This is a genomic window from Corynebacterium glutamicum ATCC 13032, from assembly GCF_000011325.1.
Lineage (GTDB): Bacteria > Actinomycetota > Actinomycetes > Mycobacteriales > Mycobacteriaceae > Corynebacterium > Corynebacterium glutamicum.
The window spans coordinates 2,650,562-2,765,904 of the sequence record NC_003450.3; the positions used below are offsets into that span (position 1 = coordinate 2,650,562).

General features: G+C 54.1%; 90 protein-coding genes, 6 tRNA genes, 6 rRNA genes and 5 pseudogenes (2 of these 107 running past the window's edge). 32 read left to right on the forward strand and 75 right to left on the reverse strand.

All coding sequences use genetic code 11. From position 1 onward, the window contains the following. Together CGL_RS12415 and CGL_RS12420 are read left to right on the forward strand one after the other, a co-directional pair. Nucleotides 1–345, forward strand: partial view of a hypothetical protein gene (locus CGL_RS12415; RefSeq protein WP_003857998.1) — the 3' portion only. 120 nt of this gene lie to the left of the window's left edge; the window shows 345 of its 465 coding nt (coding positions 121–465); its start codon lies beyond the left edge, outside the window; its stop codon occupies nt 343–345. 80 nt (nt 346–425) lie between these two features. After that, entirely contained in the window at nt 426–782 is a 357-nt protein-coding gene (locus tag CGL_RS12420; RefSeq protein WP_003857996.1) for a DUF3817 domain-containing protein, read from the forward strand. A 74-nt stretch (nt 783–856) separates the two neighbouring features. Here CGL_RS12420 and rdgB read toward each other — a convergent pair whose 3' ends face one another. The 6 genes and pseudogenes from rdgB to CGL_RS12455 all read right to left on the reverse strand — a co-directional run bounded on the left by rdgB (nt 857) and on the right by CGL_RS12455 (nt 5,637). Next, the gene (gene rdgB / locus CGL_RS12425) at nt 857–1,477 is read right to left on the reverse strand and encodes an RdgB/HAM1 family non-canonical purine NTP pyrophosphatase (RefSeq protein ID WP_011015172.1); all 621 of its coding nucleotides are present in this window, start codon (nt 1,475–1,477) and stop codon (nt 857–859) included. Between the two features lie 26 nt (nt 1,478–1,503). Continuing rightward, nucleotides 1,504–2,241: a ribonuclease PH gene (rph, locus tag CGL_RS12430; protein ID WP_003857993.1), complete on the reverse strand. Its 738-nt coding sequence runs from the start codon at nt 2,239–2,241 to the stop codon at nt 1,504–1,506. A gap of 204 nt (nt 2,242–2,445) precedes the next feature. After that, complete coding sequence (locus CGL_RS12435) at nt 2,446–2,658, reverse strand: hypothetical protein (RefSeq protein WP_011015173.1); 213 nt, start codon at nt 2,656–2,658, stop codon at nt 2,446–2,448. Between the two features lie 104 nt (nt 2,659–2,762). Further along, nucleotides 2,763–3,452 (reverse strand): hypothetical protein, encoded by a 690-nt coding sequence (locus CGL_RS12440; protein ID WP_011015174.1) that lies wholly within the window; start codon nt 3,450–3,452, stop codon nt 2,763–2,765. 34 nt (nt 3,453–3,486) lie between these two features. After that, nucleotides 3,487–4,202: pseudogene (locus CGL_RS12450) on the reverse strand (IS6 family transposase). Nucleotides 4,203–4,311: 109 nt separating this feature from the next. Further along, nucleotides 4,312–5,637: a DUF2254 domain-containing protein gene (locus tag CGL_RS12455; protein ID WP_020948629.1), complete on the reverse strand. Its 1,326-nt coding sequence runs from the start codon at nt 5,635–5,637 to the stop codon at nt 4,312–4,314. 132 nt (nt 5,638–5,769) lie between these two features. Here CGL_RS12455 and CGL_RS12460 point away from each other — a divergent pair. Then, a pseudogene (locus CGL_RS12460) lies at nt 5,770–6,488 on the forward strand (IS6 family transposase). A gap of 684 nt (nt 6,489–7,172) precedes the next feature. On the opposite strand, the gene cdpA reads toward CGL_RS12460, so the two are convergent. After that, nucleotides 7,173–7,940 (reverse strand): 3',5'-cyclic adenosine monophosphate phosphodiesterase CpdA, encoded by a 768-nt coding sequence (gene cdpA, locus CGL_RS12470; RefSeq protein ID WP_003857989.1) that lies wholly within the window; start codon nt 7,938–7,940, stop codon nt 7,173–7,175. 102 nt (nt 7,941–8,042) lie between these two features. Beyond that, complete coding sequence (gene murI / locus CGL_RS12475; protein WP_011015179.1) at nt 8,043–8,897, reverse strand: glutamate racemase; 855 nt, start codon at nt 8,895–8,897, stop codon at nt 8,043–8,045. Between the two features lie 56 nt (nt 8,898–8,953). On the opposite strand from murI, the gene CGL_RS12480 reads away from it, so the two are divergent. Then, nucleotides 8,954–9,574 (forward strand): putative secreted protein, encoded by a 621-nt coding sequence (locus CGL_RS12480; RefSeq protein ID WP_020948631.1) that lies wholly within the window; start codon nt 8,954–8,956, stop codon nt 9,572–9,574. A 9-nt stretch (nt 9,575–9,583) separates the two neighbouring features. Here CGL_RS12480 and CGL_RS12485 read toward each other — a convergent pair whose 3' ends face one another. The 5 genes from CGL_RS12485 to clpS are packed head-to-tail and all read right to left on the reverse strand — an operon-like array spanning nt 9,584 to nt 12,622. After that, nucleotides 9,584–10,078: a MarR family winged helix-turn-helix transcriptional regulator gene (locus tag CGL_RS12485; protein ID WP_011015181.1), complete on the reverse strand. Its 495-nt coding sequence runs from the start codon at nt 10,076–10,078 to the stop codon at nt 9,584–9,586. A gap of 29 nt (nt 10,079–10,107) precedes the next feature. Then, nucleotides 10,108–10,857, reverse strand: coding sequence for a rhomboid family intramembrane serine protease (locus CGL_RS12490; protein ID WP_003860306.1), 750 nt, complete (start codon nt 10,855–10,857; stop codon nt 10,108–10,110). Next, nucleotides 10,854–11,768 carry a P1 family peptidase gene (locus CGL_RS12495; RefSeq protein WP_011015182.1) on the reverse strand — a complete coding sequence of 305 codons (915 nt, stop codon included), beginning with the start codon at nt 11,766–11,768 and terminating at the stop codon, nt 10,854–10,856. The genes CGL_RS12490 and CGL_RS12495 overlap by 4 nt, the downstream gene beginning before the upstream one ends. After that, on the reverse strand, nt 11,768–12,307 hold the full coding sequence (locus CGL_RS12500; RefSeq protein WP_003857980.1) for a DUF2017 domain-containing protein: 540 nt from the start codon (nt 12,305–12,307) through the stop codon (nt 11,768–11,770). The genes CGL_RS12495 and CGL_RS12500 overlap by 1 nt, the downstream gene beginning before the upstream one ends. A gap of 12 nt (nt 12,308–12,319) precedes the next feature. Continuing rightward, a complete protein-coding gene (gene clpS / locus CGL_RS12505; RefSeq protein WP_011897801.1) occupies nt 12,320–12,622 on the reverse strand; it encodes an ATP-dependent Clp protease adapter ClpS in 303 nt (100 codons plus the stop codon). Between the two features lie 329 nt (nt 12,623–12,951). Here clpS and CGL_RS12510 point away from each other — a divergent pair, with 329 nt between their 5' ends. The 3 genes from CGL_RS12510 to CGL_RS12520 all read left to right on the forward strand — a co-directional run bounded on the left by CGL_RS12510 (nt 12,952) and on the right by CGL_RS12520 (nt 17,297). Further along, a complete protein-coding gene (locus CGL_RS12510) occupies nt 12,952–13,503 on the forward strand; it encodes a CAP domain-containing protein (RefSeq protein WP_011015183.1) in 552 nt (183 codons plus the stop codon). Next, nucleotides 13,500–14,840, forward strand: coding sequence for a nicotinate phosphoribosyltransferase (locus CGL_RS12515; RefSeq protein ID WP_011015184.1), 1,341 nt, complete (start codon nt 13,500–13,502; stop codon nt 14,838–14,840). The genes CGL_RS12510 and CGL_RS12515 overlap by 4 nt, the downstream gene beginning before the upstream one ends. Nucleotides 14,841–15,299: 459 nt before the next feature. After that, nucleotides 15,300–17,297, forward strand: coding sequence for an ATP-dependent DNA helicase (locus CGL_RS12520; protein ID WP_011015186.1), 1,998 nt, complete (start codon nt 15,300–15,302; stop codon nt 17,295–17,297). A 9-nt stretch (nt 17,298–17,306) separates the two neighbouring features. On the opposite strand, the gene CGL_RS12525 is transcribed toward CGL_RS12520, so the two are convergent. The 5 genes from CGL_RS12525 to nrdF all read right to left on the reverse strand — a co-directional run bounded on the left by CGL_RS12525 (nt 17,307) and on the right by nrdF (nt 23,779). Continuing rightward, entirely contained in the window at nt 17,307–18,200 is an 894-nt protein-coding gene (locus CGL_RS12525; protein ID WP_011015187.1) for a hypothetical protein, read from the reverse strand. A 75-nt stretch (nt 18,201–18,275) separates the two neighbouring features. Next, entirely contained in the window at nt 18,276–19,001 is a 726-nt protein-coding gene (locus CGL_RS12530; protein ID WP_227747768.1) for an aminoacyl-tRNA hydrolase, read from the reverse strand. Beyond that, nucleotides 18,994–20,295 carry a phosphoserine phosphatase SerB gene (gene serB / locus CGL_RS12535; RefSeq protein ID WP_003860289.1) on the reverse strand — a complete coding sequence of 434 codons (1,302 nt, stop codon included), beginning with the start codon at nt 20,293–20,295 and terminating at the stop codon, nt 18,994–18,996. The genes CGL_RS12530 and serB overlap by 8 nt, the downstream gene beginning before the upstream one ends. A 204-nt stretch (nt 20,296–20,499) precedes the next feature. Continuing rightward, nucleotides 20,500–22,254, reverse strand: coding sequence for an aa3-type cytochrome oxidase subunit I (gene ctaD, locus CGL_RS12540; RefSeq protein ID WP_011015188.1), 1,755 nt, complete (start codon nt 22,252–22,254; stop codon nt 20,500–20,502). A 520-nt stretch (nt 22,255–22,774) separates the two neighbouring features. Then, complete coding sequence (gene nrdF, locus CGL_RS12545; protein ID WP_011015189.1) at nt 22,775–23,779, reverse strand: class 1b ribonucleoside-diphosphate reductase subunit beta; 1,005 nt, start codon at nt 23,777–23,779, stop codon at nt 22,775–22,777. A gap of 464 nt (nt 23,780–24,243) precedes the next feature. On the opposite strand from nrdF, the gene CGL_RS12550 reads away from it, so the two are divergent. Both CGL_RS12550 and CGL_RS12555 read left to right on the forward strand, forming a co-directional pair. Continuing rightward, nucleotides 24,244–24,732 carry a ferritin gene (locus tag CGL_RS12550; RefSeq protein ID WP_003860285.1) on the forward strand — a complete coding sequence of 163 codons (489 nt, stop codon included), beginning with the start codon at nt 24,244–24,246 and terminating at the stop codon, nt 24,730–24,732. Nucleotides 24,733–24,954: 222 nt separating this feature from the next. Beyond that, entirely contained in the window at nt 24,955–25,683 is a 729-nt protein-coding gene (locus CGL_RS12555; RefSeq protein WP_227747767.1) for a FadR/GntR family transcriptional regulator, read from the forward strand. Here CGL_RS12555 and CGL_RS12560 read toward each other — a convergent pair. The 6 genes and pseudogenes from CGL_RS12560 to ykgO all read right to left on the reverse strand — a co-directional run bounded on the left by CGL_RS12560 (nt 25,680) and on the right by ykgO (nt 30,782). Next, complete coding sequence (locus CGL_RS12560) at nt 25,680–26,342, reverse strand: metal-dependent transcriptional regulator (RefSeq protein ID WP_011265961.1); 663 nt, start codon at nt 26,340–26,342, stop codon at nt 25,680–25,682. The two genes, CGL_RS12555 and CGL_RS12560, sit on opposite strands and share 4 nt — an antisense overlap. A 60-nt stretch (nt 26,343–26,402) precedes the next feature. After that, nucleotides 26,403–26,633, reverse strand: a pseudogene (locus CGL_RS12565) (hypothetical protein); the annotation flags it as partial. Nucleotides 26,634–26,914: 281 nt separating this feature from the next. Further along, entirely contained in the window at nt 26,915–29,020 is a 2,106-nt protein-coding gene (gene nrdE / locus CGL_RS12570; protein ID WP_042383447.1) for a class 1b ribonucleoside-diphosphate reductase subunit alpha, read from the reverse strand. A gap of 100 nt (nt 29,021–29,120) precedes the next feature. Further along, entirely contained in the window at nt 29,121–29,567 is a 447-nt protein-coding gene (gene nrdI, locus CGL_RS12575; RefSeq protein ID WP_003857951.1) for a class Ib ribonucleoside-diphosphate reductase assembly flavoprotein NrdI, read from the reverse strand. A gap of 288 nt (nt 29,568–29,855) precedes the next feature. Then, nucleotides 29,856–30,089: a glutaredoxin-like protein NrdH gene (gene nrdH, locus CGL_RS12580; RefSeq protein ID WP_003857948.1), complete on the reverse strand. Its 234-nt coding sequence runs from the start codon at nt 30,087–30,089 to the stop codon at nt 29,856–29,858. A 570-nt stretch (nt 30,090–30,659) separates the two neighbouring features. Further along, entirely contained in the window at nt 30,660–30,782 is a 123-nt protein-coding gene (gene ykgO / locus CGL_RS12585; RefSeq protein ID WP_003857945.1) for a type B 50S ribosomal protein L36, read from the reverse strand. Nucleotides 30,783–30,985: 203 nt separating this feature from the next. On the opposite strand from ykgO, the gene nadE reads away from it, so the two are divergent. Then, the gene (gene nadE, locus CGL_RS12590; RefSeq protein ID WP_011015194.1) at nt 30,986–31,819 is read left to right on the forward strand and encodes an ammonia-dependent NAD(+) synthetase; all 834 of its coding nucleotides are present in this window, start codon (nt 30,986–30,988) and stop codon (nt 31,817–31,819) included. Here nadE and CGL_RS12595 read toward each other — a convergent pair. From CGL_RS12595 to CGL_RS12605, 3 genes are all read right to left on the reverse strand, one after another. Then, a complete protein-coding gene (locus CGL_RS12595) occupies nt 31,816–32,565 on the reverse strand; it encodes a fructosamine kinase family protein (RefSeq protein WP_011015195.1) in 750 nt (249 codons plus the stop codon). The two genes, nadE and CGL_RS12595, sit on opposite strands and share 4 nt — an antisense overlap. A gap of 2 nt (nt 32,566–32,567) precedes the next feature. Continuing rightward, nucleotides 32,568–32,981 carry a pyridoxamine 5'-phosphate oxidase family protein gene (locus tag CGL_RS12600; protein WP_011015196.1) on the reverse strand — a complete coding sequence of 138 codons (414 nt, stop codon included), beginning with the start codon at nt 32,979–32,981 and terminating at the stop codon, nt 32,568–32,570. A gap of 82 nt (nt 32,982–33,063) precedes the next feature. Further along, nucleotides 33,064–34,086, reverse strand: coding sequence for an MDR family oxidoreductase (locus tag CGL_RS12605; RefSeq protein ID WP_011015197.1), 1,023 nt, complete (start codon nt 34,084–34,086; stop codon nt 33,064–33,066). Between the two features lie 272 nt (nt 34,087–34,358). On the opposite strand from CGL_RS12605, the gene CGL_RS12610 reads away from it, so the two are divergent. Both CGL_RS12610 and CGL_RS12615 read left to right on the forward strand, forming a co-directional pair. After that, nucleotides 34,359–35,732, forward strand: coding sequence for an MmgE/PrpD family protein (locus tag CGL_RS12610; RefSeq protein ID WP_003860267.1), 1,374 nt, complete (start codon nt 34,359–34,361; stop codon nt 35,730–35,732). 22 nt (nt 35,733–35,754) lie between these two features. Continuing rightward, the gene (locus CGL_RS12615) at nt 35,755–36,591 is read left to right on the forward strand and encodes a phosphosulfolactate synthase (protein WP_003860265.1); all 837 of its coding nucleotides are present in this window, start codon (nt 35,755–35,757) and stop codon (nt 36,589–36,591) included. Nucleotides 36,592–36,667: 76 nt separating this feature from the next. Here CGL_RS12615 and CGL_RS12620 read toward each other — a convergent pair. From CGL_RS12620 to pgm, 3 genes are all read right to left on the reverse strand, one after another. Next, nucleotides 36,668–36,740 (reverse strand) — tRNA-Ala (locus CGL_RS12620). A gap of 145 nt (nt 36,741–36,885) precedes the next feature. Continuing rightward, complete coding sequence (locus CGL_RS12625) at nt 36,886–37,611, reverse strand: DsbA family protein (protein WP_011265962.1); 726 nt, start codon at nt 37,609–37,611, stop codon at nt 36,886–36,888. 214 nt (nt 37,612–37,825) lie between these two features. Then, nucleotides 37,826–39,490, reverse strand: coding sequence for a phosphoglucomutase (alpha-D-glucose-1,6-bisphosphate-dependent) (gene pgm, locus CGL_RS12630; RefSeq protein ID WP_011015199.1), 1,665 nt, complete (start codon nt 39,488–39,490; stop codon nt 37,826–37,828). A gap of 99 nt (nt 39,491–39,589) precedes the next feature. Here pgm and CGL_RS12635 point away from each other — a divergent pair, with 99 nt between their 5' ends. From CGL_RS12635 to CGL_RS12660, 5 genes are all read left to right on the forward strand, one after another. Beyond that, nucleotides 39,590–39,880: a fluoride efflux transporter family protein gene (locus CGL_RS12635; RefSeq protein WP_011015200.1), complete on the forward strand. Its 291-nt coding sequence runs from the start codon at nt 39,590–39,592 to the stop codon at nt 39,878–39,880. After that, nucleotides 39,877–40,203, forward strand: coding sequence for a fluoride efflux transporter FluC (locus CGL_RS12640; protein ID WP_003860253.1), 327 nt, complete (start codon nt 39,877–39,879; stop codon nt 40,201–40,203). Before CGL_RS12635 ends, CGL_RS12640 begins: the two co-directional genes overlap by 4 nt. A gap of 9 nt (nt 40,204–40,212) precedes the next feature. Beyond that, nucleotides 40,213–41,007, forward strand: a complete 795-nt coding sequence (locus tag CGL_RS12645; RefSeq protein ID WP_011015201.1) for a putative hydro-lyase — start codon at nt 40,213–40,215, stop codon at nt 41,005–41,007. A 121-nt stretch (nt 41,008–41,128) separates the two neighbouring features. Next, complete coding sequence (locus tag CGL_RS12655) at nt 41,129–42,496, forward strand: IS1380-like element ISCgl4 family transposase (protein ID WP_011015202.1); 1,368 nt, start codon at nt 41,129–41,131, stop codon at nt 42,494–42,496. 242 nt (nt 42,497–42,738) lie between these two features. Next, nucleotides 42,739–44,361, forward strand: a complete 1,623-nt coding sequence (locus tag CGL_RS12660; protein ID WP_011015203.1) for an LGFP repeat-containing protein — start codon at nt 42,739–42,741, stop codon at nt 44,359–44,361. A 395-nt stretch (nt 44,362–44,756) separates the two neighbouring features. Here CGL_RS12660 and CGL_RS12670 read toward each other — a convergent pair. Then, a pseudogene (locus CGL_RS12670) lies at nt 44,757–45,131 on the reverse strand (IS630 family transposase); the annotation flags it as partial. A 120-nt stretch (nt 45,132–45,251) separates the two neighbouring features. Between CGL_RS12670 and CGL_RS12675 the strand changes: the two are divergent. Further along, nucleotides 45,252–46,655 (forward strand): IS1380-like element IS1677 family transposase, encoded by a 1,404-nt coding sequence (locus CGL_RS12675; RefSeq protein ID WP_010991835.1) that lies wholly within the window; start codon nt 45,252–45,254, stop codon nt 46,653–46,655. Nucleotides 46,656–46,819: 164 nt separating this feature from the next. Here CGL_RS12675 and CGL_RS12680 read toward each other — a convergent pair whose 3' ends face one another. The 7 genes from CGL_RS12680 to CGL_RS12710 all read right to left on the reverse strand — a co-directional run bounded on the left by CGL_RS12680 (nt 46,820) and on the right by CGL_RS12710 (nt 58,389). Continuing rightward, a complete protein-coding gene (locus tag CGL_RS12680; RefSeq protein ID WP_011265963.1) occupies nt 46,820–47,536 on the reverse strand; it encodes a DUF1648 domain-containing protein in 717 nt (238 codons plus the stop codon). Nucleotides 47,537–47,630: 94 nt separating this feature from the next. Further along, nucleotides 47,631–49,019, reverse strand: a complete 1,389-nt coding sequence (locus CGL_RS12685) for a dicarboxylate/amino acid:cation symporter (RefSeq protein ID WP_011015206.1) — start codon at nt 49,017–49,019, stop codon at nt 47,631–47,633. Nucleotides 49,020–49,362: 343 nt separating this feature from the next. Next, the gene (locus tag CGL_RS12690) at nt 49,363–51,924 is read right to left on the reverse strand and encodes an ABC transporter permease (RefSeq protein WP_011265965.1); all 2,562 of its coding nucleotides are present in this window, start codon (nt 51,922–51,924) and stop codon (nt 49,363–49,365) included. Then, nucleotides 51,924–52,778: an ABC transporter ATP-binding protein gene (locus CGL_RS12695; RefSeq protein ID WP_003860245.1), complete on the reverse strand. Its 855-nt coding sequence runs from the start codon at nt 52,776–52,778 to the stop codon at nt 51,924–51,926. Before CGL_RS12695 ends, CGL_RS12690 begins: the two co-directional genes overlap by 1 nt. 372 nt (nt 52,779–53,150) lie before the next feature. Next, a 5S ribosomal RNA gene (rrf, locus tag CGL_RS12700) occupies nt 53,151–53,267 on the reverse strand. Nucleotides 53,268–53,386: 119 nt separating this feature from the next. Beyond that, a 23S ribosomal RNA gene (locus tag CGL_RS12705) occupies nt 53,387–56,474 on the reverse strand. A 391-nt stretch (nt 56,475–56,865) separates the two neighbouring features. Continuing rightward, a 16S ribosomal RNA gene (locus tag CGL_RS12710) occupies nt 56,866–58,389 on the reverse strand. Together the 16S, 23S and 5S rRNA genes form the textbook arrangement of a ribosomal RNA operon. A 928-nt stretch (nt 58,390–59,317) precedes the next feature. Between CGL_RS12710 and CGL_RS12715 the strand changes: the two genes are divergently transcribed. From CGL_RS12715 to CGL_RS12725, 3 genes and pseudogenes are all read left to right on the forward strand, one after another. Further along, the gene (locus CGL_RS12715) at nt 59,318–59,998 is read left to right on the forward strand and encodes a sugar phosphate isomerase/epimerase family protein (protein ID WP_011015208.1); all 681 of its coding nucleotides are present in this window, start codon (nt 59,318–59,320) and stop codon (nt 59,996–59,998) included. A 69-nt stretch (nt 59,999–60,067) separates the two neighbouring features. After that, a pseudogene (locus CGL_RS12720) lies at nt 60,068–60,739 on the forward strand (Gfo/Idh/MocA family protein); the annotation flags it as partial. A gap of 550 nt (nt 60,740–61,289) precedes the next feature. Further along, nucleotides 61,290–61,817 (forward strand): class I SAM-dependent methyltransferase, encoded by a 528-nt coding sequence (locus CGL_RS12725; RefSeq protein ID WP_011015210.1) that lies wholly within the window; start codon nt 61,290–61,292, stop codon nt 61,815–61,817. Between the two features lie 200 nt (nt 61,818–62,017). On the opposite strand, the gene rrf (CGL_RS12730) is transcribed toward CGL_RS12725, so the two are convergent. The 4 genes from rrf (CGL_RS12730) to murA form a co-directional block, all read right to left on the reverse strand. Then, nucleotides 62,018–62,134: ribosomal RNA gene (gene rrf, locus CGL_RS12730) — 5S ribosomal RNA — on the reverse strand. A gap of 119 nt (nt 62,135–62,253) precedes the next feature. Continuing rightward, nucleotides 62,254–65,341 (reverse strand): 23S ribosomal RNA (locus CGL_RS12735). Nucleotides 65,342–65,732: 391 nt separating this feature from the next. Then, nucleotides 65,733–67,256: ribosomal RNA gene (locus CGL_RS12740) — 16S ribosomal RNA — on the reverse strand. Nucleotides 67,257–67,872: 616 nt separating this feature from the next. Further along, entirely contained in the window at nt 67,873–69,129 is a 1,257-nt protein-coding gene (gene murA, locus CGL_RS12745; RefSeq protein ID WP_011015212.1) for a UDP-N-acetylglucosamine 1-carboxyvinyltransferase, read from the reverse strand. A gap of 60 nt (nt 69,130–69,189) precedes the next feature. Between murA and CGL_RS12750 the strand changes: the two genes are divergently transcribed. After that, complete coding sequence (locus CGL_RS12750) at nt 69,190–69,762, forward strand: cob(I)yrinic acid a,c-diamide adenosyltransferase (RefSeq protein WP_011015213.1); 573 nt, start codon at nt 69,190–69,192, stop codon at nt 69,760–69,762. Nucleotides 69,763–69,821: 59 nt separating this feature from the next. On the opposite strand, the gene ramA is transcribed toward CGL_RS12750, so the two are convergent. Then, nucleotides 69,822–70,667 carry an acetate metabolism transcriptional regulator RamA gene (ramA, locus tag CGL_RS12755; RefSeq protein ID WP_003857068.1) on the reverse strand — a complete coding sequence of 282 codons (846 nt, stop codon included), beginning with the start codon at nt 70,665–70,667 and terminating at the stop codon, nt 69,822–69,824. Between the two features lie 697 nt (nt 70,668–71,364). On the opposite strand from ramA, the gene cysK reads away from it, so the two are divergent. Both cysK and epsC read left to right on the forward strand, forming a co-directional pair. Beyond that, nucleotides 71,365–72,300, forward strand: coding sequence for a cysteine synthase A (cysK, locus tag CGL_RS12765; protein ID WP_011265967.1), 936 nt, complete (start codon nt 71,365–71,367; stop codon nt 72,298–72,300). Between the two features lie 185 nt (nt 72,301–72,485). After that, the gene (gene epsC / locus CGL_RS12770; protein ID WP_006286028.1) at nt 72,486–73,052 is read left to right on the forward strand and encodes a serine O-acetyltransferase EpsC; all 567 of its coding nucleotides are present in this window, start codon (nt 72,486–72,488) and stop codon (nt 73,050–73,052) included. A gap of 154 nt (nt 73,053–73,206) precedes the next feature. Here the strand turns inward: epsC and CGL_RS12775 are convergent, their stop codons facing one another. The 11 genes from CGL_RS12775 to CGL_RS12825 form a co-directional block, all read right to left on the reverse strand. Continuing rightward, entirely contained in the window at nt 73,207–73,497 is a 291-nt protein-coding gene (locus CGL_RS12775; protein WP_011015215.1) for a GNAT family N-acetyltransferase, read from the reverse strand. Between the two features lie 116 nt (nt 73,498–73,613). Further along, nucleotides 73,614–73,689, reverse strand: a tRNA-Phe gene (locus CGL_RS12780). 32 nt (nt 73,690–73,721) lie between these two features. After that, nucleotides 73,722–73,795: transfer RNA gene (locus tag CGL_RS12785), tRNA-Asp, on the reverse strand. Between the two features lie 119 nt (nt 73,796–73,914). Further along, entirely contained in the window at nt 73,915–74,799 is an 885-nt protein-coding gene (gene sucD / locus CGL_RS12790) for a succinate--CoA ligase subunit alpha (protein WP_003863158.1), read from the reverse strand. A gap of 21 nt (nt 74,800–74,820) precedes the next feature. Then, nucleotides 74,821–76,017 carry an ADP-forming succinate--CoA ligase subunit beta gene (gene sucC / locus CGL_RS12795; protein WP_011015216.1) on the reverse strand — a complete coding sequence of 399 codons (1,197 nt, stop codon included), beginning with the start codon at nt 76,015–76,017 and terminating at the stop codon, nt 74,821–74,823. A gap of 500 nt (nt 76,018–76,517) precedes the next feature. Beyond that, nucleotides 76,518–76,591: transfer RNA gene (locus CGL_RS12800), tRNA-Asp, on the reverse strand. Between the two features lie 41 nt (nt 76,592–76,632). Next, nucleotides 76,633–76,705: transfer RNA gene (locus CGL_RS12805), tRNA-Glu, on the reverse strand. A 130-nt stretch (nt 76,706–76,835) separates the two neighbouring features. Then, on the reverse strand, nt 76,836–77,573 hold the full coding sequence (locus CGL_RS12810; protein ID WP_011015217.1) for a DsbA family oxidoreductase: 738 nt from the start codon (nt 77,571–77,573) through the stop codon (nt 76,836–76,838). A 70-nt stretch (nt 77,574–77,643) separates the two neighbouring features. Beyond that, nucleotides 77,644–78,465: an alpha/beta hydrolase gene (locus CGL_RS12815; RefSeq protein ID WP_011265970.1), complete on the reverse strand. Its 822-nt coding sequence runs from the start codon at nt 78,463–78,465 to the stop codon at nt 77,644–77,646. Between the two features lie 109 nt (nt 78,466–78,574). After that, nucleotides 78,575–78,647 (reverse strand) — tRNA-Lys (locus CGL_RS12820). A gap of 167 nt (nt 78,648–78,814) precedes the next feature. Beyond that, a complete protein-coding gene (locus CGL_RS12825) occupies nt 78,815–80,323 on the reverse strand; it encodes an acetyl-CoA hydrolase/transferase family protein (protein ID WP_011015219.1) in 1,509 nt (502 codons plus the stop codon). A 492-nt stretch (nt 80,324–80,815) separates the two neighbouring features. Here CGL_RS12825 and dusB point away from each other — a divergent pair, with 492 nt between their 5' ends. Together dusB and phoU are read left to right on the forward strand one after the other, a co-directional pair. Next, the gene (gene dusB / locus CGL_RS12830) at nt 80,816–81,961 is read left to right on the forward strand and encodes a tRNA dihydrouridine synthase DusB (protein ID WP_003858945.1); all 1,146 of its coding nucleotides are present in this window, start codon (nt 80,816–80,818) and stop codon (nt 81,959–81,961) included. A 114-nt stretch (nt 81,962–82,075) separates the two neighbouring features. Next, nucleotides 82,076–82,810, forward strand: a complete 735-nt coding sequence (phoU, locus tag CGL_RS12835; RefSeq protein ID WP_011015220.1) for a phosphate signaling complex protein PhoU — start codon at nt 82,076–82,078, stop codon at nt 82,808–82,810. 81 nt (nt 82,811–82,891) lie between these two features. Here the strand turns inward: phoU and pstB are convergent, their stop codons facing one another. The 5 genes from pstB to mshD all read right to left on the reverse strand — a co-directional run bounded on the left by pstB (nt 82,892) and on the right by mshD (nt 88,151). Further along, nucleotides 82,892–83,665 (reverse strand): phosphate ABC transporter ATP-binding protein PstB, encoded by a 774-nt coding sequence (gene pstB / locus CGL_RS12840; RefSeq protein WP_011015221.1) that lies wholly within the window; start codon nt 83,663–83,665, stop codon nt 82,892–82,894. Nucleotides 83,666–83,700: 35 nt separating this feature from the next. After that, nucleotides 83,701–84,624, reverse strand: a complete 924-nt coding sequence (pstA, locus tag CGL_RS12845) for a phosphate ABC transporter permease PstA (protein WP_011015222.1) — start codon at nt 84,622–84,624, stop codon at nt 83,701–83,703. A 14-nt stretch (nt 84,625–84,638) separates the two neighbouring features. Continuing rightward, nucleotides 84,639–85,706: a phosphate ABC transporter permease subunit PstC gene (gene pstC / locus CGL_RS12850; protein WP_011265971.1), complete on the reverse strand. Its 1,068-nt coding sequence runs from the start codon at nt 85,704–85,706 to the stop codon at nt 84,639–84,641. Nucleotides 85,707–85,850: 144 nt separating this feature from the next. Further along, nucleotides 85,851–86,978, reverse strand: a complete 1,128-nt coding sequence (gene pstS / locus CGL_RS12855; protein WP_011015224.1) for a phosphate ABC transporter substrate-binding protein PstS — start codon at nt 86,976–86,978, stop codon at nt 85,851–85,853. A gap of 294 nt (nt 86,979–87,272) precedes the next feature. Continuing rightward, nucleotides 87,273–88,151, reverse strand: a complete 879-nt coding sequence (gene mshD, locus CGL_RS12860) for a mycothiol synthase (RefSeq protein WP_011015225.1) — start codon at nt 88,149–88,151, stop codon at nt 87,273–87,275. Between the two features lie 59 nt (nt 88,152–88,210). Between mshD and CGL_RS12865 the strand changes: the two genes are divergently transcribed. After that, nucleotides 88,211–88,996, forward strand: coding sequence for an LmeA family phospholipid-binding protein (locus CGL_RS12865; RefSeq protein WP_011265972.1), 786 nt, complete (start codon nt 88,211–88,213; stop codon nt 88,994–88,996). Here CGL_RS12865 and CGL_RS12870 read toward each other — a convergent pair. Next, complete coding sequence (locus CGL_RS12870) at nt 88,993–90,111, reverse strand: diacylglycerol/lipid kinase family protein (RefSeq protein ID WP_011015227.1); 1,119 nt, start codon at nt 90,109–90,111, stop codon at nt 88,993–88,995. The two genes, CGL_RS12865 and CGL_RS12870, sit on opposite strands and share 4 nt — an antisense overlap. On the opposite strand from CGL_RS12870, the gene CGL_RS12875 reads away from it, so the two are divergent. Then, complete coding sequence (locus CGL_RS12875) at nt 90,110–90,799, forward strand: FABP family protein (protein WP_003863137.1); 690 nt, start codon at nt 90,110–90,112, stop codon at nt 90,797–90,799. The genes CGL_RS12870 and CGL_RS12875 overlap by 2 nt on opposite strands. Nucleotides 90,800–91,072: 273 nt before the next feature. On the opposite strand, the gene CGL_RS12880 is transcribed toward CGL_RS12875, so the two are convergent. Next, nucleotides 91,073–92,017, reverse strand: a complete 945-nt coding sequence (locus CGL_RS12880; protein WP_011015228.1) for an aminodeoxychorismate lyase — start codon at nt 92,015–92,017, stop codon at nt 91,073–91,075. An 89-nt stretch (nt 92,018–92,106) separates the two neighbouring features. Here CGL_RS12880 and CGL_RS12885 point away from each other — a divergent pair, with 89 nt between their 5' ends. Beyond that, nucleotides 92,107–93,228 carry a YgfZ/GcvT domain-containing protein gene (locus CGL_RS12885; protein WP_011015229.1) on the forward strand — a complete coding sequence of 374 codons (1,122 nt, stop codon included), beginning with the start codon at nt 92,107–92,109 and terminating at the stop codon, nt 93,226–93,228. 221 nt (nt 93,229–93,449) lie between these two features. Beyond that, nucleotides 93,450–93,665 (forward strand): DUF3073 domain-containing protein, encoded by a 216-nt coding sequence (locus tag CGL_RS12890; protein WP_003863131.1) that lies wholly within the window; start codon nt 93,450–93,452, stop codon nt 93,663–93,665. Nucleotides 93,666–94,317: 652 nt separating this feature from the next. Here CGL_RS12890 and purM read toward each other — a convergent pair. The 3 genes from purM to CGL_RS12905 form a co-directional block, all read right to left on the reverse strand. Further along, nucleotides 94,318–95,394 carry a phosphoribosylformylglycinamidine cyclo-ligase gene (gene purM, locus CGL_RS12895; protein WP_003863129.1) on the reverse strand — a complete coding sequence of 359 codons (1,077 nt, stop codon included), beginning with the start codon at nt 95,392–95,394 and terminating at the stop codon, nt 94,318–94,320. Nucleotides 95,395–95,519: 125 nt separating this feature from the next. Next, nucleotides 95,520–97,004 (reverse strand): amidophosphoribosyltransferase, encoded by a 1,485-nt coding sequence (gene purF / locus CGL_RS12900; RefSeq protein WP_011265975.1) that lies wholly within the window; start codon nt 97,002–97,004, stop codon nt 95,520–95,522. A gap of 115 nt (nt 97,005–97,119) precedes the next feature. Next, entirely contained in the window at nt 97,120–97,497 is a 378-nt protein-coding gene (locus CGL_RS12905; protein ID WP_003863125.1) for a sterol carrier family protein, read from the reverse strand. Between the two features lie 37 nt (nt 97,498–97,534). On the opposite strand from CGL_RS12905, the gene CGL_RS12910 reads away from it, so the two are divergent. After that, nucleotides 97,535–98,554 (forward strand): acyl-CoA thioesterase, encoded by a 1,020-nt coding sequence (locus tag CGL_RS12910; RefSeq protein ID WP_011015231.1) that lies wholly within the window; start codon nt 97,535–97,537, stop codon nt 98,552–98,554. Between the two features lie 44 nt (nt 98,555–98,598). Here CGL_RS12910 and CGL_RS12915 read toward each other — a convergent pair whose 3' ends face one another. From CGL_RS12915 to CGL_RS12935, 5 genes are all read right to left on the reverse strand, one after another. After that, complete coding sequence (locus CGL_RS12915) at nt 98,599–99,363, reverse strand: PAQR family membrane homeostasis protein TrhA (protein WP_011015232.1); 765 nt, start codon at nt 99,361–99,363, stop codon at nt 98,599–98,601. Nucleotides 99,364–99,463: 100 nt separating this feature from the next. Then, nucleotides 99,464–101,752, reverse strand: a complete 2,289-nt coding sequence (gene purL, locus CGL_RS12920) for a phosphoribosylformylglycinamidine synthase subunit PurL (RefSeq protein ID WP_011015233.1) — start codon at nt 101,750–101,752, stop codon at nt 99,464–99,466. Nucleotides 101,753–101,763: 11 nt separating this feature from the next. Then, nucleotides 101,764–102,435 carry a phosphoribosylformylglycinamidine synthase subunit PurQ gene (gene purQ, locus CGL_RS12925; RefSeq protein ID WP_003863118.1) on the reverse strand — a complete coding sequence of 224 codons (672 nt, stop codon included), beginning with the start codon at nt 102,433–102,435 and terminating at the stop codon, nt 101,764–101,766. Beyond that, the gene (gene purS / locus CGL_RS12930; RefSeq protein WP_003854010.1) at nt 102,432–102,677 is read right to left on the reverse strand and encodes a phosphoribosylformylglycinamidine synthase subunit PurS; all 246 of its coding nucleotides are present in this window, start codon (nt 102,675–102,677) and stop codon (nt 102,432–102,434) included. The genes purQ and purS overlap by 4 nt, the downstream gene beginning before the upstream one ends. An 87-nt stretch (nt 102,678–102,764) precedes the next feature. Further along, nucleotides 102,765–103,244 (reverse strand): glutathione peroxidase, encoded by a 480-nt coding sequence (locus CGL_RS12935; protein WP_011015234.1) that lies wholly within the window; start codon nt 103,242–103,244, stop codon nt 102,765–102,767. Between the two features lie 187 nt (nt 103,245–103,431). Between CGL_RS12935 and CGL_RS12940 the strand changes: the two genes are divergently transcribed. Beyond that, a complete protein-coding gene (locus CGL_RS12940; RefSeq protein ID WP_011015235.1) occupies nt 103,432–106,182 on the forward strand; it encodes an endonuclease/exonuclease/phosphatase family protein in 2,751 nt (916 codons plus the stop codon). A 383-nt stretch (nt 106,183–106,565) separates the two neighbouring features. On the opposite strand, the gene CGL_RS12945 is transcribed toward CGL_RS12940, so the two are convergent. From CGL_RS12945 to CGL_RS12970, 6 genes are all read right to left on the reverse strand, one after another. Then, nucleotides 106,566–107,255: a DUF2334 domain-containing protein gene (locus tag CGL_RS12945; RefSeq protein WP_003854006.1), complete on the reverse strand. Its 690-nt coding sequence runs from the start codon at nt 107,253–107,255 to the stop codon at nt 106,566–106,568. Nucleotides 107,256–107,299: 44 nt separating this feature from the next. Then, nucleotides 107,300–108,640: a C4-dicarboxylate transporter DctA gene (locus tag CGL_RS12950; RefSeq protein ID WP_003863112.1), complete on the reverse strand. Its 1,341-nt coding sequence runs from the start codon at nt 108,638–108,640 to the stop codon at nt 107,300–107,302. 328 nt (nt 108,641–108,968) lie between these two features. Beyond that, a complete protein-coding gene (locus CGL_RS12955) occupies nt 108,969–111,089 on the reverse strand; it encodes a S9 family peptidase (RefSeq protein ID WP_011015237.1) in 2,121 nt (706 codons plus the stop codon). Between the two features lie 132 nt (nt 111,090–111,221). Next, nucleotides 111,222–112,115: a phosphoribosylaminoimidazolesuccinocarboxamide synthase gene (locus CGL_RS12960; protein WP_003863110.1), complete on the reverse strand. Its 894-nt coding sequence runs from the start codon at nt 112,113–112,115 to the stop codon at nt 111,222–111,224. A gap of 825 nt (nt 112,116–112,940) precedes the next feature. Continuing rightward, entirely contained in the window at nt 112,941–114,380 is a 1,440-nt protein-coding gene (purB, locus tag CGL_RS12965) for an adenylosuccinate lyase (protein ID WP_172820771.1), read from the reverse strand. A gap of 34 nt (nt 114,381–114,414) precedes the next feature. Further along, on the reverse strand, nt 114,415–115,343 hold the 3' portion of the coding sequence (locus CGL_RS12970) for a pyridoxal phosphate-dependent aminotransferase (RefSeq protein ID WP_006285864.1). Its footprint extends 181 nt past the window's final position; 929 of the gene's 1,110 nt are visible here — the last part of the coding sequence; the start codon falls outside the window, past its right edge; it ends in the stop codon at nt 114,415–114,417.

A 115,343-nucleotide genomic window follows, 5' to 3' on the forward strand; every position in this document is an offset into this window, starting at 1 on the left:
TTCCAGTCCGGGTCTGGAACTTTCCAAAACCTTGGCTATGCCTTCCAGTGGCCTCTTATCGGAGCATTCTTTGTTTATGCCTACCGCAAGTATTTGCAGTATGAGAATGAGTCCATTGAGTTAGAAAACATGGAAGCCAAAATGATGGCGGAGCAAGGCAAAACACCAGTTGCGCAATCAGAGCAGGAAGATAGCTTCGTTCAGCTCTCTCACCGTCCGAGCCTGGTGGAAGATGACAGCGTCAAGGAAATCGACGAATCCTTCCTGCCGTCTCGCCCGACGATGGATGTGGAAGAGTTCAACAGGTTGAATGATCCGCATGCACGGAGACGTCGAAAAGCATAAACCTGGAACTTTTCCGGGCCCGCGCCCGACTGCTTTGCTGAAGCCCTATCCCGCTATTTTATTTTTGAAGGAAGAGTTGCGTGTCTACCACCACCCCAATCCACCCTGAGCGCAAGAAACGCGTTCGTCAGGCCCTCACCATGTTCTCCATCGCTGCGTGGGTGACTGGTGTGTTTTTGCTGGCGCTGGTGGCGGAGATGATCATGAAGTACATAATTGGCATGGATCTTCCTGAGTGGGCACGATTCGTTCCGATTGCACATGGATGGGTTTACATTGTTTTCTTGATGACCACCCTGAACCTGGGTCTGAAGGCGCGTTGGAATCCGACTCGTTGGGTGACCACCGCTATCGCAGGTGTGGTTCCGCTGCTGTCGTTTTTTGTTGAGCACAACCGCCGCAAGGAAGTTACTCAGACATTCCAGCTGAACTCATAGTTAAATACACAAAAACCTCCCCGTCCGATCACTGCGTGTGATCTGGCGGGGAGGTTTTAGTTTTCCTTAAGGCCTTAGCTAGCCGCAGCTACCTGTGCGATCTTCTCAACCAATCCGCGCAGCGCTTGACCTCGGTGGGACAAAGCGTCCTTTTCCTCTGCGGAAAGTTCAGCGGAGCTGCGTCCTTGTCCATCGATTTCCTCTGCTGGAATGAACAGTGGATCGTATCCGAAACCGTTTTCGCCCTTAGGTCCGCGTAGGAGTTGGCCTTCCCAACGGCCTTCCTGAACAAATTCTTGGCCGTCCGGAAGTGCAAGCACGCATACGGACACGAAGGCTGCGTTGCGGCGCTCGTCGGGAACATGTTCCATTTGGGCAAGAAGCAGCTCGTTGTTGGCGGTGTCGTTGCCGTGTGCGCCGGACCAGCGTGCGGACAAAACGCCGGGCATTCCGTTGAGTTCTTCGACAGCGATGCCGGAATCATCGGCGATCGTGGCGATGCCTGTGTGGGTTACCCCGGCGCGCGCTTTGATCTGTGCGTTGTCGGCAAAAGTGCGGCCGTCTTCGATCGGCTCGTCGTATGCCTCGACATCACGCAGCGCAAGCAATTCAACGGAATCCAGGCCTGCTTGATCCAAAATCCGCTGGAGTTCTTTGAGTTTCTTTGCGTTGTTGGATGCAAGAAGAAGTTTCATCCGGTGTCCTTAACTCTGTTGTGGTTTTAGATTCCCAGTGCAGCTTTTTGGGCAGCAACCAATTCGCGGCAGCCCTTTTCAGCGTGGTCAAGCATGTCGTTGAGCTGCGCGCGGGTGAAGGTAGTTTCTTCGCCGGTGCCCTGAATTTCCACGAATTCACCGTGTTCGGTCATAACAACGTTGAGGTCAACATCGGCGCGGGAATCTTCTTCATATGGCAAGTCAAGGCATACATTACCGTCGACCAGACCAACGGAAACAGCAGCAACTGGTGCAAGAAGTGGGCTGCCTGGAACAACCCCGCGCTCCTGCAGAACCTTGATGGCATCAGCCAGCGCCACATACGCACCGGTGATCGATGCAGTACGAGTACCGCCGTCAGCTTGCAGAACATCGCAGTCAATCGCAATGGTGTTCTCACCCAGCTGGGAAAGATCCACAGCTGCACGCAAAGAACGACCAATCAGACGAGAAATTTCATGAGTGCGTCCCTTGACCTTGCCGGCCATGGATTCACGACGGTTACGCTCCGCAGTCGCAGCAGGAAGCATCGCGTACTCTGCGGTCAACCAGCCTTCACCTGAATCACGCTTGAAACGAGGCACACCCAATTCCACAGAAGCGGTGCACATGACACGAGTATTGCCGAATTCTACAAGCACGCTGCCTGCAGGGTTGGAAGTAAATCCACGGGTGATTTTGACGGCACGCATCTGATCCTGTGCGCGGCCATCAAAACGAGAAAAGCTGGAAGAAGAAGTCATGAAATACAGGGTACCTTCCAGCCCAACACCCCCGCGCACCAAGATGCTTTTCGACGCCCACCTCCACCAGTTCAGCCCAAAGCCCACGCGCTAGGGGCCGAAACTAACAATGCATTGGAGGAGCTAGCTGCTCAACAAACCTCCAAACCACTGGGCAAACAGTGCGGAAAGCCCACCAAAAATGCGGCTGAACACCTTGAAGAATTAATCCAGAACTGAACCAAGAGTCGATCCAGTAGCTACCGGAGTCTCAGGGTCTTCTGGGACAACAGGAATCTCCCCAGCAATTGTCAGAGTGGACCAGCCCAGAACATTCGCTGAACCTGTCTTGCCAGCCTCATACACTGCCAACTGATTCTCGCCACCATAACCAGAACGAACAGTGATAGTTACCGTGTCATCAGCCCCCACAGTCATTCGATCAAAGCTGAATGTCGTTGGGAACAACACCACATCTACATCTTCGCCGGCTGGTAGACCACCGATGGTGATTTCCTGACCAGCTTCTGCCTCCGATGGAACTACGAGACTGCCTTGGTTTCCGGCATTGAGATCACTTGCCTGTGGAGCAATTGGCTGTTCACCAGACCTGGACCATTAGTGAAATCAACATTAAAGCTCATAGGCGCCTTCTTAGGATCACCTGCGCCATCTGAGGAATACCAGTAGGAAGGCAAGTTGGTATCAAAGTGGAAATCAAGGAAGCCCTGCGGCCACGCTCCCCAACCTGCACCGGAAGTAACCTGAGAGGTGGCATCCAGTGGGACATCAACAATCACTCCGTCATAATCAGGATTGCTTGTCACAACACCTTCAGGATCAAGGTTCACTCCCCCAAACGTTGTGATCGTGACATCCTCATACAAGTCAGTCAACGGGGTTTTCTCATTCGGGTTCGACATCTCCACTGCATAGCTAGTGAGGTCACCAGTCAAAACACCAGTACCAGCTACAGAAACCTCGAGGTGCGGATTCGTGATGGTAAACGGCACCAAACCATCGTAGAAGTTGATGCTGAAAGAACCCTCCCAATCAACGGTCGCTGATCCATCAGGGTTAATGTTTGCTTGTCCACCGCCGAACTCAACGAACTGATCCACAGTTGCATCACTAATGTGCGCCGCCTTAGATGCGTAGTCAGGCTCAGTATTGGTAGTGCCATCACTGTGGATGGTGCTGTTGCAAAGTTGGGCCAGGGTCGAAAAGCCCAACCTCAAGACATTAGTTGTCCTTGCTCCGGGGTGCTTAAGCTGTCTCGAATATCCGGCTGACGATCACCGCGTCTGGGTTCGGGTGCCCGTGAGGTCAAACATCGTGCCCTGGCCTTTCCGTAATGAATGCATCGCTTCCATCCCTTTCAACGTCCGGTAGGCGGAAATTCGGTTTTTGAACGCTCCCTTCGGCCCCAGGATTCTTTTAAGTCGGCCATGATCTCCCTCGATAACGTTGTTGAGGTATTTCACCTGCCGGTGCTCCACCGTCTGAGGGCAGATTCCCTCCGCCTTCAGCTCGGATATTGCCTTGGCCAGAGCTGGTGCCTTGTCGGTGTTGATGACCCGCGGGGACCCGGCTGTCGTATTCGATCGCAGCGTCTTGGCCAGGAAACGCTTGGCCGCAGCCACATTCCGTTTTGGTGAGAGATAAAACTCCAGGGTCTGCCCACCCGCGGTAATAGCCCGGTAGAGATAGCACCACGTGCCGCCGACCCGGATATAGGTCTCATCCACCCGCCAGGAACTGGCCTGCCAGTCAGGAACCTGCCGGTACCAGCGAGTCTGCTTATCCAGCTCAGGGGCGTATTTCTGGACCCAGCGGTAGATGGTGGTGTGATCGACTGGCACACCACGTTCAGTCATCATCTCTTCGAGATCTTAGGTCAGCTCACCCCGTAGCGGCAGTACCACCGCACCGCCCACAGGATGGATCTCGCGAGGGAAATGCCGACCGGAGAAGATGCCCATGGCTCTGATTATTTCACGCCGGTCTTTCTACTGCCCCAACTTTGCAACAACACCCTGCTGGGTGCCCGTGCTTTCCGGCACTGGAACCTCACCGCCACCTGATCCCGGATCAGACGTTCGCGGTGTCACTGTCGCGGTCCTCGTCCGTCTCATCGTCCAGGATGCCGCGGGCACGCTCGACGGCAGGCAGGGAATGATCGGCAGCGGCCGTCACCAGGTCCTCGACCATGGTGCGCAGCAGCCTCGGAATCATCGCAGAATCCGCCCCGTAGAGATGGATCTCACGGATCACCTCATAGAGCATGTCCGCGATACGTTGCGGCTGGTGCACCACACGGACCCGACCGTCGTCATCGGCGATGTAGGGGCTGGGCTCGATGACGGTGACCAAATAGCGGAAGATCCGGTGGATCTCCTGGACACACTGGGCCGCCGTGGCCGGATCATTGATGCCCGGGGACAACGCACGATCGGCAATGTCGACCAGTTGACGCAGTCCGAACGCCACATCCTGGTGAAGTTCCCGCTCGGTCCGCACCTCGATGGCCGAGTGCAGAACGCGTCGGTCCCGGTCGCTGAGTTCCCCGTCCCACCAGACCCGCAGCAGCGGCTGGCCCTCGACGAGGAAGTCCCCCACCGGCCGGTCGACCGTGATCACCGCCTGGTGTTCCGTCGACCAGGACACCAGCTTCCGGTAGTCGATCCACACCAGCGAACCATGGCTGCCCACCCGGATTTCTTCCCGGGGGTCACCGGGCCGCGGTGACCAGCCCGGCCCCTGGACTGGGCCTGCGTCGTCGCTCTGCACGGGATAGATACGTGCGGCCAGAGCCATCGTCTCCTCCCCGATCTCGGAGATGGCGTTGGCCACCCGCATCGAGAAGGTGATGAGCCGGATGAACGCCAGGAACAGTCCCAGACACCCGAGCACCAGCAGGAAGGCAACCGACACTGAAGCACGGGGGACGAATCCGGTGATGTCCTCGTCCTCGCTCCACACGTACCGGATGACCGTCAGGGAGAACACGAACGTCCCCAGGAACATCGCCAGGGTGGCCTGCACGATGCGGTTGCGCAGAAAGCCGTTGAGCATTCGCGGGCTGAACTGGCTGCTCACCAGCTGCAGAACAACGAGAGTGATGGAGAAGATGAGACCGGTCACTGAGATCGTGGAGGCGGCGATGGTGCCCAGCACCTCGCGGGCGGCATCAGGCCCACCCTCAAAAACGAATTTGAGCGCGGCGTCGGACAACCCACGTTCCCACGTGGGAAGCAGGAAACCGAAAACCAGGGCCGCGACCACGCTGGCAGCCGGTATCGCCCAGAAGGGCCGCCACAGCCGGTCCCACCGCGTCTCCCGGGGAACGTCCGGGATCGAACCGCGGATGCGGAAACTCTCGGAGGTACCAGTAGTACCGTGGTCGTTTTTCTTCACCACACCATTATGGCATTGACGACGGTTCTCAGTGCGCACTCAGCCGACTTGTTCCACCCGCCTTCACAACAGAAAACGGCTGTTGTGGCGACGTCGGGGCAGTAGGATCCTCGGCGTGAAATAATTAAGGCCATGAGTCTCTTCTCGGGTCGTCATTTCCCTCGCGAGATCCATCCTGTGGGCGGTGCACAGGTCACTGCCGCTACGGGCTCAGCTGACCTAAGATCTCGAGGAAATGATGACTTCAGCGCGGAGTGCCGGTCGATCACACCACCATCTACCGCTGGGTCCAGAAATACGCCCCTGAGCTGGATAAGCAGACTCGCTGGTACCGGCAGGTTCCTGACTGGCAGGCCAGTTCCTGGCGGGTGGATGAGACCTATATCCGGGTCGGCGGCACGTGGTGCTATCTCTACCGGGCTATTACCGCGGGTGGGCAGACCCTGGAGTTTTATCTCTCACCAAAACGGAATGTGGCTGCGGCCAAGCGTTTCCTGGCCAAGACGCTGCGATCGAATACGACAGCCGGGTCCCCGCGGGTCATCAACACCGACAAGGCACCAGCTCTGGCCAAGGCAATATCCGAGCTGAAGGCGGAGGGAATCTGCCCTCAGACGGTGGAGCACCGGCAGGTGAAATACCTCAACAACGTTATCGAGGGAGATCATGGCCGACTCAAAAGAATCCTGGGGCCGAAGGGAGCGTTCAAAAACCGAATTTCCGCCTACCGGACGTTGAAAGGGATGGAGGCGATGCATTCATTGCGGAAAGGGTCAGGGAACGATGTTTGACCTCACGGGCACCCGAACCCAGACGCGGTGATCGTCAGCCGGATATTCGAGACAGCTTAAGCACCCCGGAGCAAGGACAACTAATGTCTTGAGGTTGGGCTTTTCGACCCTGGCCCAACTTTGCAACAGCACCCTGTGGATGATGCGTACATCCCTATCAGTTGACTCGTAGGTCAATGCAGATCCATCAGACACACCAGCGGATAGGTAGTTGGAGTCACCAAATAGTGGTCGTGATTGTACTTCCTCACTAATACCCCAACGCAGTACAACATCATCAATGCTCAGACCATCATCAGGGATCTCGGTTGCAGAACGCACCGTGAGAACAGCTTCCCTCGACATCGTGGGGCCAGAAGCATTAGTAGCAACGGCACATAACCTTGCTCCAGACTGATCAACTGCCGTATCAGTCACGGTTAAGGAGGTGAGTCCATCTGCCGTAGTGACCTGGAAGTTGTTGTCGGTGTTAATCCTGATCCAGACTCCATTGTTGCGGTATTCCCAGTAGACATTTTCAGCTTCGAGCGGGTCCCGACACCTGGCAAAACCTTTGTTTAACCTGTCAGTAGTACTTAACGCTCCTCCCAAATTACCCTCGGGTTTAGACACAAAAATAGCCCCTTCCGGGGCTAAATAATCCATCTACCAGGTATTTAGAAGTGCTCGTAATTTCAACAGCTCCAACTAAGCGAATTACCGCAATTACAGAATCACCAAAGCTACCTTATTAGTACAAACGGACTAAAACTCGATAACCATTCCTGATCGTGCCAATTCGATAGGACCATCAAAGTGTTCCGCAGCTGCTGCCACTGTGGCCTCTGCATCAATCCATGGTGGAACATGAGTGATAATCAGTTTCTTTACGCCAGCTGCTGCCGCAATTCTTCCGGCGTCTTGGCCACACATATGCATTCCTGGTGCTTTGTCATCGCAAGAGGTGCCCCAAGTTGCCTCGCACAAGAAAATGTCAACGTTGCGGGCGGCGTCGATAAGCGCTTCGGTGTACGCGCTGTCACCGGAATACGTAATTGAGGCGCCGGTGCGGTGCTCCTCTACGCGAAGCGCGTAGGTCTCAATGGGGTGCACAACGCGGAACGGCGTGACCGTGAAATTATCAATGAGCTCTGGCTTGCGCTCTTCCCAGGCGTCGAAAGCAAAAGTATCTGACATATCGTCAACGCCATCAGGCTCATCGGAGCTCAAACGACCAAGCCTGTTGGGGGTATCTTCAGGTCCAAACAAAAGATTGCGGCTCTTGGCGGCCAGCGTTGGGTGGAACCTGCGCCACACCATCAAGGACGCAAAATCAGCGCAGTGATCGGTGTGCAAATGGGAGAAAATAACATGCGCATCAGCAGGATCTTGAATTTCTTGAACTGCTGCAAGGACACCTGGGCCCATGTCCATAATCACGGCAGGGGCGTCCGGAGAAGTTAACAGATATCCGGATGCGGGGTTACCTGGAGCGGGCACGCTACCAGAGCTTCCAAGGATGGTCAGTCTCATAAGGATACTGTGCCATGCAATTGAAGTTCGCGTGAACTTTTAGGCCAAAATGTGAATTTCTAACTACCCCTTCCCTTTCAGAGGTAGAACACACACCTGGGGTTATCCCTCGTTTTGTCTCACTTGGGAAACAATTGGTCCAAGGAATCGGCGGCTTAATTGCGCAAAGATTTCCGGATCGCCTGTTGATTCAAAGCTATAACTTGGCTCAGGATGCATGTCCGGATCGGCTAAAAGATCTTGCTGGCTCAAAATTCTCAGCACGTCTTTCGCAGTTTCTTCCGCGCTAGAGACCAAACTTACGTGGTCCCCCATTGCCAACTGAATGACACCGGAAAGCAGTGGATAGTGGGTGCATCCAAGCACGAGGGTGTCCACCCCTTCTGCTTGCAAAGGCTCTAAATAATCCTGCGCAATGTTGAGGATCTGCCTGCCGCTGGTAATTCCGCGTTCCACGAAATCCACAAACCGTGGGCATGCCACTGCGTTGACCACAATGGAGGGGCTTGCAGAGAAAAGATCCTGGTACGCACCGGAGTTAATGGTTCCCACTGTGCCGATCACGCCCACTTTGCCATTGCGGGTGGATGCCACCGCACGCCTTACTGCGGGAAGAATAACTTCCACGACTGGCACACTGTATCGTTCACGGGCATCTCGGAGAAACGCAGCGGACGCAGTGTTGCAGGCAATGACAATCATCTTGCATCCGCGTTCCACCAACTCATCGGCAATGCGGATGGCGTGCTCACGGACCTTAGCGATAGGCAACGGACCATAAGGGCCATTGGCAGTATCACCGATATAAATAACTGATTCATGTGGCAATTGATCGATGATTGTGCGAGCTACGGTTAATCCGCCAACTCCAGAATCAAAAATTCCAATCGGCGCATCAGCACCTGGCACGGGGCGTTCAATCATAGATCCACTGAAATCAGTCACGGTTGCCATCATAAGCCACCTCGCGTTGCTTCCCTTTTTATCCGTCCAAGATGTGTCACAATATGGCAATGGCTGATTCACCCGATCAAGAAACCAGACGATTCGCTGCGGTGCGAGCAACCTCGGAGACCATTGGCTCTCCTACAGCTGTGGCATCCGCGAAACGTTCACCCAAAGGCAGTCTCATTGGGTTGATCTTGATCTTGGTGGCCATCATCGTGATTGCGTTTGTCTTGTTGTTCAACAGCCTCGTTGCACCAAATAATTCCTCGAGCCCTGTGGCAAGTCCAAGCACCTCTGAATCTGTGGAGCAAACTATTTCGGAATCCCCTGAGTCACCGAGCGCGACAGAGGATCAGCCCCCAAGCAGTGCAACGGAAACTCCCCGAAACCGCCCTGCGCAACCATCACTTCCTGCGGGAGCATCACCAGCCAATGATGCTGCTGCCACCCAGACCGATGCCGGCAATTTAAACAATGTGTACACCGGGTCAGCGTCCACCTCAGCAGGTTTTGCTCAAGCCGTCCGAGATGCTTTTGTAAACCACTATTTAGACACCAATGAACTATCCGGCAGGGTGACAGCCACCAGCCCTGTCACTGGCGGAAACTACACCATGAACTGCGAAGACAACGGCGAGTACGTCACCTGCACAGGTGGCAACAACGCCGTTGTCTACATTTCTTAAAACTTCTAACTACACCCGGGGCAGCCTGTTGGACATATCGAGTCGGTTCACAATCTTCTTCATTGCGGTGCCCATTACCTTGAGTTCTTCTGGAGTGAGATCGTCAAACACCAAACGACGCACTTCCTTCACATGACCAGGGGCTGTTGCTTTAACTTTCTCCCACCCAGAGTCCGTGAGCACAGCAACGGTGGCGCGACCATCATCAGGATCGGGAACACGCTTCACCCAGCCAGCCTTTTCTAGGCGAGTAACCACTCTAGATAGATGCGATAGCGTCATATCGGACAGCTCAGCAAGCTCACTCATGCGCACCCGATGTTCCGGGGCCATAGAAATCTGCGCCATGGTGAAGTACTCAAAGTGGCTGACACCCGCAGCTTCTTTCAGTTGAGCATCCAAGCGAGCAGGCAGGCCGATTCGCATTGTCCACACATCGAGCCACACATCTTGTTGCTCATCGGTTAGCCAAATGTCCTGGGATTCGGAATTCTCACTTGTCATGTCAATTAAGTGTAGTCGCTAGGTGAAAACTATAAGCCTCTTTGGCGTTGTTGCTTTTCTAATTTCTTCTGTTGCTTCTTCGCTTTCAACGCTGCCGGGTCATCCGAGGCGATAAAAGCACCCGCACCGATTCCACCAAGTGCACCGAAAAGGTGGCCCTGCCAGGACACACCGATTTGAGTAGGTAGCAGACCCCAGAACAAACCGGAGTAAATGAACGCCAAAACTATGCCAAGCAGGAACTGTTTAATATCCTTGTTGAAAATTCCACGCACGATCAGGTAGCCAAGCCAGCCATAAATCAGGCCGGACGCACCGATGTGGTTGGTGCCGATTCCACCGAAAATCCATGTACCAAGACCGCCGATGAGACCTGCGATAATCGTGACTTCCCAGAACACGCGCTTGCCACTCATACCGATGAGGAAACTGAATATAAAGCCTGGAACGGTATTTCCAATGAGGTGGCTGAAGCTTCCATGCAACAGCGGTGAGGTGAAAATACCCCACAGTGCACTGGTATCCAGCGGATGAATACCAAAGTTGGTCAGGTTGAAGCCAGTGAGCAGCGCAATGACGATGGATGCCAAATGCACCGCCCAAATCACCACTACATAACCGATGGCGATGGTAAGACCTGTGCGCACACGGGATTTGTTTTTCAGCTGCTGATTCAGGCTGGCATCGGGCTTATTCCACGGCTTCACCGGCCCACCAGCAGGTTGGAACGCGCCAGTGGTGCTGAAATTCGTGTTGTTATACGGGCTGTTGTAACTCATGGTAAAAGTTCCCTGAAGCTTTTGAGCCCGAGTCCCGGACTCGCGGTAAGTATGGCGTCGATGATAGCGTCCTGTACGCAATCTGCAGCATGAGCCGACAATTCCGCCAGCTCAACCGGGGTAACGCCACTACCATCACCCGATGACATGGCGAAAAATGTGTCACCGTCCATCGGTGAATGCGACGGCCGCACTGCCCTCGCCAAACCATCATGGGCCACCAGCGCCAAGCGCTTCGCTTGGGCTTTTGTCACCGGCGCGTCAGTTGCCACGACGCCGATGGTCGTGTTCAGCGTCTCTGCCGCGCTTTTTAGCTTATCGACGCCCACCCCCATCACTTCGGGCCTACCAAACAAAGCTCCAGTTGTTAGGTCCACGACTTCCCCAACAGGATTCGCCACGACCCCTGCCGCGATGGTGTACTTTCCGACCCGGCGCGAGCTTTGGCCAAAACCGCCACGCAGCCGACCTGCTGTAGCACCCGTTCCTGCACCGACGCTGCCCGAACCGTTGTGTGTACCAGCGAAAGCGTTTTCAACTGCTTGTTCCCCATCAGCTGCCGTGGGCCTGTTTTTGGGATCGCCCACCAACAAATCAAAAATCACAGCGCCTGGAACGATTGGCACGATAGGCCCTTCGGGACGGACAGGGAAACCAATACCGCGGTTTTCTAGGGCTGTCATCACTCCATCGGCAGCAGCCAACCCGAACGCCGAACCGCCACACAACACCACGGCATGTGCTTGCTGCACAGAATTGTGTGGTTCTAGAAGGTCGGTTTCCCTGGTGCCTGGGCCTCCCCCACGGACATCGACGCCCGCAAATGCACCGTTAGGTGCAATGACCACTGAGCAACCCGTATCCCCCTTCGTGACGTGGCCTAAAAGGAAGCCCGCGACGTCGATAAGCATTAATTCATCATCGCTTCCAGCAAGGACTCTTGATTGTAGGCAAGCCACTGCACGAGGTTTTCGCGGTCTTCCTCGGCGGCTTCCCCGCCGCGTACATCACCGGAGGCAACGTACAGGCGGATGTCATTGAGCGCAGCCAACCAAGCGTGCGCTTCCTCCTCAGAGGCGGTGACCGCAACATTTCCGTCGGGTCCCAGCGCATCGTTAATCACGCGCAGATTTTCCAGTTTTGCTCGGGTGATGTCGCCTTCATGGAGTGAACGGAGGAAAGAATTATCGCCGTCGTATTCCTCATCGCCCTCGTGCTGAAAATCAGGGAGCAAACGCGCAAGCGCCGGATCGGTTGGTGCTTCTTTGTGTCCACTTGTCATGCCGGTCATCTCTGCCAGAGGATCCTTCGGCACAGACTGTGCACGCTGAATCAACGCCTCACTGACCGCAGCTGACAAATCACCCAACACTTCCCGCTCCATCGGCTCAAAAACCACCGCGTAACGAGCCTGGCGCATCAGCCCTTTTTTCTTCTTCCACTGCTGCATGAAAATTCTCCCCTACCCTGCCTGCTGCATTGTCGCCCACAGCCCTGCGGTGTGGAGTTTCTTCACATCACCCTCCACTTTGTCCTTCTCGCCAGAACTCACCACGGCTTTACCTTCGGTGTGCACCTGCATCATCAGCTCAGTGGCCCTCTTCTTACTGAAGCCCAACACAGTCTGAAAAACGTAGGTGACATAGCTCATCAAATTGACCGGATCATCCCACACGATGCACAACCAAGGCAGGTTTTCGCTCGACAACGTGTGCACATCAAGCTCAACATCTGGCGTGGCAAGCGGTGCAGAAGGTGACGACATGTTCAAGCTTGATTCCACACTTTCCACTGCCTTCACTTCCTGCGGGTAGTGAAGTTGGTTTTGCCTATTCATGACAAATAGCCTAGTCAACAACTATGCGTTGGTGCAGAGTAGTCGCGCTATTCCAGTAGAAATTGCAAGCTTAGGTGATATGTCATCCAAATTTTTATCCCTTCACCTGCAAGAATGCTGAATCTTTAAGCACCTAACAGACATGCTTTTCACTGATCACTCTGATAGCCTTTTCTCTGAAATTGTACCGAGCATTTGATTTTGTTCCCCTATCAATGCTGGTTTTGGTGACAAAAACTCGGCGGAAGGACCACCGAATGGAAACCCTTGCAGCACAAGCGCGCACCCTGCTAGAAAAATGGGGCGTCGCGCCGACGCACGCATCTTTCGTCGAATCCATTGCAAAGGCCATCCCGATTCTGTCGATCCTGCTGACGCTGATTGTCACCGTGAATGGAATTTCAAGCGGAAATCCGGTCCAGCCACCAGCACTGGAACAGGTACGGACCGATGTAGTGAACAAGATCAACTACGAACGCAACCTAAAGGGCCTCGTCTCGATCAGCCCGGAGCTTGAATTACACACGGCAGCCCAAACAATTGCGCAGCGAAATGCAGACTCAGATTCCGAAGAAAAAGTACCGGATCCAGAGGGCAACCTGGTGGTTCTGCAACAGAATCTGCCCTATGCAAATGCCAACGCCGATACCATCGTTGATCGGTTCTTAAACTCTCCTGATCATGTCAAACTACTGCTTGCAAACGATTATGAAGCCATCGGAGTTGGTGTGGCCTACAAGGGTGATCATGCGTGGATAGTGGTGGAGTTCACTGTAGCTCCCGCTGATTCCGTAGAATCAACAGAGTGAATACCAATCCGTCTGAATTCTCCTCAAACCGTTCAACAGCTCTCCTTACTGATAAATATGAGCTGACCATGCTTCAAGCAGCGCTCGCTGATGGTTCTGCAGAACGCCCCTCAACGTTTGAGGTCTTTAGCCGCCGCCTCCCCAACGAGCGCCGATACGGTGTCGTCGCAGGAACAGCACGAGTGCTGAAGGCGATTCGTGACTTTGTATTCACAGAGGAACAACTCGCCGATCTTGACTTTTTAGACGACCGTACCCTGGAATACCTCCGCAACTACCGATTCACCGGCCAAGTTGATGGCTACCGCGAAGGCGAAATCTACTTCCCGCAGTCCCCTCTTCTGACTGTGCGTGGCACGTTTGCAGAATGCGTCATCCTAGAAACTGTCATTTTGTCCATCATGAATGCAGATTCTGCCGTCGCTTCCGCCGCTGCGCGCATGGTCACCGCAGCTGATGGTCGCCCCATCATCGAAATGGGATCCAGGCGCACCCACGAATACTCGGCAGTCACCGCATCCCGCGCAGCATACCTCGCTGGATTCTCCACCACCTCCAACCTCGAGGCGGCCTACCGCTACGGAATTCCAGCATCCGGAACCTCCGCCCACGCATGGACTTTGCTGCACATCAACGATGACGGCACCCCCAACGAAGCAGCAGCTTTCAAAGCACAGGTTGAATCCCTCGGCGTGGACACCACCTTGCTGGTAGATACTTATGACATCACCCAAGGTGTGGCCACCGCCATTGAAGTTGCAGGTCCAGACCTTGGTGGCGTACGTATCGACTCCGGCGACCTAGGTGTGCTTGCCCGAAAGGTCCGCAAGCAGCTCGACGATCTCAACGCCCACAACACCAAGATTGTGGTCTCCTCCGACCTGGATGAATTCGCCATCGCGGGTCTTCGCGGCGAACCAGTTGACGTCTTTGGCGTTGGCACCTCCGTTGTCACAGGTTCTGGCGCACCAACCGCTGGCCTCGTGTACAAGATCGTGGAAGTTGCCGGTCACCCTGTGGCCAAGCGTTCCCGAAACAAGGAAAGCTACGGTGGTGGCAAGAAGGCTGTGCGCACCCACCGCAAGTCCGGTACCGCAATCGAAGAAATCGTCTACCCATTCAATGCCGAAGCACCAGATACTGGAAAGCTCGACACTTTGAGCCTGACCATCCCATTGATGCGCGACGGTGAAATCGTTCCAGGTTTGCCTACTTTGGAAGATTCCCGAGCGTATTTGGCCAAGCAATTGGTCTCTTTACCATGGGAAGGCCTTGCACTGTCTCGCGATGAGCCTGTTTTGCACACTCGTTTCGTGGGTTTCCCGCCGGCCGCTTAGACAATTCGGTCTCACCAAACCACAGTGCCCACGGATCGGGTTTTCCGAGTTCATGGGCATTCTGGTTTGGTTTGTCGCCCTCGAAACCGGACACAGCTGCCCATGGATCGTGTTTTCGACCTTCCTGGGCATTCTGGTTTGGCCAAGCTGAAAAACTGGCCGTGGACCCGAAAAGCTCGACTCTCTGTATCGCCGTTAGACGTGCTGTCTTAACCCACTTCAGGGGAACGTTCCTTCGAGAAACTCAATCCCTTAAATGGGCTTCTAGAGCGTTGGGGCTATTCCAGTGGGGCTTCGTATCAACTTGTTCGGGAGGCCACCGCAAAAAACTCAGATCACCTGGAAGTTGCCCGCCCAGAATCGTCCCCAAGCGCCTTTATCAAAGCAATCGAACCAGACCGTAAATCGGTGTTTCGCCTGGCTTAGTCTTTCGACTCCGATCTGGTTAGACTTGGCACAATGTCTGCGCCTGAATCACCCACAAATACCACCCCAGATCCGCTCAATGCTTCCACGGAAGAGTTGCTTACTGCTGCCGTTGAAGCGTTGGGCGGTGCCCGTCGTGCTGGACAGGAAGCAATGGCTAAGGCTGTGACCAAGGCTTTTGATACAGAGCGTCACTTGGCGGTGCAGGCGGGTACGGGTACGGGTAAGTCTTTGGCTTATCTTGTTCCGTCGATTCGTCATGCGCAGAAGTCTGATTCCACGGTCATTGTGTCTACTGCGACGATCGCGTTGCAGCGCCAGTTGGTCAATAGGGATCTCCCCCGCTTGGTGGATGCGTTGGAACCCTTGATGGAACGTCGCCCGACTTTTGCGATTATGAAGGGCCGTTCCAATTATTTGTGCATGAATAAGGTTGCCCGCCAGGAAGAGCTGAATCAGGAAGATGCCCTGATTGAGCAGGAGGATATCTCGTGGTTAGGTAAGCACATTGTGCGCCTTAATGAGTGGGCCAATGAGACTGAGACTGGCGATCGTGATGATTTGGATCCGGGTGTTCCTGATCTTGCGTGGAAGCAGGTAAGTGTTACTGCCCGTGAGTGCATTGGCGCGTCAAGGTGCCCGCATGGCGAGGATTGTTTCGCTGAGATTGCCCGCGGGAAGGCAAAGGAGGCTGATGTGGTGGTCACCAACCATGCGTTACTTGCTATTGATGCGTTGTCGGATGTTTCTGTGCTTCCTGAACATGATGTGGTGGTCATCGATGAGGCCCATGAGCTAGATGGTCGCATCACTGCTGTGGCGTCGGCTGAGATCACGGTGAATTCGCTCAATTTAGCTGCTCGCCGTGCGTCCAAGTTGGATTCCGATAAGCGGGAAGAACGCGTCCAGGAAATCGCTGGCGATTTGGAAACCTTGTTGCAAACCATGCAGCCGGGCCGGTGGAATGACATGGATGAGGGTTCCAAAGGCACACTGGTGGCATTGAAGGACGCGTTGTGGGCATTGCGTGCTCAGATCGCGGGAGCACCTGAGGGTGAGGCTGCGAATGATCCGGAGCGTTTCGCCGAGCGACAGAATTTAAGCAATCACTTGATGGAAATCCATGATGCCAACGTGCGCATTTTGGAGGTCTTCGCGGAGGAGGATCCCTCCAAGCAGTACGACGTGGTGTGGCATAACCACGATGATCGTCGCGGGGATTCCCTCAATGTGGCGCCGCTGTCGGTTGCAGGGCTGTTGCATGAGAAACTGTTCGCGGAAAACACCGTGGTTTTGGCCAGTGCGACGCTGACCATTGGTGGCAATTTCAACGCAATGGCTGCCAGCTGGGGTTTGCCGAAAGGGTCGTGGGATTCCATGGATGCCGGCACGCCGTTTGATCCAGCGAAGTCGGGTATTTTGTACACCGCTCGACACCTTCCGGACCCTGGCCGCGATGGGTTGCCGGAGGAAACGCTTGATGAAATCTACGAGTTGATCACTGCGGCGGGTGGCCGAACTTTGGGGCTCTTTTCGTCGAAACGCGCTGCGGAACAAGCCACCAAGGCGATGCGTCTGCGCCTGCCTTTTGATGTGCTCTGCCAGGGAGATGACAATACTGCCGCGCTGGTGAAGAAGTTTTCCGACAGCGAAAACACGTGCCTTTTTGGCACTCTCACGCTGTGGCAGGGCGTCGACGTCCCCGGCCGTTCGCTGTCGTTGGTGTTGATTGACCGCATCCCGTTCCCCCGCCCCGACGACCCGCTGCTGCAGGCCCGCAAGGAGGCCGCCGATGCCGAAGGCCGCAACGGTTTCATGGAGGTCGCAGCCACCCACGCGGCGTTGTTGATGGCGCAGGGCGCGGGCCGGTTGTTGCGGCACGTCGGCGACCGCGGCGTGGTAGCAGTGCTAGACCACCGCTTATCGACGAAACGTTACGGCGGTTTCCTGCGCTTCTCCATGCCCAGATTTTGGGAAACCACCAACCCAGAGACCGTACGCGCGGCACTCAAACGATTGGTGACTAAGTAAAACTAACTGCTACTGACGCTGCATGATGGGACCACCGCTGGCGGTCTGGAATGCGTAGGCATACAGCAGGAATGTAAGCGGAGTGGTCACCAACATACCGATGATCACTGCGCTGCCCAAGAAGCTCAACGCGAAGATAGCCAGTTCTAAGAGAATGACCTGACCAACGTTTTTGGACACTGCCTTCCAGCTTGCGGAAAACGCATCACCGATCGAGGCGTCGCGCAGCTGGAATGCCACAGGAACAGCAAAGATCAGCACCACGGCAGCGATAATTCCAGGAATGAGCAGCAAGATCATTCCGATGAAGATGACGATATTGATCAAGATGTAAATACCGAGCGCCTTACCAAGACCCTTCATCTTGAAGAAACTCTGAATGGTGATCTGCTCACCGCGCACAACTCGAGCCGCGTTGCGGTAGCAGTTAAGGGAGTACACAAAACTGATGAATGCCAGGACGATCATCAGCATGAACCCGAAGAAGCTGGTGCCACCCGTCGCTGCAATAGCTGCGGAATCAGAACCAGATGAGGTCGCTGCGAGCACACTAACCATCGGGAGGATCCACGCAAACATCAGCACAAGCAACACCGCGAAGTAGATCAGTGCAGACAGCACCCATGCCTGCCACGTTGCGGTAAAGCCCTTCCATGCCTGACCAAAAACAGTTCCAAGGTCAAAGGAGCGCCACTGAGCCTCCTGCATGGAAGGCTGTGGGACCTCAGGTGGGATGGGAGAACTGTAGGCGTTGAATCCTTGATCAAATGGCTGCCCGTAAGGCTGTCCATATGGCGCACCGTAGGGCTGACCGTAGTTCTGCTCGCCGGAAGGGTTGCCGAACTGGGAGTTCCAATTATTGTTGTCGTCGCCTGGGTATTGGGATCCATAAGGGCTTGTCATAACAATGTCCTTTTTCAATTGTGTGCAATAAGCGATTTACACAATACAAGGACTTGTTAATCAAAGCTCGTTTAGTTATGGAATTGCAACAACCGTCACGGTGTTGGGGGCAACCTCAGTAAAGCCGCCATCGCGAACTGGAACAGCACCAGGAGACTCGATAAGGCGCAGGAACTCCTCCGAGGGAATCTCCCTGACGTGCAGCGCAAAATCCGCTGCTTCCCACTGCTCCACCCACTCAAACGGTTGGTGCGCGGCAAGCAACATGGATGCGTGTCCTACCTGCGCAGCGGCCTTTCCCAGCGTCATCTTCAACGATTCATCAATGTAGATAACGGGGTATTCATCGTTGATCGGATTCGGCTCATCGAGAGGCAATTCCGTACCGGAAATCTGCAGCTTTTTGATATCTGCAGGCACATCCACCACTGCGCTGGGCAAAAATGCCCGAACCTTTGCAGCATCATCTTCCACAGTCACGCCGGGTAAATCTTGCACCCGATCCCACGCCGCATTACGAGCGCGACGTGACACCTTCCGAATCAAGTGTCCGTACCAACGTTCCAAGGCCGCCCGAAAATCAGGATCGGTGGATACTCGTTCGTCGAGGCAAAGCTTGACCACACTCCTCGCCGCCGCTTCCAACACATCTGTCCGCCGGGGCGGATTCTGTTTCGGAATGTGCAACGCGATCTGCATTGCCTGAACGGTCGAAGGATCCGAAGGATCCTCGCTATGTGGCCCGTCGCTAGCCCGGGCCTTGAGGAGGAGGTGGGCGTCGAGAAGCGAATCTTTAGGCATTGGTCAATGGAACGCGGTGGAAAGTGCCGTCTTCCTGATCCGCCAGATCGATCTCGTCGCGGGAAATGCCCATGATGTGCAAAACCTCGTCGAGGAATGGGTGGTTCACGGAAGTATCCGCAATCTCCTTCAGCGCAGGCTTCGCGTTGAAAGCAACACCCAGACCCGCAGCGGAGAGCATATCGATGTCATTAGCGCCATCACCGACAGCGACAGTCTGGTACATCTTCAGGCCAGAATCCGCAGCGAACTCACGGAGGAACTCAGCCTTCGCAGCGCGGTCAACGATCTTTCCGGTGACGTTGCCGGTCAGCTTGCCATCAACGATTTCCAAAGTGTTGGCGCGGACATAATCCAACTCCAACTCCTCAGCCAAACCTTCCAACACCTGGATGAAACCACCGGAAACAACAGCGGTCTGGTAACCCATGCGGTTCAGCGTACGGATCGTGGTGCGCGCACCAGGGGTCAGCTCAATAGCGGCAGCGACCTCATCGATCACCGACGCATCCAAACCAGCCAACGCCTTCACACGCTCACGCAGAGACTCCTCGAAATCGAGCTCACCGCGCATCGCACGCTCAGTAACTGCCGCAACTTCAGCTTCCTTGCCCGCGTGAGCCGCCAGCATCTCAATGACCTCACCAGTGATCAACGTGGAATCACAATCGAAGCACACCAGACGCTTAGAACGACGCAGCAAACCAGAACGCTCAATCGCAATATCCACATTCAGCTCAGAGGTAAGAGCAGCAAGCGCCTTACGCATCGCTTCACCACCACCAGGGCTGACATCCGGCACAGTCACCTTCAGCTCCAGGCCGGTCACAGGGTAATCCGAAATACCACGAATGGTGTCAATGTTGGCATCGTAATCCGCCAGGGTCTGACCAATGCGGGAAATATCCAACGCATCAACCGGATCACCCAACACCACAACAACATGGGAAGAACGAGGACGGGACGACTGCACAGTTTCCTGCAGCTCCACCACCACGGACTGTCCATGCACCTTGAGGGTGTCAGTCAGGCCTGTGGTGACGGTCTCGACACGCTCAGGTGCGATACCCACAAACGCCGCCAAGTTCAAAAAGCCACGGAACATTGACTGCTCAACGTCCAAGACCTGAACCTGATTAGCGGACAAGACCCTAAAGAACGCGGCAGTCACACCTGGGCGGTCTTTACCGCTCACTGTGATCACCGCAGGAAGATAACCTTCACGCAATGCAACCTGCTGGCCGGCTTCCAGCTCAGCGATTTCTTGGGATTCATTCTGGATGAGTTCAGTCACGGCAACAATTGTCTCATGTCTGAGCGCGGAACACGACATTGGAGACTTATCAGTCGTTGCTGGGCAATTGTCTAGTTATGGGGAATTGGGTGAGATGTATTCAGGGGTGCCCCAAGTCGGAATATGAAAAGCACCAGCCCCGGCAGATTATCTCTGCTGGGGCTGGTGCTTATTTAGTCAGGTACCGACTTAAATCAGACGCTTTTAGCGGCTGGAGTCAGATGCAAGGGCTGGGGCGGTACCCAATTCTGGAGCATTAATATCATCGTGATGTCCAGTGTGTGCCTCTGCGCGCATGCGTTCAATCATGTGCGGGTAGTGCAGCTCGAACGCAGGGCGCTCGGAGCGGATACGAGGCAAGGATGCGAAGTTGTGGCGAGGAGGAGGGCAGGAGGTTGCCCACTCCAGGGAGTTGCCGTAACCCCAAGGATCATCAACGGTAACGAGCTCACCGTAGCGCCAGGACTTGAAGACGTTCCAGATGAATGGAATGACAGACAGGCCAAGCAGGAAGGAGAACACGGTGGAGATCTGGTTGTAGATGGTGAAACCATCAGAATCCAGGTAGTCAGCGTAACGACGTGGCATACCCATGTTGCCCACCCAGTGCTGGATGAGGAAGGTTCCGTGGAAACCGACGAAGGTCAACCAGAAGTGGATCTTGCCAAGACGCTCGTCCATCATGCGGCCAGTCATCTTCGGGAACCAGAAGTAAACGCCTGCACACGATGCGAACACCACGGTACCGAAGAGGGTGTAGTGGAAGTGCGCGATCAGGAAGTAGGAGTCAGCCAAGTGGAAGTCCAGTGGTGGGGACGCCAGCATAATGCCGGTCAGACCACCGAAGAGGAAGGTAGCCATGAAGCCAACAGACCAGATCATTGGGGTTTCCCAAGTGATGTGACCCTTCCACATGGTTCCAACCCAGTTGAAGAACTTAACGCCGGTAGGAACCGAAATCAGGAACGTCATGAAGGAGAAGAACGGAAGCAAAACTGCGCCAGTAACGAACATGTGGTGAGCCCACACAGCCATGGACAGTGCACCAATGGACAAGGTTGCGAAGATCAGGCCGACGTAACCGAACATTGGCTTACGGGAGAACACAGGAATGATCTCAGAAACAATGCCGAAGAACGGCAGCGCCAGAACGTAAACCTCAGGGTGTCCGAAGAACCAGAACAGGTGCTGCCACAGGAGGGAGCCGCCGTTAGCTGGATCGTACAGGTGTCCACCAAGCTTGCGGTCATACAGAACACCCAGTGCAGCAGCGAGCAGCAGTGGGAAGATCAGCAGAGCAAGAACGGAAACAACGAAGATATTCCAGGTGAAAATAGGCATACGGAACATGGTCATACCAGGTGCGCGGAGGCAGAGGATGGTGGTGAGCATGTTAATTGCGGAAGCAACGGAGCCAATACCAGTTGCACCGACACCGACAATCCACATGTCAGAGCCAAGGCCTGGGGAGTGAATTGCGTCAGACAGTGGGGAGTACATGGTCCAACCGAAGTCGGCAGCACCACCCGGGGTCAGGAAGCCGGTCAGCATCGCGACACCACCGACGGTGGTGATCCAGAAGCCGAAAGCATTCAAACGTGGGAAAGCTACGTCAGGCGCACCGATCTGAAGTGGCAGGACGTAGTTAGCAAAACCCCAAACAATTGGAGTTCCGTACAGCAGCAGCATGACAGTTCCGTGCATGGTGAACAGCTGGTTGAACTGCTCATTAGACAGGAACTGCAGACCAGGGGTGAAAAGCTCCGCTCGGATAAGCAGGGCCATCAAGCCACCGAGGAAGAAGAAGCTGAAGGACATAATGATGTACATAATGCCCAGCTGCTTGTGGTCGGTGGTGGTCATCATTAACCATGCTTTGCTGCCCTTGCGTGCATGGCCTGTCGGCTCGGGCCTCTGAGGGGCGACGTGCCCGTCGACCCTAGGCGCCACAGCGGTCATAGGTTCCTCCTGACTACGGGACGATCCATTCGGATTACCGATCGTCCTTTAACAACACTGCCTGATCTTAGGCCACAGGCAGGATCCGATGCCAACCCAAAAAGGCCGGTATGCAGCTAACTGTATCCCCTTTTCATGCCCAAAAAAAATGTTTTTCAAACAATTCATGAGGTCGCTGCCAGGTTCAGTCACTTGTGGGCAGTGACTTTTAACCAAAGGTGTGAAGGGGTTCACAATTTGACGGACATTTCGCCAGGAAGCCCTACCCCCACGGTTAACCCCTGCCACAGATTTCACAATTCCCCCCGCCGGGGTTCAATCGAATGGTTGAGACGCCCATTCCAGGGGCGTTTTCTTCTAAAGCGTGATGTGCCGCCGAGGGGTCCACGGGGCGCCTGGCGCTCCCCTACCCCGATATGCGCTTCGGAAAAACCCGCACCTTAAGCCCCCACCAGAAAGCGAAAAACGCTCTAACGGTTGCAGTTAACTACAGCCGTAGAGCGCTTCAGCTTTTTAAAAGTTAGAAGTCCCAGTCATCATCCTCGGTGTTTTCTGCCTTACCAATAACGTAAGAGGAACCGGAGCCGGAGAAGAAGTCGTGGTTCTCATCAGCGTTTGGTGACAGCGCAGACAAGATGTTTGGGGACACCTTGGTTTCATCCGCTGGGAAGAGTCCTTCGTAGCCAAGGTTGTTGAGGGCCTTGTTGGCGTTGTAGCGAAGGAATCGCTTAACATCCTCGGTCCATCCAAGATCGTCGTAGAGATCTTCGGAGTACTGAGTTTCGTTATCGTAAAGATCGTAGAGCAGATCGAAGGTGTACTCCTTCAGCTCTTCCTGACGCTCTGGAGTCTCCTTCGCGACAGCCTTTTGATACTTGTAGCCAATGTAGTAGCCGTGCACTGCCTCATCGCGGATGATCAGGCGGATCACGTCGGCGGTGTTGGTCAGCTTGGAGTGGCTGGACCAATACATTGGGAGGTAGAAGCCGGAGTAGAACAGGAAGGACTCCAGGATCACGGAGGCGATCTTGCGCTTTAGTGGATCATCGCCCTCATAGTAAGACAGGATGATCTTTGCCTTGCGCTGCAGGTTTTCATTTTCCTCAGACCAACGGAACGCATCGTTGATTTCCGCGGTGGAGGCCAGAGTCATGAAGATGTTGGAGTAACTCTTTGCGTGCACGGATTCCATGAACGCAATGTTGGTTAGCACCGCTTCTTCGTGCAGTGAATCTGCGTCTGGAAGCAGGGAGATTGCGCCGACAGTGCCCTGAATGGTGTCCAGCAGGGTAAGTCCGGTGAACACGCGCATGGTTGCGGCTTTTTCAACCTCGTTGAGGGTTCCCCAGCTCTTGATGTCGTTGGATACTGGGACCTTTTCTGGGAGCCAGAAGTTACCGGTCAGACGATCCCAGACTTCAAGATCTTTGGAATCTGGGATGGAGTTCCAGTTGATCGCCTTTACAGGTGCAACATGCTCCTTTAAGTAAGCATCGTGAACACTGAGATCAGAATCAGCAGCCATTAGGTGCGCTCTTCCCTTCTACAAATTTTTTTGCTTTTCGACGCCACAATGCAGCGCGATTTCAGATCGCCAGCTTACCCCAACCGAAGCCCTTCAGAAGACCCGCCCCAGCCTATCAATTTTGGTCAAGTCGCCTAGCTTTAGACCTAGCTTTAGAGCGCAATCCCCCACCCCAAAACGTGATCTTAGTCACTTATTTTCCATTACGCCCCACAGGGTTCAGTGTCAGACTAACGCCACAAGACCATCTCCATCAGCCCTCAACTTCAACCACTTATTGCCCTAAATTATCGCCACTAGCACGTCATTTAGAGAAAACCTTTAATGTGAAACAGGTCTCAAACTGGGCCATTTTCAAGCCTTCAAAAAGGTGGGAAACTTAGCCAATCCAAAGCCCAAAAATGCGGGTTATGCTGCGCTAACCTATGCTGACAGCCTTGCGGAAGTTGTGTACGTTAGGGGCCATGACAATCAACGAGAAGATCGCATCAGCTTTCAACAACCAAGTGACTGCAGAGCTTGAAGCTTCAATGGTGTACCTTCAGCTCTCCTACGTTCTAGACGATCTGGGCCTCACCGGCATGCGCGACTGGATGAAGGCACAGAGCAAAGAAGAGCTCGAACACGCACAGAAGTTCGCTCAGCACCTTCTTGACCGTGACTACACCCCACAGATCGGTGACATTGCACCACCAAAGCTTGATGTCACCTCCGCTATCGAGGCTTTCGAGGCTTCCCTGGCACACGAGCAGAAGATCTCCGGCCTGATCCGCGAGCTCGCTGCCATCCAGGACGCTGAGAAGGACTACGATTCCCGCGCACTGATCGACTGGTTCCTCAACGAGCAGATCGAAGAAGAAGCAACCGTCGGCGAGATCATCGACCGCCTCCGTATCGCTGGTGATTCCGGTTCCGGAATCCTGCGCATCGACGGCGAACTCGGCTCCCGCTAAATTCCCCGCAGTTTTTAATGCTCCACTCCCCCACTAAAGGGGAGGGGAGCATTTTTTATTCTCTAGGTATTCCCTTAATTAGTGCTCTTTTCCAAAAACATTGGTATTTGCTCGAAAGCACAACTTAAAACAGTAATAATGGTAATCACATTCTTTTCTATTAAGTAAGCAAGTACACCGGCCCATTAAAGAGGCACCATGACCCCAGCAAACGAAAGTCCTATGACTAATCCATTAGGTTCTGCCCCCACCCCAGCCAAGCCACTTCTTGACAGTGTTCTTGATGAGCTCGGTCAAGATATCATCAGTGGCAAGGTTGCTGTCGGAGATACCTTCAAGCTGATGGACATCGGCGAGCGTTTTGGCATTTCCCGCACAGTGGCACGCGAAGCGATGCGCGCTTTGGAGCAGCTCGGTCTTGTCGCTTCTTCACGTCGCATTGGCATTACTGTTTTGCCACAGGAAGAGTGGGCTGTTTTTGATAAGTCCATCATTCGCTGGCGTCTCAATGACGAAGGTCAGCGTGAAGGCCAGCTTCAGTCTCTTACCGAGCTTCGTATTGCTATTGAACCGATTGCCGCGCGCAGCGTTGCTCTTCACGCGTCAACCGCCGAGCTCGAGAAAATCCGCGCGCTCGCAACAGAGATGCGTCAGTTGGGTGAATCTGGTCAGGGTGCGTCCCAGCGCTTCCTCGAAGCGGACGTCACTTTCCACGAGCTCATCTTGCGTTATTGCCACAATGAGATGTTCGCTGCACTGATTCCGTCGATTAGCGCGGTTCTTGTCGGCCGCACCGAGCTCGGCCTGCAGCCTGATCTGCCGGCGCACGAGGCGCTAGACAACCACGATAAGCTTGCCGACGCCCTCCTTAACCGCGACGCCGACGCCGCAGAAACTGCGTCCCGAAACATCCTCAATGAGGTGCGCAGCGCGCTGGGCACGCTGAACTAACGTGATACGCGCACTGCGTTTGCCACTGCAAGGGGAATGTCTTGAAACATTTCCCCGATCTGCAGGCGCAGTGTGGCAATATCGCTAAGAGCTTCAACGACCGTGACCGTTGTGCCCACGGTAATTCCCACTCCAGTGAGGTACCGAACCACTGATGGGTTTCCGTCCCTAACACGTGTAACCGTGGCAGATGCGCCAGCTTTTAGTCCCAAAAGCATGAGTCCATCATTGATGGTCATCTCCCCAGATTCGGTGGGGATGGGATCCCCGTGAGGATCCAACGTTGGATAGCCCACTGCCTGAAACATCTTCTCCAACACCAGTGGAGACACTGCGTGCTCTAATAAATCTGCCTCGCCGTGTAGTTCATGAGCGCCTAATCCAAGCTTCTCAGACAGATAGGTCTCAATGATCCGGCGCCGCCTGATCACGTTGATGGCGATGTCTCGACCTGCGGGCGTCAGCTCGATGTCCCCGTAGGGACGGTAATTGACGAAGCCCTCAGGGTTGAGTTTTTTGAGCGTCGCCGACACCGTTGATGCGGTAACTCCAATTACTTCAGCGAGTTTTCCTGTTGTTGGTTCCTCATCCCATTCTTCTGCACGGAAAAGTGCTGTGAGATAGTCCTCCACAACATTCGAATTACCCCACTGCGTCAACTGTTCACCTTCTTAATTCGCCGCCGATGTTTGATAAGTGTGCTCGACAACCGTTTCAGAAGCATATTCAGGAAGCACTGCAACTAACGCAAGCAAGGCCACTGCCAACGCACCAGAAATATCTTTGCGCACAGCTTCAGCTGCCCACGCCAACACAAAAGAGGCAGCAACCACTGCGGTACCAAAAATCAGCATGGTCGCCACAGGTGACGCCGACAGCTCAGAAAACCTGAGCACAACAGCAGGGATTGCTGCGACAGCACACATTGCCAGCGGAATTCGCGGAAACATAGGTGGATCACTCTCCTTCGAGGAACTGCTCGAAGGTCTCGCTCACCTAGTTTTAGGCACGTGGGCCGGGTACACAGATCTTGCGTGCCAGTATGTCGACAACCGCGTTTGTCGAGCTACTCCCCTTCAGCAACAGACATCGTGTCAGCTGGCAATCGTGTGTGTCTACGGACAAGAAGATGTTTGAGTGATCAAACAACCACGTCACACCATGTGGAGGAAGTTTCTGGGCATAAAAATATCCCCAACCTTGTGCAGGTCGGGGATATTTTTAAGTGCTTTTACAGCATGCAGCTGACGCAGCCGTCAACTTCAGTGCCTTCCAGAGCAACCTGGCGCAGGCGAATGTAGTACAAGGTCTTGATGCCCTTGCGCCATGCGTAGATCTGCGCACGGTTGATGTCACGGGTGGTGGCAGTGTCCTTGAAGAACAAGGTCAGTGACAGGCCCTGGTCAACGTACTTGGTTGCCACAGCGTAGGTGTCAATGATCTTCTCGTAGCCGATTTCGTAGGCGTCCTCGAAGTACTCAAGGTTGTCATTGTCCATGTGTGGAGCTGGGTAGTAAACGCGGCCGATCTTGCCTTCCTTGCGGATCTCAATCTTGGATGCGATTGGGTGGATCGACGAGGTGGAGTTGTTGATGTAGGAGATCGAACCGGTTGGTGGAACCGCTTGCAGGTTACGGTTGAACAGACCGTGCTCCATCACGTCGGCCTTCAGCGCAGCCCAGTCCTCAACGGTTGGGGTGTGGATGTTCGACTTGGCAAAGAGTTCCTTGACCTTGTCGGACTTTGGTGCGAAGTCGTTTGCATCGAAATCATCGAAGTACTCACCGGTTGCATACTTGGAGTTTTCGAAGTTCTTGAAACGCTCTCCACGCTCAGTAGCGATCTTGTTGGATGCACGCAGGCACTGGTACAGCACGGCAGCAAAGTATGCGTTGGTGAAGTCCAGGGCTTCCTCGGAGCCGTAGTGCATGTGCTCGCGACCGAAGTAGCCGTGAAGGTTCATCTGGCCAAGGCCGATGGCGTGAGCTGCTTCGTTGCCCTTACGGATGGAAGGCACGGAATCGATGCTGGTCTGCTCAGACACTGCAGTTAAGCCGCGGATTGCGGTTTCGATGGTCTTCTCAAAGTTTGGTGAATCCATAGCCATTGCAACGTTGAGGGAACCCAAGTTACAAGAAATGTCTTCGCCGACCTCTGCGTAAGTCAGGTCATCGTTGAATTCAGATGGGGTGGACACCTGAAGGATCTCAGAGCACAGGTTTGAGTGGGTGATGCGACCTTCGATTGGGTTGGATGCATTCACGGTGTCTTCATACATGATGTATGGGTAACCGGACTCGAACTGGATTTCTGCCAGGGTCTGGAAGAACTGACGCGCGTTGATCTTGGTCTTGCGGATGCGGTCATCATCCACCATCTCGTCGTAGTGCTCGGTGATTGAGACGTCTGCGAAAGGCTTGCCGTAAATGCGCTCCACATCGTATGGGGAGAACAGGTACATGTCATCGTTGCGCTTAGCCAGCTCGAAGGTGATGTCCGGAATCACAACACCCAGGGACAGGGTCTTGATGCGGATCTTCTCATCGGCGTTCTCACGCTTGGTATCCAGGAAGGACAGGATATCTGGGTGGTGAGCGTTGAGGTACACAGCACCTGCACCCTGACGAGCACCCAGCTGGTTAGCGTAGGAGAAAGCATCTTCCAGAAGTTTCATCACTGGGATAACACCGGAAGACTGGTTTTCAATCTTCTTAATCGGTGCACCGGCTTCACGAAGGTTGGACAGCAGCAACGCTACGCCACCGCCACGCTTGGACAGCTGAAGAGCAGAGTTGATGGAACGTCCGATGGACTCCATGTTGTCTTCGATACGCAGGAGGAAGCAGGATACTGGCTCGCCGCGCTGTGCCTTGCCGGAGTTCAGGAAGGTTGGGGTTGCTGGTTGGAAACGGCCAGACATGATCTCATCGACCAGGTTCTCGGCCAATGCGCGGTCGCCGTCAGCGAGGGTGAGGGCGACCATGCAGACACGGTCTTCGAAACGCTCGAGGTAGCGGCGACCGTCGAAGGTCTTCAGGGTGTAGGAAGTGTAGTACTTGTATGCACCGAGGAAGGACTGGAAGCGGAACTTGAATCCGTATGCGCGCTTGAAGAGGTCCTTGATGAACTGGAAGTCGTACTTGTCCAGAACGATTGGGTCATAGTACTTGTTTTCAACCAGGTAGTCGATCTTTTCCTGCAGGTTGTGGAAGAAGACGGTGTTCTGGTTGACGTGCTGCAGGAAGTACTGGTTTGCAGCTTCACGGTCTTTCTCAAACTGGATCTTGCCGTTGTCATCGTAAAGGTTGAGCAACGCGTTAAGAGCGTGGAAGTCCATCTGGTCTCCGCGTGGCACGACGGTGGTTCCCGATGCAGTCAAAGGAATGTCCCTTTCAAAAGAGGTGTGAACTTTGTATTGATTGATTAAGTTTTAAGGTTTATCGCGAGGTAACTGGTTCTTGTGGTTCCAGCCCCAAAGCTTGGGCGTTTTGAGTAAGACCTCCACGAAGGATACTTACATCTTCCTCATTGCCCATGAGCTCGAAACGGTAGACATAGGGCACTTTACATTTCTTGGAAATGATCTCGCCTGCCAACCCAAAATCGGAGCCGAAGTTTGAGTTTCCACCTGCAACAACTGCCCTGATGAAGCTGCGGTTGTGTTCATCATTTAAAAACCTGATGACTTGTGGTGGGACCGGGCGGGAGTTTTCTCCAGTCATGGAGACTCCACCACCATAGGTCGGGGTGATTAGCACGTAGGGCTCGTTGATTTTCAGCGGTTCTTCCACCCTAGTGAGGGGGATGCGCACGTTGGGTAAATCGAGCTTTTGTACAAAACGATGCGTGTTGTCGGTGGCCGAGGAAAAATACACGATTAGCATCCTCGAACTCACTTCCCTTCTAAATACCGTTTGTGCGCAAGCCTAGTGTGCTTGCTGGTATCAGTTTCCCCCTTCAAGGGCGTTGAAGGGAAGAACTGAACTTCTATTGTTCCCGATTTCACGGCCGCGTGGTTTCAACCCGTAGGTGATTTGCTGAATTCACGGGAATTAGTGGTGAAATACGAAACGCCGCCAAATATTAGGCGACGAGCGTTGGGGAAGGTCACAAATGGTGTGACGTGCATGGCTCACCTGTTCGATTAAACAGGTCGTGCCACGAAGTGCAGTTTAGGCAGCTGCGGTTGCCATTTCACGGATGCGCTCTGGGCGGAAACCGGACCAGTGGGAGCCATCTGCAACGACAACTGGTGCCTGCAGGTAGCCAAGTGCGAGGACGTACTCACGTGCCTCTTCATCAAGGCTGATATCAACGAGGTCATACTCAAGACCAGCGCGGTCGAGGGCCTTCTTGGTGGCATTGCACTGGACGCAAGCTGGCTTGGTGTAAACGGTGATTGCCATTTTTTGGACCTTCCCTTATCGGCTTTAGCGGTTGACGCTAATGCCTCATCTCACTTTTTTAGATCTGTTTTTAAAGTCTTTGCATCGCTCAAGGCGACACAACAAACACTATACTTTGTGGTGAATAAGCGCAACTAGCACTACATATAGTAGTTACATGGTGAGTATTCCCAGGATGGCAGTTCTTCAGCCACCACATGTAGCGATCCTTTGCTCCACCAAACTCTAGATACGTAATTACATTCATGTCATTTACGCAGTTCGCCACCCCACCCAAGGGGTGTCCGTTACAGAATCGTTACATTAATGACGTCGCATTACAACCCAAAACACTCCCCTACCCAGACCGAGCCACAACGCACCCAACACCACAAAAAGTAGGTCCGTCACATCGCCCCCATCAATCAAAAGCGCAGATATTAGACCGCCACGGCAAGAGTCAGACAGTATCTAGAACAAATATTCGCAATACTCACTTTCGCATGCATAAAAACAACCAGGCACCGAACCCTCCACAAGGGAGGAGACGATGCCTGGCTATTTGTATAAACCGGAAGTTAATCGAAAAGATTAACCCTGGCGAGCCTTGAAACGTGGCTCTTTCTTGTTGATCACGTAGACTTTGCCACGGCGACGCACGACCTGGGCGCCCGGCTTGTTCTTCAGCGACCGAAGGGAATTGCGTACCTTCATTCGGGCGCTCCTTTCTCTCATGCGCTATATAAGGCTATTTTTCAGCGGTTAGATGGACAAATAAACACGTACGTCTAACCAGCTATGACACGAGGAACTATCTTAACCGACTCCAGCACTAAACTCCAAACCCTTGGCCCGCACCGCCAAAGTTTAGCGCGCCCCAAGACACCACCGCGCCATGTTTGCCTAGGATTAGGTACATGACAAACACTCAAACCGAGATCATTAATGAACTAAAGGTGAGCCCAGCAATCGACGTGGCCAAGGAAGTTGAATTCCGTGTGCAGTTCCTCGTCGATTACCTGCGGGCTTCCCATACAAAAGGCTTTGTTCTTGGTATTTCAGGTGGCCAGGATTCCACTCTTGCGGGACGACTCACGCAGCTGGCAGTAGAGCGCATTCGTGCGGAAGAAAACAGCACGGATTATGTCTTCTACGCAGTTCGCCTCCCCTACGCGATCCAGGCAGATGAGGACGATGCGCAAGTTGCATTGGAATTCATCGCACCTGACAAGAGCGTGACCGTCAACGTTAAAGACGCAACGGACGCCACCGAAGCAACTGTTGCAGCTGCTTTGGAACTTCCTGAGCTGACCGACTTCAATCGGGGCAATATTAAAGCTCGCCAACGCATGGTTGCCCAGTACGCAATCGCAGGCCAGTTGGGCTTGCTGGTTATTGGCACTGATCACGCGGCTGAAAACGTCACGGGGTTCTTCACCAAATTCGGTGATGGCGCAGCTGACCTGCTTCCTTTGGCAGGTTTGAGCAAGCGTCAAGGAGCTGCCATTCTGGAGCACCTGGGTGCACCTTCAAGCACGTGGACCAAGGTTCCTACCGCTGATTTGGAAGAGGATCGCCCAGCGTTGCCAGATGAGGAAGCACTTGGTGTGTCGTATGCGGACATCGATAATTACCTGGAAAACAAGCCCGATGTCAGTGAAAAAGCCCAGCAGCGCATTGAGCACCTGTGGAAGGTGGGCCAGCACAAGCGCCACCTCCCTGCTACCCCGCAGGAAAATTGGTGGCGTTAATCCAACAGTTTGAGTGTCGCTTTGGCGGCGTGGAGTAGTTCCACGCCGTAGCTTGGCCCATGAGACGCCGCATGTACGGCCAAAGGGTGGAGTTGGTGCATGGGGGTGCGTTCACGCCACCCGTCTGGCAGCGGGTTGATAGACAGATAACCTTCCCGGATTTCATCGAGATAGGGTGCGCCAAATACATCAAGCATCGCGAGATCAGTTTCGGGATGACCGCCGTGAGCTGCGGGGTCAATAAACACAGGCCCGTCTGTGCCAAAAAGTAGGTTGCCAAACCACAAGTCGCCGTGGATTCTGGCGGGGGGAACGTCATCGGGAAGTTCGCTAATCAAATCACAAGCGGCTTCCACGACCCAGAGTGCGTGCTCGGTGAGGTGATTTCGCCTGCGTGCCCGGCGCGCAAACGGGAGTACGCGTTGCTGGGAGTAAAAAACACCCCAGGTGGGCGTCGATAAGCATGCTTGTCCCTGGGTGCCGATGTAGTTTAACCCCGCCCAGCCCGCTGGTGGACAGCCGAACGCTGGGGCGCCGGCAAGGTGGATGCGGGCGAGCTCTTCGCCGGCCTTGAAGGCCGCATCGGGTGTGGGCAATTGCGTTTCGACGCCAACAGTCGTGATCTGCTCTGCGTCGGCGCTAACAACCTGTGCCACAGCTGAAGATGCTTCGGCGAGCCAGCGTAGACCTGCGGCTTCCGCCAAGGCTGCTTGGGGTTGTGCGGGGCGTTTAGTGAAATGTGGCAAAGCTAGTAGCGCTCAGGCTCCTCGCCGAGGGTGAACTCACGGCCAGTGATTTCATTCGGAACAATACGGACATAGTTGTACTTCAGGGTTGGAATCCAAGGCTTCAACTCCAAAGTGTCGGCGTAGGCGATCTCATCCAGCTTGCGCACAATCTCTGCGGTCGCACGAACCACCACGGACCAGGCCTTTCCGTCCTTGACCTCATCGGCTTCAAAGAGCACATCGTGGTTGAGATTCATGCTGAACAACTTGTTGCCCTCAGCTGTACGAATGTAAATTGCGCCCTTATCCACAATGAAGTTCACCGGGAAAATGTCCATCTCATCGCTGCGACGAACCACCACGCGACCAAGAGACACCGACTGCAGGCGCTCCAAAGCTTCCTGCTCATTGAGGATGTTGACTGGATTGTCCATAGTTATCTCCACTCCCACAAACTAAAGAAAAAAAGAATATCCGGTACTAACCAGTCTAGCCCTCAATTACGCGCTTGACCTGCTAATGAACACGCACCGCGGTACGTCCGTGAAGCTTGCCAGCCATCAAATCTTCGCCAGCTTGAGCAACATCCTTGACATCAATCACAGTGGTCATATCATCTAGCACCGCGGTATCAAGATGCTCGGACAGCAACGCCCACGCACGTCGACGCAGCTCACGGGGTGCATCGACAGAGTTAATGCCAACCAAATGCACGCCACGAAGAATAAACGGCAACACCGTTCCCGGCAGATCCGGCCCCTGAGCCATGCCACACGCCGTGACAATTCCGCCCCATTTTGTCTGAGCAATCGCATTGACAAGTGTGTGGGATCCCACTGAATCCACTACACCCGCCCAACGCCCCTTCTGCAGCGGCCGGCCCTTTTCAGAAAGCTCCGCGCGATCAATGATGTCGCTTGCGCCCAGGCTGGTCAGGTATTCGGCATGCGCTTCTCGACGCCCCGTCACCGCGACCGTCGTATATCCCAACTTATTCAGCAGGTGAAGTGCAATCGAACCCACACCACCAGTCGAACCAGTTACCAGAATCTCCCCATCCTCCGGTTTGATACCTTGATCGACCAGAGCATTCACCGATAGCGCAGCCGTGAAACCTGCAGTACCCAACGCACCCACCTGCTGCGCGGAGAAGTTAAATGGAATATGCAGCAACGGTTCAGACGGCACTTTCAGCCGCTGCGTGAAACCTCCATGCCGGTTCTCCCCCAAACCAGCGCCATTCAGCACCACTTCATCACCACGACCAAAGCGAGGATCAGCGCTCTCGATCACAGTGCCCACCACATCGATACCTGGAATCAGTGGCACAGTACGCACCACTCCCTTATCACCCTTCAGAGCCATTGCGTCCTTGTAATTCAAGCTGGACCAACCAACCTCAATTAGAACGTCACCTTCCCCCAAAAATGATGGATCAGAGAACGTGTCCTGGTAGGAGGTGGTGAAATTTCCATCCTCATCCTGGCTGAGAACAACACTATTGATTGGACCTTCAGAAAATATGTGAGCTGGAGTCATAGCCCCCGAGTGTAATGAAAAATGTCCATCCGGGGCATGGAATTTGGGGTTTGGAATTTGGGGTGGAAGCTTCCGGAAGACAAGGTGCTTAATGGGAGGATTGGCACACATTTCCAACCCTCGACACACAGATAACCAAACACTAACAAAAATCTTTTACACATAGAAGAGTTCTATGACTTGATCCACAATGTGATGCAAATCATTGACCCTCACCCCGGACCAAGCGCTTAATGAAGGCAAGCCAAACTTAACTAGTAGATAGGATTGCAATGACCGAATCGCAAGATCTCGCCGCATTCGTGGAAGCTGCCAAACTCAATGATGCAAGCCCCGAAGCCGTAGAGCAATTGAAAATCAGAGTGCTAGACACCGTAGGCGTTGCCATTGGCGCACTGGATGCCGAACCGATTGTCGCCATTCGAGGACTCCTGGAAGACCTCGGGGGAACCGAACAGTCAACACTTATTGGTGGTGGCAAAACCAGTCCGGAACGTGCAGCATTTTTCAACAGCGCATTAAGCCGCTACCTCGACTTCATGGACGCCTACCTAGCAAAGGGCGAAACCAACCACCCCTCGGATAACTTCGGAGCAGTGCTCGCTGCAGCCGAAAGCGTTGGCGCCTCTGGAAAAGACCTGCTCACCGCATTCGCCGTGGCCTACCAGGTACACACCAGACTTTCAGATGTCGCACCAGTTCGCGCCAAAGGTTTCGATCACACCACCCAAGGAGCATTCGCAGCGGGCGCATCTGCTGCCAAGGCACTGGGTTTGCCAGCTGATCAAATCGCCAACGCACTGGCCATCGCAGGAACAGCCAATGTTGCACTTCGTGTCACTCGCACTGGAAACTTGAGCCACTGGAAAGGCCTTGCCTACCCACACGTGTCCAAAGAAGGAACCTGGGCAGCACTGCTCGCAAGCCGAGGTATTACCGGTCCGGAAGAAGTCTTCGAAGGCAACAAGGGATTCAAAGAGTCCGTCTCCGGACCGTTCGAGATCGATTGGTCCAAGGAAGACTTGGAAAGCGTTAAGCGCACCATCATCAAGAAACACAACGCGGAAATTCACTCGCAGTCAGCGCTTGATGCAGCCCAAGAAATACGCGCACAAGAAGGCTTCAATGTGGACAACATTGAAAAGATTCACCTGACTACTTTCGACGTTGCCTACTCCATCATTGGCGGCGGCGAAGAAGGCGACAAACAGCTTATTCGCACCAAAGAAGAAGCCGATCACTCACTGCCGTGGATGCTCGCTGTAGTTCTGCTGGATGGTCAGCTCAATCCCGAACAGTACGAACCATCACGCATCGTTGCTGATGATGTACAAACCTTGATGAAGAAAATCGAAATCACACCGTCAGATGAATTCTCTGATCGCTTCCCTGACCACATGCCAGCTGATCTAGAAGTCACACTAAACGATGGCTCGGTGTTCAAAGCTTCACAAGATAGCTACTTAGGCTTCCACGACAATCCCCTAGATTGGGACAACGCGCGCAAGAAATTCGATGCCCTTGTCACACCATTCACCGGTGAAGAACTACGTGAAGAAATCGCCACGATCATTCACGAGCTCGATAGCCGACAGGTTTCTGAACTCACAGAAGCCCTGGCCAAAGTCTCCACCACCCGCAGCTAAAACTTTTTGAAAGGAGCTCATCATGAGCAACGCAGTACCCCACAACGTTTCCTTCAACTTTGTTCCCCGCGCTTACCGTCCAGAAAAGCCCCGCACATTCGGCATGACAGAAATTCGTGCACCGTACTACTCCACTTTCGGCACCCGACACCTCCAGGATGTCTTCGATGTTGCAGGCCAGTGGGTGGACGGCATCAAATGGGCAGGCGGTTCCTTCTCCCTGGTGCCGACCGAACAGGTGCGTGCTTTTAGCGACATCGCCCATGAAAACAATGCCTATGTGTCTTCCGGTGGCTGGATTGAAACTGTGCTTCGCTACGGCGACGACGCAGTTGATCATTACTTAAAGGAAGCCAAGGAAGTCGGCTTCGATGTTATTGAGATTTCCACCGGATTCATCATGCTCAACACTTCAGGTCTTCAGCGCCTGGTAGAAAAAGTGGTCAAGGCAGGCCTCAAAGCAAAACCTGAACTAGGACTACAGATTGGTTCCGGAGGCGACTCTGGTGAGGCTGAACTTGCAGCCGAAGGAAAGAAAGACATTGGCGATCTGGTTGACCGCGGTAAAAAAGCTCTCGACGCCGGCGCATCCATCATCATGATCGAATCCGAAGGCATCACCGAAAACGTCACCGAATGGGATACAGGCGCTGCCGCGTCCATCATCAATGGACTGGGATTAGAAAACGTCATGTTCGAAGCCGCCGACGGCCCCGTCTTTGAGTGGTATGTCAAAAACTACGGCAACGAATGCAACCTGTTCGTCGACCACAGTCAAATTCTGCAACTTGAAGGGCTGCGCCAAAACATCTGGGGCAACAAGAGCACCTGGGGACGAGTAATCAACCCTGCGCCTTAAATACCAGGTCAGGGAGGGCACGAGGCTACTTTCCAATGGAAAAAGCCGCTGATTTTTATCAGCGGCTTTATTTTTGTGGAGCTAACGGGATTCGAACCCGTGACCCCCACACTGCCAGTGTGGTGCGCTACCAGCTGCGCCATAGCCCCGTTTTTCAACTCCTGTTACTCTAGCCGAGCGATGTTCAAATAACCAAATCGCCCACATCGATACACGAATTAAAGCAAAAATCCCCCTGACCACCCACAATATGTGGACGATCAGGGGGATTTATTTTCCTTCTAGATCAGTTCTTTAAGAAGCTAGAACAGTGGTGATCCAGTCGGAGATGTTGCCTTCAACATCCTTGCCGTCCTGGAGGACGCGTGGTGAGGACAGGCTGCCGGTTTCTTCAGTGAGTTCTTCACCGTTTGCGGTTGCCAGGTCGTATGCGCGCTGGATGTTGTCGCCGTTTCGGATTGCGTCTACTACGGAGGAGTCTGCGCCAAGGGCTTCAACGCCGTCTGCGAAGTCATCATCGGACCACTGGTTGTAGATCTCGGACTGATCTTCCATGAGGAATGCGCGGAAGTTCCAGTAGAGGGTTGCGTCGTTGGAGTCTGCCACTGCAAGGGCTGCTGCCAATGCGTGGGTGGAGTGGCCGTCGATGTTTTCGCGGTCAAGGAAGTTCAGTGGCTTGATTTCGACGACCAGGTTGCCGTCTTCGATCTGAGTCTTCATGTCAGCGTCGGTGGCGAGGGAGAGCTCGGAGCAGTGAGAGCAGGAGAAGTCTTCAAAAAGCTGCACGGACTTTGCGTCGGCGGAGGTGTTTGCGGAGGTCAGCGTGATGGAGTCGGAGCCTACTTCCATTGCCAAAGAGGTGTCTTCGTAGTCGCGGTCACCAAGCTTGGCTGCTTTTGAGCCCTGGCCTTGGATGACGATGAAGCCGACGACGACGATTGCAACGACGACGATCGCCACCATTGCCCAGAGGAAGTTCTTGCTTCCACCTTGGTTCGGATTCTGAACTTTGTTGCTCACTTGTTGCCTTACTTTGATCTGTTTTGTTTTCTTGAATTCTCGCAGGGGGCGATCATTCCAAAAATCCAACGCTACCTACCGTTGTGTGCAGCATCGGCTACTTCTTCGACCTTAAACCATGTGCACTTTATTTGACACGTCCACTAGTTGCGCGAGACGAGATTCACAGGAGATCTTTCTATCTCCTGTGAAACTTGTCAGCAAGTCCGCAGTTTTACTGTCCGAGTACTTCGCTGACCAACGCTTGGGCTTCCTTCTGAACCTGGGCGAGGTGCTCTTCGCCCTTGAAGGATTCTGCGTAGATCTTGTACTTGTCTTCGGTGCCGGATGGGCGTGCTGCGAACCAGGCGTTTTCGGTGGTCACTTTTAGTCCTCCGATGGCTGCGCCATTGCCGGGAGCTTCGGTGAGCTTAGCGGTGATTGCTTCGCCGGCTAGTTCGGTGGCGGTGACCTGTTCTGGGGACAGTGCCTTCAGGATGGCCTTTTGTTCTCGGTTGGCTTCTGCATCGGTGCGGGCGTAGGCAGGTGCACCGAATTCTTCGGCGAGTTCTGCGTAGCGCTGTGATGGGGTCTTGCCGGTTACTGCAATGATCTCAGCTGCCAGGAGGTCAAGGATGAGGCCGTCCTTGTCGGTGGACCAGGTGGTGCCGTCCATGCGGAGGAAGGATGCACCTGCGGATTCTTCACCACCGAATCCGATTTCGCCGGAGATCAAACCTGGGACAAACCACTTGAATCCGACTGGAACCTCAACGAGGGTGCGGCCAAGCTGCGCCACAACGCGGTCGATCATGGAGGAGCTGACCAGGGTTTTGCCCACTGCGGTATCTGCGGACCAACCTGGGCGGTGAGCAAAGAGGTACTCAATTGCTACTGCGAGGTAGTGGTTGGGGTTCATCAAGCCAGCGTCTGGGGTGACGATGCCGTGGCGGTCGGCGTCGGCGTCGTTGCCGGTTGCCACATCGAACTTGTCTCGGTTGTCAATCAGCGATGCCATTGCGTGTGGGCTGGAGCAGTCCATGCGGATCTTGCCGTCGGTGTCCAATGTCATGAAGCGGAAGGTGGAATCAACGTGTGGGTTGACCACGGTGAGGTTGAGGCCATGGGTTTCTGCGATGGCACCCCAGTAATCCACGGATGCGCCACCCATTGGGTCTGCGCCGATTCGAACACCAGCTTCGCGGATGGCATCGATGTTGACCACGTTTGGCAGGTCAGCGATGTAAATGCCCTTGAAGTCGTAGGCAGTGGTGCGCTCGTCGAGGACACCGGAAACTGGAACTCGCTTCACGTCTGCAAGGTCGCCGCGCAGAATATCGTTGGCGCGGTTGGCGATCCAGTCGGTGGCGTCGGTATCTGCAGGGCCACCGTTGGCTGGGTTGTATTTGAATCCGCCATCACGAGGAGGGTTGTGGGATGGGGTGATCACGATGCCGTCGGCGTAGGGGCGGGAGGGTCCTGCGGTGCCAAGGATGATGCCATCGTTGTGTCGTAGGATCGCGTGGGACACTGCGGGCGTCGGGGTGTAGCGGCCGTCGGCGTCGACAAGCACTTCGACGTCGTTGGCAATGAGGACCTCAAGCGCGCTGATCATCGCTGGTTCGGACAGCGCGTGCGTATCGCGGCCGATAAACAGCGGGCCGACCCAGTTTTTTGGCTGCTGGTTGCGGTAGTCGACGATCGCCTGGGTGGTTGCCAGGATGTGGTCCTCGTTGAAAGCGCTGTCCAGCGCGGAGCCACGGTGTCCGGAGGTGCCGAAAGCGACCTGCTGATCAGGGTTGTTCACGTCCGGCTTGCGGGTGAAATATGCGGTGACCAGTTCCGCAACATCGATGAGATCTTCTGGTTGGGCGAGTTGCCCGGCGCGTTCATGTGCCATGTTTGCTCCTTAAAACACCAATACTTTCTCTTCATCTTCCCCTCAAAAGCAATTGTGCGCACGAGATACGGCAAAATTCACGGAGTAGGGTGGCTTAACATGCAGAAACTCATCCAAGGGCTAGGTGTCGGCGCGGGTGCCGCGTTGGGGGTGTGCGTGCGCCTTGCGCTGACGTTGTGGCTCGGCGATTCCGCCTGGCCGATCCTGACCATCAACGTGCTGGGAGCGTTTCTGATGGGCTGGTTGCGCCCCAACGCGTTCTGGGGCACAGGTTTCCTGGGCGGCTTCACCACCTTTTCGGCCATGATGCTTAACGACGTCTCCTTCTATTTCTTCACCGCTGTGGGCTGCATTCTCGCCTGGTTAGCTGGGGATCGGTTGGCGCGATGATCTTTCTTTATGCAGCTCTCGGCGGTTTTTTCGGAGGCTTTCTGCGGTGGAGCCTTGCCCAATTATTCCCCGGAAAAAGGGCCACCCTGGCGGCGAATACCCTGGCGTGTCTTGCTGGTGGATTTTTTGTGTCGTTGGATCTTCCCCATCTCTATACGGTTTTGTTGATCGCTGGTTTCTGCGGCGCCCTTTCCACCTGGTCCACCTTGGCTAAAGAACTTGGCCAGCTATTGAATGAAAAGAAGTGGTGGCCGATGCTTGGCTATCTCAGCCTGACTTTTACACTTGGATATTCTGCTGTTTTTCTCGGGATGCGGCTCTAGAATTGTAGAATGAATCGTTCAACAATTTCCCCAGTTGAAGCCCGCCAGCAATTCCGCGCAGGCCTTATCCAACCCACCTCCGGCTGGTCCGCGGGTTTTGCCCAAGCCAACCTCATTTCCATGCCCCAGGATCTGGCTTATGATTTCCTGCTTTTTGCTCAACGCAACCCCAAGCCCTGCCCCATCTTGGAAGTATTAAATGCTGGCGAAACCTTCGGCGGAATTTTCGGCTCAAACGCCACCGAAGCAGACATCCGCACCGACGCGCCCCAATACCGCATTTACGCACACGGCGAACTTATCGATTCCCCCGCCAGCGCCGTCGATTATTGGCGCGACGACCTCGTCAGTTTCATCATCGGCTGCTCCTTTACTTTTGAACATCCCATGGTCCAAGCAGGCGTTCCCGTCCGCCACCTCGAGGCCGGCCGCAACGTCCCCATGTATGAAACCTCACTTGCCTGCCGACCAGCCGGTTCCCTATCAGGAAACCTCGTGGTGTCACTGCGCATGATCCCCGCATCCCAAGTCGCGGATGCCGTCCGCATTACCTCCCGCTACCCCGCGGTTCACGGAGCACCAGTCCACATCGGCGATCCTTCACTGATCGGAATCGATGACATCAACAACCCTGATTTCGGCGATGCCCCGCTGTCCGAACCAAGCGACGTCCCCGTGTTTTGGGCCTGCGGAGTTACCCCTCAAGCAATGGTCATGTCCTCCAAGCCACCGCTGGCGATCACTCACGCACCCGGACACATGCTGATCACCGACGCCCCAGATCTGGGATTCCAGGTTCCTTAAACCTGGATCCACCGATGTGATTTGGGTGTAACGGCGTGGGAAAATAGGAAATGCCCTCCTGAACAGGAAGAATCAAGCTTAGTTAGAGTCCTTCTTCCCCTGCCAGAAAGGCACCTCACAGGTGCAATTATTACACACCCCCGCAGCCATATCCATTTCCTTCGACGACCCCAACCTCATCTCTACCGCAGGGCTGGTCCCGACCATGGCCCTGGCCGAGGACCGGTTAACAGTACCAACCGACAAAGGTGCTAACCCAGGTGCCAAAATCACGACCCTCATTGCGGGGATGGTCGCCGGTGCCGACTCCATCGACGATATCGATGCACTCCGCCACGGCGGTATGCACCGACTCTTTGACTGGATCTACGCCCCCTCCACGTTGGGGTCGTTCCTCCGGGCCTTTACCTTCGGGCATGTCCGCCAACTCGACGCTGTGGCCTCCCGGTTCCTGGTGGGTCTGGCAACACAGGCCCCGGCCCTGGTCCCGGTTGATGCTTCTACCAGTGATTACGTCTTCATCGATGTTGATGACACCATCATTAAGGTCCACGGACATCAGAAACAAGGCGCTGGTTTTGGTTACTCCGGTATCCGTGGACTCAACGCCCTGCTGGCCACAGTGACCACACCAGAGTCAGCACCAGTGGTCGTGGCCCAACGATTACGGAAAGGATCGTGCGGTTCCCCGCGGGGTGCAGGCCGGTTGATTGCTGATGCGGTGGCTACCACCCGGCGTTTGCCGGGGATGGAGGATGAGAAGATCCTTCTACGCGCGGATTCTGCCTTTTATGGCCATCCCAGTATCAGTGCTGCGATCAAGGCAGGGGCGGATGTGTCTGTCACGGTGCGGATGACCCCGAATGTCAAGAAAGCGATCGCCCAGGTCCCTGATGATGCGTGGCAGACAATTAAGTACACCAACGCGATCTTCGACGAGGACACCGGGCGCTGGATCTCGGTGGCCGAGGTCGCCGAGATACCGTTCACCGCATTTACCTCCCGGAAGAAAACCGACCACATCCCCGGACTGCTGGTGGTACGCCGGATACCGGAGCTGAATAACAAGGATGTGGATCAGCCGGGGTTGTTTGATCTACACCGCTTCCATGCGGTGTTCACCACCGCCGACCCAGGCATCCTCGATACTGTTGCTGCGGATAAAACCCACCGTCAACACGCAATCATCGAACAAGTCAACGCGGACGTAAAGGCCAGTGCGTTGGCGCATATGCCATCAGGTGTATTCACCGCCAACAGCGCCTGGTTGGTGTGTGCGGTCATGGCGTTCAACCTCACCCGCACAGCCGGTGTGATCGCTGCAGGCGCGATGGCCAGGGCCACCACCGCAACGATCCGGCGGAAACTTGTGGCCGTTCCGGCCAGGATTGCACGCAGCGCCCGGAGATTGATTCTTCACTTGCCACGGAACTGGCGGTGGGAAACCCAGTGGTCAAGATTGTGTGATCACGGCCGTTTACCACCGTAACCGGTAGCTCCCTGACTACCTAAGCCGAGCTTTCGGCGTGAGATGACAACAATTCGTGGAACAACCAGACGACGACGTGATCTGGGGCTTACTCCTACCCGAAAACTCCAGACCCGCCCAGAACCGGAATCAGGACATCACCGAGGGCACGTCGGTGGATCCAGGCTTATTCACAAGCACTCATGATTTTCCAGGGGTAAGATCAGGCAGTTCCCATTGTTTACCTACCAAGGAATACCTAAATGAAACTTTTTCATAGGGCTGCAAGCGTCGTAGCCGCAGCGCTATTAGGTACAGGTGCTATTGCGCCTGTGGTTCAGAGTCAACCTGATCAGACAGTCACCCTTGATCATCAAGAGGCCTACATCCAAGAATTTCACCGCGGGGGCGATAGACCACCTATAGTCGATGGTGTCGGTGGTTATTCAGATGAAGAAGTCGCACAGATCCATGAAGCGATCCGACAAGCTTACGTTTCTGGTGAACCACACGATGAGCTAGTTCCTGGTGAGATGTGGTCAGACAAGATTGACCTGCCTGCAACGATCGACAAGGCAGCTGCTGATGAAGCTGAGATAAAGATCGCGCAGCAACAATCAGGGTCGCAGGCCAGGGCTCTTGCTGCACAGTGCCAGTTTTTCTGGCCGTCTCCTTACCAAGTGTGTGGGGCCATCTTGGAACGGTATAACCAACAAGGTGGGCCGTTGAGTTGGATGCTATTGCCAATTGAGAATCAAGCGCTTAACCCTGATGGACAGGGATATCGTCAGCGATTTATGTCCGGATTTATTTATTGGCATCCCACTACTGGTGCGCATGCAGTTAATAACTACAGTGCGCAAATATGGGAGCGTCATGGGTGGGAGTCTGGCTGGATGGGGTACCCCATCGGTGGTGAAGTCCCTGTTTCGGGGTCGAATCTCATTGACGGTGAGATCAATGGTTGGGTGCAAACGTTCCAAGGTGGGCGGGTCTATCGTACCCCGATGCTTGAGGGGTTCCAGATTGCCAGTATTAACGGCATGATTTTAAATAGATGGTTGGCTATTGGCGGGCCGGATAGCGCTCTTGGTTTTCCCATTGCCGATGAAGCTGTTGCATCCGATGGTGTGGGTCGATTTAGTGTTTTCCAGAATGGTGTACTTTACTGGCACCCTAATCACGGAGCATGGGAAATGACCGGATTTATTGAAGAAGTATGGAAAATGCGAGGTGGCTTGGATTCTCAATGGGGTTATCCCACATCCGCCCCGGTGTTAGATTCAGATGCCCCAGTGGAAATTGCCCAAAACTTTTCTGGAGGCGTTTTCGACCTAGCAACCGAGATCGAGGATGCTGGTTTTAGTCCGATCGAGGATAAGGAGATGAGCAACTTGATACTTGAATATTTTGGTTATTTAGGATTCGATTTCCCTGGAAGCTCTTCTCGAGAGTTGGTGCAAGACCATTCTAAATCAGACTTGATGACTCTTAGGGCTAGTAGATGTGCGCTCAAGGATTCTTCTCAGGCAAGTTTCGGTGGGGTGACGATTCCTAGCCACTATGACTACTGGGGATGTCTTGACAAGTCCGACCGACCCGACCCTGATGCTTATGGGCGCCATGACTACTGCACTCTTTCGCCTGATTCGTATGGTCCCCTAGGGAAGAAGGCTGAGTTTAGTGGGGCTTGTGCAAGACACGATCTGTGTATGGATGCCGTTGATGCGAATGGCACGGGGTATGCTCCGTGCCACCCGGCTTTTTATACGTGGATGAGCACAGTTTGTACTACCAACTATGCTGAGGATGCTAATTTCAAGAAGGGCTGTGTGAATACCGCGAAGGCCTACTATAAGGCAGTCCAATTAAAGAACCCGAATTAGAAATATGCGTGATTATACGATTTTCGTAATCAGACTACTATTACTATATTTAATAGTATTTATCGCTTTTTGGATTTGGTCTCCGATAACTTCTGAATCGTACCTTGAAGCTGTGGTGATGGCCTTCGCGGTGTCTTTGATTACCGCGTTGGTGACAAGTGCAGTTACGTACCTAGCTTCGCTAAAAGTGATAGCATTCGTCGGCTTTCTTGGTTTCGTCAGTTTAATAGTTGGTGTCTATTTCTGGATTACTGTTCCAGACGGGATTTTGGACGTCTTCTTTGTGCTTTTTGGCAGCGGTATCTTTCTATCCGAAGTGTTAATTAGCCTGAAGCGCTACTCGCGCTCGTCAAGTTTTTGAGACAGCTTGATTGACTTTTCTTCTTACGCTGCTGCTAGTGTCCTGCGCCGTTAATTCGTTTTAAGTATCGGGCGATAGAGGAAAGGATCTCCTCCGCGGTTTTGGTCCAGATAAACGGCTTAGGATCCTCGTTCCATGCTTTCACCCAGTTGCGTAAATCTTTCTCCAGGGCCTGGACACTCCGATGATCAGAACGCTGGAGTAACTCCCGGGTCACCTCAGCGAACAACCGTTCAACCTGGTTGATCCAGGACGAATACGTCGGGGTGAAGTGCATGTGAAACCGTGGATGCTTGACCAACCAGGTATTGATGGTCGGGTGTTTATGCGTGGCGTAGTTGTCACAAATAACATGAACATCAAGGTCCTGGGGAACAGTCTTGTCGATCTTGACCAGGAACTTCTTAAACCTGGATCCACCGATGTGATTCAGGTGTAACGGCGTGGGAAAATAGGAAATGCCCTCCTGAACTGGAAGAATCAAGCTTGCTTAGAGTCCTGATTCACCTGCCAGAAAGGCACCTCACAGGTGCAATTATTACACAACCCCACAGCGATGTCCGCATCCTTTGATGACCCCAACCTCATCTCGCTTGCTGGACTGGTTCCAACCATGCACTTAGCCGATGCTGCCAGCCTGTCCACCTTGGCCCAGGACCGGTTGAGCATCACCGGTGATAAAGGTGCCAATGCTGGTGCGAAGATCGCCTCCCTAGTCGCGGGCATGGTCGCCGGTGCTGATTCCATCGATGACATGGATGTACTCCGCCACGGAGGTATGCGCCGACTTTTCGACCGGATCTACGCCCCATCCACATTGGGGTCTTTTCTGCGGGCCTTCACTTTCGGCCACGTACGCCAACTCGATGCTGTGGCCTCCCGATTCCTGGTCAACCTGGCCAGGCAGGCACCACACCTGGTGCCACCACCACCGGCAGGCAGTGGCGGTAACGGGTATGTGTTCGTTGATGTTGATGACACCATCATTGAAGTCCACGGCCACACCAAACAAGGTGCCGGCTTTGGTTACTCCGGTATCCGTGGACTCAACGCCTTGCTGGCCACGGTCACCACCGCACAGTCCGCCCCCATCATTGTGGGCCAACGATTGCGGAAAGGATCGTGTGGTTCCCCACGAGGGGCCCACCGCCTGATCGCCGATGCGATGACCACCACCAGGCGCCTGCCCGGGATGGAGGATAAGAAAATCCTCGTCCGGGCAGATTCGGCGTATTATGGTCATCCCAGTGTCAGTGTGGCCCTAAGGTCCGGTGCGGATGTGTCCGTCACGGTGCGGATGACCCCGAACGTCAAGAAAGCGATCGTCGCGATCCCGGAAGATGCGTGGCAGACGATTCAGTACACCGATGCGATCTTCGATGAGGCATCACAATCGTGGATCTCCTTAGCCCAGGTCGCCGAAGTGCCTTTCACCGCGTTTACCTCCCGGAAGAAGGCCGACCATGTTCCCGGACGCTTGGTGGTACGCCGGATTCCTGAGCTGAATAAGAAGGATGTGTATCAGCCGGGCTTGTTTGATCTTCACCGCTTCCATGCGGTCTTCACCACCGCCGACCCAGGCGTGCTGGATACTGTTGCTGCGGATAAAACCCACCGTCAGCACGCGATCATTGAACAGGTCAACGCAGACTTGAAGGCAAGCGCGTTGGCGCATCTGCCGTCGGGGACGTTCACCGCCAACAGTGCCTGGCTCGTATGCGCGGTCATGGCGTTTAATCTCACCCGTGCCACCGGGGTTATCGCTGCAGGCGGGATGGCCAAGGCCACCACCGCGACGATCCGGCGGACACTGATGGCCGTTCCAGCCCGGGTCGCCCGCAGGTCCCGCCGACTGGTGCTCCACCTTCCCGAGGGGTGGACGTGGCAACCACAGTGGCAGAAACTGTTTGATCACGGCCATTCACCACCGTAACCGGTAGCTCCCTGACCACCCAGCCGAGCTTTCGGCGTGAGATGACAACAATTCGTGGAACAACCAGAACAAGACGTGATCTGGCGATCACCCCTACCCGAAAATTCCGGACCCGCCCGGAACCGGGATCAGGACATCACCGAGGGCACATCGGTGGATCGAGGTTAAAGGAGAACGGTTAATAAAACGATGAGTACTGGCACCGCGAAGATCAAAACCGCGAAGATCTTGCCCCACGTATGGGCAATGTTAAACGTGTAATTCATCCCCATCCCGGTGTCCACTAAGATCCGATTATCGTCCGGATCGTTGTAGAAAATCCCCCACGTCTTTCCATCTTGGTCAGGCATGGGGTATTTCTTTGCCAAACTCGTGGTTGTTTTTCCAATCAGAACCAACAGGACAATCGTGGCAGCAATAATTCCAATAAGCCCGATGATAAATCCACCAGGCAGAGGGTTTGGGCGGAACTCATTGAGGATCATCACCAAAATCAAAGCGTTGAGCACAAACATGTACCAACCCATGTGCATGCTTGTTGCCTTGTAGGTTTCCCACTGCCGGTGCGCTTCATTCGCCGATTTCGCCCCACCGCGTTGCGTGATCACTCCAGACTGCATGGTCAGCAACGCCTGCATACCCGACAGGGTCAGCAAAATAATGCCTGGCCCTATCAAAATCAGTGAAAGAAACGAACCCACCGATTTAGGCGTCCAATTATCCGCCTCCCCGGATCCATTCCAATGCACCGGCATAGGATCTGGCAACGACGGGTAATACACATACAAACCAATACCCGCCAACACCACTGTCGTGGCAACAGTTGCCAGCACCCATGTCCAGTTGAAGGGCAGCTTTGGTAGGTTCGGTAAATCGTTCACGATGCACACCTTAGCAATGAGAAAGTGCCTCCACCCCAGGTTGGGTGAAGGCACTTTGTGTTTTGCTGAGAAGGTCTCAGGTACTCAAGAGAGCTTAGGAGCGAACCTCTGCAGGCTCAGTTTCTTTCTCAGAGACGGTTGCCATTTCAATAGCAGCGCCACCCTTTTCAGCAGCATCCCACACATCCTGATCCAGAATGCCCTCGCGCTTAGCAACGATCGCAGGAACCAGTGCCTGACCGGTGACGTTGGTTGCGGTACGTCCCATGTCGATGATTGGCTCGATAGCCAGCAGCAGACCAACACCAGCAAGTGGCAGACCCAAGGTGGATAGGGTCAGGGTCAGCATGACGGTTGCGCCAGTGGTGCCTGCAGTTGCAGCAGAGCCCAGGACAGAGACGATCATGATCAGTACGTAATCCATGATGCTCAAGTCAATGCCGTAGAACTGTGCCACGAAGATAGCGGCAACAGCTGGGTAGACAGCAGCGCAGCCGTCCATCTTGCTGGTCGCACCCAGTGGGATAGCAAAGGAAGCGTACGCAGATGGAACACCCAAGGACTGCTCAGTAACGCGCTGGGTAACTGGCATAACGCCCATGGAGGAACGGGTAACAAAGCCAAGGCTTGTGACAGGCCAAACGCGCTTGAAGAATCCAAGAACAGGAATTCCATTGAGCTTCAGCACGACTGGGTAGATAACGAACATGACGATTGCCAGACCAACGTAGATCGCAAGAACAAACTTGCCCAGGGATCCAAGTGCAGACCAACCGTAGGTAGCAACAGCATTACCGATCAGCGCAGCGGAACCAATTGGAGCCAGGCGAATAATCCACCACAACACGATCTGGATGATCTTGAGGAAGGACTCGGTGAACTTCAAGAAAGGCTCGGCGGACTTGCCAGCCTTCAGAGCTGCAACACCAATCGCAATGGAGATAACCAGGATCTGCAGCACGTTGAAGGACAGGTTCACACCAGAGTTCTCACTGTAAGAACCGGAAAGTCCCAGAATGTTTGATGGAATAACGGACTGGATAAAGCCCAGCCAGCTGCCCACGCGAGAAGGATCAGCAGCATTAGATGCGTCGACAGTGGATCCAACACCAGGCTGCATAATCAGCGCTACGGCGATACCCGCGAGCACAGAGAAGAATGCAGTAATGGCGAACCACACCAAGGTGGAAACAGCCAGGCGAGCAGCGTTAGCTACCTCGCGCAACTTTGCCACACTGGTAACCACTGCAGCGAACACCAGTGGTGGAACCATAACTTTAAGTAGAGAAACATAAGCAGAACCGACGCCGCTAAGAAGACCGGTAAGCCAGCTTGCTTCACCGTCTGCAGCGCCGCTGTCCATGCCTCGGGCGACAAGGCCGAGAATAAGACCAAGAATGAGGCCGGCGATAACCTGGGCACCAAAGCCAGTCATCCAGCCGGGAAGGCCGAAACGGCCCTTCTGTGCGGTGGCGTTAGCCATGGGTAGCACTCCTTGCGTTTAGCGGTTGAATTGAATTCATTAACTGTAACGCTGTAGACAGGAATTTATTGCATTAGTGTGACCAAATTAACCGAAGCTGTCTATAAAGATTAAACAGATCTGTCTATTTTTATACCATAACAGCAGGTCAGGGGAATTATGATCAAATAGACCCATAAGTCTAGTTTTCACCCCCGCAACCACGCGCTGACCGAAAACGAGAGAAAACTGTCACGCTCTTCAAAGATAAATATGCTATTGAAGCCCCTTAGAAAAATGCACAAAAAAATTGGGGCCCTCCAGAAATTCTGGAAAGCCCCAACTGATTCAACTGCCGCTAAAACTAGTCGGTAATCGCATCCAAAGGTGGTGTCCTAGATGCCTTGACTGCCGGCCACAGCGCGGCGATAACACCGACTACAGCGGAACCAACAAGCATCAGTCCGACCTGACCCCACGGGATACTAACCGCAGCGTCTAGTCCTTCGCCTGACATCACTGTCACAAAGGCCCAGCCCAGACCAAGACCAATCGCGATACCAATCACAGCACCGTAGATGGCGATCTGAACAGATTCTAAGGTGATCATGGTGCGGACCTGTCCGCGCTTCACGCCAACTGCGCGGAGCATACCGATCTCCTGGCGACGCTCGATCACATTCAGTGCCAGGGTGTTGATGATGCCGATGATGGCAACAATGACAGACAGAGCAAGCAGCGCGTACAGAATGTTCATCATGGTGTCGATCATCGCAACCGTTTCACCAGCGAACTCGGTTGCTGATTTCACAGAGATGACAATGTAATCAGCGACTGCGTCTTCCAAGTTGGTGCGCAGTTGTTCCTTATCAAAGCCTTCTTCGCCTACCACCAGCATCATCTGAGGAACAGCAGTGTCTGCCGCTGGTGTATCAGCCAAGGAACTTTCGGAGATGATCATATTTCCGATGGCGTCGTTTCCGGTGAAGGTACCGATCAACTCGATATCGCCGATGGTCTGCCCCATTGATTCAAGCTGCAGAGTATCGCCTACTGCCCAGCCGTTTTCATCAGCAAACGTCTGGTTAGTCACAACACCTGGGTTGCTCAAGTCGAGGGAGCCATCAATGCTTTCTGTGCTGATGACCTTGCTCAGGTCGCCGTCAGCGACAAAGGTTACAGACTGGCCCAGCTGGCTGTATGAAGCCTGACCGTTCACCGAGGCAGAGTTCATGGAAACGAGCACGACATCGGCAACGCCCTCAGCATCGCGAACATCATTGACAGATTCCTTCGGCATGGTGATGGAACCGTTGGTTGGTCCCTGCAGGATGTAATCTGCGGTGTACTGCTCCGCCATCATGTCGGAGACTGCGTCCTTCATGGTTGCAGAAAGCATGCCAATTGCAGTCACTAAGGCAATGCCCAACGTCAGTGCGAACGCTGTAGTTGCGGTACGGCGAGGGTTTCGCTTGGAGTTGGTCGCAGCAAGGCTTCCAACGCTGCCAAACGGTGCACCGATAACCTTGCCCAGGCCACCCACCACAGGCATGGAGAGCGCTGGTGAGAAGAGGAACGTACCCACGATGACAAACAGTGCACCAATGCCCACCAGGATGGAACGAGTAGCGGTGGAAGAATCAGTCATCATCGCACCGGCAATCGCAAAGATGATGCCGAGTGCTAGAACGATGCCACCGGTGATCGTGCGCCCCATCATGGAACGCATAGTGGTGGTTTCCATGTTGCGCATCGCTTCAACAGGCTTAACCTCACCTGCACGACGAGCCGGAGCCCACGCGCTCACAATGGTGACAACGGTGCCCAATACGAGCGCGGTAACCACTGCAGAAGGAGTCAAGCCAACGCTGGATCCCATCGGCATGCCCAGGTTATTGAGGACAGCTGAAATGATCGCTACGAGGCCCATACCACCCAGCACACCAAGAGCAGAGCCGAAGAGGCCAACGATGGTTGCTTCCAGCACCACAGAGCGAGTGATCTGTCCTGGCGCCGCACCCAGGGCTCGCAGGAGAGCGAACTCACGCATGCGCTGAGCCACAATCATGGAGAAGGTATTCGCGATGATGAAGGTACCAACCAGCAGTGCAATGAGACCGAAGGCAACGAGGAAGTACTGCACGAAGCTCAAGGCCTGCGTGATCATTCCTGTAGCCTGCTCGACTAGCGCTTCGCCGGTTTCTACATCAAAGTTCGATCCAAGTTCGGCAGCGAGGGCGTCGACAAGCTCTTGAGGCGTGGTGCCATCTGCAGCCGACAGCATGACGCTGGGGACGGTAGCCCCGTCGGTGTAACGCTCCAGGTAGCCAGCTTCCGACATCTGCAGGTTCAGCGCGGTGGCCGAATCCGTCTCAGTGGTGGTCAGGCCTGTGATGGTGACGTTGTAGCGGCCACTGGAGTCCACGACCAAGATCTGGTCCCCTACTCCCAGGCCATTCGCCTCAGCGCCCGCCTTCGAGGCAAGCACCTCTTCGGTGCCAGTCGGTGCCTCTCCCTCAGCCAATTCAGGTGCCTGGGCAACCGCGTCGTCCGCGCTGTAATAAATGCTTAACGACGATCCCCCAGTCGTTTGAATTGCCTTGGAATCAGCATCCGCCAGAACGACAGTCTGGGAACCGTTGATGTTGAGATGGTTGATGCGGGAATCCTCACGCAAAGATTCAACCGTCTCAACAGGAACACCCTGCACCTCTGATGCACCGTTTGGTGAAACCACCACATCCACGCCGTCAAAGCTGCTGGCAATAGCCTCATCAAAAGTGGAGGACAGCGCGTTGGTAAACATCATCGCGCCGGAAACAAAAGACGTGCCGAGCACCACTGCCAGAACTGTCAAAAACAGCCTGACCTTGTGCGCGCCAATATTGCGCAGACTGATTCTGCGCATTGTGGAACCGGAATTCATTAGGCAATATCCTCAATTCCGTTCATCGTGGCCAAGATTTCCTCGATGGTGGGATCAAACAACTGGTTCACGATACGACCGTCCGCCAAGAAAATGACACGATCTGCATAGGACGCCGCCTTGGCATCGTGGGTAACGATCACAACGGTCTGATCATCCTGATCAACTGCGGTGCGCAGGATATCCAGCACTTCCCTAGAAGAGTTCGAATCCAAGTTACCGGTTGGCTCGTCGCCGAAAATGATCTCCGGACGAGACACCAACGCACGAGCACACGCCACACGCTGCTGCTGACCACCAGAGAGCTCTGCAGGACGGTGCTTAAGGCGCTCAGTCAGACCCAGACGAGAGGTAATCTCATCGAACCACGACTGATCAATCTTGCGGCCCGCGATATCGGTAGGCAGCGTAATGTTCTCCGACGCCGTCAGAGTAGGAACCAAGTTGAACGACTGGAAAATGAATCCCAAACGATCACGACGCAAAGAGGTCATCTCTTTGTCCTTCAACCGCGACAGATCCGTATCACCAATGAATGCCGAACCACCAGTCGCAGCATCCAGACCAGCCATGCAGTGCATCAACGTGGACTTACCCGAGCCAGAAGGACCCATGATGGCAGTGAACTTGTTCTTCTCAAACTCCACGTTGACGTGATCCAACGCGGTGACAGTGGTATCACCCTGGCCATACGCCTTGTACAGGTTCACTGCGCGCGCAGCGGCTTCACCAGTCGAGTTATTGACAGGCTGGGAAGAGTCAATGTCAGTCTTCGGCGTAAAAGAAGAGTCCCAATTCTCCTTCGCAACATCGTCCGAATTGTTGGCAGGTGTGCTCGCGGCAGGGTTACTCATGAACTACGATGCTTTCCTTAAATTCAATCTTGAAAACGTCAGGCCATTTTAGAAAAACAGCCCAGGTACTCCTGCCAGGGTACCGGAGCCAAAGGACATACGAATCAGGGAAGACCCCCAATTAAAAATTTATTTGTCGACCACCATCGATAAGCCAAAACAGCTCTTCATGCTGGCAAAAAGTTTGTGCTTGTCGACGCTTGCCCCCAGGCGCAGGTGCCGCGTGCACAAGGGGCCCAAGACCCCCACAAACACAAAAAAGAGAGGGTGCGGTGAACACACAACCATGTGTATCCACCACACCCCCTCAAACACGAATAAACCCAGAAACACACAGTGTTTCTGGGCTTATCCATACTATTTTAAGTTTTTGGTCGGCGGTAACCTACTCTCCCACACCCTCCCGAGTGCAGTACCATCAGCGTAACCAGGCTTAGCTTCCGGGTTCGGAAAGGGACCGGGCGTTTCCCTGCTACTATCACCACCGACACAACCACACACCAAACCAACCAACAGGTTGGTTGTGTTGTGTCAGACACTGCATAATGGACGCGAACACTTTATGTGTTAATTTGTTTTCGTTACGTTGCGTTACACCAAACCGTAATGGTTTGTTGTTATCGGTAAATTAGTACCAGTCACCTCCACACCTCACAGTGCTTCCAGATCTGGCCTATCAACCCCATAATCTCTAGGGAACCTCAAAAGAAACCTCATCTCGAAACAGGCTTCCCGCTTAGATGCTTTCAGCGGTTATCCCTCCCGTACGTAGCCAACCAGCCCTGCTCCTGGCGGAACAACTGGCACACCAGAGGTACGTCCGTCCCGGTCCTCTCGTACTAGGGACAGCCTTCCTTCAAGTTTCAACGCGCGCGGCGGATAGAGACCGAACTGTCTCACGACGTTCTAAACCCAGCTCGCGTGCCGCTTTAATGGGCGAACAGCCCAACCCTTGGGACCTACTCCAGCCCCAGGATGCGACGAGCCGACATCGAGGTGCCAAACCATCCCGTCGATATGGACTCTTGGGGAAGATCAGCCTGTTATCCCCGGGGTACCTTTTATCCGTTGAGCGACACCACAACCACAAGTAGGTGCCGGATCACTAGTCCCGACTTTCGTCCCTGCTCCACCTGTCAGTGTCACAGTCAAGCTCCCTTGTGCACTTACACTCACCACCTGATTACCAACCAAGCTGAGGAAACCTTTGGGCGCCTCCGTTACATTTTAGGAGGCAACCGCCCCAGTTAAACTACCCACCAGGCACTGTCCCCAACCCAGATCATGGGCCAAGGTTAAGACATCCAATCCGATCAGAGTGGTATTTCACCAACGACTCACACACAACTAGCGTCATATGATCGAAGTCTCCCACCTATCCTACACAAACCGAATCAAACACCAATACCAAGCTATAGTGAAGGTCCCGGGGTCTTTTCGTCCTGCCGCGCGTAACGAGCATCTTTACTCGTACTGCAATTTCACCGGGCCTGTGGTTGAGACAGCAGGGAAGTCGTTACGCCATTCGTGCAGGTCGGAACTTACCCGACAAGGAATTTCGCTACCTTAGGATGGTTATAGTTACCACCGCCGTTTACTGGGGCTTAAATTCTCAGCTTCGAAAAAACAAGTTTTCCTAACCGGTCCTCTTAACCTTCCAGCACCGGGCAGGCGTCAGTCCGTATACATCAACTTAAACGTCTTCGCACGGACCTGTGTTTTTAGTAAACAGTCGCTTCCCTCTATTCTCTGCGACCACAACACGCTCCCAACGAAAAGTTGTTCACACGCCGTGGCCCCCCTTCTCCCGAAGTTACGGGGGCATTTTGCCGAGTTCCTTAACCACAGTTCACCCGAACGCCTTAGTATTCTCTACCTGACTACCTGTGTCGGTTTAGGGTACGGGCCGAATATCAACATCGCTAGAGGCTTTTCTCGACAGCACAGGATCACCCACTTCACCCTTTACGGGCTCCGCATCACGCCTCACACAAAAACAGTGCGGATTTACCAACACTGCGTGCCACACGCTTACACCACAATCCAATAAGTGGCTGAGCTACCTCCCTGCGTCACCCCATCACTTAGCTACTACCAGATCAGGTCCCACGCAACCACACACCACAAAAAAGCAAAGCCTTTTCGCGGGTGCTTATGGGTGGTTAGTATCACTGATTCACCATGGTCGCTCATACTCGGGTACGGGAATATCAACCCGTTATCCATCGACTACGCCTGTCGGCCTCGCCTTAGGCCCCGACTCACCCTGGGAAGATTAACTTGACCCAGGAACCCTTAGTCATCCGGCGGATACGTTTCTCACGCATCATTCGTTACTCATGCCTGCATTCTCACTCGCACACACTCCACCCAAGGTCACCCCAAAGCTTCAACGCATGCACGACGCTCCCCTACCCAACAATCCTATAAAGATCATTGCCGCGGCTTCGGCGGTGTACTTAAGCCCCACTACATTGTCGGCGCGGAATCACTCGACCAGTGAGCTATTACGCACTCTTTCAAGGATGGCTGCTTCTAAGCCAACCTCCTGGCTGTCTTCGCGACCCCACCTCCTTTTCCACTTAGCACACCCTTAGGGGCCTTAGCCGGCGATCTGGGCTGTTTCCCTCTCGACTACGAAGCTTATCCCCCGCAGTCTCACTGCCGTGCTCTAACTTACCGGCATTCGGAGTTTGGCTGATGTCGCTAAGATGTTGGTCCCGCTAAACCATCCAGTAGCTCTACCTCCGGCAAGAAACACACGACGCTGCACCTAAATGCATTTCGGGGAGAACCAGCTATCACGGAGTTTGATTGGCCTTTCACCCCTACCCACAACTCATCCCCTCAGTTTTCAACCTAAGTGGGTTCGCGCCTCCACAACCTCTTACAGCTGCTTCACACTGGCCATGGGTAGATCACTCCGCTTCGGGTCCAAGACATGCCACTAAAATCACCCTCGTTAGGATTCGGTTTCCCTACGGCTACCCCACACGGGTTAACCTCGCGACATGCCGCTGACTCGCAGGCTCATTCTTCAAAAGGCACGCCATCACACCACAAAGGATGCTCTGACGGATTGACAGCACACGGTTTCAGGTACTATTTCACTCCCCTCCCGGGGTACTTTTCACCATTCCCTCACGGTACTAATCCGCTATCGGTCATATCAAGTATTCAGGCTTACCGGGTGGTCCCGGCTAATTCACAGCAGATTCCACGAGCCCGCTGCTACTCGGGGTATCAACAACCACACACACCACCATGATCTTCGTGTACAGGACTCTCACCTTCTACGGCAGGTGTTTCCACACCACTTCCACTAACCACGCAGCACATGCCCACATCCGGCAGAATATGAACGTCATTGCCCCACAACCACCTACATGCAACCCCTGCCGGGTATCACACACATAAGTTTTAGCCATCATCCACGTTCGCTCGCCACTACTAACGGAATCACAATTGTTTTCTTCTCCTACGGGTACTGAGATGTTTCACTTCCCCGTGTAAACCTCCACACCAGCTATACATTCACTGGCAGGTAACCACACATCACTGCGGCTGGGTTTCCCCATTCGGACATCCTCGGATCAACGCTTAGTTGGCAACTCCCCGAGGCATAACGCAGCCTCTCACGTCCTTCATCGGCTTGATATGCCAAGGCATCCACCGTGTGCCCTACAAAACAACAAACAAAATACTATAACCCACACACAAAGTGCGGGCGCGTTCGGTATCACACAACAAAAAACAAAAAAATAAAGATGCTCGCGTCCACTATACAGTTCTCACACAACACACCACCCCCACCACAACCAAAGAACACAACATTCTCTACCCGTGTTGACGATGCTCGATGTTAGAAACAACCCACACACACCACCAAAAGGTGATGCTTGCGATGTCATTCCAGACACCCAACAGCATGCCACCTATTAATCACAGCACTGTTTGCTGTGTTGTTGTCACCCGAGGGGTCATCTCCACCCGATTAAAAATATGTTGATGGCAACCACATACGGGTTCCAACACCAACAACCCACCAACCAGACACAGTCTGATGTGGGTTAATAAAGCTCCTTAGAAAGGAGGTGATCCAGCCGCACCTTCCGGTACGGCTACCTTGTTACGACTTCGTCCCAATCGCCGATCCCACCTTCGACAGCTCCCCCCTAAAAGGTTGGGCCACTGGCTTCGGGTGTTACCAACTTTCATGACGTGACGGGCGGTGTGTACAAGGCCCGGGAACGTATTCACCGCAGCGTTGCTGATCTGCGATTACTAGCGACTCCGACTTCATGGGGTCGAGTTGCAGACCCCAATCCGAACTGAGGCCGGCTTTAAGAGATTAGCTCCACCTCACGGTGTGGCAACTCGCTGTACCGACCATTGTAGCATGTGTGAAGCCCTGGACATAAGGGGCATGATGATTTGACGTCATCCCCACCTTCCTCCGAGTTAACCCCGGCAGTCTCTCATGAGTACCCACCATAATGTGCTGGCAACATAAGACAAGGGTTGCGCTCGTTGCGGGACTTAACCCAACATCTCACGACACGAGCTGACGACAACCATGCACCACCTGTGAACCGACCACAAGGGAAAACGTATCTCTACGCCGATCCGGTCCATGTCAAGCCCAGGTAAGGTTCTTCGCGTTGCATCGAATTAATCCACATGCTCCGCCGCTTGTGCGGGCCCCCGTCAATTCCTTTGAGTTTTAGCCTTGCGGCCGTACTCCCCAGGCGGGGCGCTTAATGCGTTAGCTGCGGCACAGAAGTCGTGGAAGACCCCTACACCTAGCGCCCACCGTTTACGGCATGGACTACCAGGGTATCTAATCCTGTTCGCTACCCATGCTTTCGCTCCTCAGCGTCAGTTACTGCCCAGAGACCTGCCTTCGCCATTGGTGTTCCTCCTGATATCTGCGCATTTCACCGCTACACCAGGAATTCCAGTCTCCCCTACAGCACTCAAGTTATGCCCGTATCGCCTGCACGCCCGAAGTTAAGCCCCGGGATTTCACAGACGACGCGACAAACCACCTACGAGCTCTTTACGCCCAGTAATTCCGGACAACGCTCGCACCCTACGTATTACCGCGGCTGCTGGCACGTAGTTAGCCGGTGCTTCTTCTCCAGGTACCGTCACCATAAGGCTTCGTCCCTAGCGAAAGGAGTTTACAACCCGAAGGCCTTCATCCCCCACGCGGCGTCGCTGCATCAGGCTTGCGCCCATTGTGCAATATTCCCCACTGCTGCCTCCCGTAGGAGTCTGGGCCGTGTCTCAGTCCCAATGTGGCCGTACACCCTCTCAGGCCGGCTACCCGTCGACGCCTTGGTAGGCCATTACCCCACCAACAAGCTGATAGGCCGCAGGCTCATCCCACACCGCACAAGGCTTTCCACACCACCCCTACGGTGGTGTGAATATTCGGTATTAGACCCAGTTTCCCAGGCTTATCCCAAAGTGTAGGGCAGATCACCCACGTGTTACTCACCCGTTCGCCACTCATCCACCAAAGCAAGCTCCGGTTTCAGCGTTCGACTTGCATGTGTTAAGCACGCCGCCAGCGTTCGTCCTGAGCCAGGATCAAACTCTCCACAAAAAACAATAAATAGATTGTTTAGGCCGTGAAAAGCCCAACACCTGACAAAAACAACAACACCCCCACCAACCACACACAAAGGTGACAGTTGGAGAATGGGGTGTTACTGGCATTATCAAAAAATAATGATTCTAAAAAAACACCACAACCCACATAAGGATCATCGTGTCTTCAACGTGGGCCTAGTCCCTTGACGGGGAACAAGCAGACCCACAAAATCATGCCAACAATAAGATTATTGTTTACAGTGATGGATAATTTGGCGATCCACCACCCGGCATGACCCACCACACATCACCCAAGGTGATCTGTGGTAGTGACAAAAATAATAAATGGCACACTATTGAGTTCTCAAACAACATACGCACACCATAAGAGCATCAACATTGTTTGTGTTGGTGTCTTGTTGGCAGCTTGTTCAACGTTACTTCATCTTGTTTACTTTCACCAAATCGGTGTTTGTTGACTTCGATGAAGTGTTGTTGGTTTGTCGAGCGTTTGTTTTCCTAGATCCGCCTCACTGTCCACATAATCTCTTATGTGTTGGGGCGTTGTTGGTCGCGCTGACTGGAATTAATTTACACACCCGCCCAACAGTCCGCAACTGCCCAGGTCAAGCGCTCTTCTTACCGGGCCACGCCCGGCAAGAATGCGTGGTGAGGACGTGGGGCGGCGTCGATAAGCGGAAATCTTGAAATATTTAGGTGTGATCTTTTGGGGGGAGGTATTTAATGATCCTACCAATCCTTTAGTTTCGTCTGTAGAGCGATGTGTGACGCAAGTTTTAAGACTCTAAACCCACGTCACAAGAAATGAGGGGTGCTTTGTTTACTATCACTGGTTTTGCAGATGAGATCGCACATGATCTCGACGAACAGATTTCCTTACTTAATAAACTGAAGAACAGCTCGCGGAAGCTAAAGCCAAATTGGATGCCGCAGGAATTTCACTTTCAGCCGTTGGATCCGACTTCGGCAAGATCAACATCACCGATCCTTTTGAAGATCACTTGGAGCGCGCACGCCACGGTGTTGAGGTCGCTAAGCTCTTCGGCGCGAAATACATCCGCATGTTCTCCTTCTTTATTGCAGAAGGCGACAACCCTGAAAGCTTCCGCAAAGAAGTACTCTCCCGCACCCACGCAATGGTCGAACTCGCAGAAGCCGGCGGCATCACCCTCCTCCACGAAAATGAAAAGGGAATCTATGGCGACTCCCCGCAGCGCGTGAAGGATTTAATCACCAGCATCGACTCCCCTAACTACCGCGCAATCTACGACGCAGCTAACTACGTGCAAACCGGATTCAAGCCTTTTGATGAGGCATGGCCGATCGTTAAGGACTACGTCGACTACGTCCACATCAAGGACGCGACCATTCCAGATGCAGAGCACCCCATCGGAATCATCAAGCCAGCAGGACAAGGCGACGGCCAATACCCAGAGCTCCTTGCCGCGCTAAACGCCGACGGTTACAACGGATTCGTCTCCATCGAGCCTCACCTGGGTGACTTCGATGAATTCGGCGGACTCTGCGGACCTGACCTGTGGACCAGCGCATGCGACGCTCTCGCAGGAATCCTGAACAACATCAACGCCGAGTACAACTAAGGACAACTGATAATGACAAATGCTGCAATTGTCGGATGAGGAGACGTCGCAACCGTTCATACAGAAGCGCTGGAAGCTTTGGCTTCCGATCTTGGTATTAAGTTCGTCGCAGTGGTGGATAAAGATCTAGAGACTGCTGAGAAATTTGCGACGGGACTTGGAGCTGCTGGCGATTCTTCAGAAAGCAGCGTCAAGGCCCACGGCAGCCTGCCGGCTTTGTTCTCCAAAAAGAAGATCGATGTTCTACACATCACCACCCCCCACGACCAACACATTGGTTTGGCTCTCGAAGCGCTACACCACGGTGTAAATGTCATCCTGGAAAAGCCGTTGGCTAATGAGTTGGACCAGGCGCAGCGTCTCATCGACTACTTGGATGAAAACCCCGATGGTCCAAAGATTGCAGTGTGCTATCAGAACCGTTACAACGTTTCCTCCCAGGAACTGCGTCGTCTGCTCGATTCAGGTGACCTCGGTGCCATCAATGGTGCATATTCCTCTGTGGTGTGGACCCGCACCCCAGGCTACTACACCCAGAAACCTTGGCGTGGCCAGCAAGCACACTCCGGTGGTGGCCTGCTGATGAACCAAGCAATTCACACCCTGGATCTGCTGCAGTGGTTCCTTGGAAAGGCAACAGAAGTCAAGGGCACTGTCTCCACCGATAAGTATGCCGATGTCATCGATGTTGAAGACACCGCACACGCATACATCGGTCACGAGTCCGGAGTCCACACCAGTGAAGTGAGTTGAACCATGCTATTGGTGATACATATTACCAATATGCGCTTCTTGTAATCCAGCACACATTTAAAAAGGGGGTACCGACAGAACCTCCCTTCAAACTCCGCAAAGAAGGTCGTATCAAAGTTTCTAAATGTGGTTACCAAAGCCGAGCACGTCACCAGCGAAAATATAAGTAACTCAACTCTCAGATTTAGACAATTCAAAGCGTTGCAAAGTAATTCACACTTAAATACGGGGTAGAGAACTCATCAATCCACGCCGCAAATCTGCCCTAAAAAAGTGGTTAGCAAGACAGCTGTTTATCAATTTTTGAGGCGAAATCTAGCCCTTCAAGGAGATGCGTAAAACGACAAACCACCAGCGCATAGAGGTAAATCATCGTTCAGGTACCTTCAAAACCTCAGTTATGCAATCGTTCTTAATCAATAATGAATGAACTTTGAAGTGAAAGAATCTCACGTCTGATCTCCCCCTGTTAAACACCAGACGAGCTTCCGCTCTGCACAAGCCGCTAGAAGCCCCGCATAGCCCTAATGTAGAGCTCATGCCCATTTGGAATCACAACACCGCATATCGGCCATGGCTGGTGTCAAAGCTCAAAGGCTCAAGATCGCTTCTCGACGTCGGCTCCGGCGATCACTCCTTCGCCGACCTGGCCGGCCGCCAGGTCGCGCATGTCGATGTCGTGGATCCTCTTATTAATACAACCTTTGAAGAATTCCAGCCGACCCAAAGCTACGATGCCATCACGTTCATCGCGTCCCTCCATCACATGAACGCGGAAGAAGGACTTAACAAAGCAGTCCGAATCCTCAATCCTGGCGGCAAGCTCCTCATCGTAGGCCTCGCCAAAAACAAAACCGCCTCCGACTGGATCATCTCCGGACTACAAGCTTTTCTCTCCCGACCAATCAGCCTCATCAATAGGGAACAACAAATCTACCCCTTCCCTACCAAAGAACCCTCAGAGAGTCTCCACGAAATACGACAACTCACCAAGCAGCTCCTCCCTCACCGCCGTATTCGCCGTGGAATCCACTTCCGATACCTCCTCGAGTGGACAAAGCCTTAAACAGCCCTATAAACCAAAAAAGGGAGTGATGAGGACACACAACCATGTATCCTCACCACTCCCACAACACTTTGTGCTTGTCGACGCTTACCCCCAGGGATCGGTGCCGCGTGCACAGGGGTCTAGAAAGCACAAAAGAGAAGAAGCACGAAACAAACACTGTCTGTTTCATGCTTCTTCTCATATATTGTTAAGTTTTTGGTCGGCGGTAACCTACTCTCCCACACCCTCCCGAGTGCAGTACCATCAGCGTAACCAGGCTTAGCTTCCGGGTTCGGAAAGGGACCGGGCGTTTCCCTGCTACTATCACCACCGACACAACCACACACCAAACCAACCAACAGGTTGGTTGTGTTGTGTCAGACACTGCATAATGGACGCGAACACTTTATGTGTTAATTTGTTTTCGTTACGTTGCGTTACACCAAACCGTAATGGTTTGTTGTTATCGGTAAATTAGTACCAGTCACCTCCACACCTCACAGTGCTTCCAGATCTGGCCTATCAACCCCATAATCTCTAGGGAACCTCAAAAGAAACCTCATCTCGAAACAGGCTTCCCGCTTAGATGCTTTCAGCGGTTATCCCTCCCGTACGTAGCCAACCAGCCCTGCTCCTGGCGGAACAACTGGCACACCAGAGGTACGTCCGTCCCGGTCCTCTCGTACTAGGGACAGCCTTCCTTCAAGTTTCAACGCGCGCGGCGGATAGAGACCGAACTGTCTCACGACGTTCTAAACCCAGCTCGCGTGCCGCTTTAATGGGCGAACAGCCCAACCCTTGGGACCTACTCCAGCCCCAGGATGCGACGAGCCGACATCGAGGTGCCAAACCATCCCGTCGATATGGACTCTTGGGGAAGATCAGCCTGTTATCCCCGGGGTACCTTTTATCCGTTGAGCGACACCACAACCACAAGTAGGTGCCGGATCACTAGTCCCGACTTTCGTCCCTGCTCCACCTGTCAGTGTCACAGTCAAGCTCCCTTGTGCACTTACACTCACCACCTGATTACCAACCAAGCTGAGGAAACCTTTGGGCGCCTCCGTTACATTTTAGGAGGCAACCGCCCCAGTTAAACTACCCACCAGGCACTGTCCCCAACCCAGATCATGGGCCAAGGTTAAGACATCCAATCCGATCAGAGTGGTATTTCACCAACGACTCACACACAACTAGCGTCATATGATCGAAGTCTCCCACCTATCCTACACAAACCGAATCAAACACCAATACCAAGCTATAGTGAAGGTCCCGGGGTCTTTTCGTCCTGCCGCGCGTAACGAGCATCTTTACTCGTACTGCAATTTCACCGGGCCTGTGGTTGAGACAGCAGGGAAGTCGTTACGCCATTCGTGCAGGTCGGAACTTACCCGACAAGGAATTTCGCTACCTTAGGATGGTTATAGTTACCACCGCCGTTTACTGGGGCTTAAATTCTCAGCTTCGAAAAAACAAGTTTTCCTAACCGGTCCTCTTAACCTTCCAGCACCGGGCAGGCGTCAGTCCGTATACATCAACTTAAACGTCTTCGCACGGACCTGTGTTTTTAGTAAACAGTCGCTTCCCTCTATTCTCTGCGACCACAACACGCTCCCAACGAAAAGTTGTTCACACGCCGTGGCCCCCCTTCTCCCGAAGTTACGGGGGCATTTTGCCGAGTTCCTTAACCACAGTTCACCCGAACGCCTTAGTATTCTCTACCTGACTACCTGTGTCGGTTTAGGGTACGGGCCGAATATCAACATCGCTAGAGGCTTTTCTCGACAGCACAGGATCACCCACTTCACCCTTTACGGGCTCCGCATCACGCCTCACACAAAAACAGTGCGGATTTACCAACACTGCGTGCCACACGCTTACACCACAATCCAATAAGTGGCTGAGCTACCTCCCTGCGTCACCCCATCACTTAGCTACTACCAGATCAGGTCCCACGCAACCACACACCACAAAAAAGCAAAGCCTTTTCGCGGGTGCTTATGGGTGGTTAGTATCACTGATTCACCATGGTCGCTCATACTCGGGTACGGGAATATCAACCCGTTATCCATCGACTACGCCTGTCGGCCTCGCCTTAGGCCCCGACTCACCCTGGGAAGATTAACTTGACCCAGGAACCCTTAGTCATCCGGCGGATACGTTTCTCACGCATCATTCGTTACTCATGCCTGCATTCTCACTCGCACACACTCCACCCAAGGTCACCCCAAAGCTTCAACGCATGCACGACGCTCCCCTACCCAACAATCCTATAAAGATCATTGCCGCGGCTTCGGCGGTGTACTTAAGCCCCACTACATTGTCGGCGCGGAATCACTCGACCAGTGAGCTATTACGCACTCTTTCAAGGATGGCTGCTTCTAAGCCAACCTCCTGGCTGTCTTCGCGACCCCACCTCCTTTTCCACTTAGCACACCCTTAGGGGCCTTAGCCGGCGATCTGGGCTGTTTCCCTCTCGACTACGAAGCTTATCCCCCGCAGTCTCACTGCCGTGCTCTAACTTACCGGCATTCGGAGTTTGGCTGATGTCGCTAAGATGTTGGTCCCGCTAAACCATCCAGTAGCTCTACCTCCGGCAAGAAACACACGACGCTGCACCTAAATGCATTTCGGGGAGAACCAGCTATCACGGAGTTTGATTGGCCTTTCACCCCTACCCACAACTCATCCCCTCAGTTTTCAACCTAAGTGGGTTCGCGCCTCCACAACCTCTTACAGCTGCTTCACACTGGCCATGGGTAGATCACTCCGCTTCGGGTCCAAGACATGCCACTAAAATCACCCTCGTTAGGATTCGGTTTCCCTACGGCTACCCCACACGGGTTAACCTCGCGACATGCCGCTGACTCGCAGGCTCATTCTTCAAAAGGCACGCCATCACACCACAAAGGATGCTCTGACGGATTGACAGCACACGGTTTCAGGTACTATTTCACTCCCCTCCCGGGGTACTTTTCACCATTCCCTCACGGTACTAATCCGCTATCGGTCATATCAAGTATTCAGGCTTACCGGGTGGTCCCGGCTAATTCACAGCAGATTCCACGAGCCCGCTGCTACTCGGGGTATCAACAACCACACACACCACCATGATCTTCGTGTACAGGACTCTCACCTTCTACGGCAGGTGTTTCCACACCACTTCCACTAACCACGCAGCACATGCCCACATCCGGCAGAATATGAACGTCATTGCCCCACAACCACCTACATGCAACCCCTGCCGGGTATCACACACATAAGTTTTAGCCATCATCCACGTTCGCTCGCCACTACTAACGGAATCACAATTGTTTTCTTCTCCTACGGGTACTGAGATGTTTCACTTCCCCGTGTAAACCTCCACACCAGCTATACATTCACTGGCAGGTAACCACACATCACTGCGGCTGGGTTTCCCCATTCGGACATCCTCGGATCAACGCTTAGTTGGCAACTCCCCGAGGCATAACGCAGCCTCTCACGTCCTTCATCGGCTTGATATGCCAAGGCATCCACCGTGTGCCCTACAAAACAACAAACAAAATACTATAACCCACACACAAAGTGCGGGCGCGTTCGGTATCACACAACAAAAAACAAAAAAATAAAGATGCTCGCGTCCACTATACAGTTCTCACACAACACACCACCCCCACCACAACCAAAGAACACAACATTCTCTACCCGTGTTGACGATGCTCGATGTTAGAAACAACCCACACACACCACCAAAAGGTGATGCTTGCGATGTCATTCCAGACACCCAACAGCATGCCACCTATTAATCACAGCACTGTTTGCTGTGTTGTTGTCACCCGAGGGGTCATCTCCACCCGATTAAAATAATGTTGATGGCAACCACATACGGGTTCCAACACCAACAACCCACCAACCAGACACAGTCTGATGTGGGTTAATAAAGCTCCTTAGAAAGGAGGTGATCCAGCCGCACCTTCCGGTACGGCTACCTTGTTACGACTTCGTCCCAATCGCCGATCCCACCTTCGACAGCTCCCCCCTAAAAGGTTGGGCCACTGGCTTCGGGTGTTACCAACTTTCATGACGTGACGGGCGGTGTGTACAAGGCCCGGGAACGTATTCACCGCAGCGTTGCTGATCTGCGATTACTAGCGACTCCGACTTCATGGGGTCGAGTTGCAGACCCCAATCCGAACTGAGGCCGGCTTTAAGAGATTAGCTCCACCTCACGGTGTGGCAACTCGCTGTACCGACCATTGTAGCATGTGTGAAGCCCTGGACATAAGGGGCATGATGATTTGACGTCATCCCCACCTTCCTCCGAGTTAACCCCGGCAGTCTCTCATGAGTACCCACCATAATGTGCTGGCAACATAAGACAAGGGTTGCGCTCGTTGCGGGACTTAACCCAACATCTCACGACACGAGCTGACGACAACCATGCACCACCTGTGAACCGACCACAAGGGAAAACGTATCTCTACGCCGATCCGGTCCATGTCAAGCCCAGGTAAGGTTCTTCGCGTTGCATCGAATTAATCCACATGCTCCGCCGCTTGTGCGGGCCCCCGTCAATTCCTTTGAGTTTTAGCCTTGCGGCCGTACTCCCCAGGCGGGGCGCTTAATGCGTTAGCTGCGGCACAGAAGTCGTGGAAGACCCCTACACCTAGCGCCCACCGTTTACGGCATGGACTACCAGGGTATCTAATCCTGTTCGCTACCCATGCTTTCGCTCCTCAGCGTCAGTTACTGCCCAGAGACCTGCCTTCGCCATTGGTGTTCCTCCTGATATCTGCGCATTTCACCGCTACACCAGGAATTCCAGTCTCCCCTACAGCACTCAAGTTATGCCCGTATCGCCTGCACGCCCGAAGTTAAGCCCCGGGATTTCACAGACGACGCGACAAACCACCTACGAGCTCTTTACGCCCAGTAATTCCGGACAACGCTCGCACCCTACGTATTACCGCGGCTGCTGGCACGTAGTTAGCCGGTGCTTCTTCTCCAGGTACCGTCACCATAAGGCTTCGTCCCTAGCGAAAGGAGTTTACAACCCGAAGGCCTTCATCCCCCACGCGGCGTCGCTGCATCAGGCTTGCGCCCATTGTGCAATATTCCCCACTGCTGCCTCCCGTAGGAGTCTGGGCCGTGTCTCAGTCCCAATGTGGCCGTACACCCTCTCAGGCCGGCTACCCGTCGACGCCTTGGTAGGCCATTACCCCACCAACAAGCTGATAGGCCGCAGGCTCATCCCACACCGCACAAGGCTTTCCACACCACCCCTACGGTGGTGTGAATATTCGGTATTAGACCCAGTTTCCCAGGCTTATCCCAAAGTGTAGGGCAGATCACCCACGTGTTACTCACCCGTTCGCCACTCATCCACCAAAGCAAGCTCCGGTTTCAGCGTTCGACTTGCATGTGTTAAGCACGCCGCCAGCGTTCGTCCTGAGCCAGGATCAAACTCTCCACAAAAAAACAATAAAAAAGATTGTTCAGGCCGTGAAAAGCCCAACACCTGACAAAAACAACAACACCCCCACCAACCACACACAAAGGTGACAGTTGGAGAATGGGGTGTTACTGGCATTATCAAAAAATAATGATTCTAAAAAAACACCACAACCCAAATAAGGATCATCGTGTCTTCAACGTGGGCCTAGTCCCTTGACGGGGAACAAGCAGACCCACAAAATCATGCCAACAATAAGATTATTGTTTACAGTGATGGATAAAATTGGCGATCCACCACCCGGCATGACCCACCACACATCACCCAAGGTGATCTGTGGTAGTGACAAAAATAATAAATGGCACACTATTGAGTTCTCAAACAACATACGCACACTAACTTGATCACCTTGCTCGGTGTCTCGTAAGCAGCTTGTTCGACTTTACCCTTATCGTTAATCAGAAAGCAACTTGCGTTAATTCCTGAAGAATTTTGGGAGTCTGTCAGCGTTTCAATTTCCCTTGCTGTGAAGCTCGGTTCGTTGCGCTGACTCGAATTAATCTACACAGCCCCTCTGACAAGCACAAACCCCCAGCTCAATGATGGTTTCGCTGGGGGATGCTTGATGGGAAGGCTTCGTTAGGAAGAAACCCTTTCGATGGTCGCTCCGAGTTTCTGCAGATTTTCCACGAAGTTGGGGTATCCGCGGTCGATGTGGAAAACATCGTGAACTTCGGTCACTCCGTCTGCGCAAAGGGCGGCAAGAACCAGTCCTGCTCCTGCACGGATATCTGAAGACCACACGGAAGTAGAGGAAAGCTGTTCAATTCCTCGGATTACTACGTGGTGCCCATCGACATTCGCGTCAGCGCCCAGGCGAAGCATTTCATCGACGAAGCGGAATCGTGATTCAAAGACATTCTCTGTAATTACTGAAGTTCCATTAGATACTGCGTTGATTCCAATTGCCATGGGTTGCAGATCTGTAGGGAACCCTGGGAACGGGAGGGTTTGGTAGTCGGTTGCCTCAGGCTGCTTATCCATTTGGACGCGGAAGCCGTTTTCGTAGGTTTCCACCTTGGCGCCGGCGATCTTGAGCTTTTCCAATGGAAGGTGCAGATACCTTGGTGCGATTCCGCCAACTGTAATATCGCCACGAGTCATCGCAGCGGCGTATGCCCACGTTCCGGCAACGATGCGGTCGCCGATTACTTCGTGCTGAGTTGGGGTGAGTTTCTCTACGCCTTCGATGGTGATGGTTGGGCTTCCTTCACCTTCAATGTTGGCGCCCATGGATCGAAGCATACGGCAGAGATCAACAATTTCTGGTTCGCGCGCTGCGTTATCTAATACTGTGCGTCCTTCTGCCATGACGGATGCAGTGAGGATGTTTTCGGTGGCGCCGACGGACGGGAAATCCAGGGTGATGTTGGCACCGACGAGCTTTTCAGCTTCTGCAACTACTGCACCGTGGGAAATGCGGGTGGTGGCACCAAGCTTTTCCAGGCCGCTTTGATGCATGTCGAGTGGACGGGATCCAATGGCGTCACCGCCGGGAAGGGATACAACTGCGCGACCACAACGTGCTGTCAATGGACCAAGCACACATACGGATGCACGGAATTGGGTGACTGCTGGGAAGTCAGCATTGGAGCTGAGTTCTGCAGGGGTAGTAATGGTTACGGTTGAGCCGTCGATGGTGACATCGCAGCCAAGACCAACGAGGACGTCGCGCATCAGGGGGACGTCGAGGATTTCGGGGCAATTGGTTAGAGTTGTTGTGCCTTCAGCGAGAAGTGCTGCTGCCATGAGCTTCAAAACGCTGTTTTTTGCGCCGTAAACTTTTACAGCGCCCTGCAGCTGTGCTCCACCAGTGACTAAAAACTTGTCTTTCACGTGCCCCACCTTATCCGTGTTCCCCACCCCTGTGCGTAACGACAGCTAGAATCTCAAGTTATGGCCGTTCATTTAACCAAGATCTATACGCGAACCGGGGACGATGGAACCACGGGGCTCTCAAATTTTGAGCGAGTTCCCAAGGACGATCCCCGCCTTATTGCATACGCCGACTCCGATGAAGCAAACTGTGCGATTGGCCAAGTGCTTGCACTCAGCAGCCCTACGGAAGATATGGCAACCTTATTGCGGACTATTCAAAATGAACTTTTTGATGTGGGCGCAGACTTAGCAACCCCGATTGAGGAGAATCCGAAGTATCCCCCACTTCGAGTTCTTCCGGAATATATCGAACGACTTGAGAAGGAGTGCGATAAATGGAACGAGGATGTGCCGGCGTTGGATTCCTTCATTTTGCCGGGTGGCACGCCAGCAGCGGCACTCTTGCACACCGCAAGGGTAATTACGAGGCGCGCGGAGAGAGCAGCTTGGATAGCGGTGCGGGAATTTCCGAGCACCACCTCTACCTTGCCAGCCCAATACCTGAATCGTCTTAGCGATCTGCTGTTTATTCTTTCCCGTGTTGCCAACAATGGCAATGATGTGAAGTGGGTTCCGGGCGGAAAAAGATGAAAACCACCCTGCGACCGTGATTGAAACGGTGCAGGGTGGCGTCGTAAAGCAAAATCTTTTTAAGGCAGTGCGCCGATCCGGCGTGCTGCGTTGACTGCCTCGTAGCGCGTGTGGGCGCCGAGCTTGCGCATGACCGAGCGCAGGTAGCTCTTGACGGTTTCCGCGCCGATGCCCATCTCTTCAGCAGCTTCGACGTTGGTGTGACCGAGCGCGACACAAGCCAGCACGTCCAACTCACGCGCGGACAGCTTGGTGGTCTGCTTGATGCGGACTGGGGTGACCATCTGATCGCAAAGCTCTTCCAAATCGCGGCGCAGATCCTCATCGGTCACACGATTTGCCAGCATGCGCAGCTTGGAATGAGTGGAACGAACCTGCTCCCACTCCGCCCCATTCATCACGCGGTTAGCTTTGAGGGAACCGCGACCATCAGGAACGCCATTGCGGCGAAGCGCGGAGTTGATCGCCAGGTTTTGTTCCAACGTGCGCGCAGTCATGGTGACTTCTTCAATAACAGTGTCGCCGAGACGCACCGCAGAGTGAACGCCAACATACAAAACGCCACGAATTTCGCGGTGCACGATCACGGGAACTGCGACAATGGAATGAAGGCCCTCATCCTGAATCGCGGAATCCTTCTCATGTGAAATGACATTTGCCCTGGTGTAATCACTCACACCAACCGGACGACGGGTTGCGACGACGCGTCCACCAACGCCCACACCTGGTTCAATGACCAGATTCTGCAGAGCCGGGGTACGCAACCCAACCCACTGAGTAATTTGCAGGCGATTGTCCTGCAACACAGTGGCGAACATGGTGACTGGGATGCCTGTTGCGGTTTTCAGCGATGTCAGCGCCGAACGAATAGCATCTTCGTCATCTTTAATCCGCTGGGTATCCACCTTCAGATTTCCTCCTGCTTTACACCCGTGCTGGTACACCCATAGGGCGCGTCACGAGTAACAATCATTCGACAAGGGTACAGTGTACTTCCCCTTTGGGGGTGAACATAGTCGAGGCGGATCGCCAATATGTTGGCACGGGTGTCCATTTGCCTTGTTTTTCGGGGGTATTTAAATAAGTTCCCCACCCCTCAAGGGCCACCCCCGCCACCCCAACCACCCCCGAAGAGGTAGTTAACCCCCAGTTCACGCCGGTTTTAGAGAAAAACTCAAATCCCTGTCCGGTCAGCCACCCCTCAACACACCCGCTACCCCCATTTGCGGTATTAGCTAAACTCAAGTTTGCTGAAATTAGTGTCATAGAACACCTTTTTCCTTGTGGAAAAAGTGAAATTATTGGACGAAACTGCCAAACCTTTGAGATTTTTCCGACAACGGACTTCTTTAAAAGATGCTTTTCGACGCCGCTCCCCAACCATTAACCCCGCGAGAAATATTCATCGAATAGATGTCGATCTACCTGCAAATACGCTCGGTCTACAAATAATGAACAGAACTGTCTACTTTTCAAACTGCTTTTTGTGTAGACTCAAGTCACAGAGGCCACTTCAAGTAGATGTTTCGTAATTGTTTACAGCGTTTACGCAAGCGGTCGACCAACAAAAACAGCACTTCAATGATTGGAGCACCACCCGACATGGGCAATGTGTACAACAACATCACCGAAACCATCGGCCACACCCCACTGGTAAAGCTGAACAAGCTCACCGAAGGCCTCGACGCAACTGTCCTGGTCAAGCTTGAGTCATTCAACCCAGCAAACTCCGTCAAGGACCGTATCGGTCTGGCCATCGTTGAAGATGCAGAGAAGTCCGGTGCACTGAAGCCAGGCGGCACCATCGTTGAAGCAACCTCCGGCAACACCGGTATCGCACTGGCAATGGTCGGCGCTGCACGCGGATACAACGTTGTTCTCACCATGCCGGAGACCATGTCCAACGAGCGTCGCGTTCTCCTCCGCGCTTACGGTGCAGAGATCGTTCTTACCCCAGGTGCAGCAGGCATGCAGGGTGCAAAGGACAAGGCAGACGAAATCGTCGCTGAACGCGAAAACGCAGTCCTTGCTCGCCAGTTCGAGAACGAGGCAAACCCACGCGTCCACCGCGACACCACCGCGAAGGAAATCCTCGAAGACACCGACGGCAACGTTGATATCTTCGTTGCAAGCTTCGGCACCGGCGGAACCGTCACCGGCGTTGGCCAGGTCCTGAAGGAAAACAACGCAGACGTACAGGTCTACACCGTCGAGCCAGAAGCGTCCCCACTTCTGACCGCTGGCAAGGCTGGTCCACACAAGATCCAGGGCATCGGCGCAAACTTCATCCCCGAGGTCCTGGACCGCAAGGTTCTCGACGACGTGCTGACCGTCTCCAACGAAGACGCAATCGCATTCTCCCGCAAGCTCGCTACCGAAGAGGGCATCCTCGGCGGTATCTCCACCGGCGCAAACATCAAGGCAGCTCTTGACCTTGCAGCAAAGCCAGAGAACGCTGGCAAAACCATCGTCACCGTTGTCACCGACTTCGGCGAGCGCTACGTCTCCACCGTTCTTTACGAAGACATCCGCGACTAATTCTTAGCGACTGTTAACCACTCAAGCTCTTTGCTTGGGTGGTTTTTTCATGTCTCAAGGTCGGGTCGGGTGCGATTCGGGTCGGTTTTGAGTGTCTTTGAGTCCTTTTAAGTCCTTCTTTGCCCGTGAATAATTCTCTGGATAGTTTCCACGTGCAGTTAAGTCACGCTGTTAGACTTGCCTGCATGCTCTCGACAATAAAAATGATCCGTGAAGATCTCGCAAACGCTCGTGAACACGATCCAGCAGCCCGAGGCGATTTAGAAAACGCAGTGGTTTACTCCGGACTCCACGCCATCTGGGCACATCGAGTTGCCAACAGCTGGTGGAAATCCGGTTTCCGCGGCCCCGCCCGCGTATTAGCCCAATTCACCCGATTCCTCACCGGCATTGAAATTCACCCCGGTGCCACCATTGGTCGTCGCTTTTTTATTGACCACGGAATGGGAATCGTCATCGGCGAAACCGCTGAAATCGGCGAAGGCGTCATGCTCTACCACGGCGTCACCCTCGGCGGACAGGTTCTCACCCAAACCAAGCGCCACCCCACGCTCTGCGACAACGTGACAGTCGGCGCGGGCGCAAAAATCTTAGGTCCCATCACCATCGGCGAAGGCTCCGCAATTGGCGCCAATGCAGTTGTCACCAAAGACGTGCCGGCAGAACACATCGCAGTCGGAATTCCTGCGGTAGCACGCCCACGTGGCAAGACAGAGAAGATCAAGCTCGTCGATCCGGACTATTACATTTAAGAACAGTTAGCGCCCTACCTGAAGTTCAGGCAGGGCGCTTTTTTGGGAAGCTCCAGAGTGCGTTTGTTAGCCACGCACTAGGGACCTTTAACCGTCTAAAACCGCCCCTGTGCGCTTCTCAGCACTACCCGTGAGAACCACCCCCCTGTGCCAGCTAGTTCTTTAGATCCTTATACTCAGGGTTCTTCTGAATGAAGCCAGCGACTGCAGAGCAAGCATCATGAATACGGATACCGGACTCACGTGCATCATCCAAAGCAAACTTGATCAATGGCGCAGACAGTCCCTGTCCACGGAATTCAGGCTTAATAACAGTGTGGTTGAAGTTGCGGATATCCGGGCCGTCTAAATAGCTGGCAAATCCAGCTGGCGTTCCATCAACGCTGATAACAAAGCGCTTCTGTCCTTCATTGTGGACAATCTCAATGTTTTTGTTCTCGCTCATGTGCGTTCTCCTCGGTATCTCATCCCGGTGGAATTAACCGGAACTACTCTTCCTTTATACCTTTTGAACACAAAGACACCCTGTTTTATTTCCTAAGAAATAAAACAGGGTGTAGATGGTGGCCAGAGCCGGGATCGAACCGGCGACCTTTCACTTTTCAGGCGAACGCTCTACCGACTGAGCTATCTGGCCAGGGGCTGCTCTACAGTATAGACCAACTCCAGCGACCCTGACGGGACTTGAACCCGCGACCTCCGCCGTGACAGGGCGGCGCGCTAACCAACTGCGCCACAGGGCCTTAAAGCCATGCACTATTCAGTGTTTGTCACACTGTCCTGCGCACAGATGAATACTCTACACAGACCGGGCGATTAGCCACAAATCCGCTGGTCAAAGCTAAGATCTGTGGCCTGTTAGTTACAAAGCTGCAACTACCTCACGCATAAGCTTCGCGGTTTCACTCGGAGTTGTTCCCACGCGAACACCCACGGCCTCCAATGCATGCTTCTTTGCTCGCGCAGTGCCTTCTGAACCTGTCACGATGGCGCCAGCATGCCCCATGGTCTTTCCTTCAGGGGCGGTAAAGCCTGCCACGTAACCCACAACTGGTTTTGTCACGTGCTTAGAAATGAAGTCAGCAGCGCGTTCCTCTGCATCTCCACCGATCTCACCGATCATGACGATTGCCTTGGTCTCAGGATCAGCTTCAAAGGCCTCCAGAGCGTCGATATGGGTTGTACCGATGATTGGGTCACCGCCAATACCAATCGCCGTAGAAATGCCAATATCTGAAAGTTCGTACATCATCTGATAAGTCAGTGTTCCCGACTTTGAGATCAACCCGATCGGGCCGGAACCTGCAATGTTTGCCGGCGTAATTCCCGCAAGAGATTCGCCGGGAGTAATAATGCCTGGGCAGTTAGGGCCAATGATGCGGGTGTGTCCCACCTTCTTGGCATAAGCCCACGCCTCAGAAGCGTCACGCACTGGGATGCCCTCAGTAATAATCACGCACAGTGGGATGTGAGCGTCGATAGCTTCAATGATCGCAGCTTTGGCAAAGGCTGGAGGAACGAAAATTACGGTGACATCCGCACCCGTTTCCTCCATTGCTTCCTTAACAGTGCCAAATACAGGCAACTCAGTGTCATTGATCAAAATGGTTTGCCCAGCTTTGCGGGGGTTGGTGCCACCCACGAGCTTCGCACCAGAGGCTAAAATTCGACGCGCATGCTCTGAACCTTCCGAACCGGTAATGCCCTGAATGATGATGCGGGAATCTGAATTGAGAAAAATAGACATGATTAAACAGGTGCTCCTTAACTAATTAGCGGTTGCGAACTGGCCGTGCTGGGCAAGATTGGCCAAATGGGCAGCGTGATCAGCCGCTGCATCCATACCCTCCACAACGGTGACCAAAGGGTGGTTATATTCCGCGAGGATTCGTCTGCCTTCCACCACGTTGTTGCCATCAAGGCGCACCACAAGAGGCTTCGTTGCTTGATCGCCGAGCACATCCAAAGCTCCAACGATTCCCTTTGCCACCACATCACACGCGGTGATGCCACCAAACACATTCACAAACACACTGCGTACCTGGCTATCCCCAAGGATCACATCGAGACCAGCAGCCATCGATTCAGCTGATGCTCCGCCACCAATGTCTAGGAAGTTCGCGGGGCGCTGCCCACCATGGCGTTCACCAGCTGCAGCCACGATATCCAACGTGGACATCACCAAACCTGCACCATTGCCAATGATGCCCACAGAGCCATCAAGTTTCACGTAGTTCAGATCATTCTTCTTGGCCTTCAGTTCCAAAATGTCCAAGCCACCGGCAGATTCAGCCAACGCACCACGGTTATCATGGCGGAAATCAGCGTTATCATCCAGCGTGATCTTGCCATCAAGCGCAATCACATCGCCGTCATCCGTGAGCACCAACGGGTTCACCTCAACGAGTGTTGCTTCCTCTTCGTAATACACCTGCCAGATCTTGATCAGCACCGGAATGACTTTCTCTGCCACCTCAGTTTCAAAGCCAGCAGCAGTGACAATCTCCCGCGCTTTGTCCTCATCAATACCAGTGAGGGGATCCACTTCCACCTTTGCCAAAGCTTCAGGCTTTTCCTTCGCCAGGATCTCGATCTCCATGCCACCTTCAACAGAGCACATAGCCAGATACGAACGATTCGCGCGATCCAACAAAATGGAGAAATAGTATTCCTCAGCAATGTCAGCGCCCTGCGCCACCATCACCTGATTAACAGTGTGTCCTTTGATATCCATGCCGAGAATCGCATCCGCAGCATCAAAAGCCTGAGCCGACGTCGGTGCCACACGGACGCCACCCGCCTTGCCACGTCCGCCCACCTTGACCTGAGCCTTGACGACGGTCAGTCCGCCGATTTCCTCAGCCGCTTTCCTCGCCGCCTCTGGTGTTGATGCCACAATTCCCTTCAACACTGGCACACCATGGGTTTCAAAGAGGTCCCGTGCTTGGTATTCAAAAAGATCCACTGCCAATTCCATTTCCGGCCCATGCTTAGAGCCTTCTGCGTCTTTAACAAAGTCTTCCCGTAAAAGTAAGTGTTTCAACTCACCAATATGATCGTATTGTGAAGTCTAACACTGTAAACTTTGCAAATTGCAACAAAATTGGATCCGTGGTGCTCAGCCCCCACCCCTTGGGAACTTTTCCGCAGGTTTTCCGGCAACTAGCCGGTCAAAACATGACATCCGTGAGGCTTAACCTGACAGCCCCTAGAGTTCGACTTCTTAACACCGACTTCTCAAAGGCGACTTCACTAGGAAATCCAGGAAAATCCGACTGAAATCGACCACGAGAAGTTGAGCATAAGAAGTCGCTACCGTGAAGTCGTAAGCAAGAAGTCGAACTTAAGAAACCCCCGCTCTTAAGAAACCCGAAACCTGAGACCCCAAAAACACACCAGAAAATAAAAAACAGAGGCTGTACAATTTCTTGAAGAAAAAGTACAACCTCTGTTATCACATTGCTGCGACCCTGACGGGACTTGAACCCGCGACCTCCGCCGTGACAGGGCGGCGCGCTAACCAACTGCGCCACAGGGCCTCATGTGCAGCATTTCACTGCTACTTCCTTTGGGGAAGTAGTACTCCCAACGGGATTCGAACCCGTGTCGCTGCCGTGAAAGGGCAGTGTCCTAGGCCCCTAGACGATGGGAGCTCGTCGCTCTTGGCGACTGGATAAGAATATACGTGACTTTTTTCAAACCGCAAAATCGCGCCCTGACCTGCATGTTTAGAGACATGTTTTGTGAAGGTTTGAAAGCAGTCACGCACATAGGTCCCAAAAGTTAGTTGCAGGTGCCGTCGACGGAGCAGCTTTGGCCGTCAATGACCTCAAATGGGCTGACTGGGTTTTCGGCTGCCCACTCTTCGAAGGCTTTTTCTACGGTGCCGGTGAATACTTCTTCTTGTTGGGCGCCGTTGATGGCGTATTTGCGGTCGAATACAAAGAAGGGCACACCTTGGACGCCGAGTTGGCGGGCTTCGTGGACGTCTTGTTGGACTTCGTTGGTGTACACGTCGGATTCGAGAGCTTCGCGGGCTGCACTGGCATCGAGACCAACCTCTGCAGCAATGGAGACCAGCACATCGAGGTCATCAACGTTCTTGCCGTCTACGAAGTGAGCCTTGAAGAGTTCCTGCGCCACTTCTTGTTGCTTGCCGTGGGCTTTCGCGAAGTGGGTAAGGCGGTGCGCGTTGATGGTGTTGGCCGCGATGGTTTCGTCAGGATTCATTTCAAGTCCGGTGGCTTGTGCCATTGCTTGGACTTGGCCGTTCATTTGGCGGGCCTGCTCGAGGCTCATGCCCTTGGCGTCGGCGAGGTATTCAACGTCGGAACGCAGTGGGTGGGTTTCTAGGCCTGGCATGAGTTCGAAGCTCTTGTATTCCACTTCGATGCGTCCGGCCTGGTCAAAGGTACTTAGGGCGTCGTCGAGGCGCTTTTTGCCGATGTAGCAGAAGGGGCACATGATGTCGCTCCACACTTCGATTTTCATTTTTGCTGGTGCGGAGAATTCAATAGACATAGCTTTAAACGTCCTCGTTTTACGCGTAGTTGGAATAGATTTATTCATATATCCCAACCACATGCGCCCGCTAACTATTCCGCGCGATAACTGATGTGACGGTTTCGAGCATGGTGGTGAAGCCGGGTTCTTCGATGGGAAAATGCCCGCAGTCCTTGAGCATAACCACGTCAGTGGGCGCTTTGAGGCGCGAAAGCGTACGCAGACTGAGCTCAACGGGAGTCAGAAGGTCGTGGTCAGGGTGCATCAGAGTGACGGGAACTGCACCCAGTTTGGCCTTGTGTTGCACATATGACGCGAGGAAACCCCAGGTTATTTTGGATGCTCCGCTAAATTCATCGGCCGCGCACAATTTGCTCAGGGCTGGGCTGCGGCTGATTTTGCTGAAGTTCAACACTCTGGTCACGGGAATTTCGCGGTTGCGCAAGCGGCCTTGGATCAACCGAGTCAGCGGTGAAAACCTGAACAGTGCCCGGCGCGTCGGCTGGTCGGAGGGGTTGAGCAGGCAGGTGGCAATGACGTGTGCGACCAGTCCTGTGCGGTGTGCAGCTTCTGCGCAAAGCAAGCCTCCGGTGCCTGCACCGATCAGGATGAGTGGCCGACCGTCGTCTTCGGAAGAGATGAAAGATTCTAAAAGGCGCAGCCAATCGTCGTAAAGCGGAGTTTTAGGCAGGTCGATCGCGGCGAGGTCCGCGCCCTCAATGGCCGCGACGAGGGGCCAGAGGGCGCCACTATGGGTGCCTAGCCCATGCACCACGATAACGCGGACGGGCGCTTCTCGACGTCTCCTTGCAATGTGAACCCTTTTGTTTTCCCATTCCCAAAAGGTGTGCTCGGGTTCAATCCCCGTACGATGCTTGAGCGGTATGAAGGCCTCGTATGGGTTGGTCATACTCCCAACCTAACAAAAGGTCTTCATTTTTCTCAGCAGCTACTGTGTGTGAGGAAAAGAAAAGTACCCCTGGCTCGGAGCATTCTCCAAAACAGGGGTACTTAAGATGTGGGCCCATTGGGACTCGAACCCAAGACCTGCGGATTAAAAGTCCGTAGCTCTACCAACTGAGCTATAGGCCCAACTCAGACCATATTAGTACATGGCACCGGCCTTATTAAAATCGCCCTCAATTAGCTACCAAACACTAGCCTGACCTGGTCTAATTTAACGCTCAAAACCCAGGTAATAAAAGAAACCGCCGCCTCGAAATGTTGTCGAGGCGGCGGTTTCTAAACCAAGAAAAAACTTATGCCTTCATGGAGCCGTTCTTAGCCAGGTTGATGTGGAAATCAAACGCGGTTGCAAGATCATGAGGGGTCTGCATGTACTTGTTGTCACCGGAGGTTGCGCGAGCGTAGTACTCCTCGAGCAGTGGGCGGTAATCAGGGTGAGCCAGGCCGATCATCTTGGCAACGCGCTCACGTGGAGCCAGACCACGAAGGTCTGCGTAACCGTACTCAGAGATAACAACCATGACATCGTGCTCGGTGTGGTCGATGTGGGATGCGAAAGGAACGATCGCAGAGATTGCGCCGCCCTTTGCCTCTGAAGGGGTGATGAAGCTGGAGATGTAGCCGTTACGGGTGAAGTCGCCGGAGCCGCCGATGCCGTTCATGACGCGGGAGCCAGAAACGTTGGTGGAGTTGACGTTGCCGTAAATGTCAGCCTCGATGAGACCGTTGGTGGCGATCAGGCCAACGCGGCGGATGACCTCTGGGTGGTTAGAGATCTGCTGTGGGCGCAGGATAATGGACTCGCGGTAACGCTTAGCCTCGTTGTTCATCTTCTCTGCGTACTCAGGAGACAGGGAGAAGGAAGTTGCGGATGCAACGGTCATCTTGCCGGCGTCGATGAGGTCCACCATGCCGTCCTGGATAACTTCGGTGTAGGCCTGGATGTTCTCAAACTTGGATTCCAGCAGGCCTGCCATCACCGCGTTTGGCACGTTGCCCACGCCGGACTGCATGATGTAGCCGTCGTAGGACAGGCGACCTGCAGCAACTTCGCTTTCCAGGAAGTCGAGGAAGTTGCCAGCGATCTTCTTAGAGATGTCGTCGACAGGCTTGAATGGTGCGTTGCGGTCTGCGGTGTTGGTCTCAACAACAGCAACAACCTTGTCGGTGTCGAACTCGATGTAGGTCTTACCGATGCGGTCGCCTGGCTTGTTGATTGGCACGGCAATGCGGTTTGGCAGGGCAGGAACAGACCAGATGTCGTGCATACCTTCGAGGTCTTCAGACTGCCAAGAGTTAACCTCGAGGATGACCTTCTCTGCAGCGTTGAGCCACTCAACGTTGTTACCCACGGAGGAAGAAGGGATGATGTAGCCCTCTTCAGTGATGCGGGTGATTTCAATGACAGCTACGTTGAGCTGGCCGAAGAAGCCCTCTTCAACCTGCTGGCCGGAGTGGGACAGGTGGATATCGGAGTATCCCATGGAGCCGGAGTTGATCTTGTTACGCATGATTGGATCAGATGCGTATGGCATGCGCCAGCGGATAGCGTCAGCTTCTGCAAGTACGCCATCGCAGTCAGGGGCGGTCGATGCGCCAGTGAACAGGTCGATTGCGTAGTCGTTGCCTGCACCGTGTGCTTCTTTAGCCCGGTTAGCGATTGCCGTAGGCAGTGCCTTTGGGTAGCCAGCGCCGGTGAAGCCGGAGAAACCAACCTTGTCACCGTGGTTAACAAACTGTGCCGCCTCGTCGGCGGACATGAGCTTGGAGCGCAGCTTTTCTGAAGCAATGCGATCAGACATTGAATACCTCCTCAGGTAATCGGACTTTTTCAAATTTTTCCCGCACTGCTATACCCAAGCAGAACACATAGGTGTGCCACTTCAGCAAGCAGAATGCGACCATTTTAACGTCCGACAAAATTCGTTAACGCAGTTCACACCATTGCTTCAAGGTTCGACCAATCTTTTCAGATAGGTCACTTCAACCGGAAGCATATGATGTACCCCACTTTGATGTTGTGTCCCAAGGATAAACCATCGTGACAGGAAATGCCCGAATACTATCTGTGATAGTGGGATTTCAAGGCCCAGCATTACCCCCAAATTTGCATGCCCCCTGTTTGCAAGCCTCCCAAAGCCCAGGAATAAAGCTCAGACCAACCCTAGAGCCCGCGAAGCTTAACCCAACCCCAGCCCCCAAAAAGTGAAAGCACACCACTTTCCTAGTTGCGCCCTGCTCACAATTTGCTTCAAATATTTTGCCCAACCTGATTCACGGGGGACAATAGTTAGGTGACTTTAAAAATCGGCCCCTTTGACCTTGCCTCCCCTGTGGTTCTAGCCCCCATGGCTGGTGTAACCAACGTTGCTTTCCGCACGCTGTGCCGTGAACAGGAAATGCAACGCACGGGAACAATCTCGGGGCTGTACGTCTGTGAAATGGTGACTGCGCGTGCTCTTGTTGAGCGCAATGAGAAAACCATGCACATGACCACCTTCGCGCCGGATGAAAATCCCCGAAGCTTGCAGCTGTACACGGTTGACCCGAAGTACACCTACGAAGCGGCGAAGATGATCGTTGATGAAAACTTGGCGGATCATATTGATATGAACTTTGGCTGCCCGGTTCCAAAGGTCACGCGCCGGGGTGGCGGTTCTGCGATTCCTTACAAGCGCCGTTTGTTTGAAAACATCGTTTCCGCGGCTGTGAAGGCTACGGAAGGCACGGACATTCCGGTGACGGTGAAGTTCCGCGTTGGTATTGATGATGAGCACCATACTCACTTGGATGCTGGACGCATTGCTGTCGACGCCGGCGCGAAGTCCGTAGCGCTTCACGCCCGCACTGCGGCGCAGCGCTATTCCGGTGAGGCTGATTGGAACGAGATCGCGCGCCTGAAGGAGCATTTGGCAGATACCGGCATCCCAGTTTTGGGCAATGGCGATATTTTCGCGGCATCCGATGCAACGCGCATGATGGAGCAAACTGGCTGCGATGGCGTCGTGGTTGGGCGTGGTTGCCTGGGCAGGCCTTGGCTCTTTGCTGAGCTGTCTGCTGCTGTTCGTGGAGAAGAAATCCCAGAGGAGCCTACCTTCGGCGAAGTTACCCAAATCATCCTGCGCCACGCAGAACTCCTCATGCAGCATGATGGCGAAACCAAGGGGCTGCGCGATCTGCGTAAGCACATGGGTTGGTACCTGCGCGGTTTCCCTGTTGGCGGCGAATTCCGCTCCAATCTGGCCAAGGTTTCCACCTATGTGGAGCTTGAGGATCTCCTAGCACCATGGGCTGACTCCACCGCCAAGGCAGAGGACGCGGAAGGTGCACGAGGTCGACAGGGCGCTCCTGCAAAGGTGGCACTTCCAGATGGCTGGTTGGACGATCCTGAGGATGCCACTGTTCCTAAAGGCGCAGAAATGGAAAACTCCGGAGGGTAGTTAATTTAATACTTACCCCCGCCAATAGTTGGCTATCCCCCATTATTAGGTGATTCAATCTTAAAGGGGTGTTTTAGGCCTGCAGAAATACCATTATCGCCTTATAGTGTTGCCATGCGTACTGCATATAGACAGCAATTGGATGAATTCGCACACAATCTAATCATTTTGTGTGATCTAACTAAGGAGTGCATGGATAAGGCGACTGATGCCCTCCTGCGCACTTCTTTGGCATCGGCAGAAAGCGCTTTAGGCAATGCAGAAAAGCTTGAAGAGCTTCGTACTGGATGCGAGTCTCAAGCCGTCGAACTTTTGGCGCTTGAAACTCCTGTAGCCCGTGATCTTCGCCAGGTTGTCTCCTCCATCTACATCGTCGAGGAAATTACCCGTATGGGTGCTCTGGCAATGCACGTGGCTAATTCCGTGCGCCGCCGTTACCCCGATCCGGTGATCCCGGAGGACATGCGTGGCTATTTCAAGGAGATGGCCCGCCTCGCAGCTGACATGACAGATCATATTCGTCAGATCCTCATTGATCCTGAACCAGATCTTGCCCTAGAGATGGCTAAAAGCGATGACGCGGTGGATGATCTGCATCAGCACATCATGCGTATTCTCACGCTGCGTCCTTGGCCTCACGACACCAAGAGCGCGGTTGATTTGACGCTGCTTTCCCGCTTCTACGAGCGTTACGCCGATCACACGGTAAACGTGGCCGCCCGTATCATTTACCTGTCCACCGGGCTGCACCCGGAGGAGTACATGGAAAAGCGCGAGCAACAAAGGGCCGATGCCGACATGGAGAAGCGCTGGGCCGAGCTGGAGCGGCAGTTCCGCACCAGCGAGTAAAAAGCTGCTTCTCGACGCTAAAAGCCACTACCCACCATCTGAAATTAATCAGGTGGTGGGTAGTGGCTTTAATTCTTCGATTTATCCGAAGCGGCCGGAGATGTAATCTTCGGTTTCCTTCTGATCTGGGTTTTCGAAGATCTTCTTGGTAGGTCCGATTTCAACCAGACGACCTGGCCTACCGGTCGCCTCCAGGGAGTAGAACGCGGTCTGATCGGACACACGTGCAGCCTGCTGCATGTTGTGGGTCACGATGACGATGGTGAACTCTTCCTTCAGCTCGTGGATAAGGTCCTCCACAGCCAGGGTTGAGATTGGGTCAAGCGCGGAGCAAGGCTCGTCCATGAGGAGGATTTCTGGCTCAACCGCGATCGCGCGAGCGATGCACAGACGCTGCTGCTGACCACCGGAGAGGCCGCCGCCTGGCTTGTCCAGACGATCCTTAACCTCTTCCCACAGGTTTGCGCCACGAAGAGACTTCTCAGCAACTTCCTTGAGCTTCTTCTTGTTCTTCTCGCCGGAAAGCTTCAGACCTGCAACCACGTTGTCCTCGATGGACATGGTTGGGAATGGGTTAGCCTTCTGGAAGACCATGCCGATGGTGTTACGGACTGCAACTGGGTCGATCTTGGAGCCGTAGATGTTCTCACCGTCGAGAAGGATCTCGCCCTTGACGTATGCACCTGGGGTGACCTCGTGCATACGATTGATGGAGCGGAGAACTGTGGACTTGCCACAGCCGGATGGTCCGATGAATGCGGTGACAGAGCGTGCAGGAACCTCGAGGTTCACGTTCTGCACTGCGTGGAAATCACCGTAGTAGATGTTGACATCATTGAGCTTGAGCTTCGACATCGCTTTAGATACTCCTGTTGTATTTTCTGAGATTATTATTGCTTGACAGAGAACTTGGCGGAGATGATTCGTGCGCCAATGTTCAGGACAGCGATGATGAGCACCAGGGTGAGGGCTGCGCCCCACAGCTTGTCCAGCGTTGCTGGTGCGGTGCCGGCCTTGTACATATCAAGCATCATCAGTGGAAGGGAAGCCTGCGGACCGCCGAATGGGTTCCAGTTGATGGCCTGGGAGGAACCAACCAAGACCAGAACTGGTGCGGACTCACCCATGACACGAGCGACTGCGAGCATGACGCCGGTGACGATACCGGACAGTGCGGTTGGGAGAACGATCTTTGCGATGGTCTTCCACTTTGGCACGCCCAGTGCGTAGGACGCTTCACGCAGATCCTGAGGAACAACGCGGAGCATTTCTTCGGTGTTTCGGATGATCACTGGAACCATCAAAATCACCAGTGACAGGGACACTGCGAAGCCGGAGCGGTCGAAGCCGAAGAGCACGATCCACAAGGAGTACACGAACAGTGCCGCAACGATGGAAGGAACACCGGTGAGGATGTCAACCATGAAGGTGGTCAAGCGTCCGAGACGGTTACCGTTGGAGTATTCCACCAAGTAGATTGCGGTGAAGATACCGATTGGAATGGAAATCACCGAGGTGACTACCGCCTGCATGAAGGTACCGATCATGGCGTGAGCTGCACCGCCGCCTGGCAGCATCAGCATGACGCCAGCCTGGGAGGTGGACCACCAATCAGCAGTGAGGATCGGAGCGATGCCTCGAGAGATCACGGTCCACAGCACCCAAACCAGTGGCACAGCTGCGATGAGCATCGCACCATAAATGATGACGGTTGCTGCGGTGTTGGTGGTCTTACGGCTGGAGGAGATGTCGGTGAAGGCTGAGCTCTTCTTTAAAGGCTCATCCATGCGCGGAGTAACAACATTGTTAGTCATGATTTTGTCCCCTTCTACTTTCCGCGGTTAACCATGGCGCGAGCGCCAGCGTTGACGATGAAGGTAAGGGCGAACAGCACGAGGCCGGCGGAGATGTACGCGCCTGCGCGGGTGTTGTCGTTGAATTCTGGAGCGGCATTGGCGATGGCCGTTGCGAAGGTGGTACCGCCATCGAAAAGCGAGAAGCGGAACGCCGAGGATGGAGAAACAACCATGTATAGCGCCATGGTCTCACCCAGTGCGCGGCCGAGGCCGAGCATCGCGCCGGAAACGTAGCCGGACATTCCGAATGGGAGAACCGTCAAACGAACGACTTCCCAGCGGGTTGCGCCAAGTGCAAGAGCAGATTCAATGTGGCCCTTTGGAGTCTGTATGAAAACTTCACGTGCGGTTGCTGCGATAACAGGAAGGATCATCACTGCGAGCACGATGCCACCGGTGAGCATGTTACGGCCGGTAGCAAAAGAAGGTGAGTTTTGGTAAGTAGCGAAGAGGAAGAAGCTTCCGCCCCAGCTTTCAATCCAGGTGTAGAAACCGGACAGAGCTGGTCCGAGCACCTGCCAGCCCCAAAGGCCGTAGACGATGGAAGGCACAGCAGCCAGCATGTCCACCATGTAGCCAAGTGGCTTAACCAGGCGCTTTGGTGAGTAGTTGGACAAGAAGATCGCAATACCAAGAGCAATCGGCATGGCGATGATCAGTGCGATGACAGAGATGAGAAGTGTTGCAGCTAGCAGGTTTGGAATACCGAAGTACATTGCATCAATGTCGGTGGTGTTCCAAGCGCCTGAATAAGTGAAGAATCCGCCAATACCTTCAGCATTTCGCATCAAGGCGGGAACAGCACGCCAGATAAGGAACGCCGCAATGGCAATGATTATCGCAGTAATGATTGCTGCAGAAGCGGTGGATAGGACTTCGAAGATGCGATCGCCGGGACGCTTAACGCTTCCGCCACCTTCGGCGACAATCTTCTTTGAAGGCTTGGTCTGAGAGGAGTTCGCATTAACTGCTACAGGATGTGCCTGCACCCTGGTTGCATCCAGGCGTTGCTTCTCCGAGACTGACTCATTAGTGGCCATTGGTGGTTTATTTCCTTAACTGGCGTATTGATAAAAAGCTTGTTAGGAAAATCGGGCGCCCTACCCCCAATTGCTGGGAGAGGGCGCCCGATTCACTTAAAGTGCAACTTCACACTGGTTTCGTGAAGCTACGGCAGCGGTTTATTACTGAATTGCTTCAACTGCTGCAACGAGGCGATCGTAGTGCTCGCCGGTAACTGGGATGTAGCCGAGAGCCTCGAGCTGGTCATCCTGGGAGTCCAGTGCAACGGTCAGGAAGTCCTTGACCTGGTCGCGGGTGGTCTCGTCGTAGCCTGCGGAGCAGACGATTTCGTAGGTGGTGAGGATCAGTGGGTAAGCACCGGCTTCGTTCATTGCGAACATAGCGTCGGTGTCAACAACCATGTTGTGGCCCTCAGTCAGGAAGTCGAGTGCACCAAGTGCAACGCCAACGGACTCAGCGTTGAGTTCAACTGGGCCGGAACCGAAGTCGATGTTTGCAACGCCCAGGCCGGACTGGTTAGCGAAACCAGCTTCAACGTAGGTGATTGCACCCTCGATGTTGGAAGCCTCAGAAGCTACACCGTTGGAGCCCTGCGCACCGGAGCCAACCTCGGTTGGGAACTGCTGGCCTTCGGTCTCCCAGATGTCGGTGGAAGCTCCGAGGAACTTCTGGAAGTTGTCGGAGGTACCGGACTCTTCGGAACGGTACAGAACGGAGATGTCCTGGTCTGGGAGGTCGGTGCCCTCGTTCTGGGAAGCGATTGCTTCGTCGTTCCACTTGGTGATCTCGCCCTTGAAGATCTGAGCGATGATGTTGGTGTCCAGGTTCAGGGTGTCAACGCCAGGCAGGTTGTAAGCAACTGCAACTGGGCCGATAACGAATGGCAGGTGCCATGCTTCGTTGCCGTTGCAACGTGCTTCTGCTTCTGCAGCCTGGTCGTCCTTCATTGCGGAGTCGGAGCCACCGAAAGCAACCTGGCCTGCAGCGAAGTTGGTGCGGCCGGAACCGGAACCTGAAGGGGTGTAAGCCAGAGATGCACCGCTGACAGCCTCGGAGTAACGGATACCAAAGTAGTCCATTGCGGACTGCTGGGAAGATGCACCTTCAGCAACGAGCTGACCGGTAACACCGGAAAGGCCCTCAATGGATGCAGCATCGGAAGAACCGGTGGAAGCTGCAGATGAGGAGGTGGAATCAGACTCATTGGAGTCGGAGCAAGCTACAAGAGCGAAGGAGCCTGCAGTAACTGCGCCCACAAGGGCGATGGAGCGCTTAAGAGTGAGGTTCACGGGGAAGCCTTTCCGGTTTAAGTGAAGACATCGTCTGAGCAGATCCTGTAGGCGGGCTAGTTTCCCTCCGGATTGCTCACGACTTAAAAACCTAAGACCTTGAAATGACTAACTCAGGCTAATTTGGTTAACAACTTATGAACTCTGGGCTATCGTTCGGCAAATTCTGCCACTACCCACATCTCACTCGTAACATTTGGAGACTCTAATCACAAAAATCGGCAATTTTCGACCCCTGCGGAACGAAAATCACCGATTCTTATTATTCTCACAGGTTTTTAGCAAGTCTCTTTTTTACTTTTCGTAAACTACGTGGCTTTCCGCGACAGTGAATCCCAGTTTTTCGTATGCCGCGACTGCCGGAGTGTTGCCAGCTTCCACATAAAGAATCACTTTTCGAGCACCATGAGCCCTCATGTGATGCAGTCCGAGGCGAACAAGCGGATCTCCCAAGCCGCGACCACGGTAGGCTGAAGAAAGGCCAACTACGTAAATCTCTTGTAATTCTGGACTGTGCTGCTTTACCCAGTGGAAGCCAACGATCTCTTCGCCGTCCCAGAGGAATAACACGTCAGAGTCCTTGTACCAATCGGCTTTCTGAGCCTGCGCCAACCGATGAGTTGTCCATCCGCCCTGCTCGGGATGCCAGTCGAATGCTTCGTTGTTGGATTGAAGCCATTTAGCCTCAGCTACTGATTTCTCCACAGGGGCATTCGCCAAACTACTGTGTGTAATTCCATCTGGATCTTTGTATGCTGCAGAGTCATCGAGCGCCCTGTCGGAAATCTCCATCACCAGAAGCTCGCGAGTCTTCTTCATACGCAGGGTGGATGCCAACGCTTGTGCACCTGCTGTATTTCCATGCGCCCAGATTGATGAGGTGGGGGTGGCGTCGATAAGCGCCTTACCGATTCCCTGACGCCTGTGCGCCGGGTGGACAGCCAGTTCCGTGGTTTCCTCATCCGTGGCCGCGAGGCCAACCAGTTTGTCATTGAGCGTGACTATTAAATGGGAGTGACCAAGTCCGGGTTCTGCAAGCCCACGGACAAATTGTTCTGATAAAGCATCCACGCCATCAACTGCGCGAACCTCCTTCAAAAGCAATAGTGCCTGCTCACGGAGGTCACGATCCAGCGCGATTTGAGTGCTTTTAATACGATCGGAAGTATTCATGTCCCCAGGTTAGCCCCAAGTTTGAATCTCTTGCAGGAACGTGGGGTAAAGATATAGATGTGGAAAAATCCAGAAAACGACTTGTGACCATCGCAGCATCGACAATTGGGGCCGTTGCGGTGGCTGGCGGCGCTTTTTGGATCGTTGATGCTTCCATCGCTGCGCACGCGGAACGCAACTTGTCTAAAGCAGTTGCGGAATCCGCAGATCTTGAAAACGACCCGCGAGTATTCCTCGGCAGCTCCATTTACTCCACGGCGTTTTTTACCGGCAAACTCGACTCCGTAAGCATCGACATGCTGGACGTGGAAATCCCCGGCGTCGGCATGGTGAATGCACGCACAGAGGTAGAAAGCGTGGAAGTCTCACGGGATCAAATCCTCTCCGGTGACCTCGACGGCACCACTGCGGAAACCTTCACGCGCACATTACGCATGGACGGCGTCGCAATCGGCGCGCAGCTCGGAATCACCGACCTCGACATCTCCCACCCCATCGACATCTCCCCCTCCGGCGGCATCACCTCAGAAGCGCTCCTGACAGGAACCCCACCAGACATGGAAGACCCGGTCAGTGTGCTGGTCACCCTTCGCCTAGTCGGCTCAGAATTCCAGATGCTGCCGTACGAGCTTATCGACGCACCCTCCGGACTCACCCTCGACGATGTCGCCCCCGACTTCACGTGGAAAATCGACACCCTGCAACTACCCCTCGCAGATCGGGCAATGGCGGTTTACCTATCTGGTGGCTCCGTCCATTTCCAATCTGAAGCCCGCAACGTCCAGCTCACCACCCGCGAACTATCACCACTAGCTGCACCGGAAGAAAACTCCGATGAATCCTAGATGCCAAACGTGCGCACCCGGAGGAAATCACGGACGTGCTTAAACAAATGGACAGCCCAATTCATGATCGGCGGTGTCGGATGCGTCTTCGGCGCATACACTCGCACCGCATCAGTGATTGATTCCAACACCACCTTTGTTGGTTTGCCTTCATACTCACCATCAACTTGGAAACGCTGATCGCTGTCGCACGTGAGCGTTACTTTCTCCGCATCATCAAAAGCAATGGTGCGCTTAGCGATCAACTTCTCCAACTTCCGACCATGCCCCACGCCAATCAGGTGCATCATCGCTGCCACTCCCCCGAATCCTCGCACACTAGTCAAGCCAAAAAGCCCCAGACCTGTGTCAAAAGAATTCTGCGGATTTGTCACCACAGGAAGCGGACCCAAAAAAGTCCACGGATTGGTATTCGAGGCAAGCAGCATTGGCACTTCCTCTTTTTGCAATTTGTGCCCTTTGCTGTCCACCGCCTCCACGGTAATTTTCGGTGGCTTAATCTGAGTTTTCACCCACGCCCGAAGACTCACCTGCAGATACAACAACGGTGAAGCCGCAAAGCCGAAAGATCTCGCCCGTTCGACCCTGGCAATAACATCCGCATCAATACCAAACCCAGCATTAACCGCGAACCAACGAGTCCCCTGATCATCACCCTTCCACGTACCCAAGGTGATAGTTCTGGTGTGGTTCTTCCGAATCAACTCCACCAGGGCATCAGCGGCAGCATACGGGTCAGTGGGGTAACCAAGCGCACGGGCAAACACATTGGCAGACCCCGTTGGCAACACCGCAATCGCCGGCAAATCCTCAAGGTTTCTAAAATCACCTTCCGCCGACCCAAGTAACCCATTTATCACTTCGTTGACGGTGCCGTCCCCACCCGCGGGGATAATCACATCAAAATCATCCACCGTCAAACCCGCAACCATTTCCTCCGCATGGCCTCCATAGTGCGTAAACCTCGCTTCAAGCGACACACCATCAAGCGCCATCAACGCAGGCACCACACGACGGAAAAGTTTCTGCGTCTGCGTGGTCGACTCAGGATTCGCAATCAGAAGAACATGCACGTTATCTAAGAGTAGTGCCAAAACGCTAGTCTTGAGTGTCATGAGCGAAAATTCCACCCCTAATAATCCAGTCGTCCCAGGTGCAGGCGCAGACGGCCCATCACTGTCCGATTCTGCAAGCATCAGCGGATCCGACGCAGTAAACCTCGCTGCCGAACAATCCAAGAGCACCGCTCACCGCAACATCCCAGGCCTAGGTGACCTTCCTATCCCTGACGACACCGCTAACCTCCGCGAAGGCCCCAACCTCCACGACGGACTCCTCGCGCTCCTCCCTCTCGTCGGCGTCTGGCGCGGCGAAGGCCAAGCCGACACCGCAGAAGACGGACAATACGCATTCGGCCAGCAAATCACCTTCGCCCACGACGGTGAAAACTACCTCTCCTTCGAATCCCGCATGTGGAAACTCGACGAAGAAGGAAACCCCACCGGCGTCGACCAGCGCGAATCCGGCTTCTGGCGCATCAATCTCAAAGATGAAATCGAATTCGTCTGCACCCACGCCGGCGGAGTTGTAGAAATCTACTACGGCCAGCCACTCAATGAGCGCGCCTGGCAGCTTGAATCCGCATCTACCATGGTCACCGCCACCGGCCCATCCACCCTTGGACCAGGAAAGCGTCTCTACGGACTGCTTCCAACCAACGAACTCGGCTGGGTTGATGAGCGTCTCGTTGGCGACGCCCTCAAGCCACGCATGTCCGCACAGCTCACCCGCGTGATCGGCTAGTTTTTTCTAGTTCACCGTCACAGGCGACCAACAGGCTCGAATTTTAGGAGCGGTTGGTCGCCTGTTTTGTTTCTTAAGTTCGATACCGCACTAGCGGGTTCACATTTCCAATATCGCAAGCTCAATTTCTCAACTCCAATTTCCGTCCACTTTTGGCGTTTTCCTAGTGGTATCAAATATGCGAAATTGAGTACAAGAAACCGCTGATGCGAAATCGTTAGTGTGAAATCGAACTTAGCGCCCAAAGCACCCAGCAAGTCCCAGCGCCAGCCTCTACCCCAGAGCTTTGGTAATCAGCGCCTTGATTTCTTTTTCATTGTCTGGTTTCCGTAATTTGTGTCCATCGAGCCTGGTCACCCGAACTGGTCCGCGGACGGAGGACACTAGCCACACGCTGTCGGCTCCGAAAAGATCGTCAATGCTTAAGTCTTTTTCTTTACATCGCCATCCTTTTTCGGTTGCGTGTGCAAAGAGTGCTGCTTGGGTGGTTCCGGGGAGAATGTCGCCACCGGGTGAAGGGGTGCGGATTTTGTCGCCTTTGAAACTCACTACGGTGGAGGTGGCGCCTTCTAGAACGCGGTCGCCATCGGTGAAGATCACATCGTCGAATCCGTTTGATTTGGCGTAGCGCAGGGCTGCCATGTTTGCTGCGTAGGCTAGTGTTTTGGCGCCGACTGTCAGCCATGGTGCGGGGGTTCGTTCCACTTTAGATAGCTCGCCTCGGGTGGCTTTTCCGATTCCGGGGAGGCCGGTGTCGATGGAATATCCTCTTGAACTGGTCATGACCGATACACCGTGTTCACGTTGCGCCAGTTTGTCGGAGGAGACTGGGGTGATGGTTAACCATCCTGAGGCCAGCCCCGTGGAGGAACGACCTCGGCTGAGCGTCCAGGTGCATGAGGCCTCGCCTGCGTTGGGGTGGGAGTACCAGGATTCGATGCCCATTTGGGTGGCTTTTTCCCAGTCTTCCAGGATCGGCTCTGGCAGTCCCAATAGTGCTGCCGATGCTTTGAAGCGTTCTCCGTGTCGGCGCACGTTGCAGGCATGTCCGTCGCGGATGAGGAGTGTTTCAAAGATGCCATCGCCTCGGGTTAAGGCTGCATCGTCCCAAAAAACCATTGGTAGGTTGGGGTTTTGTTGCCGGATGGACCCGCCGTAGGGTTCGACAATTAAGATCACCGGCGTCGGTGCAGACTTTATTTGTGGTTCAAGCGCCATAACGCCTGATTATGCACGGTTAAGGCGCATCTCGCTCACTGGTGCTAACCACTTGCGCTTTTGGAAGGAATAACCCTTCCTGTCAGATTGTGGGTACTATCGAAGACGTGGCTAACGAACAAATCGAGGTCGCGAACAACACTGATCAGATTCCTGCAGGATACAAGTCCCCTCTTCTTTCTAGAAGTGGTGCGGCAGAAGCGCAGGGCGCTGCTGCTCAAGCAGGTACTGAAGGTGTCGCGTGGCATTACGGTTCCCCTCTCGTCGAGCAACGCATCTTCGAAACTGGCACGGGCTTAGTTGACCGTTCTAATCGCAAGGTGATCAAAGTCGAAGGGCCTGATGCCCCCACGTTCCTCAATAATATTTTGTCCCAAAAGGTTGATTCCGTTGAAAACGGCTTTACTGCCGGTGCCCTGGATTTGGATGCGCAGGGTCGTATTCAACACACAATGCAGGTAACTGTCGTCGATGGGGTTTTCTACCTCGACACGTCCGCGGCGGAGTTTGATACCCTCATCGGTTTCTTGACCAAGATGATTTTCTGGTCGGAAGTCACCGTCCAGGAAGCCGATCTGGCGATCATCACTCTGCTCGGCCAGGAAATTGCCCTTCCGGACGCGGTCTTTGCCCGTAGGGTCGATTGGAATGGGCCATCGCGTATCGACGTCGCCATCCGGCGTGAAAACCTGGAGGAGGGCGTCGACAAGCTCTTAGAAGCTGGCGCAAAGCTCACCGGTCTCATGGCTTACACGGCCGAGCGCGTGAAGGCGTTGGAGCCCGCTGCGGGCGTGGATTTGGATGATAAGACCATTCCCCATGAAATCCCCCATTGGATTGGCCGTGGCGAACATTTAGGCGCTGTGCATTTGACCAAGGGTTGCTACCGCGGGCAGGAAACTGTCGCGCGCGTTGATAATCTTGGGCGTTCCCCGCGCGTGCTGGTTCTGCTTCATCTTGACGGTTCCGCACCGCTGGATCCTGTGACTGGCGCTGAAATCAAGGCCGGTGCGCGCACCGTTGGTCGTCTGGGCACCGTTGTCCATGACGCCGATTACGGGCCGATCGCTCTCGGGCTGGTTAAGCGCAGCGCTTTGGATAAAGAACTTCACATCGATGATGTCTCTGTAAACGTCGACCGCGATCTGCTTCCTGCGGAGGAAAGTGAACAACGCGGACGCGCAGCGATCAATAAGCTCAAGGGTCTTTAACTAAAACGATTTATAGCGAAATTTAGGCGATTTTTAAACGATACGAAAATCGCCTACTTTGGCATTTTATTTTCATGAACACGCAGGTCAAGGGTTAGTTGCAGAAATTTTCCGAATAACAGGCTATTGTGTCTATCAGGAATACAGTTAATACATCTTGAAAAGCCCATGGGCCATCCGAATTCCCAGGATCGGCCCGCTCACTCCAAGGGGGTCAGGCAATGGGTCGCGGTCGCGCGAAGGCAAAACAGACCAAAGTTGCTCGCCAGTTGAAGTACAGCTCTCCAGACATGGATCTCGATTCGCTGCAGCGGGAGCTGGCTAACCAGTCTCCTAGGCGTTCCTACTCCGATACCCCTGATGATGAGGACCAGTACGCAGAGTATGCGGACTGGGATGAGGACGACACCGACAATCGTGCCTACGGCACAAACTGATTTCGTGTGTCCTTAACTCTTCCGAGTTGAGAACCTCAAACCCATCAATTAGGTGGCTTTGCGACCGTTTCAAGGTGTCACATTCACCTCCAACGGTCCTTATCCCGTTCAACCACTACCGTAGAAGACGGCGCAAGGTTTGACGCGGACAAGTCCCAGGAGTACTTTCCCTCTGTGTTCCCGCACTCCCAGGATTTCAGCCCGTGGCAGATCTAGTGCCGTCTTTTGCGTGCCTGGGGCTGGTGCGAGACTTTAGTTTCCCGGCTCACGCCTGTCGCGGCCAGGATTTAAGCGATCTAGGTGCTCCACTTCGGGGACTTGCAAAAATTCGTCAAAGTATCAAATTTGAAGCCTGAAAGTGGTCGAAAATTTGCGCGGAACTGACTAGATTATGCAAAAATCCGTCCGATTTAGGGCTTCACGTGTCCTACATGGTCGGATTCTTGATCAGGGATCTCACAGGGACAAAATCAGGGCTGTGCATGCACAATTGATGATGTTTTGTAGGCCTCTCTAACGGCTTCAAACCTCGCTTTACATCCAATCCACTCATGAGACAATTCCATCCTCTTAAAATGCCCCATTTCACTGCAAAAGCCGGCCCGCACAATTAAGTGCAAGGCCGGCTAATTCTTAGAGCAGACAGTTGGGCTTAGTAGCCAGGGTGCTCGCCGTTGAGGATCACGCGAGGCTCTCCCTCTTCACCGTTGCGTACGGTTCCGATTTCCCAGCAGTCAATGTGACGTGCGGTGAGCATTGCCAGGGCGCGGTCGCGGTCCTTTTCAGCAACGACTGCAACCATGCCGACACCCATGTTGAAGGTCTTTTCCATTTCTTCGCGGGAAACCTTGCCCACAGAGGAGATGGTGCGGAAGATTTGGCCTGGGGTCCAAGTTGCTCGGGACATTTCTGCGACGAGCCCTTCTGGGACAACCCGCTCGAGGTTGCCTGCGAGGCCGCCGCCGGTGACGTGGCAGAAGGTGTGAACTTCGCACTCTGCGATCAGTGCCAGGCAGTCCTTGGCGTAGATGCGGGTTGGCTCGAGAAGTTCTTCACCGAGGGTGCGTCCGAGTTCTTCGATGTGTCCGTCAAGCGCCAGGCCTGCCTTTTCCAGGAGGACGTGGCGAGCCAGGGAGTAACCGTTGGAGTGCAGACCGGAGGAAGCCATGCCGATGAGGACGTCGCCTGCGCGGACGCGGTCTGGTCCTAGCAGTTCATCTGCTTCGACAACGCCGACTGCAGTTGCGGAGACATCGTAGTGGTCTGGTTCCATAACACCTGGGTGTTCTGCGGTTTCGCCACCGAGCAGAGCACAGCCTGCCTGGACACAGCCTTCTGCGATACCGGAGACGATCTCAGCAACGTGCTCTGGGACAACCTTGCCGATGGCGATGTAGTCCTGGAGGAACAGTGGCTCTGCGCCGGTGACAACGAGGTCATCCACACACATTGCAACAAGGTCGATGCCGATGGTGTCGTGCTTGTCCATCATCTGGGCGATGACAAGCTTGGTGCCGACTCCGTCAGATCCTGCTGCGAGGATTGGCTTCTTGTATTTTCCGAGCTCAAAGAGTCCTGCGAAGCCTCCGAGGTTGCCAAGAACCTCTGGGCGGGTGGCGCGCTTGGCCATTGGTGCAAAGAGTTCGACGGCACGATCGCCGGCTTCGATGTCGACTCCTGCTGCTGCGTATGAAACGCCTTCGGCGGTGGTGTCCTGGTGATCACTCATCGTGTACTTCGCTTCTCCTGCTGGGGTTTGGAACTTATTAGGAACATAACTGTCTAAAAGTGCGCGGGACAACCCCCACGCATACGGGGAGAGCAAAAATGCTCAACCCCTATCGCCTACCGATCTTAACTTGAGGCGGTTGCTTGCATCTTGCGGACTAGGTCTGCGTTGCTGTTTCCCTGTGGCAGACCCATGGGGTATTTGCCGTCGAAGCAGGCGATGCAGAGTTCGTTGGCTGGTTGCTCGGTTGCTGCAACCATGGAGTCGATGGAGACGTAGCCGAGGGTGTCTGCGCCGATTGCGGAGCGGACTGCTTCTACCATTTCTGCTTCGTTGTCACTGGTGACAGCGTTGGCAATGAGTTCGCCTGGGGTGGCAAAATCGATGCCGTAGAAGCATGGCCATTTCACGGGTGGTGAGGCGATGCGTACGTGAACCTCAGCTGCACCGGCTTCGCGCAACATGCGGATCACGGCGCGTTGGGTGTTACCGCGGACGATGGAATCATCCACAACCACAAGGCGCTTTCCGGCGATAACCTCGCGCAATGGGTTCAGCTTGAGGCGGATTCCCAGTTGGCGGAGAGTGTCGGAAGGCTGGATGAAGGTTCGGCCAACGTAGGCGTTTTTGACCATGCCTTGGCCGAATGGGATGCCAGATGCTTGGGCGAATCCAACTGCTGCTGGGGTGCCTGATTCTGGGGTTGGGATGACTAGATCGCCGACTGCTGGTGCTTCTGCAGCGAGCTTGCGGCCGATTTCAAGTCGGGCTTCGTTGACGTTTCTTCCCTTGATCACGGAGTCTGGACGAGCCAGGTAAACGTATTCGAAGACGCAACCTTTGCGGGTTGTCTCGGCGAATCGTGCGGACTTGAGGCCGGATTCGTCGATAGCAATCAGTTCGCCTGGTTCGACCTCGCGCACATGCGAGGCACCTACGATGTCGAGCGCTGCGGTTTCAGATGCGACTACCCAGCCGCGCTCGAGGCGGCCGATGGACAGTGGGCGGATGCCGAATGGATCACGCGCTGCGTACAGGGTGTGTCCGTCGGTGAAGGTGAGGCAGTAGGCTCCCTTGACGCTGGGGAGGAGTTCCTTGGCGGAATCAAAGAGATTATTTCCGTCATGGACGCCGCTTGCGAGCAGTCCAGTGAGCACATCGGTATCTGATGGCTTCTTGGCGGGATCGACGAGGCCAAGTTCGGTGGCTTTGTCCAACAACTCGATGTAATTAATCAGGTTGCCGTTGTGTCCAAGGGCGATATCGGTGCCATCTGGTGCCATGCGGAACATAGGCTGGGCATTTTCCCAGGTGTTTCCGCCGGCGGTGGTGTATCGGGTGTGTCCGATGGCGATGTTTCCGCGGAGGGATTCCAGAATTGGTTCGTCGAAAACTTGGGAGACTAGGCCCAAATCTTTGAAAACCAGGATCTGTTCGCCATCGCCTACTGCGATGCCCGCGGCTTCTTGACCACGGTGCTGAAGTGCGAAGAGGCCAAAGTAGGTAAGTTTCGAGACTTCCTCACCTGGCGCCCAAACGCCGAAAACGCCGCATTCTTCCTGCGGTGCCTGTTCGTTGAGATCATCGTACGGGTGGTTTACCTGGGTCATTCCGGTGGAATGCTCGGTATTTACCATTGAACCAGGGAGCGTGTGCTGATCAAGTAATGCCACAGGTCAAATCGTAGTCTGTCGGTTGCCCAGAAACTAATGAGCATTAGGAAATCTAAAGTTTGACCACTGGTAACCAGTCCGCAATCTCTTTGGCTCGGGTACCTGATGCGCTAATTTTTCCGCTTTCAAATTCTGCATCAAATGTGGTTTGCCCAGTTGCTAAGCGTAACCAGGTCTTGGCGTCGGTCTCCACCACGTTGGGTGGTGTGCCGCGTGTATGTTTTGGCCCCTCTATGCATTGCACCGCAACAAATGGGGGTACCCGCACCTCCACGCTGTTTCCCGGCGCGTCTTGCGCGAGCAGTCGGACGCTCAGGCGAGTTGCGGCGGCAAGTGCCGCACGACCAGGCTTTTCGACGTCTCCCTCCCCTTCAATCCAGTCTTTGACGGCCAATACGGCTTGCCGGGTTTCCAGCGGATCAATCCTCATGAAGCATCAGCCTAGTACGAACCGTTAAAGTGTCCATATGTCTGATAATCCGCATGAGAATCCCCGTGAGAATCCACACCGCTCCCCAGAAGTCGTCCTTCGTTTCATGGCTGCCCCTACTGACGTTTTGATGGCTGGTAGCCATGGCGTTGGCGGTGGCCGAGTCCTGGAATGGATCGATAAGGCTGCTTATGCTTGTGCTACCCAGTGGTCTGGAACCTACTGTGTCACTGCTTATGTTGGTCACATTCACTTCACTCGCCCTATTCCCTCTGGCCACATGGTCGAGGTGCGTTCCCGCATTGCGATGACTGGCCGTTCCTCCATGCACATCGTGAATGAGGTGCTTTCTGCGGATCCTCGCGATGGCAACTACACCCGTGCGTGTGACTGCTTGGTTATTTTCGTGGCGAAGGACACCGCAACTGGTCGCGCTACCCCAGTTCCTTCATTTACCCCTAAGAATGAAGAAGAGCAGCGCGTGTTGGAAGCTGCTAACTCCCGCATCGGGCTGCGCAAGGCTATTGAAGCGGAGATGGAAAAGCAGACGTACAACGGACCTTCTGAGGCCCCTCGTTTGATTACCCGCTTCTTGGCTAAGCCAACAGATATCAACTGGGGTGGCAAGGTCCACGGTGGCACTGCCATGGAATGGATCGATGAGGCGGGTGCTGCGTGCACCATGGAGTGGTCTGGTAACCACACCGTTGCGGTTTATGCTGGTGGTATCCGCTTCTACCAGCCCATTCAGATCGGTGACCTCATTGAGGTGGACGCCCGCATGATGCGTACCGATAAGCGTTCCATGCAGATGTCCATCCACGTCCGTGCCGGTGATGCTCACCGTGGCCGTGCTGAGCTAGAAACCGCTATTCACGCAACGGTGACCTACTTAGGAATTGATGTCGACGGAGAGCCTTTGCCTGCACCACAGTTTGTGCCTCGTACCCCTGAGGATATCCAGTTGGCTGAGCATGCAAACATCCTGAGGGATCTGCGTGCTGATTACACCCCAATGCCGCTGTTCCAGCGCAGGGTTCCACTGCAGATCGACTAGTTAGACCCGAAAAAGCCCCCTTTTGTTTAAAAAGGGGGCTTTTCTTAGTTAACGACAACCATCCACACTGCAACCAGATGGACAATCGCTGCGACGATCGTGGCGATGTGGAAGTGCTCGTGGTAGCCAATCACTCGTGCGTTGCGTCCTGGCCATTTAAAGCCGTACACCAACGCGCCAACGCTGTAGACGATGCCTCCGGCCAGCAGGAGCCACACCACTGTGGGGCCAGCACCAGACCACAATTGAGGGACAAGTGGCACAATGAGCCATCCCAAGGCCAAGTAGACCAGCACGCTGAGCCATCGTGGGTGATTGATCCACACCATGTTCATGATCACGCTGGCAATGGCACCAACCCACGCAATACCTAACATCCATGCTGCGGTACCGGGCTCTAAGACGATCAAGCACAGTGGCGTATAGGTTGCTGCGATAAACACCGCGATGGTGGAGTGATCAGCTTTGCGCCACCACGCCACGGTGTGCAATCGACGCCACGGTCCTCGGTGATACGCCGCAGAGACAGCAAACAGTCCCAGCATGGCCAAGGCGTACACCATGACACCTAGCGCCTGCCACCACACCAGTTCCATCCATGCATACGTGGAGAGCACCGAACCTGACACAATACTCAAAATGGCCGCAACCTGGTGGAACAGTCCACGAGTAACTGGCCGCTCACCGCGATCAAAAACGTAACGTGTCAGTGCGAGAAGCGGTTCATCCGAACTATCTTTTACTTCTGCTCCACTAACGTCATCCTCAATCAGCGGGTCCGCGTCCATATATTCACGATCTTCAGACACTTCACGCTTCTTTCTTCCCTGACTTGTTGTATCCAATCTAGTGGAAGAAAGAGCAAAAGCCGGGCTTTGCGAAAACGAAACCCGGCTTCACAGCAGAAAATTATGCAACTACTGCGTTAGCTCCAACTGCGTGACCGAAGGCCTCAGGCAAAGTGTTGGTCCATGCTTCGCGGAGTTCCTCCACGGAAACAGTGAACTCAACGTCTGCGCCCTTGACAGCGATGACGGCTGAATCGTTGGTGCAGCCCAGCTTGAACACTGGAACACCCAGCTCTGCTGCGCGCTTTTCCAACTCTTCGCCGCGGTTGGTTGCAACCACGATGCGGGAAGCGGACTCAGCAAACAGTGAGGTGAACAGGGATGGGTGGATCTGGGAGAGATCAACATCCATGCCCTTGTCTGCGTGGATCGCAAGCTCTGCGAGGGTCTGGCCAAGGCCGCCCTCAGACAGATCGTGGGATGCAGCAAACAGATCAGAACCGACGAACAGGTCTGCAAGACGCTGCTCGTTGAGCAGGTCAACTACTGGTGGCAGACCGTTGAGGCCAGCGCCAGAAACCTGCTGCCAGATGGAGCCACCGAACTCATCGAAGGTCTCACCCAGGAGGTAGAGATCGTTGTCCTCGGATGGGAGGACGTTGCCGATGCTCTGCTCGACGTTGTCCAAGACTCCCAAAACACCCACGACTGGGGTTGGCAGGATGGGCTCGTCACCAGTCTGGTTGTAGAAGGAGACGTTACCGCCGGACACTGGAATGCCCAAAAGCTTGGATCCGTCTGCCAGACCGTGGACTGCTTCCTTGAACTGCCACATAACACCAGCGTTTTCTGGGGAACCGAAGTTCAGGCAGTTGGTGACAGCCACTGGGCGTGCACCGGTGGAGACCACGTTGCGGTAAGCCTCAGCCAGTGCAAGCTGCGCGCCAGTGTTTGGCTCGAGCTTGGTGTAACGGCCGGATGCGTCGGCGGAGATCGCAACGCCACGGTTGGTCTCTTCGTCGATACGCAAGACGCCAGCATTGGCGTTCTTTGCCTGAACGGTGTTGCCGCGGACGTAGCGGTCGTACTGCTCGGTGATAAACGCGCGGGATGCAAGTGCTGGTGAAGCGACAAGCTTCAGCCAAGCAGCCTTGATCTCTTCAACGTCGACTGGGCGAGCGATCTCGCCTTCGAGCTGCAGTTCGTCCTGGTTCTCAGGGCGAGCAACTGGGCGGTTGTAGACAGGGCCTTCATCGATGGTTGATGGAGGTGCGTCGATAACAACTTCACCGTTGTGGACCACAACGTAGCGGTCCTTCTCGTCGGTAACTTCGCCGATTTCTGCGCAGGTGACATCCCACTTTGCACAGATCTCGAGGAAACGCTCAACGTTTTCAGGGGTGACAACAGCACACATGCGCTCCTGGGACTCGGAAGCCAGGATTTCAGCTGCAGACATGTTCTCTGCGCGCAGTGGGACGTTGTCTAGGTTGACGCGCATGCCGCCGTCGCCTGCGGCTGCCAGCTCAGAGGTTGCACACGCAAGTCCGCCGCCACCGAGGTCCTGAATACCGACCACGACGCCAGCCTTGTACAGCTCGAGGCAGCACTCGATGAGTACCTTCTCTGCGAAAGGATCGCCAACCTGAACAGCTGGGAGCTTGCGCTCTTCGCCTTCTTCGAAGGATGCGGAACCCAGGACGGACACGCCACCGATGCCATCAAGGCCGGTGCGGGAACCGAACAGGATCACCTTGTTGCCGGTGCCGGATGCGAATGCAAGCTTGAGGTCTTCCACCTTGAGGGTACCCACGCACAGTGCGTTGACCAGTGGGTTACCTGCGTAGGAATCGTCGAAGACGGTTTCGCCACCGATGTTTGGCAGGCCGAGGCAGTTGCCGTAGTGGGAAATGCCGTCAACAACGCCAGGAAGCACACGCTGGGTGTCTGGGTTGTCCAGTGCACCGAAACGCAGCTGATCCATCACAGCGATTGGGCGTGCGCCCATAGCCATAATGTCGCGGACGATGCCGCCGACGCCGGTCGCAGCGCCCTGGTGTGGCTCTACGAAGGATGGGTGGTTGTGGGACTCCACGCGGAAGGTCACGGCGTTGCCGTCTCCGATGTCGACCACACCAGCGTTCTCGCCGATGCCGGCAAGAATCTTGGAAGCCATTTCCTCAGTGGTGGTTTCACCGAAGTAACGCAGGTGAACCTTGGAGGACTTGTAGGAGCAGTGCTCCGACCACATGACGGAGTAAACGGTCAGCTCGGCGTCGGTTGGGCGGCGGCCAAGGATTTCCTTGATGCGCGCGTACTCGTCGTCTTTCAGACCAAGAGCCTCAAATGGCTGATCCAGCTCAGGGGTCTTGATTGCGTCTTCGACGGTGTCATTGACAAAAGTGCTCATATTTACTCCTCTTAAGCCGCGATGGTGCCAACGGCGGACAGGAACAGCTCCAGGCCATCAATAGATGGGCCGGTTAGCTTTTCGACGGCATGTTCCGGGTGCGGCATGAGACCGACGATGCGACCAGTTTCATTAGTGATACCGGCGATATCGTTGACGGAACCGTTGAAGTTATCGGTGTAACGGAACACCACGCGGCCTTCACCCTCAAGCTGGGCGATGGTCTCTGCGTCTGCCTGGAAGCGACCTTCACCGTGCTTTGCAGGAATAAGGATCTGCTGACCCTTTTCCAAAGTGTTGGTCCATGCAGTGGTGTTGTTCTCTACAACGAGGTGTGCGTCTACACAGTGAAAGTGCAGACCCTTGTTGCGGGTCAGCGCGCCTGGAAGCAGGCGTGCTTCGGTGAGGATCTGGAAGCCGTTGCAAATGCCCAAGACTGGCATACCCTTACCGGCCTGCTCAATCACGGACTGCATTACTGGCGCCAGTGCAGAGATTGCACCGGTGCGCAGGTAATCGCCGTAGGAGAATCCACCGGGAACGACAACTGCGTCGACGCCCTTGAGATCCTCGTCAGCGTGCCACAGGCTGATTACTTCTGCACCTGCGATGCGAGCAGCGCGTGCTGCATCTACATCGTCAAGGGTGCCTGGGAAGGTAATGACACCGATTTTGGCGCTCACTTCGCGACCTCAACTCCCACCACATCGAAGTCTTCGATGACGGTGTTTGCGAGGAGGGTTTCAGCAATTTTCTTTAGGTCAGCTTCGGTGACGGAATCATCTACCTCAAGCTCGAAGCGCTTTCCCTGACGGACATCGGAAACGCCAGAAACTCCGATACGTCCGAGGGCGCGGTGTACCGCCTGCCCCTGGGGATCCAGAATCTCAGCCTTAGGCATGACATTGACAACTACACGGGCCACGGTATTTTCCCTTACTCAAGAAATGGGGAGGACAATGTTTTACGAGCACAAGTGTAACTGTTGCCACTGGTCAAACCTAGCCAGCCCTTAGATAGGGAGATTCTCCTCGATTGCTTCCACTACCTCAGCTGCAGATGGTTCCGTCCGAGGAGCAAAGCGCTTAATCGTATTACCTTCTGCATCTACCAGGAATTTCTCAAAATTCCACTCGATTTCGCTACCATCAGTTGCCTCTTTGAGCACCTTGTACAGGGGGTGGGCACCCTCCCCATTCACCTCGGTTTTGCTCAAGAGCGGGAAGGTGACGTCGTACTGATTTTGCGCGAAAGCACACACCTCAGCGTCGGTTCCAGGTTCCTGGCCGTTGAATTGATTGCAGGGCACGCCAATGACAAAGAAGCCTCGATCTTGGTATTCCTCATACAGTTTTTGAAGCCCTTCATACTGTGGCGTGAGTCCGCACTTGGATGCCACGTTCACGATGAGCAAAAGGTGGCCCGCCCAATCCGCCATGGTGGTTTCTGTGCCGTCGTTGAGAGTTACGCTGATGTCATGAATAGAAGTCATAATCGCAACCCTAGTTGAGGGGGAGGATTTAGTGCATCATCTAAATAAAGGTCAGCTAATAGGTGAACTTTGGTGAGACCAAAGGTGAACTGCCAGGTCGACCAAATTGCTCGCCAAGCAGACTCCGAAAAACACGGGTAATTCATATGGCTTGTATCTAATCCATACTGAACAGAGGACCTCTCCTATGTCTCGCATTTCTGCGCGCACTCTGGCAATCGCACTTGCCGGTGCAACCGCGGCCAGCCTGGCAGTTGTTCCAGCAGCAACAGCTAATCCTGCCGGAACCGCTCCTGTCATCAACGAAATCTACGGAGGCGGTGGAAACAGCGGATCGTTGTTCTCCAACGACTTCATTGAGCTCTACAACCCAACCTCAGGGGACATTTCCCTCGACGGTTGGAGCGTTACCTACTACGCAGCCAACGGTAACTCCGGCGGAACCACAAACCTGACCGGAAACATCCCTGCCAACGGTTACTACCTCATCCAGCAACGCGCAGGCAGCAACAACACCGGCGCTCTGCCTACCCCAGACGCCACCGGTAACTTGGCAATGGGTGCCTCCCAAGGATCAGTTGCACTGACCGACAACTCTGGCCTAACCGCTGACCTTGTCGGATTCGGTGGCACGTCCATGTTTGAAGGAACAGCTGCTGCACCTGAGACCAGCAACAAATTGTCTGTTCAACGCAAAGAAGTTGGCGCTGACTCTGATAACAACTCCGTAGACTTCGAGACTGGAGCTCCAACTCCAACGTCCTCGGGAGGATCCGCTCCTGTTGACCCAGGCGAGCCAGAAACTCCAGTAAACCCTGGGGAAACAGTCTCCATCGCACAAATCCAAGGAACCGGTCTCGCTACCCCACTCGAGGGTCAGACCGTCACCACCGAAGGTATTGTCACTGCCGTTTACGCAGAAGGTGGCTTCAACGGTTACTACATCCAGACACCTGGATCTGGTACTGCACCAAAGGTTGCTGGCGACGCATCCGACGGCATCTTCGTCTACGTGGGAAGCAATGGTTCCTACCCAGAGCTCGGCGCATCTGTCACCGTCACTGGCAAGGCCACCGAACACTACGAGATGACTCAGCTAGGCAACTCCTCCTTCACCGTTTCGGACACCGCATTCGAGCCAGTAACCCCACTCGAACTGGACACCGTTCCTACTGGCGATGACATTCGCGAAGCATACGAAGGCATGCTGCTGAAGCCAACCGGCGCTCACACCGTGACCAACAACTACGCAACCAACACCTTCGGTGAAATTGCCCTCGCCCCAGGTAACGAGCCTTTGTACCAGGCCACTCAAATGGTGGCACCGGGAGCCGAAGCGATTGCGTACGAGGCGGAAAACGTCGCAAAGCAAATTACGCTGGATGACGGACGCTCCGGCAACTACACTCGCGGCGACTCCAGCACGCCTATGGCATGGCTTGTGCAGGACGGTGGCGAGACCATCAAGTCCATCCGCACCGGCGACCAGGTGGAATTCCAGGCACCAGTAATCTTCGATTACCGCTACGACCTGTGGAAATTCCAGCCAACCACCCCTGTCACCGGCAACACCGCAAGCTCCGACCTTCCTATCACCTGGGATGACACCCGCGCGGCTGAGCTAGCTTCAATCAATGACGTTGCTGGCGAATTCCACATCGCAAGCTTCAACGTGCTCAACTACTTCACCTCTCTCGGCGAAGATGAACCAGGCTGCAGCGCATACAGGGATATCAACAACACCCCAGTCACCGCCAACAACTGTAACGTCCGTGGCGCTTACACCGAAGAAGCACTCGAAGATCAGCAGAGCAAGATCGTCGAAGCAATCAACCGCCTTGACGTCGATGTTCTTGGACTTGAAGAAATCGAAAACACCGCGACCGTCACCGGCGACGTCTCCCGTCGCGATGACGCACTCAATACCCTCGTCGCAGCACTCAACGAAGCAGTTGGATCCGATCGCTGGGCGGCCGTCGAATCTCCAGAACAATTGGGCACCGATGAAGACTACATCCGCGTCGCCTTCATCTACGACCAAACCACCGTCAAGCCCGTCGGCGAATCCCGAATCTTCGACGACGCAGCCTTCACCGGCACCGCACGCCAGCCACTCGCACAGGAATTCCAGCCACTCAACGACAGCGAGAAATCCTTCGTCGGCGTAGTCAACCACTTCAAGTCCAAGGGCTCTGTCACTCGTGGAGACGCCGACACCGGCGACGGCCAAGGCAACAACGCCAACGTTCGCGTCGCACAGGCACAGGCACTCATCGACCACCTGGAAAACCAGGACGACTGGGCATCCAAGCCAATCTTCATCCTCGGCGACACCAACTCCTACGCCAAGGAAACCGCGATGACCACCCTTTACGGCGCTGGCTACACCAACATCGCCACCGAATTCGACGCTGGCTACAGCTACCAGTTCTCCGGCCGCATTGGCAGCCTCGACCACGCACTCGGCAACGAAGCAGCCATGAAGCACGTCATCGACGCCGAGGTCTGGGACATCAACGCTGACGAAGCAATCGCATTCGAATACTCCCGTCGACTCAACAACACCTCCGACGTATTCGAGAACAACGTCTTCCGCTCCTCCGACCACGACCCGATCAAGGTCGGATTCAACCTCAGCGAGACCACTGAGCCCACCATTCCGGTAGAGCCCACTGATCCTGCAGAACCTACCGATCCAACTACCCCAGTTAAGCCAACTGATCCGGTAGAGACCACGGATCCATCTGAGCCAACCGACCCTGCAGAACCTACTGATCCAGCTGAACCAACTGACCCTGAGGAAACGAAGAAGCCAGAGGAGCCGAAGAACCCTGGTTCCTCCAACGGAAGCTCCCAATACGCCACCATTGCAGCAATCATCGCAGCAATCCTAGGTGCCATTGCTTTGGCCTTCCAGTTCTTCCCATTCAAGTTCTAATTAACTCTTAGGGAGTAATCCCCTGCCCTCGCATTACGCGAGTGCAGGGGATTTTGCATTTCGGGGCCTCCGCGTTCCTGCGTCTTGAAAACAGCGATTTAAGAGGTCGTGTTTTCAGAATGCCTATCACCTTGGGGAGGGTGCCTTGAGGCGCTTAGAAGCGAATCTGAGAGGGCACTTTTTGCAGAACCGGGGTTTGAAATCCGGCATTTCTTGAAGCGACCAGACAGGCGCGACAAGATTGGCGAAAAAGTCAAAGTTTTGGCACGTGTGTCCGGTTTCCAGTGGTTCAAACCAGACAGGCGTGCCAAAAGCTCGCAAGATGTCAGATTTTTGTCACGCCTGTCTGGTCTCTCCCAATTGGGTGCCCCGAACCTCCCCAACTAGGCCAGTTGTGCGGCCGCCTGAGAATAGGTTTGCACCTGAGCACCCAAATCCAAGGCAGCTAATGCAGCTTCCCGGAAGTCAGCTGCGACTTTAGGGTTGGTGAGATTTCGCGCCGATGCGGACAAGCGCACTGTATTTCCTTTTTCCGCTCCACGAGTGACAGCCTTGATGACATTCTTGCGCCACCATTTTGCAGCACCAAAACCTTCACCCACGGAGAGGTTTCTACACGCCAAGAATTCGCCGGTGTCGAGGTTATGTAATCCCCTGGTCGAGGCGGCGACGTTGAAATCAAATTCTGGGAGTACCGCGAAGGTGCCTTCTGACATTCTCCAACGAGGTGGGGCAAAGATTTGGAATTCGAAGCCAATTTTCTGCATTTGCCTAATGGCACCGGTAAGGCGAAGACGTGCTTCGTGCCGTTCAAGGTTGGCGAATTCTGAGCGACGTCCCTGAACTGCTTGGTCGAAACCGTTGAGGATGAGTTCGTGGCCGCGTTCGCGTTGTTGTTCCATCCACGCGAGGGTCCCTTTGTCTTTGGCGAGACGCCAGTCCCCATCGATGCGGGGTGCGACAAGTAATGAGACCTCGATGCCGTCGGCTCGCAGGTCTGAAATGAGCCTGTCAGCCGCCGATCGGGTCTGGTCGAAAATACTAGAAACTGAAACAAGAAGACGGCCGGACATGCATTGTATTGTCGCATGTCCGGCCGTTGTCGTCCTGTTGAAAACTAGTGGTCTTCTTCTAACTCCACAAATGGAGATTTTCCATTCAAAACGTCATGGACTTGGTTCATGTCCACGGTGCCAGTCCACTTGCCGACCAGCAGTGTTGCCACGGAGTTTCCGGCGAAGTTGGTTAGTGCGCGGGCTTCAGACATGAATTTATCGATGCCCACAATCACGTCAACGCCGTGCAGAAGTTCTGGGCGGTGTGAAGACAATCCGGCAGCCAACGTTGCAATACCGGCACCCGAGACACCAGCAGCGCCCTTGGATGCGATGATCATGAAGACAAGCAGACCGACCTGCTCGCCGAGGCTCATCGGCATATTCATCGCGTCGGCAATGAAGATAGATGCCATGGTGAGGTAAATTGCGGTGCCGTCCAAGTTGAAGGAATAGCCGGTTGGGACCACGATTCCGACGGTTGGTTTAGCCACACCGATGTGTTCCATCTTGCGCATGAGGTTTGGCAAGGCAGATTCAGAGGATGAGGTAGCAAAGATCAGCAGGAATTCCTTGGCAAGGTACTTGACCAGCTTGAAGATATTCACGCCGGTGAACACCTTCAGTACGGCGCCCAGCACGCCAAAGATGAAGATCACGCAGGTGACGTAAAAGGCGAGGATCAAAATACCGAGCTGAACAACGGCATCAAAGCCTGTTTCGCCAACGACGCCGGCCATTGCACCGAATGCACCGACTGGGGCGAGCCACAGAATCCAGTTCAAAATCTTGAAGATGAGCTTCTGCAGATGGGATACGAAATCAAGGATGGGCTGTCCCTTTTCACCCATCGACTGAGCTGCAAAGCCCACGAGGATGGCGATGAACAGTACCTGCAGCACCGAACCATCAGTAAATGCAGAGAAGAACGTTTCAGGGATGATCGAGTGGATGAATCCCAAGAGTCCTTCAGGGCTGCTCTCTGTGGATGCGAATGAAGATTCTTCATCAACTGAGATGTTCAGTCCGCTACCTGGCTGGATGAAGTTACCGACTAGCAGGCCAACTGCGAGTGCGAATGTGGACATCGTGATGAAGTACGCAAGGGCGATGCCACCAGCGCGTCCGACTGTTGCCGCTGCCTTGACTGAACCGATTCCGATGACGATGGTGCAGAAAATAACTGGAGCGATAATCATCTTGATCAAGGACACAAACATGGTGCCCAAAATCTTGAATTCTTTGCCCAACTCCGGTGAAATCAGGCCTAGGGTAATACCGCCAATCAATGCGATAATGACCGCAATGTAGAGCCAGTGAGTGCGGTCCTTCTTCGGCGGCTTTTGAACTTTAATGTGTTCGTTTTTGACCTCAACACTTGAAGATTCTGTGTTTGAATCCATGAACTTCCTCTTCGACCTTTTTGGGGATTCGCCAAAAAACGGCCACCGTCATTGATGGTCGAAATTTAACGTGGTGTGATCGTTGCCGACGAAGCTTAAAATGCTATCCGCGGACGATTCGGAAAATTATGAAAAACTTTTTCCTGTGACGCAAAAAGCAGATTTCATGACTCCCCTCACAGAAAATTAATATTACCTTTTGTGTTCGCATGTCAGGGCAAGAAAACAGCCCAAATTTCTCCGCTCGTACCCAAACCCCCCGAAAAAGAATAAATCACCCCCGCTAAAGTCGCCGAGGGTGATTTAAAGTTCGCTAGTCGAACAAGTTTTATTCGGTCACACCGGTTGCTTGGTTGATCAACCAGCCGTACTCAAATGCAGTCTCACGCCACTTTTCGTAGCGTCCTGACACACCGCCGTGTCCGGCAACCATTTCAGTTTTCAGAAGGAATTCTCCACCGGTTGCAGTCGCCCGAAGCTGCGCTACCCATTTGGCTGGTTCGACGTACAACACTCGGGTGTCGTTGAGCGATGTTACGGCCAAGATATTGGGGTAGTTCTTTGCCTCGATGTTTTCATATGGGGCATACGACGCCATGTATTCATAGACGTCCTTATCGTGGAGTGGATCGCCCCACTCATCCCATTCGATAACCGTCAGTGGCAGTTCCGGCATGAGCATAGAGGTCAGCGGATCGACGAATGGCACGTTGGCTTCGATCGCCTTGAAGCGGTCACCGGCCATGTTGGCAATGGCGCCCATGAGCATGCCACCAGCTGAGCCGCCTTCTGCAACCAGCATTTCAGGGGCAGAAATCTTCTGCTCGATGAGGGCGTCGGCAACATCAATGAAGTCGGTGAAGGTGTTTTTCTTCGTGGTGGTTTTGCCGTTGTCGTACCAGCCACGACCCATTTCGCCACCGCCACGAACGTGGGCAATCGCAAAAATCATGCCACGATCCATCAGTGACAAACGCGCGATAGAGAAGCCTGGATCAATGGATGATTCGTAGGAACCATAGCCGTAGAGCAACGTGGGGTTGGGCTTGGATACATCCAGGTCGGTGCGGTGCACCAAGGACACTGGAATCTGCGCGCCATCTTTCGCAGTGACCCACAATCGGGAGGCCACATAGTCTGACGGCTTGTATCCGCCGAGCACTTCCTGCTGCTTCAGCAGCGTGCGTTCGCCGGATTCAATCCAGTAGTTAAACAGCTGCGCCGGGGTGGTGAATGATCCGTAAGAAAGGCGAATGACGGGGGCGTCCCATTCTGGGTTTCCGCCCGATGCGACGGTGTAGATTTCCTCGTCAAATTCCAGCTGTTGGAAATCGCCGAAGGTTCCGTCGATAAGCTTCATGATCGCGACCTGGCCGATCGCGCCGGACCTGTAGCCCAGGATGATGAAATCGCGGTAGGTATCGACACCCTCAATGCGCACGTCATCCTTGTGCGCGACGAGTGGCGCCAGCGCGTCCAAAGAATTGAGCTTGTCGACGCCAGCCCACCCCACCGAAAAGTTCGGGCCCTCGGCGTTGTGTGTGACCAACCAAATATCGGAGCCGTCTACGACTGCATGATCGACGTCGTATTCCACACCCTCCGCGCGCGGAATCAGCACCTCAGGGGTGCCCTCTGGCTGGTCGAAAGGAAGCACGCGGACTTCAGAGGTGATCTTGGAGGCGCAACCAAAAAGGATGAACTTTTCTGAACGAGTGGTGCCCACCCAGGTGGAATAACGTTCATCAGGCTCGTGGTACACCAACACGTCTTCTTCAACCGGGGTACCCACCTTGTGGCGCCACACAGTATCTGGACGCCACGCATCATCAACGCGCTGGTAAAAGAGGTACTCCTCCCCCACCCAAGTAGCACCGTAGAAAATGCCAGTCAGGGTATCAGGAAGCAGCTCGCCAGTTTCTAGATCCTTGATGCGCAACGTAAAGCGCTCTTCGCCCGTGACATCGGTGGAATACGCAAGGTAGCGGCCAGAGGTGGTGACAGATGATGCACCCATGGAGAAGAATTCGTGGCCTTCTGCCAACTCGTTGGCATCCATGATGATGGTTTCACCCTGCGCTGGCTCACCCTCAGGGATAACAGGAGGGGTCCATGCATCCGACCCTTCAGTCACTGGAATGCGGCAGGAATAGCCGTAGCTCTTGCCTTCTTCAGTGCGAGAGTAATACCAGTGCTTTCCGGCACGCACTGGGATGGACATGTCGGTTTCTTTAACGCGTGACTTAATCTCTTCATAGATGTTGTCCCGCAGTGTGGCTAGCTGTTCAGTCTCCTGCTTGGTGAACGCATTCTCCGCCTCCAGGTAGTCCAAGGTTTCTTGGGATTCTTTATCCCTCAGCCATTCATAGTTGTCTACGAAATCAATACCGTGGTGGGTTCGGGTGATGGGATGGATTGGTGCTTGCGGAGCGTTTAGGCGTTCAGACATAGCCCCCGATCTTAGTCACGCACATCTTCTGCACGCTCGTGTGTTCGCCATTGGCGACATTCTGATTTGCACCCCGAAACTGAAAAACCCGGATTCATTTAAGAATCCGGGGTTTAGGGAAAATCAAGCAGCTTAGACGCAAGAACCAATCCACTGGCAGAACTTCTGACCAGAAATCAGCTCGTAGGCCTCGATGTAGCGCTCGCGGGTTGCCTCAACAACGGAACCTGGCAGAGCTGGTGGCTCCAAGCCGGAATCCTTGTCCCAGCCAGATTTAGGGCCGGTGAGCCAGTTGCGCACGAATTGCTTATCAAAGCTTGGTTGCACAGATCCTGCTTCATAGCCTTCCAAAGGCCAGTAGCGGGAGGAATCTGGGGTAAGGACTTCATCACCAAGCACGAGGGTGCCATCTTCATCGATGCCGAACTCAAATTTGGTGTCGGCAAGGATGACGCCACGGTCACGGGCGATCTCAGCAGCAGCCTTGTAAATAGCAATAGAGGCATCGCGCAACTGGTTCGCACGAGCTTCGCCGAGACGTTCTTCAACAACGTCAAAGGAGACATTGATGTCGTGGTCGCCGATGTCAGCCTTGGTGGCTGGGGTAAAGATTGGCTCAGGCAGCTGAGAAGATTCAACGAGGCCTTCTGGGAGCTCAACTCCACACACGGAGCTGGTCTGCTTGTATTCAACAAGTCCAGAGCCAGTGAGGTATCCACGAACCACGCATTCAAAAGGAAGCATGTTGAGCTTCTTGCACACCATTGCTCGTCCCAAAACTTCTTCTGGGATACGTGGATCATCAGCGGGACCTGCAAGGTGATTAGGAAAATCGATGGTGTCGAAGAAGAACTGGCTCATCGCAGTGAGCACTCGACCCTTGTCTGGAATTTCGGTATCGAGGATGAAATCGTATGCAGAGATACGATCGGAAGCCACCATGAGGATGTGCTTGTCGTCGATCTCGTAGATCTCACGGACCTTGCCTGCCGACAGGTGCTTGTACTGGGAGAGTTCAGGACGCATGTTAGGCAAGTCTAGACCCCTCGGGTGTGTTCGGAAAATTTTAGCATTCACCGCTGGTTTCACTGCCGGTTTCACCGCTGGCTTCCTGACATGGATCACCCATTCGCCCGAATTTTTTGTTTACCTAAAAGACATTTTTAAGCTGGCAGTTTATTCGAACAAAGATTAAGAGAACCTTGGAGCCGTACAGCTAATAAGCAGATATTGAAATACAAAAAAGACGGACACTCGCTCATGGTGAGTGTCCGTCTCAAGCTCCTGGTTAGCGTAAAGCTAACCGGACCTAGTTACTAGCGATCTCGAAGGATCGCGACCGACTAGGAAGAAGCGGTAACGATGGAGTCGAAGACGCCCTGTGCGCCAGCGAAGATGGAGCCAACGAGGCCGTGAACGCCGTCGAAGATGGACTGGATGATATCGAATACAGAGGTCATTGTGATCTCTCTTTCTGTTGTTCGCCAGACTCTTGCTGTCTGACTGGGATGACTCAAGTGTGGCTCATAACGCCCCTTGCCCGCAACCCCATCGTCAAAAACTGGGCCATTTTTGAACACCGTTTAATAAGTGTCATTTAGATACCTTTAAGGGCAATGTAATTTTATTCATCGTAAAAAAATTATTAAATTTTTTTCCAAAATGGCCAATTTTTGAAGTTTTCAGGCCCACCAATGTTGTTTTTAAGACACCTAAAAGACACCTTTCGGAACCTTCACTGGACCCGTAATTCGAGCTACACAGTTGCTTTGGGTACAAAAAATGGGGCTCGAGGCCCCATTTTCTCACTGCGATCCAGCGGTAAACCCGCGTGAACGCCGTTAAAAACCTTTAAAGAATCTCACCTGGTCGGTAGTCTGCGGCGCCGGGGTGGGCGTCGACAAGCACCTGAATGCGGTCGAGCACACGGGAGACCTGGGACTCAGCGGCACCGATGAAGGCGTGGCGGTCAGCCAGCGCTGCCTCAAGGTCAGCTTCGCTCATTGGGAGGCGCTCATCAGCAGCGAGGCGCTGGATAAGGTCCTGGTCACCGCCATTTTCGCGCATGTTGAGGGCAACCGCGACAGCGTTTTCCTTGATTACTTCGTGTGCGGTTTCGCGGCCAACGCCTGCGCGGACAGCGGCCATGAGGATACGGGTAGTTGCCAGGAATGGCAGGTAACGCTCAAGTTCGCGCTCGATCATGGCAGGGAATGCACCGAATTCATCCAGGACTGTCAGGAAAGTTTCAAACATTCCGTCAATCGCGAAGAATGCGTCTGGCAGTGCAACGCGGCGGATCACGGAGCAGAAGACATCGCCTTCGTTCCACTGCTGGCCGGAAAGATCAGCAACCATGGTGAGGTATCCGCGAAGAATAACCTGCAGGCCGCCCACGCGCTCACAGGAGCGAGCGTTCATCTTGTGAGGCATTGCAGAGGAACCGACCTGGCCTTCCTTAAAACCTTCGGTAACAGTTTCGGTGCCGGCCATGAGACGAATGGTGTGGGACAGCGATGATGGGCCGGAGCCAAGCTGAACCAGAGCAGATACTGCATCGAAGTCAAGGGAACGTGGGTAGACCTGGCCGACGGAGTCGAAGACGCGATCAAAGCCGAGGTGTGCTGCGATGCGGGTTTCCAGATCGGAGAGACGAGCCTCGTCGCCTTCCATGAGGTCAAGCATGTCTTGGGCGGTTCCCATTGGGCCCTTGATTCCGCGAAGTGGGTAGCGGTTGAGCAGTTCGGTGACGCGCTCAAGTGCCACGAGCATTTCATCAGCTGCGGTTGCGAAACGCTTGCCCAAGGTAGTTGCCTGCGCTGCCACGTTGTGGGAACGGCCAGCCATGACCAGGCTTTGGTACTGCGCTGCGCGGGATCCGATAGCTGCAACAACTGCAATGCCCTTGTTGCGGACCAGCTCAAGGGAGCGGTGGATCTGCAGCTGTTCAACATTTTCGGTGAGGTCGCGGGAGGTCATGCCCTTGTGGATGTGCTCATGGCCAGCCAGTGCATTGAATTCTTCGATGCGGGCCTTCACATCGTGGCGGGTGACGCGCTCACGATCGGCGATGCTTGCCAAATCAACCTGGTCGATCACTGCTTCATAGGATTCAATTGCCTCGGCAGGGATCTCAACTCCCAAATCTTTCTGGGCTTTCATCACGGCGATCCAGAGCTGGCGCTCCATGATGATCTTCTCTTCGGCACTCCACAGGTTAGAAAGTTCCGCGGAGGCGTAACGGTTCGACAGGACGTTTGCGATCTTCTTTTTATCAGCCACGCAAATTATTATTCCCCACGAACCGAAACTAACCTAGTCGCTGCTATTTTTTGATGAATTCTCCGATTTTGCGCACACCTTCAATGGTGTCTTCCTTTGACGCGCACAGGCTCAAACGAATCCACTTGTGGCCTTCCTCAGGATCAAAATCAACACCCGGCGCGACGGCCACGCCCGCTTCATCGAGCAAACGCAATGCCCATTCCTCTGAATCATCGGTGTATGCAGAAACATCGACCCACAAATACAGGCCGCCATCCGGGTCGGCGAAAGTGCCAAGCCCGATTTCAGGGAGCTTATCGACGAACACCTCCCGGGCCTCGCGATACGCTTCAACGTGGGCATCAAGTTCGGCCCCAGCCTCCAAAGTGAAGGCTGCGCGTCCCGCAGCCTGCCCGATGGCAGGAGCACACAAGGAAAGAGAAGCCTGCAGGTTTTCAATCGGTGTGACCAGCTCATCTGGAACGATGATCCAACCCACGCGCCAACCCGTCATGGAGAAGTACTTGGACAAGGTACCCACCACGATGGCGTTCTTGGAAAACTGATGCGCAGTTGCCAGCGGACGACCAAAGCTCATGCCGTGGTAGTCCTCATCAGAGATAAGAACAGCATCATTGTCATCGCACCACTTGGCGATGCGCTCTAGCTCTTCCGGATCAATGATGGTGCCCGTTGGGTTTCCTGGGCTGGTGACAATAACAGCCTTCGGCTTGTGTGGCAGTTCCTCCAACATTTGAGCGGTTGGCTGGAAACGAGTCTCTGCAGTACAGCGCAGGTTCAGAACCTTCGCCCCCAAAGATTCCAGAATATTGCGATATGCCGGGTACCCCGGGGTAGGCATTGCCACATAATCCCCGTGATCCAAGGTGGCGATAAACGATGCCACGAATCCACCTGAAGAACCGGTGGTGACAATAACATTGTCAGGGTTGGTGTCTACGTCATAAGTAGCAGAGTGCCAATCGGCGA

Coding starts and splice junctions, on each gene's coding strand:
- CGL_RS12960 (WP_003863110.1), bottom strand. CDS start 112,115: ATGCGTCCTGAACTCTCCCAGTACAAGCACCTGTCGGCAGGCAAGGTC.
- nrdF (WP_011015189.1), bottom strand. CDS start 23,779: ATGGCTGCTGATTCTGATCTCAGTGTTCACGATGCTTACTTAAAGGAG.
- CGL_RS12555 (WP_227747767.1), top strand. CDS start 24,955: ATGACTAATCCATTAGGTTCTGCCCCCACCCCAGCCAAGCCACTTCTT.
- CGL_RS12610 (WP_003860267.1), top strand. CDS start 34,359: ATGACCGAATCGCAAGATCTCGCCGCATTCGTGGAAGCTGCCAAACTC.
- cysK (WP_011265967.1), top strand. CDS start 71,365: ATGGGCAATGTGTACAACAACATCACCGAAACCATCGGCCACACCCCA.
- CGL_RS12810 (WP_011015217.1), bottom strand. CDS start 77,573: ATGTCTATTGAATTCTCCGCACCAGCAAAAATGAAAATCGAAGTGTGG.
- CGL_RS12495 (WP_011015182.1), bottom strand. CDS start 11,768: ATGCTTATCGACGTCGCGGGCTTCCTTTTAGGCCACGTCACGAAGGGG.
- CGL_RS12615 (WP_003860265.1), top strand. CDS start 35,755: ATGAGCAACGCAGTACCCCACAACGTTTCCTTCAACTTTGTTCCCCGC.
- CGL_RS12905 (WP_003863125.1), bottom strand. CDS start 97,497: ATGAGGATTGATCCGCTGGAAACCCGGCAAGCCGTATTGGCCGTCAAA.
- nrdI (WP_003857951.1), bottom strand. CDS start 29,567: ATGCTAATCGTGTATTTTTCCTCGGCCACCGACAACACGCATCGTTTT.
- CGL_RS12530 (WP_227747768.1), bottom strand. CDS start 19,001: ATGCCTAAAGATTCGCTTCTCGACGCCCACCTCCTCCTCAAGGCCCGG.
- CGL_RS12725 (WP_011015210.1), top strand. CDS start 61,290: ATGCCCATTTGGAATCACAACACCGCATATCGGCCATGGCTGGTGTCA.
- CGL_RS12695 (WP_003860245.1), bottom strand. CDS start 52,778: ATGAGTAACCCTGCCGCGAGCACACCTGCCAACAATTCGGACGATGTT.
- CGL_RS12600 (WP_011015196.1), bottom strand. CDS start 32,981: ATGGACAATCCAGTCAACATCCTCAATGAGCAGGAAGCTTTGGAGCGC.
- CGL_RS12510 (WP_011015183.1), top strand. CDS start 12,952: ATGGAAACCCTTGCAGCACAAGCGCGCACCCTGCTAGAAAAATGGGGC.
- CGL_RS12870 (WP_011015227.1), bottom strand. CDS start 90,111: ATGACACTCAAGACTAGCGTTTTGGCACTACTCTTAGATAACGTGCAT.
- CGL_RS12490 (WP_003860306.1), bottom strand. CDS start 10,857: ATGAGTTACAACAGCCCGTATAACAACACGAATTTCAGCACCACTGGC.
- CGL_RS12640 (WP_003860253.1), top strand. CDS start 39,877: ATGATCTTTCTTTATGCAGCTCTCGGCGGTTTTTTCGGAGGCTTTCTG.
- CGL_RS12880 (WP_011015228.1), bottom strand. CDS start 92,017: ATGGCGCTTGAACCACAAATAAAGTCTGCACCGACGCCGGTGATCTTA.
- murI (WP_011015179.1), bottom strand. CDS start 8,897: ATGATGGCAACCGTGACTGATTTCAGTGGATCTATGATTGAACGCCCC.
- CGL_RS12685 (WP_011015206.1), bottom strand. CDS start 49,019: ATGGCTAACGCCACCGCACAGAAGGGCCGTTTCGGCCTTCCCGGCTGG.
- epsC (WP_006286028.1), top strand. CDS start 72,486: ATGCTCTCGACAATAAAAATGATCCGTGAAGATCTCGCAAACGCTCGT.
- CGL_RS12525 (WP_011015187.1), bottom strand. CDS start 18,200: ATGACAAGCCCTTATGGATCCCAATACCCAGGCGACGACAACAATAAT.
- purM (WP_003863129.1), bottom strand. CDS start 95,394: ATGAGTGATCACCAGGACACCACCGCCGAAGGCGTTTCATACGCAGCA.
- phoU (WP_011015220.1), top strand. CDS start 82,076: ATGCGTACTGCATATAGACAGCAATTGGATGAATTCGCACACAATCTA.
- CGL_RS12690 (WP_011265965.1), bottom strand. CDS start 51,924: ATGAATTCCGGTTCCACAATGCGCAGAATCAGTCTGCGCAATATTGGC.
- CGL_RS12435 (WP_011015173.1), bottom strand. CDS start 2,658: ATGACTGTGGGGGCTGATGACACGGTAACTATCACTGTTCGTTCTGGT.
- CGL_RS12815 (WP_011265970.1), bottom strand. CDS start 78,465: ATGACCAACCCATACGAGGCCTTCATACCGCTCAAGCATCGTACGGGG.
- CGL_RS12480 (WP_020948631.1), top strand. CDS start 8,954: ATGGCTGATTCACCCGATCAAGAAACCAGACGATTCGCTGCGGTGCGA.
- purL (WP_011015233.1), bottom strand. CDS start 101,752: ATGAGCACTTTTGTCAATGACACCGTCGAAGACGCAATCAAGACCCCT.
- CGL_RS12660 (WP_011015203.1), top strand. CDS start 42,739: ATGAAACTTTTTCATAGGGCTGCAAGCGTCGTAGCCGCAGCGCTATTA.
- CGL_RS12485 (WP_011015181.1), bottom strand. CDS start 10,078: ATGACAAGTGAGAATTCCGAATCCCAGGACATTTGGCTAACCGATGAG.
- CGL_RS12635 (WP_011015200.1), top strand. CDS start 39,590: ATGCAGAAACTCATCCAAGGGCTAGGTGTCGGCGCGGGTGCCGCGTTG.
- CGL_RS12910 (WP_011015231.1), top strand. CDS start 97,535: ATGTCTGATAATCCGCATGAGAATCCCCGTGAGAATCCACACCGCTCC.
- CGL_RS12945 (WP_003854006.1), bottom strand. CDS start 107,255: ATGTCCGGCCGTCTTCTTGTTTCAGTTTCTAGTATTTTCGACCAGACC.
- ctaD (WP_011015188.1), bottom strand. CDS start 22,254: ATGACCGCTGTGGCGCCTAGGGTCGACGGGCACGTCGCCCCTCAGAGG.
- pgm (WP_011015199.1), bottom strand. CDS start 39,490: ATGGCACATGAACGCGCCGGGCAACTCGCCCAACCAGAAGATCTCATC.
- CGL_RS12940 (WP_011015235.1), top strand. CDS start 103,432: ATGTCTCGCATTTCTGCGCGCACTCTGGCAATCGCACTTGCCGGTGCA.
- CGL_RS12645 (WP_011015201.1), top strand. CDS start 40,213: ATGAATCGTTCAACAATTTCCCCAGTTGAAGCCCGCCAGCAATTCCGC.
- CGL_RS12950 (WP_003863112.1), bottom strand. CDS start 108,640: ATGGATTCAAACACAGAATCTTCAAGTGTTGAGGTCAAAAACGAACAC.
- CGL_RS12825 (WP_011015219.1), bottom strand. CDS start 80,323: ATGTCTGATCGCATTGCTTCAGAAAAGCTGCGCTCCAAGCTCATGTCC.
- clpS (WP_011897801.1), bottom strand. CDS start 12,622: ATGTCGTCACCTTCTGCACCGCTTGCCACGCCAGATGTTGAGCTTGAT.
- purF (WP_011265975.1), bottom strand. CDS start 97,004: ATGACCCAGGTAAACCACCCGTACGATGATCTCAACGAACAGGCACCG.
- pstA (WP_011015222.1), bottom strand. CDS start 84,624: ATGACTAACAATGTTGTTACTCCGCGCATGGATGAGCCTTTAAAGAAG.
- pstB (WP_011015221.1), bottom strand. CDS start 83,665: ATGTCGAAGCTCAAGCTCAATGATGTCAACATCTACTACGGTGATTTC.
- CGL_RS12605 (WP_011015197.1), bottom strand. CDS start 34,086: ATGACTCCAGCTCACATATTTTCTGAAGGTCCAATCAATAGTGTTGTT.
- nadE (WP_011015194.1), top strand. CDS start 30,986: ATGACAAACACTCAAACCGAGATCATTAATGAACTAAAGGTGAGCCCA.
- CGL_RS12875 (WP_003863137.1), top strand. CDS start 90,110: ATGAGCGAAAATTCCACCCCTAATAATCCAGTCGTCCCAGGTGCAGGC.
- CGL_RS12520 (WP_011015186.1), top strand. CDS start 15,300: ATGTCTGCGCCTGAATCACCCACAAATACCACCCCAGATCCGCTCAAT.
- nrdE (WP_042383447.1), bottom strand. CDS start 29,020: ATGGACTTCCACGCTCTTAACGCGTTGCTCAACCTTTACGATGACAAC.
- rph (WP_003857993.1), bottom strand. CDS start 2,241: ATGACTTCTTCTTCCAGCTTTTCTCGTTTTGATGGCCGCGCACAGGAT.
- CGL_RS12775 (WP_011015215.1), bottom strand. CDS start 73,497: ATGAGCGAGAACAAAAACATTGAGATTGTCCACAATGAAGGACAGAAG.
- CGL_RS12550 (WP_003860285.1), top strand. CDS start 24,244: ATGACAATCAACGAGAAGATCGCATCAGCTTTCAACAACCAAGTGACT.
- CGL_RS12500 (WP_003857980.1), bottom strand. CDS start 12,307: ATGCAGCAGTGGAAGAAGAAAAAAGGGCTGATGCGCCAGGCTCGTTAC.
- CGL_RS12890 (WP_003863131.1), top strand. CDS start 93,450: ATGGGTCGCGGTCGCGCGAAGGCAAAACAGACCAAAGTTGCTCGCCAG.
- rdgB (WP_011015172.1), bottom strand. CDS start 1,477: ATGAAACTTCTTCTTGCATCCAACAACGCAAAGAAACTCAAAGAACTC.
- pstC (WP_011265971.1), bottom strand. CDS start 85,706: ATGGCCACTAATGAGTCAGTCTCGGAGAAGCAACGCCTGGATGCAACC.
- mshD (WP_011015225.1), bottom strand. CDS start 88,151: ATGAATACTTCCGATCGTATTAAAAGCACTCAAATCGCGCTGGATCGT.
- CGL_RS12750 (WP_011015213.1), top strand. CDS start 69,190: ATGGCCGTTCATTTAACCAAGATCTATACGCGAACCGGGGACGATGGA.
- cdpA (WP_003857989.1), bottom strand. CDS start 7,940: ATGAGACTGACCATCCTTGGAAGCTCTGGTAGCGTGCCCGCTCCAGGT.
- CGL_RS12935 (WP_011015234.1), bottom strand. CDS start 103,244: ATGACTTCTATTCATGACATCAGCGTAACTCTCAACGACGGCACAGAA.
- sucD (WP_003863158.1), bottom strand. CDS start 74,799: ATGTCTATTTTTCTCAATTCAGATTCCCGCATCATCATTCAGGGCATT.
- ykgO (WP_003857945.1), bottom strand. CDS start 30,782: ATGAAGGTACGCAATTCCCTTCGGTCGCTGAAGAACAAGCCGGGCGCC.
- nrdH (WP_003857948.1), bottom strand. CDS start 30,089: ATGGCAATCACCGTTTACACCAAGCCAGCTTGCGTCCAGTGCAATGCC.
- CGL_RS12955 (WP_011015237.1), bottom strand. CDS start 111,089: ATGTCTGAACGCCTAAACGCTCCGCAAGCACCAATCCATCCCATCACC.